105 protein-coding genes, 1 tRNA gene, 2 pseudogenes and 1 riboswitch (1 of these 109 only partly in view) are annotated in these 113,465 nt (G+C 64.7%); of the genes and pseudogenes, 33 read left to right on the forward strand and 75 right to left on the reverse strand.

The window, feature by feature from the left end; all coding sequences use genetic code 11:
* Positions 1-15 precede the first annotated feature (15 nt).
* The 4 genes from EWH10_RS02060 to EWH10_RS02075 all read right to left on the reverse strand — a co-directional run bounded on the left by EWH10_RS02060 (position 16) and on the right by EWH10_RS02075 (position 6,207).
* Positions 16-1,179: an acetyl-CoA acetyltransferase gene (locus EWH10_RS02060; protein ID WP_044660068.1), complete on the reverse strand. Its 1,164-nt coding sequence runs from the start codon at positions 1,177-1,179 to the stop codon at positions 16-18.
* Between the two features lie 107 nt (positions 1,180-1,286).
* Positions 1,287-3,518 (reverse strand): TonB-dependent receptor, encoded by a 2,232-nt coding sequence (locus tag EWH10_RS02065; protein ID WP_052628056.1) that lies wholly within the window; start codon positions 3,516-3,518, stop codon positions 1,287-1,289.
* Between the two features lie 198 nt (positions 3,519-3,716).
* Positions 3,717-4,535, reverse strand: a complete 819-nt coding sequence (locus EWH10_RS02070; protein ID WP_044660069.1) for an alpha/beta fold hydrolase — start codon at positions 4,533-4,535, stop codon at positions 3,717-3,719.
* A 34-nt stretch (positions 4,536-4,569) separates the two neighbouring features.
* Positions 4,570-6,207, reverse strand: a complete 1,638-nt coding sequence (locus EWH10_RS02075; protein WP_052628057.1) for an FAD-dependent monooxygenase — start codon at positions 6,205-6,207, stop codon at positions 4,570-4,572.
* A 248-nt stretch (positions 6,208-6,455) separates the two neighbouring features.
* Here EWH10_RS02075 and EWH10_RS02080 point away from each other — a divergent pair, with 248 nt between their 5' ends.
* Positions 6,456-7,061 carry a VOC family protein gene (locus EWH10_RS02080; protein ID WP_083198884.1) on the forward strand — a complete coding sequence of 202 codons (606 nt, stop codon included), beginning with the start codon at positions 6,456-6,458 and terminating at the stop codon, positions 7,059-7,061.
* Between the two features lie 69 nt (positions 7,062-7,130).
* Here the strand turns inward: EWH10_RS02080 and EWH10_RS02085 are convergent, their stop codons facing one another.
* Positions 7,131-8,096 carry a LysR substrate-binding domain-containing protein gene (locus tag EWH10_RS02085; RefSeq protein WP_052628058.1) on the reverse strand — a complete coding sequence of 322 codons (966 nt, stop codon included), beginning with the start codon at positions 8,094-8,096 and terminating at the stop codon, positions 7,131-7,133.
* 372 nt (positions 8,097-8,468) lie between these two features.
* On the opposite strand from EWH10_RS02085, the gene kce reads away from it, so the two are divergent.
* From kce to dld, 3 genes are all read left to right on the forward strand, one after another.
* Positions 8,469-9,401 carry a 3,5-dioxohexanoate:acetyl-CoA acetone transferase gene (kce, locus tag EWH10_RS02090; RefSeq protein WP_044660070.1) on the forward strand — a complete coding sequence of 311 codons (933 nt, stop codon included), beginning with the start codon at positions 8,469-8,471 and terminating at the stop codon, positions 9,399-9,401.
* A gap of 76 nt (positions 9,402-9,477) precedes the next feature.
* Positions 9,478-10,257, forward strand: coding sequence for an SDR family NAD(P)-dependent oxidoreductase (locus EWH10_RS02095; protein ID WP_229742397.1), 780 nt, complete (start codon positions 9,478-9,480; stop codon positions 10,255-10,257).
* 94 nt (positions 10,258-10,351) lie between these two features.
* A complete protein-coding gene (gene dld, locus EWH10_RS02100) occupies positions 10,352-12,058 on the forward strand; it encodes a D-lactate dehydrogenase (protein ID WP_065845999.1) in 1,707 nt (568 codons plus the stop codon).
* A gap of 57 nt (positions 12,059-12,115) precedes the next feature.
* Here dld and lldD read toward each other — a convergent pair whose 3' ends face one another.
* Both lldD and EWH10_RS02110 read right to left on the reverse strand, forming a co-directional pair.
* Positions 12,116-13,279, reverse strand: a complete 1,164-nt coding sequence (lldD, locus tag EWH10_RS02105) for an FMN-dependent L-lactate dehydrogenase LldD (protein ID WP_044660073.1) — start codon at positions 13,277-13,279, stop codon at positions 12,116-12,118.
* A 190-nt stretch (positions 13,280-13,469) separates the two neighbouring features.
* Positions 13,470-15,710, reverse strand: coding sequence for a TonB-dependent receptor (locus tag EWH10_RS02110; RefSeq protein WP_044660074.1), 2,241 nt, complete (start codon positions 15,708-15,710; stop codon positions 13,470-13,472).
* A gap of 247 nt (positions 15,711-15,957) precedes the next feature.
* On the opposite strand from EWH10_RS02110, the gene EWH10_RS02115 reads away from it, so the two are divergent.
* Positions 15,958-17,082, forward strand: a complete 1,125-nt coding sequence (locus tag EWH10_RS02115; RefSeq protein ID WP_083198881.1) for an amidohydrolase family protein — start codon at positions 15,958-15,960, stop codon at positions 17,080-17,082.
* A gap of 265 nt (positions 17,083-17,347) precedes the next feature.
* Here EWH10_RS02115 and EWH10_RS02120 read toward each other — a convergent pair whose 3' ends face one another.
* The 4 genes from EWH10_RS02120 to EWH10_RS02135 form a co-directional block, all read right to left on the reverse strand.
* The gene (locus EWH10_RS02120) at positions 17,348-18,265 is read right to left on the reverse strand and encodes a LysR substrate-binding domain-containing protein (protein WP_044660075.1); all 918 of its coding nucleotides are present in this window, start codon (positions 18,263-18,265) and stop codon (positions 17,348-17,350) included.
* Positions 18,266-18,362: 97 nt separating this feature from the next.
* Positions 18,363-19,691, reverse strand: coding sequence for an MFS transporter (locus EWH10_RS02125; protein WP_165363306.1), 1,329 nt, complete (start codon positions 19,689-19,691; stop codon positions 18,363-18,365).
* Positions 19,688-21,346, reverse strand: coding sequence for an FAD-dependent oxidoreductase (locus tag EWH10_RS02130; protein WP_044660077.1), 1,659 nt, complete (start codon positions 21,344-21,346; stop codon positions 19,688-19,690). Before EWH10_RS02130 ends, EWH10_RS02125 begins: the two co-directional genes overlap by 4 nt.
* A 292-nt stretch (positions 21,347-21,638) precedes the next feature.
* Complete coding sequence (locus EWH10_RS02135) at positions 21,639-22,493, reverse strand: fumarylacetoacetate hydrolase family protein (RefSeq protein WP_044660078.1); 855 nt, start codon at positions 22,491-22,493, stop codon at positions 21,639-21,641.
* 297 nt (positions 22,494-22,790) lie between these two features.
* Here EWH10_RS02135 and EWH10_RS22195 point away from each other — a divergent pair.
* Positions 22,791-23,009, forward strand: a pseudogene (locus EWH10_RS22195) (MipA/OmpV family protein); the annotation flags it as partial.
* 74 nt (positions 23,010-23,083) lie between these two features.
* Positions 23,084-23,977, forward strand: a complete 894-nt coding sequence (locus tag EWH10_RS02145) for a recombinase zinc beta ribbon domain-containing protein (RefSeq protein ID WP_229742395.1) — start codon at positions 23,084-23,086, stop codon at positions 23,975-23,977.
* 390 nt (positions 23,978-24,367) lie between these two features.
* Here EWH10_RS02145 and EWH10_RS02150 read toward each other — a convergent pair whose 3' ends face one another.
* On the reverse strand, positions 24,368-25,408 hold the full coding sequence (locus tag EWH10_RS02150; RefSeq protein WP_229742393.1) for a HipA domain-containing protein: 1,041 nt from the start codon (positions 25,406-25,408) through the stop codon (positions 24,368-24,370).
* Between the two features lie 709 nt (positions 25,409-26,117).
* On the opposite strand from EWH10_RS02150, the gene EWH10_RS02160 reads away from it, so the two are divergent.
* Positions 26,118-26,327, forward strand: coding sequence for a helix-turn-helix domain-containing protein (locus tag EWH10_RS02160; RefSeq protein WP_229742391.1), 210 nt, complete (start codon positions 26,118-26,120; stop codon positions 26,325-26,327).
* On the opposite strand, the gene EWH10_RS22200 is transcribed toward EWH10_RS02160, so the two are convergent.
* The 3 genes and pseudogenes from EWH10_RS22200 to EWH10_RS02170 all read right to left on the reverse strand — a co-directional run.
* Entirely contained in the window at positions 26,317-26,640 is a 324-nt protein-coding gene (locus EWH10_RS22200) for a DNA -binding domain-containing protein (protein ID WP_422917698.1), read from the reverse strand. The genes EWH10_RS02160 and EWH10_RS22200 overlap by 11 nt on opposite strands.
* A gap of 256 nt (positions 26,641-26,896) precedes the next feature.
* The gene (locus EWH10_RS22205) at positions 26,897-27,091 is read right to left on the reverse strand and encodes a transcriptional regulator domain-containing protein (RefSeq protein ID WP_065845995.1); all 195 of its coding nucleotides are present in this window, start codon (positions 27,089-27,091) and stop codon (positions 26,897-26,899) included.
* A gap of 1 nt (position 27,092) precedes the next feature.
* Positions 27,093-27,311: pseudogene (locus EWH10_RS02170) on the reverse strand (phytanoyl-CoA dioxygenase family protein); the annotation flags it as partial.
* Between the two features lies 1 nt (position 27,312).
* Here EWH10_RS02170 and EWH10_RS02175 point away from each other — a divergent pair.
* Genes EWH10_RS02175 through EWH10_RS02185 form a run of 3 tightly spaced genes read left to right on the forward strand, consistent with a single transcriptional unit; the run spans position 27,313 to position 28,768 of the window.
* On the forward strand, positions 27,313-28,368 hold the full coding sequence (locus EWH10_RS02175; RefSeq protein ID WP_083198876.1) for a TraB/TrbI/VirB10 family type IV secretion system protein: 1,056 nt from the start codon (positions 27,313-27,315) through the stop codon (positions 28,366-28,368).
* Complete coding sequence (locus EWH10_RS02180; RefSeq protein WP_065845994.1) at positions 28,356-28,583, forward strand: DUF2274 domain-containing protein; 228 nt, start codon at positions 28,356-28,358, stop codon at positions 28,581-28,583. The genes EWH10_RS02175 and EWH10_RS02180 overlap by 13 nt, the downstream gene beginning before the upstream one ends.
* Positions 28,584-28,627: 44 nt before the next feature.
* Positions 28,628-28,768, forward strand: a complete 141-nt coding sequence (locus EWH10_RS02185; protein WP_337960588.1) for a helix-turn-helix domain-containing protein — start codon at positions 28,628-28,630, stop codon at positions 28,766-28,768.
* 441 nt (positions 28,769-29,209) lie between these two features.
* Here EWH10_RS02185 and EWH10_RS02190 read toward each other — a convergent pair whose 3' ends face one another.
* Entirely contained in the window at positions 29,210-30,409 is a 1,200-nt protein-coding gene (locus EWH10_RS02190) for an IS256 family transposase (protein WP_083199228.1), read from the reverse strand.
* A gap of 153 nt (positions 30,410-30,562) precedes the next feature.
* Here EWH10_RS02190 and EWH10_RS02195 point away from each other — a divergent pair, with 153 nt between their 5' ends.
* A complete protein-coding gene (locus tag EWH10_RS02195) occupies positions 30,563-31,585 on the forward strand; it encodes a hypothetical protein (RefSeq protein ID WP_130029763.1) in 1,023 nt (340 codons plus the stop codon).
* An 86-nt stretch (positions 31,586-31,671) separates the two neighbouring features.
* On the opposite strand, the gene EWH10_RS02200 is transcribed toward EWH10_RS02195, so the two are convergent.
* The 8 genes from EWH10_RS02200 to EWH10_RS02235 all read right to left on the reverse strand — a co-directional run bounded on the left by EWH10_RS02200 (position 31,672) and on the right by EWH10_RS02235 (position 37,644).
* On the reverse strand, positions 31,672-32,229 hold the full coding sequence (locus EWH10_RS02200) for a hypothetical protein (RefSeq protein WP_139111475.1): 558 nt from the start codon (positions 32,227-32,229) through the stop codon (positions 31,672-31,674).
* Between the two features lie 201 nt (positions 32,230-32,430).
* A complete protein-coding gene (locus tag EWH10_RS02205) occupies positions 32,431-32,931 on the reverse strand; it encodes a Panacea domain-containing protein (RefSeq protein ID WP_065847036.1) in 501 nt (166 codons plus the stop codon).
* Positions 32,932-33,108: 177 nt separating this feature from the next.
* The gene (locus tag EWH10_RS02210) at positions 33,109-33,444 is read right to left on the reverse strand and encodes a hypothetical protein (protein WP_065847038.1); all 336 of its coding nucleotides are present in this window, start codon (positions 33,442-33,444) and stop codon (positions 33,109-33,111) included.
* A gap of 551 nt (positions 33,445-33,995) precedes the next feature.
* On the reverse strand, positions 33,996-34,862 hold the full coding sequence (locus EWH10_RS02215) for a 3'-5' exonuclease (protein WP_065847040.1): 867 nt from the start codon (positions 34,860-34,862) through the stop codon (positions 33,996-33,998).
* A gap of 27 nt (positions 34,863-34,889) precedes the next feature.
* Positions 34,890-35,615, reverse strand: a complete 726-nt coding sequence (locus EWH10_RS02220) for an RES family NAD+ phosphorylase (RefSeq protein ID WP_130029765.1) — start codon at positions 35,613-35,615, stop codon at positions 34,890-34,892.
* Positions 35,609-36,022, reverse strand: a complete 414-nt coding sequence (locus EWH10_RS02225; RefSeq protein WP_065847044.1) for an MbcA/ParS/Xre antitoxin family protein — start codon at positions 36,020-36,022, stop codon at positions 35,609-35,611. Before EWH10_RS02225 ends, EWH10_RS02220 begins: the two co-directional genes overlap by 7 nt.
* Before the next feature lie 167 nt (positions 36,023-36,189).
* Positions 36,190-37,404 (reverse strand): tyrosine-type recombinase/integrase, encoded by a 1,215-nt coding sequence (locus tag EWH10_RS02230; RefSeq protein ID WP_065847046.1) that lies wholly within the window; start codon positions 37,402-37,404, stop codon positions 36,190-36,192.
* Positions 37,405-37,568: 164 nt separating this feature from the next.
* A tRNA-Thr gene (locus EWH10_RS02235) sits at positions 37,569-37,644 on the reverse strand.
* A gap of 183 nt (positions 37,645-37,827) precedes the next feature.
* Here EWH10_RS02235 and EWH10_RS02240 point away from each other — a divergent pair.
* The gene (locus tag EWH10_RS02240) at positions 37,828-39,099 is read left to right on the forward strand and encodes a PAS domain-containing protein (protein WP_025549597.1); all 1,272 of its coding nucleotides are present in this window, start codon (positions 37,828-37,830) and stop codon (positions 39,097-39,099) included.
* Between the two features lie 342 nt (positions 39,100-39,441).
* Positions 39,442-44,109, forward strand: coding sequence for an NAD-glutamate dehydrogenase (locus tag EWH10_RS02245; RefSeq protein WP_044660110.1), 4,668 nt, complete (start codon positions 39,442-39,444; stop codon positions 44,107-44,109).
* Positions 44,110-44,163: 54 nt separating this feature from the next.
* Here EWH10_RS02245 and EWH10_RS02250 read toward each other — a convergent pair whose 3' ends face one another.
* On the reverse strand, positions 44,164-45,150 hold the full coding sequence (locus EWH10_RS02250) for an MlaA family lipoprotein (RefSeq protein WP_044660111.1): 987 nt from the start codon (positions 45,148-45,150) through the stop codon (positions 44,164-44,166).
* A 260-nt stretch (positions 45,151-45,410) separates the two neighbouring features.
* On the opposite strand from EWH10_RS02250, the gene EWH10_RS02255 reads away from it, so the two are divergent.
* From EWH10_RS02255 to EWH10_RS02275, 5 genes are all read left to right on the forward strand, one after another.
* The gene (locus tag EWH10_RS02255; protein ID WP_044660112.1) at positions 45,411-46,058 is read left to right on the forward strand and encodes a PepSY-associated TM helix domain-containing protein; all 648 of its coding nucleotides are present in this window, start codon (positions 45,411-45,413) and stop codon (positions 46,056-46,058) included.
* Positions 46,059-46,076: 18 nt separating this feature from the next.
* Entirely contained in the window at positions 46,077-46,601 is a 525-nt protein-coding gene (locus EWH10_RS02260) for a DUF2271 domain-containing protein (RefSeq protein ID WP_044660113.1), read from the forward strand.
* An 11-nt stretch (positions 46,602-46,612) separates the two neighbouring features.
* Positions 46,613-47,512 carry a DUF4198 domain-containing protein gene (locus tag EWH10_RS02265; RefSeq protein WP_044660114.1) on the forward strand — a complete coding sequence of 300 codons (900 nt, stop codon included), beginning with the start codon at positions 46,613-46,615 and terminating at the stop codon, positions 47,510-47,512.
* A 101-nt stretch (positions 47,513-47,613) separates the two neighbouring features.
* The gene (locus EWH10_RS02270; RefSeq protein ID WP_044660115.1) at positions 47,614-48,486 is read left to right on the forward strand and encodes an FAD:protein FMN transferase; all 873 of its coding nucleotides are present in this window, start codon (positions 47,614-47,616) and stop codon (positions 48,484-48,486) included.
* 150 nt (positions 48,487-48,636) lie between these two features.
* Positions 48,637-49,533 (forward strand): DMT family transporter, encoded by an 897-nt coding sequence (locus EWH10_RS02275; RefSeq protein WP_044660116.1) that lies wholly within the window; start codon positions 48,637-48,639, stop codon positions 49,531-49,533.
* Between the two features lie 2 nt (positions 49,534-49,535).
* On the opposite strand, the gene EWH10_RS02280 is transcribed toward EWH10_RS02275, so the two are convergent.
* Entirely contained in the window at positions 49,536-49,820 is a 285-nt protein-coding gene (locus EWH10_RS02280) for a chorismate mutase (protein WP_025549589.1), read from the reverse strand.
* 158 nt (positions 49,821-49,978) lie between these two features.
* On the opposite strand from EWH10_RS02280, the gene EWH10_RS02285 reads away from it, so the two are divergent.
* From EWH10_RS02285 to EWH10_RS02300, 4 genes are all read left to right on the forward strand, one after another.
* The gene (locus EWH10_RS02285) at positions 49,979-51,007 is read left to right on the forward strand and encodes a polyprenyl synthetase family protein (RefSeq protein WP_025549588.1); all 1,029 of its coding nucleotides are present in this window, start codon (positions 49,979-49,981) and stop codon (positions 51,005-51,007) included.
* Between the two features lie 90 nt (positions 51,008-51,097).
* The gene (locus EWH10_RS02290) at positions 51,098-51,877 is read left to right on the forward strand and encodes a TSUP family transporter (protein WP_044660117.1); all 780 of its coding nucleotides are present in this window, start codon (positions 51,098-51,100) and stop codon (positions 51,875-51,877) included.
* Positions 51,878-51,916: 39 nt separating this feature from the next.
* Positions 51,917-54,388: an ATP-dependent helicase HrpB gene (gene hrpB / locus EWH10_RS02295; protein WP_044660118.1), complete on the forward strand. Its 2,472-nt coding sequence runs from the start codon at positions 51,917-51,919 to the stop codon at positions 54,386-54,388.
* A 58-nt stretch (positions 54,389-54,446) separates the two neighbouring features.
* Positions 54,447-54,725 (forward strand): ETC complex I subunit, encoded by a 279-nt coding sequence (locus EWH10_RS02300; RefSeq protein WP_025549586.1) that lies wholly within the window; start codon positions 54,447-54,449, stop codon positions 54,723-54,725.
* Positions 54,726-54,758: 33 nt separating this feature from the next.
* Here EWH10_RS02300 and EWH10_RS02305 read toward each other — a convergent pair whose 3' ends face one another.
* Positions 54,759-55,277, reverse strand: coding sequence for a Pycsar system effector family protein (locus EWH10_RS02305; RefSeq protein ID WP_229742384.1), 519 nt, complete (start codon positions 55,275-55,277; stop codon positions 54,759-54,761).
* A gap of 114 nt (positions 55,278-55,391) precedes the next feature.
* Between EWH10_RS02305 and EWH10_RS02310 the strand changes: the two genes are divergently transcribed.
* The 3 genes from EWH10_RS02310 (at position 55,392) to EWH10_RS02320 (ending at position 59,114) form a co-directional block, all read left to right on the forward strand.
* Positions 55,392-55,634: an acyl carrier protein gene (locus EWH10_RS02310; protein WP_044660120.1), complete on the forward strand. Its 243-nt coding sequence runs from the start codon at positions 55,392-55,394 to the stop codon at positions 55,632-55,634.
* 142 nt (positions 55,635-55,776) lie between these two features.
* Complete coding sequence (gene spt, locus EWH10_RS02315) at positions 55,777-57,000, forward strand: serine palmitoyltransferase (protein ID WP_044660121.1); 1,224 nt, start codon at positions 55,777-55,779, stop codon at positions 56,998-57,000.
* Positions 57,001-57,122: 122 nt separating this feature from the next.
* On the forward strand, positions 57,123-59,114 hold the full coding sequence (locus EWH10_RS02320) for an ATP-binding protein (RefSeq protein WP_025549584.1): 1,992 nt from the start codon (positions 57,123-57,125) through the stop codon (positions 59,112-59,114).
* Here EWH10_RS02320 and EWH10_RS02325 read toward each other — a convergent pair.
* From EWH10_RS02325 to EWH10_RS02465, 29 genes are all read right to left on the reverse strand, one after another.
* The gene (locus EWH10_RS02325) at positions 59,071-59,952 is read right to left on the reverse strand and encodes a hypothetical protein (protein WP_044660122.1); all 882 of its coding nucleotides are present in this window, start codon (positions 59,950-59,952) and stop codon (positions 59,071-59,073) included. The genes EWH10_RS02320 and EWH10_RS02325 overlap by 44 nt on opposite strands.
* Positions 59,953-59,992: 40 nt before the next feature.
* Complete coding sequence (locus EWH10_RS02330; protein ID WP_044660123.1) at positions 59,993-60,637, reverse strand: DUF938 domain-containing protein; 645 nt, start codon at positions 60,635-60,637, stop codon at positions 59,993-59,995.
* A complete protein-coding gene (gene gcvPB / locus EWH10_RS02335; protein WP_044660124.1) occupies positions 60,634-62,205 on the reverse strand; it encodes an aminomethyl-transferring glycine dehydrogenase subunit GcvPB in 1,572 nt (523 codons plus the stop codon). Before gcvPB ends, EWH10_RS02330 begins: the two co-directional genes overlap by 4 nt.
* On the reverse strand, positions 62,202-63,560 hold the full coding sequence (gene gcvPA, locus EWH10_RS02340) for an aminomethyl-transferring glycine dehydrogenase subunit GcvPA (protein WP_044660125.1): 1,359 nt from the start codon (positions 63,558-63,560) through the stop codon (positions 62,202-62,204). The genes gcvPB and gcvPA overlap by 4 nt, the downstream gene beginning before the upstream one ends.
* A 120-nt stretch (positions 63,561-63,680) precedes the next feature.
* Positions 63,681-64,052, reverse strand: coding sequence for a glycine cleavage system protein GcvH (gcvH, locus tag EWH10_RS02345; RefSeq protein ID WP_013040940.1), 372 nt, complete (start codon positions 64,050-64,052; stop codon positions 63,681-63,683).
* Between the two features lie 25 nt (positions 64,053-64,077).
* The gene (gene gcvT, locus EWH10_RS02350) at positions 64,078-65,229 is read right to left on the reverse strand and encodes a glycine cleavage system aminomethyltransferase GcvT (RefSeq protein WP_083199155.1); all 1,152 of its coding nucleotides are present in this window, start codon (positions 65,227-65,229) and stop codon (positions 64,078-64,080) included.
* Positions 65,230-65,407: 178 nt separating this feature from the next.
* Positions 65,408-65,507: riboswitch (glycine riboswitch) on the reverse strand.
* A gap of 66 nt (positions 65,508-65,573) precedes the next feature.
* The gene (locus EWH10_RS02355) at positions 65,574-65,864 is read right to left on the reverse strand and encodes a hypothetical protein (protein WP_044660126.1); all 291 of its coding nucleotides are present in this window, start codon (positions 65,862-65,864) and stop codon (positions 65,574-65,576) included.
* A gap of 68 nt (positions 65,865-65,932) precedes the next feature.
* Complete coding sequence (locus EWH10_RS02360; RefSeq protein WP_044660127.1) at positions 65,933-67,090, reverse strand: deoxyguanosinetriphosphate triphosphohydrolase; 1,158 nt, start codon at positions 67,088-67,090, stop codon at positions 65,933-65,935.
* 69 nt (positions 67,091-67,159) lie between these two features.
* Positions 67,160-68,989: an SPOR domain-containing protein gene (locus EWH10_RS02365; protein ID WP_044660128.1), complete on the reverse strand. Its 1,830-nt coding sequence runs from the start codon at positions 68,987-68,989 to the stop codon at positions 67,160-67,162.
* Between the two features lie 123 nt (positions 68,990-69,112).
* Positions 69,113-70,582, reverse strand: coding sequence for a cell division protein FtsZ (ftsZ, locus tag EWH10_RS02370; RefSeq protein ID WP_044660129.1), 1,470 nt, complete (start codon positions 70,580-70,582; stop codon positions 69,113-69,115).
* A gap of 110 nt (positions 70,583-70,692) precedes the next feature.
* A complete protein-coding gene (gene ftsA, locus EWH10_RS02375; protein WP_044660130.1) occupies positions 70,693-71,979 on the reverse strand; it encodes a cell division protein FtsA in 1,287 nt (428 codons plus the stop codon).
* 6 nt (positions 71,980-71,985) lie between these two features.
* Positions 71,986-72,933: a cell division protein FtsQ/DivIB gene (locus EWH10_RS02380; protein ID WP_044660131.1), complete on the reverse strand. Its 948-nt coding sequence runs from the start codon at positions 72,931-72,933 to the stop codon at positions 71,986-71,988.
* Positions 72,926-73,891, reverse strand: coding sequence for a D-alanine--D-alanine ligase (locus tag EWH10_RS02385; RefSeq protein ID WP_044660132.1), 966 nt, complete (start codon positions 73,889-73,891; stop codon positions 72,926-72,928). The genes EWH10_RS02380 and EWH10_RS02385 overlap by 8 nt, the downstream gene beginning before the upstream one ends.
* Complete coding sequence (murB, locus tag EWH10_RS02390; protein ID WP_083199206.1) at positions 73,888-74,808, reverse strand: UDP-N-acetylmuramate dehydrogenase; 921 nt, start codon at positions 74,806-74,808, stop codon at positions 73,888-73,890. The genes EWH10_RS02385 and murB overlap by 4 nt, the downstream gene beginning before the upstream one ends.
* Positions 74,805-75,002, reverse strand: a complete 198-nt coding sequence (locus EWH10_RS02395; protein ID WP_025550630.1) for a hypothetical protein — start codon at positions 75,000-75,002, stop codon at positions 74,805-74,807. The genes murB and EWH10_RS02395 overlap by 4 nt, the downstream gene beginning before the upstream one ends.
* Complete coding sequence (gene murC, locus EWH10_RS02400; protein ID WP_044660134.1) at positions 75,002-76,423, reverse strand: UDP-N-acetylmuramate--L-alanine ligase; 1,422 nt, start codon at positions 76,421-76,423, stop codon at positions 75,002-75,004. The genes EWH10_RS02395 and murC overlap by 1 nt, the downstream gene beginning before the upstream one ends.
* A gap of 58 nt (positions 76,424-76,481) precedes the next feature.
* On the reverse strand, positions 76,482-77,663 hold the full coding sequence (gene murG, locus EWH10_RS02405) for an undecaprenyldiphospho-muramoylpentapeptide beta-N-acetylglucosaminyltransferase (RefSeq protein ID WP_025550628.1): 1,182 nt from the start codon (positions 77,661-77,663) through the stop codon (positions 76,482-76,484).
* Positions 77,660-78,862, reverse strand: a complete 1,203-nt coding sequence (locus EWH10_RS02410) for an FtsW/RodA/SpoVE family cell cycle protein (RefSeq protein WP_025550626.1) — start codon at positions 78,860-78,862, stop codon at positions 77,660-77,662. The genes murG and EWH10_RS02410 overlap by 4 nt, the downstream gene beginning before the upstream one ends.
* Before the next feature lie 26 nt (positions 78,863-78,888).
* A complete protein-coding gene (murD, locus tag EWH10_RS02415) occupies positions 78,889-80,214 on the reverse strand; it encodes a UDP-N-acetylmuramoyl-L-alanine--D-glutamate ligase (RefSeq protein ID WP_044660135.1) in 1,326 nt (441 codons plus the stop codon).
* A gap of 5 nt (positions 80,215-80,219) precedes the next feature.
* On the reverse strand, positions 80,220-81,293 hold the full coding sequence (mraY, locus tag EWH10_RS02420) for a phospho-N-acetylmuramoyl-pentapeptide-transferase (RefSeq protein WP_025550622.1): 1,074 nt from the start codon (positions 81,291-81,293) through the stop codon (positions 80,220-80,222).
* Positions 81,293-82,669, reverse strand: coding sequence for a UDP-N-acetylmuramoyl-tripeptide--D-alanyl-D-alanine ligase (locus tag EWH10_RS02425; protein ID WP_044660136.1), 1,377 nt, complete (start codon positions 82,667-82,669; stop codon positions 81,293-81,295). Before EWH10_RS02425 ends, mraY begins: the two co-directional genes overlap by 1 nt.
* Complete coding sequence (locus EWH10_RS02430) at positions 82,666-84,108, reverse strand: UDP-N-acetylmuramoyl-L-alanyl-D-glutamate--2,6-diaminopimelate ligase (RefSeq protein WP_044660137.1); 1,443 nt, start codon at positions 84,106-84,108, stop codon at positions 82,666-82,668. The genes EWH10_RS02425 and EWH10_RS02430 overlap by 4 nt, the downstream gene beginning before the upstream one ends.
* Entirely contained in the window at positions 84,108-85,808 is a 1,701-nt protein-coding gene (locus tag EWH10_RS02435) for a peptidoglycan D,D-transpeptidase FtsI family protein (protein ID WP_044660138.1), read from the reverse strand. Before EWH10_RS02435 ends, EWH10_RS02430 begins: the two co-directional genes overlap by 1 nt.
* On the reverse strand, positions 85,809-86,462 hold the full coding sequence (locus EWH10_RS02440) for a hypothetical protein (RefSeq protein WP_025550614.1): 654 nt from the start codon (positions 86,460-86,462) through the stop codon (positions 85,809-85,811). It lies immediately after the preceding gene.
* Positions 86,459-87,439 carry a 16S rRNA (cytosine(1402)-N(4))-methyltransferase RsmH gene (rsmH, locus tag EWH10_RS02445; RefSeq protein WP_065847280.1) on the reverse strand — a complete coding sequence of 327 codons (981 nt, stop codon included), beginning with the start codon at positions 87,437-87,439 and terminating at the stop codon, positions 86,459-86,461. The genes EWH10_RS02440 and rsmH overlap by 4 nt, the downstream gene beginning before the upstream one ends.
* Positions 87,436-87,933 carry a division/cell wall cluster transcriptional repressor MraZ gene (locus tag EWH10_RS02450; RefSeq protein ID WP_044660140.1) on the reverse strand — a complete coding sequence of 166 codons (498 nt, stop codon included), beginning with the start codon at positions 87,931-87,933 and terminating at the stop codon, positions 87,436-87,438. The genes rsmH and EWH10_RS02450 overlap by 4 nt, the downstream gene beginning before the upstream one ends.
* Positions 87,934-88,118: 185 nt before the next feature.
* Positions 88,119-89,393, reverse strand: a complete 1,275-nt coding sequence (locus tag EWH10_RS02455; protein WP_229742382.1) for a Gldg family protein — start codon at positions 89,391-89,393, stop codon at positions 88,119-88,121.
* 43 nt (positions 89,394-89,436) lie between these two features.
* Positions 89,437-89,742: a hypothetical protein gene (locus EWH10_RS02460; protein ID WP_044660141.1), complete on the reverse strand. Its 306-nt coding sequence runs from the start codon at positions 89,740-89,742 to the stop codon at positions 89,437-89,439.
* A 41-nt stretch (positions 89,743-89,783) separates the two neighbouring features.
* On the reverse strand, positions 89,784-90,779 hold the full coding sequence (locus EWH10_RS02465; RefSeq protein WP_044662761.1) for a cysteine synthase A: 996 nt from the start codon (positions 90,777-90,779) through the stop codon (positions 89,784-89,786).
* Between the two features lie 174 nt (positions 90,780-90,953).
* On the opposite strand from EWH10_RS02465, the gene EWH10_RS02470 reads away from it, so the two are divergent.
* On the forward strand, positions 90,954-91,922 hold the full coding sequence (locus EWH10_RS02470) for a cell wall hydrolase (RefSeq protein WP_044662762.1): 969 nt from the start codon (positions 90,954-90,956) through the stop codon (positions 91,920-91,922).
* Between the two features lie 387 nt (positions 91,923-92,309).
* The gene (locus EWH10_RS02475) at positions 92,310-92,438 is read left to right on the forward strand and encodes an entericidin A/B family lipoprotein (protein WP_025546951.1); all 129 of its coding nucleotides are present in this window, start codon (positions 92,310-92,312) and stop codon (positions 92,436-92,438) included.
* Between the two features lie 36 nt (positions 92,439-92,474).
* On the opposite strand, the gene tatC is transcribed toward EWH10_RS02475, so the two are convergent.
* From tatC to EWH10_RS02520, 9 genes are all read right to left on the reverse strand, one after another.
* Positions 92,475-93,260, reverse strand: a complete 786-nt coding sequence (gene tatC, locus EWH10_RS02480) for a twin-arginine translocase subunit TatC (protein ID WP_025546953.1) — start codon at positions 93,258-93,260, stop codon at positions 92,475-92,477.
* Positions 93,257-93,694 (reverse strand): Sec-independent protein translocase protein TatB, encoded by a 438-nt coding sequence (tatB, locus tag EWH10_RS02485; RefSeq protein ID WP_044660142.1) that lies wholly within the window; start codon positions 93,692-93,694, stop codon positions 93,257-93,259. Before tatB ends, tatC begins: the two co-directional genes overlap by 4 nt.
* Before the next feature lie 30 nt (positions 93,695-93,724).
* Positions 93,725-93,955, reverse strand: coding sequence for a twin-arginine translocase TatA/TatE family subunit (locus tag EWH10_RS02490; RefSeq protein ID WP_007685564.1), 231 nt, complete (start codon positions 93,953-93,955; stop codon positions 93,725-93,727).
* A 130-nt stretch (positions 93,956-94,085) separates the two neighbouring features.
* On the reverse strand, positions 94,086-94,679 hold the full coding sequence (scpB, locus tag EWH10_RS02495; protein ID WP_025546958.1) for an SMC-Scp complex subunit ScpB: 594 nt from the start codon (positions 94,677-94,679) through the stop codon (positions 94,086-94,088).
* Positions 94,676-95,458 carry a segregation and condensation protein A gene (locus EWH10_RS02500; RefSeq protein ID WP_044660143.1) on the reverse strand — a complete coding sequence of 261 codons (783 nt, stop codon included), beginning with the start codon at positions 95,456-95,458 and terminating at the stop codon, positions 94,676-94,678. Before EWH10_RS02500 ends, scpB begins: the two co-directional genes overlap by 4 nt.
* A gap of 37 nt (positions 95,459-95,495) precedes the next feature.
* Positions 95,496-96,509, reverse strand: a complete 1,014-nt coding sequence (gene nagZ / locus EWH10_RS02505) for a beta-N-acetylhexosaminidase (protein ID WP_130029766.1) — start codon at positions 96,507-96,509, stop codon at positions 95,496-95,498.
* A gap of 175 nt (positions 96,510-96,684) precedes the next feature.
* Positions 96,685-97,401, reverse strand: a complete 717-nt coding sequence (locus EWH10_RS02510) for an SPOR domain-containing protein (RefSeq protein ID WP_044662763.1) — start codon at positions 97,399-97,401, stop codon at positions 96,685-96,687.
* A 19-nt stretch (positions 97,402-97,420) separates the two neighbouring features.
* Positions 97,421-99,148 (reverse strand): arginine--tRNA ligase, encoded by a 1,728-nt coding sequence (gene argS, locus EWH10_RS02515; RefSeq protein ID WP_044660145.1) that lies wholly within the window; start codon positions 99,146-99,148, stop codon positions 97,421-97,423.
* A gap of 119 nt (positions 99,149-99,267) precedes the next feature.
* On the reverse strand, positions 99,268-99,876 hold the full coding sequence (locus EWH10_RS02520) for a hypothetical protein (RefSeq protein WP_037481428.1): 609 nt from the start codon (positions 99,874-99,876) through the stop codon (positions 99,268-99,270).
* 154 nt (positions 99,877-100,030) lie between these two features.
* Here EWH10_RS02520 and ispH point away from each other — a divergent pair, with 154 nt between their 5' ends.
* Genes ispH through rnhA form a run of 3 tightly spaced genes read left to right on the forward strand, consistent with a single transcriptional unit; the run spans position 100,031 to position 102,403 of the window.
* Positions 100,031-100,978, forward strand: coding sequence for a 4-hydroxy-3-methylbut-2-enyl diphosphate reductase (gene ispH / locus EWH10_RS02525; protein WP_044660146.1), 948 nt, complete (start codon positions 100,031-100,033; stop codon positions 100,976-100,978).
* A 4-nt stretch (positions 100,979-100,982) separates the two neighbouring features.
* Positions 100,983-101,960 carry a homoserine kinase gene (gene thrB, locus EWH10_RS02530; RefSeq protein ID WP_065847278.1) on the forward strand — a complete coding sequence of 326 codons (978 nt, stop codon included), beginning with the start codon at positions 100,983-100,985 and terminating at the stop codon, positions 101,958-101,960.
* Positions 101,957-102,403 carry a ribonuclease HI gene (gene rnhA, locus EWH10_RS02535; RefSeq protein ID WP_025546973.1) on the forward strand — a complete coding sequence of 149 codons (447 nt, stop codon included), beginning with the start codon at positions 101,957-101,959 and terminating at the stop codon, positions 102,401-102,403. Before thrB ends, rnhA begins: the two co-directional genes overlap by 4 nt.
* Before the next feature lie 58 nt (positions 102,404-102,461).
* On the opposite strand, the gene EWH10_RS02540 is transcribed toward rnhA, so the two are convergent.
* The gene (locus EWH10_RS02540) at positions 102,462-103,097 is read right to left on the reverse strand and encodes a CAP domain-containing protein (protein WP_025546975.1); all 636 of its coding nucleotides are present in this window, start codon (positions 103,095-103,097) and stop codon (positions 102,462-102,464) included.
* Here EWH10_RS02540 and hemW point away from each other — a divergent pair.
* Entirely contained in the window at positions 103,096-104,271 is a 1,176-nt protein-coding gene (gene hemW, locus EWH10_RS02545) for a radical SAM family heme chaperone HemW (RefSeq protein ID WP_044660148.1), read from the forward strand. The two genes, EWH10_RS02540 and hemW, sit on opposite strands and share 2 nt — an antisense overlap.
* A 162-nt stretch (positions 104,272-104,433) precedes the next feature.
* Here the strand turns inward: hemW and EWH10_RS02550 are convergent, their stop codons facing one another.
* The 9 genes from EWH10_RS02550 to EWH10_RS02590 all read right to left on the reverse strand — a co-directional run bounded on the left by EWH10_RS02550 (position 104,434) and on the right by EWH10_RS02590 (position 112,615).
* Entirely contained in the window at positions 104,434-105,945 is a 1,512-nt protein-coding gene (locus EWH10_RS02550) for a M56 family metallopeptidase (protein ID WP_044660149.1), read from the reverse strand.
* Positions 105,942-106,310, reverse strand: coding sequence for a BlaI/MecI/CopY family transcriptional regulator (locus tag EWH10_RS02555; RefSeq protein WP_025546982.1), 369 nt, complete (start codon positions 106,308-106,310; stop codon positions 105,942-105,944). The genes EWH10_RS02550 and EWH10_RS02555 overlap by 4 nt, the downstream gene beginning before the upstream one ends.
* 479 nt (positions 106,311-106,789) lie before the next feature.
* Positions 106,790-107,122: a Grx4 family monothiol glutaredoxin gene (gene grxD / locus EWH10_RS02560; protein ID WP_025546984.1), complete on the reverse strand. Its 333-nt coding sequence runs from the start codon at positions 107,120-107,122 to the stop codon at positions 106,790-106,792.
* 57 nt (positions 107,123-107,179) lie between these two features.
* Positions 107,180-107,413, reverse strand: a complete 234-nt coding sequence (locus EWH10_RS02565) for a BolA/IbaG family iron-sulfur metabolism protein (protein WP_025546986.1) — start codon at positions 107,411-107,413, stop codon at positions 107,180-107,182.
* 19 nt (positions 107,414-107,432) lie between these two features.
* Positions 107,433-107,756, reverse strand: coding sequence for a DUF1476 domain-containing protein (locus EWH10_RS02570; protein WP_025546988.1), 324 nt, complete (start codon positions 107,754-107,756; stop codon positions 107,433-107,435).
* A gap of 60 nt (positions 107,757-107,816) precedes the next feature.
* Complete coding sequence (gene leuD / locus EWH10_RS02575; RefSeq protein WP_044660150.1) at positions 107,817-108,410, reverse strand: 3-isopropylmalate dehydratase small subunit; 594 nt, start codon at positions 108,408-108,410, stop codon at positions 107,817-107,819.
* Positions 108,411-108,519: 109 nt separating this feature from the next.
* Entirely contained in the window at positions 108,520-109,974 is a 1,455-nt protein-coding gene (gene leuC / locus EWH10_RS02580; protein WP_044660151.1) for a 3-isopropylmalate dehydratase large subunit, read from the reverse strand.
* A gap of 139 nt (positions 109,975-110,113) precedes the next feature.
* The gene (locus EWH10_RS02585; protein ID WP_025546990.1) at positions 110,114-110,800 is read right to left on the reverse strand and encodes a glutathione S-transferase family protein; all 687 of its coding nucleotides are present in this window, start codon (positions 110,798-110,800) and stop codon (positions 110,114-110,116) included.
* Between the two features lie 222 nt (positions 110,801-111,022).
* The gene (locus tag EWH10_RS02590) at positions 111,023-112,615 is read right to left on the reverse strand and encodes an isocitrate lyase (protein WP_025546991.1); all 1,593 of its coding nucleotides are present in this window, start codon (positions 112,613-112,615) and stop codon (positions 111,023-111,025) included.
* Between the two features lie 149 nt (positions 112,616-112,764).
* On the opposite strand from EWH10_RS02590, the gene EWH10_RS02595 reads away from it, so the two are divergent.
* Positions 112,765-113,465, forward strand: the 5' portion of a protein-coding gene (locus tag EWH10_RS02595; protein WP_044660152.1) for a helix-turn-helix domain-containing protein. It continues 697 nt past the right edge of the window; only the first 701 of its 1,398 coding nucleotides appear in the window; the start codon lies at positions 112,765-112,767; its stop codon lies beyond the right edge, outside the window.

The following is a 113,465-nucleotide window of genomic DNA, read 5'->3' on the forward strand; positions in this document are numbered from 1 at the left end:
GCGGATGCGTGACGACTACTTCCGCGCTTCCAGGATGCTGACATAGTTGACGACCGCCGAGCCGCCCATGTTGAACAGCCCGACGAGGTCGGCGCCGGGAAGCTGGAAATCGCCCGCCTCGCCCTGCAACTGCATGGCCGCCAGGACATGCATGGATACGCCCGTCGCGCCGATCGGGTGGCCCTTGGCCTTCAGGCCGCCTGAGGGATTGACGGGCAGCTTGCCGTCCTTTTCGGTCCAGCCTTCCAGGATCGCCCGCTCGCCCTGTCCCTGGGGAGTGAGCCCCATGGCCTCATAGGCGAGCAGTTCGGCCGTGGTGAAGCAATCATGCGTCTCGACCAGGCTGAGATCGTCAAGGCCGACGCCCGCATCGGCCAGCGCCTGCCGCCAGGCACGGCTCGGTCCGGGCATGGCGATGATGTCCCGTCTGGACACGGGCAGGAAATCGCTGACGTGCACGGCGCTCCGAAACGCGATCGCCTTCGCCGCGGCGGCGGCCGTATCGGCGTCGGCCAGCACCAGCGCGGCGGCTCCGTCGGAGATCATGGAGCAATCGGTCCGCCGCAGACGGCCCGCAACGAGCGGGTTCTTGTCGTTGCCGCGACAGAATTCATAGCCAAGATCCTTCCGCACATGGGCGTAGGGATTGGCGACGCCGTTGCGGTGGTTCTTGGCGGCGATGCGGGCAAGCACGTCCGACTTGTCGCCGTAGCGCTGGAAATAGGCGTCCGTGATGCCCGCGAACACACCGGCGAAGCCGCCCTGCGTTTCGCCTTCCTCCGGCAGATAGGATGCCTTGATCAGGCAATCGCCGACCGCCGCGCTGCCGAGCTCTGTCATCTTTTCCGCCCCGATCACCAGCACGCGCCGCGCCGCGCCTGCCGCGATCGCATTCCGGGCCTGATAGACCGCGGCGCTGCCGGTCGCGCAGGCATTCTCGACCCGCGTCGCAGGCTTGAAGCGGAGATCGTCGCTGATGGCCAGTGGCAGCGAGGATACGAACTCCTGCCGCGTCATGCCGGCATTCATGGTCCCGACGAAAATCGCGTCGATGTCGCCGGGCTCCAGACCTGCATCGGCGATCGCGCTGGCCCCAGCCTCGACAATCAGACTCTCGATCGTCTCATTGGCAAGATTTCCGAATTTCGAGTGCGACCAGCCGATGATATATGCGGTCATGCTTAGTCCTTTATAGCTGTTGAGCGAACATAGCGGCTTGGCCATATCCCGTGAAATCACTGAGGCTGATACCGTCCATAAGCCTGGATGACCTTCGCGGGGCCATGTCAGAAGTTCCATTCCAGCGATCCGCCGAATATACGCGGCGGATTGGTATAGTCGCCGATGTAGGAAATCCCGGCGACGGTCGAAAACTGGCTGACGACGGCTTTGTTCAATATGTTGTTGATGTAGAGACGCGCCGTGAACGCCTTGCTGGGCGACGTCCAGGCGATGGAGGCGTTCAGGAAATGGTAGCTGTCCTGCCGCAACCGGTTGTCCGCTTCCGCCATGAAACCGCTATTGTAGCTGTCCGTCGCATTGAGCGCGAATTCGCCGACCGAACTGGGGATCGTGTAGGTTGCGCCGAAGGTATAGGTGAGCTTGGGCGAATAGGGAATGGTGTTCCCGCTCGCGTCGCCGGGGAAGCCGGAGTTCGGCTGGCCGTTCGGCAGAGGCGTCGTGAACGTCGCCCCCGGAAAGGACTTGAACCTGGCATGCAGCAGGTTGGCGCCGGCGTTCAACGTCAGATTGTCGCCCACCTTCGCCGTGAGTTCGGCATCGAGGCCGTAAAGCTCCGCCGATGCGCCATTGACGATGATCAGGACGGTCGAGAACGCCGGAACCTGGATATTCTTGTAATTATAGTAGAAGCCGGAAACATTCAGCCGAACCCGGCGCTGGAACAATTCGCTTTTCAGGCCCCCTTCGTAGGAGTCGAGCTGTTCCGGCAGGTACACGGGATTGATCGGCGTACTGATATTGTACCCGCCGCTCTTCACGCCGCGATTATAGGACACGAAGCCCGTGACGTTCGGCGCGAAATCATGATCGAGCGCCAGACGCCAGGTCGGCTTCCTGAAGCTGCTCTTCTCGCCGGCAATATCCGCCACCGTCACCGCGCCTCCGCCCGGCAGCGTAAAGACATCGGTGCCATGGAATTTCGTCCACTGCCAGGTGTAGCGGAAGCCGGCCGTGAACCGCGTCGAATCCGTGATCCTGTAGGTCGCCTGCGCATAGGCCGCAGCCGAATCCACCCGCTGCGTTCCATCGACATTCTCTCCGTCGAAGGGAAAGATCATCGGTCCGACAGCTGGATCGCCCGCGACCTGCAGACCGAGGTTGGCGGCGAATCCCGGCCGGAAGAAAAGCGCCTGCTTCCGATTGGCCTTGTTGTAGAAATAATAGAAGCCCGTCTGCCACGTCAGACGCCCGGAGTCGGACGAAGCGAGCTGGATCTCTTGCGTCACCTGCTCGGAATGATCGGTGGAATTAATGTCCAGAACGGGGGTCGTCGTCACCGATGGCGACAGGCGGAAGAAGTTCCTCGACTTGCGATATGCGCTGATCATCGTCAGTTTCAGATCGCCAAGGTCCTGGCCGAGCGTGACCGAGACTCCACCGCCGCTATAGTCATTCTGGGCGTCGACATAGCTTTTGGTGTCCCATGGCCGCGTCGGCTGGGGAGTGGGAAATGCGATGCCCGTTCCCGGCAGCGCGCGGAAGTTCATGGCCATGGGCCCGTGGCGATCCGAATAGTCGGCCGACAGGCGGATGACGGTCGTGTCGCTGAGATCGGCCTCCACCTTTCCGCGCACGCCGGCGATATGATCCGCCTTGTAGGTGTCGTGCCCGGTGAAGACATTGCGTCCCCAGCCCTGCCCTTGATGGCTGAACGTTCCGGCAAGGCTTGCCCGAACCGTTTCCGACAGGGGGCCCGCCACGAAACCGTCGGCTCTCAGCGTTTCATACTCGTCGAAACCGATCCGGGCGCGGCCGCCGAATGTCACGCTCGGTTCCCGGGTGGTGATCTGAAGGACGCCGCCTGTCGCATTGCGCCCGAAAAGCGTGCCTTGCGGTCCCTTGATCACGGATACCTGCTCGATGTCGAACAGATCCATATTCACGTCGGCCGGATTGGCGTAATAGACGCCATCGACATAGGTAGCGACCGGGCTTTCCAGACCGGCGGCAGCGAAACCGCTGCCCACGCCGCGTACATAGGGGGTCACGTTCCCGCCGATATTCAGCAGTTGCAGCCCGGGCAGCGCGGCGGCAAGACCCTGGGTGCTCTGTATGCCGGAATTGGTAAGTTGCTGAGGAGTGACGGCGGCAATGGCGATCGGGACTTTCTGCAGGCTTTCCGACCGCTTCTGTGCCGTCACGATGATCTCCTCCAGTCCTCCGGACTGCGCGCTCGCGTCAGCGGTCGCGGAGCCGGGCGCCTGCTGCGCCCAAAGCGGTTGCGCGACTACAAGTGCGGCGAGACAAACGCCTGCGGTCAAATATCGGTGCGCCATATTCTCCTCCCCATTTTTGTTCGTTGGTTATCGATCGGGACCCAGGCCGCCCAAGCTGGAACGCTGTCCCGGCGCCGACAGGCTAGCGCTTTACCGGACATCGAAGAGACGAGAAAAACCTCGTCGCGATGCATTCCGGTCATCATATCCGGGCGGGCCAGGGCGCTGCGCGGATCGCTTCACCGGCGAATGGGCGGCCTAGACCTTGGCATGCTTGCGCAGAAAACCTTCGAGCGCGAGCGATGTCGCCTCCGGTTGGTCGACATTCACATGATGCCCGGCATTCTTGATGATCACCAATTCGCTGTCGGGAATCACGGACGCGAGCTGCGCGCCGAGCGTCGGGCGATTTTCGAATTCGGCCCAGACGATCAATGTCGGACATCGGATGGCGGCCAGCTCCTCGTCGTTCAGCAACTTGTAGGTGAGCGGGACATTCGGAAGATATTTCACATAGCCGCGCTTATGCGACAGGATAAGGTCGACTTCTTCTTTGAATCGGTCCGGCGCGCGGGTCGGGAATTGAGGATCGTGGAACATCCGCCTCACGAAATCTTCGACTGCCGTCCGTCGGGTCGTTTCGTCCGGCTCGTCGGCCAGCAGCGCCGCGAAGTCGGCCACCACCTTCGCGGCGGGCGGCGGCGGCCCGCCCGGGCCCGCGCACATGTTGACCAGGCCGCGGACCTTGTCCGGATAGGCCAGCGCTGCCCGCATGGACACCGCGCCGCCCTGCGAAACCCCGCACAGAAATGCGCGGTCCTCGCCCAGCGCCTCGATCATGGCCGGCAGGAGGGGGACGAGGTCCTCAACCGTCCATCCCCCGGCGATCGCTCCGGATTCCCCATGGCCCGGCCAGTCGAACGCGACGCATCGGAAGTGCCGGCTGAGGTGCAGCAATTGCGGCATCATGAGCTGCTTGCCGGCGAAGGTGCCGTGCATCAGCAGGACCAGCGGCCCCTCGCCCGCCTCGATGCAGGCGAGCGAAACCCCGTTGATGGTGAGATTGAACTTCTTCATCGTGATGGGTCTTCCTGAAGGGTGCGCGATCCGGCTAAGCGAAGCTGAGGGCGCCGCGGACCGTGTTGATCAGCCAGTCGCAATCGTCGGGCAGCGCGTCGCCTCTCCACGCGACATGCTGGTCGGGACGGATGAGGATAAGCCTGCGCTCGTAGAGATCGCGCGCATCCTGGCGATCCAGTTCGAAGACCTTGAAGGGAACGCCATAGCGCGCTGCGGCCTCTTCCAGCGCCCGGGTCGATACGGACGGACCAAGCTTCAGAAGGCAGAAACCATCGCCGAAATGGTCGAAGAGCGAGCTGCCGTCGTCCAGCCAGATGTGCGGCGCCCGGCATCCCGGCACGGCCATCGGCGTATATTCCGCATAATCCATGCGCGGCGCCTCGCGAACGTCCCGCACGATAATGGGCGATGAATAATAATGATAGCCAAGCTGGGCGCCGAGGCTTCGGAATTCCTGCATCTTCTCGGCGACCAGCAGCTCGCAGACTTCCTTTCGGGCCGCCTCGCCACGCTCGGAATCCTCCTCCATATGAGGCCGGATCAACTCGCTTCCGAGAAGCTTTTGATTATAGGCCGACCCGTCGATGATGAAGCGCTCCACCTCCCTGCGCTCAAGAGAATAGGTGCCCAGCAGCATCGGACCGCCCCATCCCTGAAGCACGGCCGCCAGCTTCCAGCCCAGGTCCGCCGCGTCGCCGATGCCCATGTTCATGCCGAACCCGCCGAAAGGCGAGGTCAGGTGGGCGGCATCGCCGGCCACCAGCACGCGGCCGAAATTATAGGTCGGCAACATGCGCGAGTGGCTGGACCATGCGCGGCCGGTCGCCTCGGTGATTTCAAATTCGGTTCCGATGCTCGCGAAGAGCATCTTCGAAAAGTCGTCGAAGCTCAGCGGATCGATGCCCGGGGGAATCGGAGAGGAAAGATAGACCCAATGGTCATTCTCGCTTTGCGGCAGCACGACGTCGGCATAGCCGTCCTCGTTGAGGAAAAAGGTGAAGGAGGACAGTCGCGTCTTTTCGAACAGATGGGTCAGTTCCGGCGCCCGGAAGTGCCAGGACATGCTTTGGGCCAGCGTCTCGCCGCACAGGGCCGCGTTGAGCTTGGTCCGCAGCCTCGACCGGGCGCCGTCGCACAGCACAAGATATTCGGCCGTCGCGGTCCTTGGCCCGTTCGGACCGTTGTAGCGCACGGAGACTCCGCCTTCGTCCTGCGAGAAGTCGATGACCTCCGTCTCGAACAGCGCGGTGACCGTCGGCTTTTCGAGCAGGCATTCGTGCAGCGTCTTCTCGATCGCCTGGTTCGGGGCCCATTCCGGCACTTCCGCGGAGATGGGCAAGCGCTCCTTCCACTCACAGGCCCCTTCGATGTTGAGCAGGACCTGGCCGTTCGCCCGGGTGACGAATGTTACGTCGCGATGATATTTGGCGGGTACCGGATCGTTGGCGCGCAGCCGCTCGGCCACGCCGAGCCGCCGGAAATGCTCCATGGTCCGCGCGTTCGACAGATTCGTCTTCGCCGTGTGATAATGCCCTTCGGGACTTGCTTCGCACATCAGCACCCGCAGGCCCCGATGGGCCAGTTCGAGCGCCATGGTCATTCCGACTGAACCGCCGCCGGCGATGATCACCTGATATTGCTCGCCGTCGCGGGATTCACTGACAGTCATGTAAGATCTCTCCTGAGTGTTGCCGGCTAACCGTGCTTCTGATGGCCGGACACTATCGCGATGCCGCCCCTTTCCGAGATGAGATGTGTATCATTGCGATGCACGCTGCTTATCGGGCCCGACGCCGAAGATCGTCCGGTTAGGCGCATAGGGTGGGCGCTGCATGGCAGTTATCATCGCGCGAAATTTGAAATCTTGCCCACCCGGGGGGCGCATGGGAACCTTGTTCCAATTTCTGGAGGTGAACCATGCCAATGCCCGCCATCGCTGCCGCGATCGAAGATATAAAACATCAGCCGGTGGTATCGCCCACGCACTTCGCGCACGTTGTTTTCCGTACATCGCAGATCAAGGCGATGTCCGACTGGTACAAGACCGCCCTGAACGCGCACGCCGCTTTCGAAACGGAAATGCTGGTCTTCCTCACCTATGACGAAGAACATCATCGCGTCGCGATCCTCAACGTGGAGGGATTGGCCGAACAGCCGGACGGTGTCGTCGGCCTTCAGCATATCGCTTATTCCTACAAGTCGCTGCACGAACTGCTGGGCAATTATGTCCGCCTCCGCGAAAAGGGGATTGTGCCGAAATGGTCGGTCAATCATGGCCCGACCACATCGCTCTACTATTCGGACCCCGACGGAAACCAGGTCGAATTCCAGGTCGACAATTACGACAGCCTGGAAGAGGCGACGGCGTTCTTCTACAGCGAAGCCTTTGCCGTCAACCCCATCGGCGTACCCTTCGATCCCGATGCGCTGTACGAGCGCCTGCTGGCTGGAGAAGACGAACGGCAGCTCAAGCTTCGGCCGCCGAGCGGCCCGGCAGGCCCCGAAATCATCGGCATCCGCTGAGCCGGCGGCCTGGCCGCGAAAGCAAGGCAAAGCGGCGGCGGTCCTCAGGAACGACCGCCGCCGCCGCCGTCATTCCGCGAGGATCGGATCGGGTACCGACAACGCCATCGGCGCCATCGGCACTTTCCTGTCCATGGAATAGTTCATGGCCGCATTGCGCGCGAGATCGTAGAGATGCTGAGCCACCGGCGTCAGCGGCAGGTCGCTGCGCCGCACGATGCAGAGCGGAGGGCAGGCCAATGCGACGTCCGCGACCGGAATCGGCTGAACGAAGGATTTGATCAGCGGCGATTCCAGCCATTGCATGGGCAGGAAGCTCAAGAGATCGCTGTCGGCGATCGCCAGCATCGTCATCACCGTGGACGTGGTATGCAGGACGATTTCGGGCCGCGGCAGACCTGCGCGCTCAAAAATCTCCTCGAACGCCGTTTCATCCGGCCGGTTCGCGAGTGATGGCCTGATCCACTGAGCCGAACGCAGTTCCCTGATGCTCCTTGCATTGCCGAGCGGATGACCGGCGCGGGCGATAATCACCCGTTGATTGTCTGCGATCCGTTCCACCGAGAGCGAGGTGGACGACAGTTCATGGTCGTAGGCCCCCAGGTAAAAATCGATCTCGCCGGATTTGATGCTGCGTTCCACCGGCTGGAAGAAATCCTGGCGCATGCGCAGCAGAGCTTTCGGATATTTCCGGCGGAAGCTCCGCAATATCCGCGAGGTAAGCGCGATGGCCGCTCCCGGAGACATGGCCATCGACGCCTGTCCGACGAAATTGCCCTTGAGCTGATCGACCTCGTCGCGTGCGCGCCGCATCTCTGACTGGATGACTTCGGCGCGTTTCAGAAATGCGTGGCCGATCGGCGTCAGGCGGACGCCGTTCACATGCCGCTCGAAAAGCGGCGCGCCCAGATCGTTTTCAATGTCTCTGATACTTCTCGATATGGCGGGCTGCGTGATGCCGAGCAGCCGGCCCGCCGCCCTCAGGCTTCCTGTCTCCGCCACGGCGGAAACATCCCTGATATGATGCAACTTCATCCTGTTCCCTCTCGCTTATGTTGGGGTCTTGCCGCCCCCTTCAGTTCCGATCATGCTGCCTTGGCCTGGCCGGCATGCATTCGACATTCGCGGTGAAATCCCAATCGATGCCTGAAATGCATAGCTCCCTCGAACTTACAATCACCTCAAGCTGGCCGCCGCCCGCTAAACAAGCCTCCTGATCGATGCCCCTGCACCGCTCCCTATGACTTACGACGTCATACGGTGAAGCAGGCATCGAGAATGGTGATGGAAAACATAAACGAGGCTGATCAAATCAAGGCGCGCGACCGACCCTGGACCGCGCGTCACGCAGGATGGATCGCCGTTCGAAGACAGATTGTACCACCTATCGTCCCCTGGAGATGTCGGATGCCACAGAAGGTTATCATTACCTGCGCGATTACCGGTTCGATTCACACCCCTTCCATGTCGCCGCACCTGCCGGTGACGCCGGATGAAATCGCCACCCAGGCGATCGAGGCCGCGGCGGCCGGCGCGTCCGTGGTCCATCTCCACGCGCGCAACCCGGAAACCGGCGAACCAAGCCAGGACGTCGACATCTATCGCCAGTTCCTGCCCCGGATCGTCGATGCATGCGACGTGGTGATCAACATCACGACGGGCGGCTCTCCCATCCTGTCGCTTGAGGATCGGCTGCGGCCCTGCCTGGAGTTCCAGCCGGAGATCGCATCCCTCAACATGGGATCGATGAACTTCGGCCTGTTCGACATGCTGAAGCGGTTCAAGGACTTCAAGCATGACTGGGAGGAACCGTATCTCCGCAATTCCGACAATTATGTCTTCAAGAACAGCTTCCGCGATATCGCCGGCATCCTGCGCGCCTGCAGCGAGACCGGCACGCGCTTCGAGATCGAATGCTATGATGTCTCGCATCTCTATAATGCGCTCTTCTTCCTTGAGCAGGGCCTGCTGAAGCCGCCGATCTTCATCCAGACCGTCTTCGGCGCGCGGGGCGGCATCGGCACGCATTACGAAGATGTCATCACCATGCGCCGGACGGCGGATCGCCTGTTCGGCAATGCCTATACATGGTCCGTTCTCGGCGTGGGCCGGAACCAGATTCCGATCGCCACGCACGCCGCCTCCATTGGCGGCAATGTCCGGGTCGGTCTCGAAGACTCGCTTTGGGACGGTCCCGGCAAATTCGCCACCAGCAACGCCGTTCAGGTCCAGCGCATCCGCACCATATTGGAAGCCATGTCGCTTGAGGTGGCGACGCCGGACGAAGCCCGGGCGATGCTGCAGCTCAAGGGCCGCGATGCCATGAAGATCGCCGCTTGACAGAGGAGACGGGACGGGCCGGGAAAGGCTTTGCGGAGCCGCGCCCGGCCCGGTCCTCCAGGGAGAGGATCTTGTGGTGTCGGCTTTGACCCTTGAGAACAAGCGCATTCTGGTAACCGGAGGCGCCAGCGGGATCGGCCTTGCGGGCGCGAAAATCTTCCGTGCGCTTGGCGCGGAGGTGGTGCTGGCCGACCGGGACGCCGGAATGCTCGATGCGGTGGCCGACGGGATCGGCGCGGCGGCCAGCGTGGCCGGCGACGTGACCTCGGAAGCGGATTGCGATGCCATGATCGCGACGGTGCAGCGCGTTTGCGGCGGTCTTGACGCGCTATTCCACAGCGCCGGCGTCAGTGACAATGTGCGGTCGGTGGTGGAGACCGATATCGACGGATGGCAGCGCATTCTCGACATCAACGTGCGCGGCACCTTCCTCATATGCCGCGCGGCGGGCCGGGTCATGATCCCTCAAGGGCATGGCGCAATCGTCAATATCTCGTCGGTGGTCGGCCTTGGCGGAATTCCGCGGCGCCCCGCCTACAGCCCGGCCAAGGCCGCCGTCGCCCACATGACCCGCAACCTGGCGTCCGAATGGGGCCATCATGGCATTCGGGTCAACGCGATCGCGCCCGGCTACATCCTGACGCCGATGGTCGATCGCCTTGTGAAGGACGGCGCGTTCGATACGGACCGGATCGCGCGCCGGACGCCCATGGCGCGGCTTGGCGAGCCCGAAGAAATCGCCAATGTCGCCGCGTTCCTGTTGTCCGACATGGCGAGTTACATGACGGGCGCCGTGGTGCCGGTGGATGGCGGCTGGACAGCCTATGGCGGCGCCGGCGACGTTCAAAGCTGCTGAAGCGATCAGTCGTGGATCGGCGCCCCGATGCTGTTACGAGGCCGATCCGCCGTCACCTTGGTCCGCTTCGTTTCTTCCTTCAGGCAAGTTCGGCATGCATTTGAATTCGGATCCGGCGGACCTGCCCGGAAAGCTCGTCCGGATCGTCGGCAGGCGACACCTCCTGACCGGCGAAGCGCATATGCGCCCCTACACCCAGGGCTATCGATATCCCGGTGGCGGGGCGTCGGCCGTGGCGCTGCCGGGCACCCTCGTCGAGCTGTGGCGTTGTTTGCAGGCCGTGGTCGAGGCCAAGGGCATCGTGATCATGCAGGCTGCAAACACGGGACTGACAGGCGGGTCCACGCCGCATGTCGCCGGCTATGACGGGCGCCCGGTCGTGATCATCGGAACGCGCAGGCTGTCCGGCATTCACCTGCTGGAAGGAGGACGGCAGATCGTCGCCCTGCCGGGCGCCACGCTCTACGACCTGGAGGCGCTGCTGAAACCGCTGGGGCGCGAGCCGCATTCGGTCATCGGATCGTCCTGCATCGGCGCTTCCGTGATCGGCGGCATCTGCAACAGTTCGGGCGGCGCGCTCTTGCGACGCGGACCGGCCTACACGGAATATGCGCTTTATGCCCGTTTGCGGGAAGACGGGCAGCTATGCCTCGTGAACGATCTGGGGTTGGAACTTGGCGACGATGCCGAAGAGATTCTGGGCCGGCTGGAGAGCGGTCGCTTCGACGATGGGCCGCCGGCCGGCAATATCCGGGCCGCCTCGGACACCGACTATGATCGGCGGGTAAGAAAGATCGATGATCCTTCTCCCGCCCGCTACAATGCCGATCCGGGGCGACTCCATGGCGCATCCGGCTCCGCCGGTCGCGTCGCGGTGTTCGCCGTGCGGCTCGACACCTTCCGGAGGGACGATCGAAACCGGACATTCTACGTCGCGACCAACGACGCAGCCGTCTTCACCCGATTGCGACGCGCCGTGCTGGGGACCTTTTCACACCTTCCCGTCTCCGCCGAATATCTGAGCCGTGAGACGATCCTGATGTCGGAACGCTATGGTCGCGACAGCTTTTTCGCGATCAAATATCTCGGCACCCGGCGGCTGCCCCGCCTGTTCGCCCTTAAAAGGGGGCTGGACCGCGCGGCGAGATGGCTCGGGACCGGTTCGGAGGCCACCGGCGACCGGATGCTGCAGCGCCTGGGCAATCTCCTGCCCAGCCCGCTTCCGCCGACCTTGCGGCACTATCGCGACCGATATGAACATCATCTTGTCATCCGGGTTGCCGACGACGGCATCGAGGAAATGCGCGCCTATCTGGAGGGAGTGGAGCGAGAGGGCGAGACGACCGGTTGGCGCGAATGCACCGATGCGGAGGCGGAACGCGCCTTTCGCCTGCGGTTCGTGGCGGCAGGCGCGGCGATCCGATACGCTTCGCTGAAGGACGGCGCCGTCGGCGGGCTCGTGGCGCTTGACGTGGCGCTCCCGCGCAACTGCACGGACTGGGTCGAGCAATTGCCCGACGACATAGGCTCGCAACTGGTGGCGCGAGCCACCTATGCGCATTTTTTCTGCCACGTCTTCCACCGCGACTATCTGGTGCGGCCCGGGTGCGACGTCGAAGCCGTGAAACAGCGCCTGCTGGATCGGCTCGCAGAGCAGGGAGCGGAATATCCCGCCGAGCATAATGTCGGCCATCATTATGCGGCCAAGCCCGAACTCGCCAGCTTTTACATGACGCTGGACCCGTGCAACAGCTTCAACCCGGGCATCGGAAAGACCTCGCGCAAAGCGGGTTGGGCATAGCATCGGCCTGAACATCGGCGGGCGGACACCAGTCGCATCCCGCGGCGGGGCGATCGTTTACAGCTCATCCACAAGGATGTGGCGGCCGATGGCGCCGATGTCCGGGCTGCCCGTCAGCGCCATGGCGACCCTCATTTCCGCCTCGATAAGCTGCAGCACATGCGCGACCCCCGCCTGCCCGCCTGCCGCGAGCGCATAGGCCCAGGCGCGGCCGAGAAGCACCCCCTTTGCGCCGAGCGCCAACATGCGGACGACGTCCAGTCCCGATCGTACGCCGCCGTCGACCAGGACAGTCATGCGATCTCCGACAGCTTCGGCAATAGGAGGGAGCGCCCGCGCCGTAGAGGGCACGCCGTCCAGCTGACGGCCGCCATGATTGGACACGACAATGCCGTCCGCGCCGACGCGCGCCGCCATTTTCGCATCCTCCCTGTCCAGGATGCCCTTGATGATGAAGGGGCCGTCCCAAATCTCCCGGATGAAATCGAGGTCGCGCCAGCTGACGCTCGGATCAAAATTGGCGCGCATCCAGGCGAGGAAATCCTCGAGCCCCGTTTTCTTCCCCAGCACCGGCGCGATATTGCCAAGCTGATGCGGACGCCCGAGCAGGCCGACGTCCCACGCCCAGCGCGGATGCCGCGCCGCCTGGCCAAGCCGCCGGATGGCGCCAGCCTTGCCCGCCGCCCCGGCCAGGCCGGAATGATAGTCCCGATACCGGGAGCCGGGCACCGGCATGTCGACGGTAAATATGAGGGCGGAGCAGCCGAGTGCTTTCGCTTTCTGCAACAAGGCGCGCATGAAGCCGCGATCGCGGATCATATAGAGTTGAAACCAAAAAGGCGCATTCACACCCCCGGCAACCTCCTCCAGCGGGCATGCCGAAACGGTCGACAGACAGAAGGGGATTCCCGCCGCCTCCGCGGCGCGCGCGGCCTGCACCTCCCCACGGCGCGCATTCATGCCGGCCAGGCCGATGGGCGCGAGCGCCACCGGCAGCGCGAGATGCTGCCCGAACAATGTCGTGGTGAGATCGAGCCGCGACACATCGGTGAGCACGCGTTGCCGCAGCGCTGTCGCCGCGAGATCGGCCAGGTTGCGCTCAAGCGTCACCTCGGCATAGGAGCCGCCGTCGATATATTCGAACAGGAATGGTGGCAGACGGCGACGGGCAAGTTCCCGATAGTCGAGGGCGGAGGCGGCCTGGCGTATTTTGCGGGTCATAATGGGATATTCCGTTACCGCCTGTTCGTCGGCGACGCCACTGTCTCCAACCAGGCACACGCCATTCCGCCACCACCCCGCCTTTCCCGCGAGCCTGAGAAGCCTGGGAAGCGCGGCCCGAAGGGTTCACGCTTAACCCGCCTCTTCGAATGCCGGAACTGGACAATGGCGCACGCCCGCCTTGCTGCGGTCAGAAATTCTTGGTCAGTCTGGCGCCAAATGTGCGCGGATTGCCTACAAAGCAGCGCAGGCCTGTTCCCGTGGTGGGATTGCGCAAGCCCAGCGGCGCATCGAACACCTGCACGGCGATGTTGGTGCAATAGCGCTTGTCCGCGAGATTGTCGCCGAACAGAGCGATCGACCAATTGTCGTCGCGGCCGAACAGCGTGGCGCGGGCGCTGAGCAAGGAATAACCCGGCTGGATCGTGTACGGGTTTCCGTCGATCGTCGTGCCCGCATAATATTTGGTCGTATAGGATATGTCGCCTCGCAGGCTGATCCGCATGTCTCCGCCGACCGGCACGGAATATTCGACGCCGCTCGTGCCCGCGAGCTTGGGCGAGAAGGTCAATGGAAAGCCGCTCAGATCGTGCGTGGCTGGCGTGAAGCCGGGAATGTTGGGCGCGTTGGGATAGGATTTGAACTTTGAGTCGAGATAGGCGATCCCGGTGTTCAACTGAAGACCTTCGACCGGCCTGACGGTCAGTTCGGCCTCGATGCCTTGCTGGCGCAAGGAACCGACATTCTGCACGACCGGCGTGATTCCGAAGAGCGCGCGCTCCTGGAAGTCGTCCACGTCCATCCTGAACGCGGTGGCGTTGAATGTCAGGACGCGATCACGGGTCTGGAACTTGAAACCCAATTCATAATCCTTGACGATCTCCGGATTGAAGACCCGAAGCTGGCCCAGGGCGGCATTTGAGTTGCCGGAGTTGAATCCGCCGGACTTGAACCCGGTCGAATAGGTTGCGAAGAGCATCAATTCCCTGCTTGGACGCCAGGCGAGATTCGCCCTGTAAGTCCAACGGCCTTCGGCGTAAGACAATTTCGTCGTTTCGTTGGTCTGAATCGAAGCCGCCGCGGGATTGAAATTCCTGCCTATGAAGCTTCCGTCCTTGTCATCATGGGTGTAGCGCGCGCCCAGCGTCAGATCGAGCGACGGCACGATCTTGAAGCTTCCCTGAAGATAGCCGGCGAAACTCGACGTCCTCTGGTTGAAGACGAACAATGCCGCCGGATTCCGAGGGTTCGCAAGGCAGGCCGCCGTCGCGGTCGAAGGCGCGACAATCCTGCAGAAGTCCGGCGACAGGTTGAAATTATAATTGATCCGCAAGTCTTCATGATAATAATAAACGCCGCTGACGAAGCTGAAACGGCCGCCCAGAAGATCTGTGGGGGAACTCAGCTGCAACTCGTGCGCGTTGCTCTTGCTTCGCCAGAAATTGTCGCGGGCGAGCAACAGGATGGGAAGGAAGGATCCGTCGCCATCCTGTTCGAGATTGTTCCAGTCTCGATAGCTGTCGGTCAACTTCACGGCGAAATCGCCCAGCTCCAGATCGAATTGGCTGGAAACGCCCCAATGCTTCGAATCCACATGATTGCCGGCTGTGTACTGGTTGGTGGTGCCATCGTCCCGGTCGAGATCGGAAGGCGCGCCGATCCGCGCCGTCAGTGCCGCCAGCGTCGCCGGCGTCAGACTCTTGGCGATCAGGGGCGTATATTGCCATCCCCCGCCCCGCGTGAGCGTATAGTCGCCACGACCCGTCCAGGTCAGCTTATCCGACAATCTCGCGCGCAGCGTCGCGCGCCCCGCAAAATTGTCGACACCGCTTCTGCCGCCAGTGCCCGTGGTTTTCCAATAGCCGTCGAAAAGCTGCGCGAGACCGGCAACGCGAAGCGCGACGTCCTGGCCGAGCGGCACGTTGATCGCGCCGTCCAGCCGGTACCGGTCGCCGGTGCCGGCCTCTACGCCGATATTCCCTTCGAACCGGTCGCTCGGCGCCTTGGTGCGGATGTTCAGCGCGCCCACGGATGCGTTACGGCCAAAGAGCGTCCCCTGCGGGCCGGACAATATCTCAATGGCGTCGAGGTCGAGGAGCGCCCCGTACATCGCGCCCGGGCGTGCGATATAGACCCCGTCGACGAAGGTGGCCACGCTGGGTTCGATGGCGCTGTTCCCGAGCGAACCGAGTCCGCGGATCGACAGGCGCACCCCTGATGTCCCCGGTCCATTGCCTCCCTTCAATGTTGGCGCGATGCGCGGCAGATCCTGCAGCGTCTGAATATTGGCTTTCGCCAGGCGTCCGCTGTCGAGGTTCGTAATGGCGATGGGTACGTCCTGCAGCCGTTCCGATCGGCGTTGCGCCGTGACGATGATCTCGCCTGCGTCGGCGACCGCATTCCCTGTAGCCGAATCGACTTGCTGGGCCAAAACAGCGCCTGGCGTAAGGCAGGCCAAAGCGGCACTCGTAAGATAGAAACTGCTGCGCATCTCATCCTCCCCTCGCGCGCGGCATCCTGTCCGGGCGCGGTGTTTGGACGGTTCAATAGGCAGTGTTGCTCGCGACGGGACGATTGCTTTTTGCGGGTTTAGATAGGCGGCAGGCATCGGGTGCCGCAGAGCGACATCTTTCACCCATTGCGGCTGATGGCAAAAGGTCTTCCAAAGGAGAGACTTGATGACGCAACTGGATCGACGCACCGTGATAGCGGGAGCCCTGGCGGGACCGATCATCAGCGCCGAGGGCGCGCGGGCGCAACCGTCCGGAACGCCTCTGATTGCCACGGAAGAAGCCTATGCGACGCCGGAGCTTATGGCCGCGTTGGACGCCGGACCTCCTGGAATGACTGAAGCTGAGAAGACCTATACCGCTCTCTTGCGCAGCGGAACCGGCGCCGGAGCGTCGGAGCTCAATCGCAAGCTTTGCAGCGTGGAGGCGCGCCTTGCGGAAATGGACGCGAACGGCGTCGATATGCACCTGTTGAGCATCACGATTCCGGGTCCGCAAGCCTTCCCGCCAAAGGAAGGCGCGCGCGTCGCCCGTTCCCTGAACGATGGCCTTGCCGCGATCATTCGCGCCCATCCCACGCGCTTTGCCGGGCTGGCGGCGATAGCGCCTCAGGACCCCCAGGCATCGGTCGCGGAGATCGAACGCGCTCGGAAGGATCTGGCGCTCAACGGCGTGATCATCAACTCGCACAGCTTTGGCGAATATTTGGACGAGCCGAAATTTAGATCCATTCTCGCCGCGCTCGAAGCGCAGGACATGCCACTCTACCTGCATCCGCGTTCTCCGTCGCAGGCGATGATCGGACCCTATGAGAATTACGGGTTGAGCGGCGCCCTGTGGGGATATGGCGCCGATGGCAGCCTGCACCTGCTTCGCATGATATTCGCGGGCGTGTTCGATGAGTTCCCCCGGCTGAAAGTGGTGCTGGGGCATATGGGAGAAGGAATCCCCTATTATTTCACGCGCATCGACAATCGTTATCGCAATCTCATGGCGCGAGGAGGGGAGAAGCTGGGCCTCAAGCCGCTGAGGCAACTTCCCAGCCAATATTTCAAATCGAATGTCTACATCACGACAAGCGGAACCTTCTCCCACAAGGTGTTGGCCTACTGTCTGGACATTTTGGGTGCGGAGCGAATCCTTTTCGCAATCGACTATCCTTATGAGCGCAGCGATGAAGCCGTGCGGTTCATCCGCTCGGCCCCGCTGTCGCCAGTCGATGCAGAGCATATCTGCTTCCGCAATGCGCAGACATTGTTCCGTATAAGGAACCCGGCGCTGCCCAAGATTTGAGCCTGCGCGGGTTCCCTGCGTGCACCCTGGGCCGCGTGTACAAATTAGGAATGCCGGGAAATGGCCAATTCAGGACCTTCCCCTCCCGTAAACGGGAGGGGTTAGGGGTGGGCGCGAGCGTAGCGAGCTTCTGACTTAGCCGTTGCAAAACAGCGCAGGTGCCGCGCCAGCCCACCCCCTAGCCCCCTCCCGCCTGCGGGAGGGGGAATGTCCTGGTTCCACCCGGATCACTCAGTCCAGCGGGTCTTGAATTTATCCACGTCGCCTAGAGCCCCAAATTGCGCCGGTGGTAATTATGCCCTGCCTTGCGGGTCAGGTCGCAGAGCCTTTCGGCAAGCGGAGTCAGCGGCACGTCCGCGCGGCGGACGATACAGATCGGCGCCGCATAGAGGCTGTCAACGAGGCCGATCGTCTGCAAACCTTCCCTGCTGGGCGCAAAATCGAGCCACTGCATCGGGAGCACCGTCAAGAGATCCGAATTGGCGACCGCAAGCAACGTCATCAGCGCGGACTGGCAGTGGACGACAACCTCCGGCTCCGTCAGGCCCGCATTTTCGAACATCGTCTCAAACTCGACTTCGCCATATTGGGTCGAGAAGGAAGGGCGGACCCACTGGGCATCGCGCAGTTCCGCGAGCCTTGTCGCGTGAGCCAATGGATGACCCTTTCGCGCGACGACCATTCGCTTGTTATCGAAAATCTTTTCCACCAGCAAGGTGGCGGCGGACAGATGCTCGTCCAGCGGCCCTACGTAAAAGTCGATTTCACCGGTGAGGATGTCATGTTCGATCGGCTGGAAGAGGCTTTCGGTGAGTTTCAGCAGGGCACGGGGATAGCTTGCCCGAAACGGTCCCAGAATGGACGGCATCAGCGCCAGGCCGGACGCGGAGGACAATGCGACCGAAACCTCTCCGACGAAATTGCCCTTGGCCTGCTCCAACTCCTCATGCGCGCGCCGAAGTTCGGACTGGATCGCCAGCGCGCGGCGCACGAAGAGCTTGCCGAGGGGGGTCGGCGACACGCCATTGGCATGGCGCGTGAAAAGCGAGACGCCAAGCTCATTCTCCGTATCGCGTATGCTGCGCGTGATGGTGGGCTGGGTGATGCCCAGCCGGCGGCTGGCCGCGCGCAGGCTTCCGGCTTCGGCGACGGCGACGACGTCGCGGAGATGACTAAGCTTCATGCATATCCTCCAGCAATGCCTGATTCGATCATAATGTCAGGCTGCAATAGGTGGGAGGCATCGTATGCGCGTGGGTGGCGGCGTTCAAGCGTTCATGTCAGGCGTAGTCGCGCTGCCTGATGCGCAGAAGCAGGGCAGCCGCGAGCAGGGCCGGCATCGCCATGACCAGGGAGACCATTGCGCGCTCATGTCCGAGCGAGAACAGCAATCCGCCCAGCGCGGGTCCAAGTGCGCTCCCGAACCGTCCAACCCCGATGACGAAGCCGATGCCCGAGGCACGCGCCGAGGGAGGAAAGTTTCGCGAGAGAATGGCGTACAGGTTGACCATGCCGCCTATGGTGCTGGCGCCGACGAGGACCGACATGGCGACGAGGACCGGCAAATCCATGGGGACCACGCCGAAGAGCGCGATGGCCAGGCCGCTCAACGTGACCGCGGCGATCACGACCCGCTTGAGCCCAAGCCTTGGCACGAGAAACGCAAAGGCGGAACCGCCCAGCACGCCGCTGACGCTCATCGCCGTGGCGGCCAGCGCCGCCTGAGAGACGGTGTGCCCGGCGCCGGTGATCAGCGACGGCACCCAGCTCTGGATATAATAAAGGGAAAGCGTAAACAGGAAAAAGATGGCCGCGGCGGCGACCGTTGCAGGGAGTTCGGCTGGGGTCAGCAGCAGGCGGATCGACCGACGCCGCGCCCGGGGGCGAATGGCGTCGGGTGCGACGCTAGCCGGCTGGCCGCACCGATTGAGCAAATGGTTCAGCCGCGTCTGCGTCGCCGGCCCGCCCCTCGACAGAATGCCGACGATCGACTCGGGCAGCCAGAGCAGGACGATCGCCAGCATGACCATGCCAAGACCGCTCGCTACAAGGAAAAGCGCCCGCCAGCCCAATAGCGGGATCATCCACGCCGCCAGAATGCCGCTCACGATCGCGCCGGCGGGCAGGCCGAGATTGACGATGGCCACCGAAATGTCCCGCCGCTTCGCATTGGCATATTCGGCCGCAAGCGGGTTGATGACTGCCGCCATCGTGCCGACGCCCAGGCCGGTAATCAGACGCGACCCGATAAGGTCGAAGAGATTGCCCGCGAGCGCTGTCCAAAGCGTGCCGCCGATCATCATCAGCAAGCTGAACAGCAGCGGGCGCCGCCGCCCATAGATGTCGGCGAGCGGCGAGAGAAAGAGCGATCCCAGCGCCATGCCGGCCAGAGCCGCCGCCAGAACCAGCCCGATGGCGGCCTTGCCGATCGCCATCTCTCGACCGATGACCGGCGCTGCGAAAGTGATCGCGAACAGATCCAGTCCGTCGAGCGCGCACATCGCGGTCAGCGCGAGGATGGAGAGCTTTTGCACCCGATGCATAGGAGCATCGAGAAACGCCTGCCAGAAGCCGGGCAACGCGTCGGGAGAATCCGATAGGTCGTTCACTCCGCACTTGCCCCGTCGTCGGACGCCGGGGATAGGCCGGCGGCATGGGCGAGCACGTCGCCCGCCGGCCATATGTCACCCCGCCAGGCGACATGCTGGTCGGGCCGTATCAAGGCCAGCCGCCGTTCATAGAGCGCGGCCACCCTGGGCTCGTCGATTGTCACGATCTTGAGAGGAATGCCGGATTTCGCGGCGTCATTCTCCGCCTCGCGCGTATCCGCGCCTCCGAAGGCGATAAGGGTGAAGCCGGCGCCAAAATGATCATAAAGCGACGAGCCGTCAGCGAGCCATGCATGCGGAGCCAGGCTGCCGGGTGCGGCGCTTGGCGTATAATCGAGCGACAGTCGCCAATCGGCTCCCGTGCCGTCGTCCCGGATGACCGGTGATCGCCAATAACGAAGGCCAAGCACGACACCGAGCGTATAAAATTCCCTTGGCTTGGTCTGCGCGATCAGGTCGGACACCTCACGCCGGACGGCATCGCCCTCCGGGCCATCATCCTCTATCCCGCTGCGGAATAGATTGCCCGGTTGGGTGCCGTGATTGCCTTCGGCTTCGTCCAACACGATTTCGTGGATCAGTCGCCGTTCGGCCTCATAGCTGTCCAGCAGGGCTGGACCGCCCCATCCTTGCAGCGCGGCCGCAAGCTTCCACCCCAGGTCGACGCCGTCCGCGACCCCCATGTTCATCCCGAAGCCGCCATAAGGCGGATGAAGATGACAGGCATCCCCCGCCAGGAAGACGCGCCCGTCGCGATATTTGTCCGCGAGAAGGCGGCTGGCGACCCACAGGTCGGAACTCAGAATTCGGTAAGGCAGGTCGATCCCGGTCGAACGCTTGATGAGGTCGAGCGCCTCCTCATCGGTGAACATTTTTTCCGGCGGCAGACTCAAAGGCATGAAAAACCACAGATCGCCTTCATCCATGGGACCGATCACGCTCGGCACATCCGGATTGACCTGCCAATACATGATTCCTGGCCCCTGCCGATGCGCGTCGGCGAGGCCCGGGGCGCTGAAGATGATATTATAATTGCGCGAGAGGCCGTACCGCCCTTCCATCTTCGCCCCGATCGCCTCACGCACGGTACTGCGCGCGCCGTCGGCTCCGACCAGATAGTCCGCTTCGATCACATGCTCCTCGCCCGTATCGACGGCTTTGACGGTCACCCGGACCGCCATGTCGTCCTGCTCGAAGGAGATGAATTCGCAACCATGCGCCATGGTGACGCAATCGATGGCGAGAAGGCGTTCCCTGAGGACGGACTCGAGCTTGTATTGCGGGATCCACTGCCCATGCTCGGAATAGCGTTCGTCACGCCGCGGCGAACCCTGCATCGCATTTTCGAAGCGGGCCAGCGGATAGCCGTTCAGCCGGGTAACGAAATGCACATCCGTGGGGTAGTCGATGCCGAACGGCGAAGCCTGGGCGAGGACATCGGCAAGTCCCCAGCGACGCAACAGCTCACGCGTCCGGACATGCGTGGTCTTGGCCCGGGGGGCATGTCCGCCCCTCGACTCCCGCTCGATGAGCAGACAGTCGATGGAGCGCATGCCAAGTTCGAGTGCGGTGGCGAGGCCCGTTGGACCGCCACCGACAATGACGATACGAGGGCGCTGGGCGGAGAGATCAGGGGAAGGGTTTTTCGTTTTCATGAACCGACGCTACCGCGTCCGATCACGCATCGAGATATGGCAGAAGATAAAGAGTGATGCCTGGGAACTATCGAGCGGAATGCCCTTATGCCGGACGGGGAACATTTCGGCCGACAACGCTTGGTCTGCACCGTCAGAAGCTCATCAATCGCTCGGGCAAAGCGTTGCAGCGGTTGCCATGGCAAACCGCTGCGCTGGCCTGAATAGTTGACCTGCCGCATGTTGGAGGATTGAGCCGGTCCCGCGTGCAATCCTTGCCGGTTGTGCCGTCTGCCGACGGCACTGTCCCATGCTATGGGGCGGACACGACATTCTCGATAGCGCCGATTTTGTCGACCTCGCATCGTACGACATCGCCCGGCTTGAGGAAGCGGGGCGGGTCCATCGCGACACCAACCCCCTCTGGCGTGCCGGTCGCGAGAATATCGCCGGGCTCCAGCATAAAGGCCGTCGAGAGATAGGCGATCTGTTCCCAGATATTGTAAATGAGTTCGTTGCTATTGCTGTCCTGCCGAACCTCGCCGTTGACCAGGCATCGGATGCGCAAGTCGTGCGGGTCGGCTATTTCATCGGCCGTGACGATCCAGGGGCCTATCGGTCCGTGGGTATCGAAGGACTTCCCGACCGTGAACGTCGGCGAATGAAACTGCCAGTCTCGCGCAGAGACATCGTTTACGACGACATAGCCGAACACGTGCGACCGGGCCGCACTTGCGGTGACACCTTTTGCGGCCGTCCCGACGATCACTCCCAATTCGACTTCATAATCCAGCTTTTCCGTAACACCCGGATCGATCGGATCGAATGGCCCGGAAAGGCAAGTCGTCTGCTTGTTGAACCACAATTGCTGCTTGGGGGCCGGAATGCCGTGGCGCTCGCCCTCTTCCGCATGCTTGCGATAGTTCATGCCGATCGCAAGAAATTTGCCGGGCCGTTCGATGGGGCAGACAAGTTGCGCATCGGACAGGGGGATGGAGGGCGTTCTGGACGCGACAAATGCAGCAATATGGCCCAGCGCCGTCTCGCCGCCGGCGACGATTGAAAGCATGGTGGGGTAGTCGTGCAGTTCCGCCAGCGGGACGATGCCATCATCCTTCAGCACGCCCAGGCCGATGCCGTTTGCCGATCTGTACCGTAATAATTTCATGTCGAACCTCTCTCATATCTGGGGCCGCACAAGGGCCTGCCATTGTCCCCTTCGTGAAGGCGCCGCGCCATCCGTGCTTCTTCCCTTTCGACATCGACTAAGGCACCGCTTCACGGTCTCATGTCAGCCCGGCATCGGCGTTGCGGAGCGGAGCGGCTAGATAGAGGAATAGACCAGGTGATAGCCGCCATGCATCAGAGCAGGCGGTGAACAGCGCCGGCTTTGCCCCATGCTTCGACTCTTGAGCAGATGGGGCCGATATGAACCTTCTTCTCGACGGGCCGGAGGGCCAGCAGGGTTTCCAAAGGCTGGATACCTGTCTATGCCGCCAAGTCCGGACTTGAAACCGTCGAATGGTCTCTGGGGCTGTTTTACCGAGCCAGCGAACGGTGGAGTGTCATTGGTTTCCTCAACTATCAGCGACTGCTCGATAGCACCGCCAAAAGCCCGATCGTTCGCCAGGTAGGAACGGCAAGCCAACTGGGGTTCGGCTTGGCTATCGTTCGGAAGTTCTAGACGAAACGTCTGACACCTTATGGACGTGGCGCCAGTGATCGGGCGCGGCGTCGCACCGCTTCAACACCTATGATGTGAAGAAGAAGCGCCGCAAGCCGCCGGAAGAGCATGCCGTCATGGAGGTGCCGCCGATCATCAGCGTGGCTGAGTTCGAGGCGGTTCAGCGATCCTTGAAGGCGCGCAGCCCCAAAATGATGCCACCGCGCGCGGTCGGGGGATCGACGCTACTGACCGGCATCTGCTTCTGCGCGAGCTGCAACGGCGCCATGACGCTCCGCACGGGCACGAGCCGAAGCGGGCAAGAATACCGTTACTACACCTGCGCGACCAAGGCGACGAAGGGGAAAACTGGCTGCAAGGGCGTCTCAGTTCCGATGCATCAGCTCAACCAGGCGGTCGTCGACCATCTGGAGAAGCGACTGCTCGATACTGCGCGCCTGGAAGGTCTGATGGATCAACTGCTCAACCGACGCGACGAATGGGCGGCAGAACGCCGTCTACACGTCGCTGAGATGGAGCGTCGCGCGACCGAGGCAGAGGCCAAGCTGACGCGGCTCTACGAAGCGATTGAGAACGGCCTAGTGGATATTGGCGACGCATCGCTCAAAACGCGGATCGCAGAACTGACGGCCATCCGCAATCAGGCTCGCGGTGACGCCGAGCGAGCGGTCACGCACATCGAGCGGATCGGTCCAGAAATCACGCCACACACGCTCGGCACTTTCGCCCGAGCCGTTCGCCGCAAGCTACGGCACGAGGATGGCACCTATGCCCGAAACCAAATTCGCGCGGTCGCGCAGCGGGTGGAAGTGATCAGCAAAACCGATGTCCGCATCCGTGGCAATCGCACGGAATTGTTGCGAACCCTCACCGCCGCCTCTGGCGTAGAGGCGGCGGTGCTAGGGACTCGTGGTTTTGGACCGAAATGGTGCGCTTACGTGACTCGATTGCCACTATCAGTGAATTGATTTTACAACATAAAATTCGTGGGCAAGAGCTGCATGCCCCCACTTGAGCCCCCAGCTCTTTTTTTCGCAGTAATGGGTCACAAGTTCGAGTCACGGCCACCCAATCCGACCGGGATATCTCGTGATTCGATCCCGTCGCGATACCTTGGATTCCGCTGGCCAGCGACGGGCGTTTCGGTGCAGCCGGGTAAGGCTGAGCGCCGCGTTCCGACGCTGCCGTTCAGCCGCGAGAGGGCTGCCTGGAGTCGTTCAAGCGGAGCCTGACCCTGTATAGCCTCGCATTCGGGTCAGCCGCGTCAGAAACACCTCCTGGAATATCTGCACGACCTTCTCGGATCAGATATGAGCGCCGAGGATCTCCTCGAACTTCAAATTCAGCTATAGCCGTAGTCAATCTGCATCGCCGGCGAGCGCAGCGCAGCGCTCGCCGGCAAGCGCCAGCACTTGGCCTTGAACACTGGCAGCAGCCTCGGGTTCCAATGCGAAGCCCGGCAGCCTGACGATCTCCACGGCGTTTGTCAGGCAGTCGATCAGCTCGGCGATGGCCCTCTCTGCGTCGTCTCGAGGTAAGCCTATAGTGCGCGCCAGCGTCATGAAATCTCGGCGCGTCAGCCGATCATCCTTGCCGTTGAGCTTGAGCGCCATCCGGTCGCCGCCCAGGCCTGGGAAGACCCGCGTCGTGACCGCATCATAAAGCGGCGCGAACCGAACCGACGTGAAGACCTTTGCCTCGGGCTCGACGATCTTGAGGAGTGCGAGATTTTTGAGATGCATATCTCCGTCAGCGATTAGCCAGGCGAACACCGCGCGGCGAAACAGAATGTCGAGGTCGGCGGCGGGATCTGTTGAGAGCGGCCGCAGCCCGCGTGCCATGCGTTCGATCGTGCCGTCATATTTCGCCGATGCCGGGAGATCGAGGACCGAGCAGAAATCCTCTAGCGCGAGCCGACGCTGATCGTCCGCACCACGACGAATATCGAAACGCTCGACAATGAGCGCGGGCGACATGCCGTCCGGCATCGGGGCCAGTGCGATATCGGGCACATCAAAGCCGGCTGCGCGGCCCAGCGCCAGGCAGAGCCACTCGACGATCGGCAGCATCTCGAAGCCCGCCGTCCCGGCAGGCTTCAGGATATGGGTGAATGGCAGGTCAATGGCCGGCAGCAGAGCGCCGTCGGCTGCGAGGTGCATCGGCGCCTTGATCTGGACGCCCGACAGACGCGGCGTCTCGGCGCGGGCAAAGATCCGCGCGAGATTCTGCTCGAAACTTTCCTCGATCGCGCCGCGCGCTGGCCCCTCGTAACGGCCGGTGAAGCGACCGGCCTCGACGAAGCCCTCCAATCTCGTCGTCAGGCTAGAGGCTTGCCCGGCTGTCTTCCTGACGATCTTCGCCAGCACCCTTTCCACGGGTCCGACGGCTGCGAGGTTCACGCATGGTCTGTCTCCTGCGCCACCCCAAAAAAGCAAAAGGCCTCCCCGCAAAGGCGGGGGTGGGCGGCACGAGCGACCAAGAGGCCCGGCTCCAGCGGCCGGGGGCACCGTCAGGGCGAAACGAAAGTGGAGCACCCCAAGCGCAGCGCCGGGGTTGCCCCGGGCCGCGACGGGCCTAGCCGGGAGCGCCGCCTGCACCCGCCGTCACGGGAGAGGCCCAACAGATACGCCGCCGCGCCCAGCGCGGTGGCCACAGCCCATGCGCCAGCGATCGCAACCGTCAGGCCGAGACCCGCAGGGCTCGGCGGCGAATGCAATGAGCCGTAGAGCGCGACCGCGCTAGCGCGGGGCGCCGGTGCTGCTGTTTTTATTCAGTCCGACCGAAAGCCGACACTGCCTGCGCCAGCCCCTCACCAACGATCCAGCGGGCTCGCTCGAGATGTGAGCGCCAGCAGGTCTCCGCACCCAAACTCCCGGGATCAATGCCCATCAGGATTTGAGATGCCTCACCCCACGGCTGACCACTGTCTTCTGCATCCAGCAAGGCGGCGTATAGTGAAAGATGCAGCCGGTCATACTCGACAACTGCGTCACCCAGAGGAGCCAAAGCCATCACAGAGACCACGATCGACCGTCCAAAAATTCTTCCGAATATTCATTATAGTGAATAAACCGCGTTGAGCAATTCCTCGACCGTTTGCCAATGGATATGCGGCAGGTGATTGGCGAGAATTTTGCCCGGTTGAGAAAGGCGAAGGGGCTTACTCAAGAGGCAGTGGCTGAGAAATCTGGCTTCTCACAAAGCTATATCGGCTGGCTCGAACGCGGCCAACGCAATCCCACAGCAATTTCTTTATGGATGTTGGCACAGTCAGTTGACGCAATGCCGGCGGACCTCGTCCAACCCATCAGCGACTGATCTTGAATTTCATACTACGGTCGGCGAGAATACTCCCGACGCCAGCCGCAACCATCGTCCGCCCCGTCGTAACCAGTCGCCGGATTCGTGATTTCCGGCATTCCCCATCGCCGGGCCAATCCCCGGGGCCGAGGATCAAATCCGCCGTGTCGCGCAGACTGGCACCAGCAGCATGGAGGTCGAACGCCCAAAGCGAAAGCAGGCCGCCAGCCAACCGTTCATGCGTGACGGTCGCCGTTCCTGGGCCAGCCAGCACACTGTACAGGATAAGAGCGGCGTCAGCCTGGACGGGCACGCCGGGGACCATGGCCATTTCGATCACGAACGGAACTACACCCTCCGCGAACGTGCCCTCGATCACGTCCAGCCTGACGACATGCCCTCCATGATCCAGGCGGACATGCTCGCGACCGTCGGCATGGATGATGCGCGTAGCATGACATCGGACGTCCAGGCAGCGAGCGCCAGCTCTCTCCAGGACCGCAGCACCCGCCCGAACCGACAGGACGCGCGGATCGACGGCCGCCGACCAGACCGGCAGCACATCGGCGCAGGACTGCCCGGGATCCTCAGGGAAAGTGCAGCCCCCAGCGCGTCACGAAGGCCGGATCGGCAGCCGCAGGCAAACATGGCCGCGAGAAAAACTCCCGATGGGCTATCTGGTAAGCGGGATCGCGGCGCAGCATCTCCCAGGCCAGCGCCGGACGGCCAAACCGCCTGACTGCCGCATGCGCCTCGGGATCAAGGAGCCGCCCCCCAATCATGTCAGCCCATCTCGCCCATCTGGCTGCGGACGAAGGCAGCGGCTGCCTCCTCCTGATCCGGACGAAGCGCGTCGATCGCCGGCCGGTGCTCGGCCACAAGGTCACGCAATAGCGTCGAAGGGCATTGTCCCTCGACATTGCCGAGATTGGGGCGGTGCTGGGCGTAACCGACCAGTGCCGCGAGTTCGGGCGAGAACCAGCGCGCTACATCCGGCGGGTATATGGGCATCGCCTGGATGGCATTGAAACCACAGGTGTTCATCAGGCAAGTGCAGGAAAGCGAACTGTCACAGCCGATGGCAAAGCCAGCTTCGGACGCGCTTTCGGGCCTCCCGAGCAGTTACGGAGAGGCGCCGAAGCTCGGCCCGCCACTGCCCGGCGACCTGGGGCGTCCGATCCTGCGTGCCCAGGAACGGACTGAAGGGGCTCTCGCCCCCACACAGGTCGATACAGCGGCGGCGGCGCGGCAACAGCGGCTCGCCGACATCAAGGCGGCGCGGGAGTCGGGGCTCATGGCGCAGACCACGACCGGCCGCAGTGCCGCGACGCCAGCCTCGTCCAACGCAACCATGGCCATGTCCGGTGCCCCAGCCGCCAATCCGACTGCCGCCGGCACGCGCAAGGAGCAATTCGCCTCGACGCGAGATACCGACGGCGACCTCAATTCCGGAGGGCTGGTGGCGCCGATATCGCCCAACAGCCTGCTTGCGGGCAGCGTGATCGCGGCAAGCCTCATCACCGGTCTCAATTCCGACCTGCCGGGCATGGTCACCGCGCAGGTGACGCAGAACGTCTTCGATACGGTGACGGGCAACATTCTGCTCGTGCCGCAGGGTGCCCGCCTCATCGGCAAATATGATAGCGTGGTCGCGTTCGGGCAGCGGCGGGCTCTGGTGATCTGGCAGAGGCTTATCCTGCCTGATGGCAGTTCGCTCAGGCTCGACAATATGCCAGCAACCGACACATCGGGTTACGCCGGGCTGGCCGACAAGGTCGACTTCCACACCTGGACGCTGCTCAAGGGCGTGGCCGTGGCGACCATGCTCGGCATCGGCTCGGGACTGTCGATCTCGGGCGAAAGCGACCTCGTGCAGGCGATCCGAGAATCCGCCCAGTCGAATACCGCTCGCGCCGGAGACCAGATCACACAGCGCAATCTCGATATCCAGCCGACGGTCACGATCCGGCCCGGTGCGCCCGTTCGCGTGCTGGTGACCCGCGACCTGATACTTGCGCCCTGGCGTGGATCGACAGGAGGACAGGCATGGCAGAATTGAAACTGGGCAAGCTGCCGGACAGGACACCAGTCAAACTCTCCATCACCATCACACCGGACCTCCAGGCAGCATTGCAGGACTATGCCGCGATCTATGCCACGACATACGGTGTGCAGGAGCCTGTCGCCGAACTCATCCCGGCAATGCTCTCGGCATTTCTCGATAGTGATCGGAGTTTCGCACGGATACGAGAAGCCCAAAGGAGTAAGTCGTGACTAACCGTTCGATTGAGCACGATGTCGAACCGCTGACAGTGCGAGTGTCAACGGCGGTAAGGATAACCGGTCTCAGTCGCTCGCGGATATATGAACTCATTCAGTCCGGTGATTTGGTCACGGTCAAAGTGGGTCGCGCGACATTGATCAAATATGGGAGCATAAAAGAATTGATCTATGGCTGATGCGGTTAATTATACGCAAACCCTGACTGTCGGTTTTCAATGCAGATTTGAGATAGCTACCGCCCTCTGGACCATTCAGACAACCATCGAACGCGCAGGGCCAATTGGACTGCTTCATCCCTCCAGAATATAATTTCGCCAATTTCGCTCGCCGCGAATGACGCTGCTCACTTGAAGATCTGGGCTCACTAACTATCATTGAAATCAATGAGTTCCATTGCACCCCCTGGCACCTGCGCTAGCCTGACGCGAGAAGAATTGTACGCGCTGGTTTGGAGCCAGCCAATGAACCATCTTGCCAAGAGGTTCGGCATTTCCGACCAAGGTTTGGCCAAGATCTGCAAGAGGTTTGATGTTCCTCGCCCGCGTCAAGGCCATTGGAAGATCGTGCCCCGCGGGATGGTGTAACAGCGCGGATCCTTGGTAGAGGATCGGACTGGATCAGGCCGCCACGCCGGGCAGCTTGATGAGAGGATTGTCGCTGACTGGCGCGAGACTTTCAAGGCTCATGTATCGGCGGGATACGGCCCATTCGTCCTGCTGTTCGAGCATCAGGGCGCCGACGAGCCGGATCACGGCCGCATCATTGGGAAAGATGCCGACGACGTCGGACCTTCTTTTGATCTCACCGTTGAGGCGCTCGAGAGGATTCGTGCTGGAGATCTGGGGCCAATGGTCCTTCGGGAAGGCGGTATAGGCGAGGACATCCTCTCGTGCGGCGTCCATCATTTCGGCGAGCCTGGGAGCGCGGTCGCGTAGGGCATCGGCGATTGTCCGCCACTGCTTATGGGCCTCCTGAGAGGTCTCCTGGGCAAAGATCGTCTTGATCATGGCCGTGACCGCCGGCCGCTGCTTGGTCGACACATGCGCGAGGGCATTGCGCATCCAATGGATTCGGCAGCGTTGCAGAGTAGCATGGAAGACCTTGCTGGCGGCGGCACGCAATCCTTTGTGATCATCGGCGATGACAAGTTTGACGCCCCGCAGCCCGCGATCGGCGAGAGACCGCAAGAAGCCCTTCCAGAAGGTCTCCGCCTCGGTGGGGCCGGTGGCGACACCCAACACCTCACGGCGGCCGTCGGTGCTCACCCCGACAGCGATTATTGTCGCCGTCGACAGGATCCGACCCGCCTGGCGGGATTTGATGTAGGTGGCATCGAGCCAGACGTACGGAAATTCGCCTTCTATCGGCCTGTTCAGAAAAGCGTTGACCCGCTCGTCGATCTGCTCGACCAGCCTGCTCACGGAACTCTTGGAGATGCCTGTGAGGCCCATGGCCTTCACCAGATTATCGACCGAGCGGGTCGAGATGCCTTGTACATAGGCCTCCTGAATGACCGCGGTCAGCGCCTTCTCAGCGGTACGCCGGGGTTCAAGGAAGGACGGAAAATAGGACCCCTTGCGAAGGCGGGGGATCTCCAGATCAATATGGCCGGCCCTGGTCTCCCAAGAGCGCTCACGATAGCCGTTGCGCTGAACTTGCCGCCCTGAGGGATCTCGAGCCCCATGGGGAGCGCCGGTTAGCGCCTGCACCTCGGTTTCCATCATCCGTTCAGCAGCGAAGGCCAGCATCTCGCGTACGAGATCTGCGTCTGCGCCCTTTTCAACCAGCTCGATAAGCGCCATTCTGTCTGTGGTCATCGTCGTCTCCGATAGGTTCATTGGTTTCGCAACCCGAACTCTACCGAAGATCGGCGATGGCCGCCAAGACAGGGGCCATGTCATTGCTGGGACTTAAGGCTCCGGTCGCTACGCTCCCTGCACCTCAAGCCCCAGCAATGACGCTGTTACACCATGCGATGGGACGCGGCCCATTGGAACAAGCTGGCCGCAGGCAAATCAGTCGAAACAATCGAACTCCCTAAAGCGCCTGCTGGCATCGACGGAACCATCGTCATCTCTCCTGGTGTGAAGGAAGATCCGATTACTCCGGAAGCGCGCGGTCAACTCGAAGTTGCCCACAGCAGGGTGAAAGTCCATGTCGGAGAGCGGCTTGCTCGTCCTCATCCCATCATTGTCGGCTGGGTTGAGCAACGCGAACGCGAGATCAAGAAGCGGCAGCAAGTCTACGATTTCAGGCTCAGGCGTGTGGCGTTTCCATCGCCGTTCAGCGCGCAGGAGCGCCGACGCCACAGGGTGCTCGATGCATTGCTCAAAGCACTTGAGGCCAATCAGGCCCAGGTAATCCAAAACGAACGCAGGTTCCTTCACGCCGTGCATGGCAAGGAGAAAATCGAGTTCCAACTTCGCGTGAAACTTCGCCAAGTCAAACGACCTTTATCCTCCGAGGAATTGCGGTGGCACCGGACAGGAGACAAGGACTACAGGCTGGAGTTTGAGGAAACCGATATTCTCATCTTCGAGATCAAAAGCTGGTTGCCGGGCAGGCTACAACGCATTTGGCAGGACAGCCGCAGCAACACGATCGAAGCTATGGTCGAAGATATCCTTGCGACGATCCTCGCCGCATTTCCGCTAATGGTGGCCGAGCGAGAACGGCAGGCCGAACAAGAGCGACGGTGGAAGATTGAGGAACAACGCCGCTCCGAATTACAACAACAACGCAAACTCGAGCAAGGTCGTTTCAGGCGGCTGCTCGAACATGCCGGCAGATGGCGCGACGCAGAACTGGCCAAGAATTTCGTTGCCGCTCTGCGGGAATCAATTCCCGATCCGACTGCAACCATTGAGGGCCTATCACTAAATGAATGGCTTGAATGGGCCGAAAGTCGCATAGTCCTGGAAGACCCCTTGGCAAATCCCCACAGCGTTTTCGCTTCGATTGCCAAGGTGAATAGTTGGACTTACCGCGACTGATCGTAGCCAATCACCAACCTTAAATCTGCCCCCTGGATCGCCCTTTAAAAGATCCGTAACAAGTTTCTAGACGATATTATGCCGTCCTACTCGGCGGGCGGATTCCCAAACAGATCGTCGCCACGCTCTGCCGCCGGCCGAGAGCGACGCGGCTTCCGTTCCACTCCTTCGGCCGAAACGAGATCGTAGGCATCAACGAAGCGCTGGAAGAGGCGCTCGATATCTATGGTCGGCAAGGGTGGCAGATCGGAGAAACTATATGAGACAACCGCCCGCTCATTGCATCCGGTTGGCATACTCAAGTCGAGCAATAGCAAGTCAGCAGCAGAGAGCTCGTCAATCGCAAACAATGAGTGGATGGCAGTGGCAATCACCCTCAACCCATCAACACCCGGCACATGGCCCCGGCGAGGCTGCAGGTAGAAAATAACTGGCCTGCCTTGCTCAATGAAGAAAAACTGAGGGTCGACTTTGATTGCAATGTCGGAGCGCAGGTTTAGCATGCGGGGAGAGAGGTCGTGGCACATGAACTGACCGCGTTCGGTGGCCGCATCCCAGATTAACCCGCCCACCTGTGCATTGTGGGGCCGACCAAGCTTATGCCCAATTCGCCCACATGATTCCACCGCCGCGTCGCGTACCATCTCCAGGCTGAAAACCGCCTTCGCAAGACGCTTAGATGGATTGTACCCCCACACCGGGCCAGCACCCCGTAAATGCCTGCGAAAATTCGCGGCCGTGGTTGCAACGTCGGGTCCAGTCAGCCGAACCACATCTTGAAGCGAGGGAATCGGTAAAGCCATTATTAGCTAATAATTAACCCCTCCAGCGTGGGCAATAGTCTCTTACTGGATACTCGCTGATTTTGCTTCCTTAATGAAATAATCGTGAATCGCTTGGTTTGAAATTTCCATATTGAGCCGGACTTTTCCATCGCCAGCGTTCCAAACTTGGTCCCATGGACCACCAGGCATATGGGTCAATTCCGATAATTCGTAGGCGCCGAACCCAGAATAATAATCAAGCGTAGCCTTCAGCAGGGCTATCGTGTCCACCCCGAAATCTGCACGGGCAGCAACCACTTCTCCCGTCTCCCAGTCAGTCAAATACGCCCGAGAGGTAATGGGTCGCGCATCAAACTCTTTGAAGCAATCATAAACCGCGCGAATTACTGGACCGTATTGCCACGCTTCGATTCTGTTGGAGATCAGCGGCTTACCACAGGCTGCCAAATGCCACCCATGCGCAAAATAAATATGCTTGAGCACCGCCATATTGGTGAGCGCCACACGACGTTCGTCTGCGTAGTCGAGCATGAAGTTAGCGATTGCACGTGCATCATACATTTGCGGTCCTCATCGGCGGGTGCCGATACAGGGCTAACAGGAGTTGCATCAAGCAATATCGTGGATCTCTTGAGCGCAAGCAACAATTCGGTCAACGGCGCCTCGACAACCTATGACGCTCGCCGCTTTGAGGAGACCGCTGAAAGGTGAATTAATTGCCCATTTCGATGCTGCAGTTCAGGCCGCCCATCTGTCGAGATCGGGAAACAATGGCAAGGCTGGAGGATTTGCCAATTCGACTACCTGCGGATCAAACGCCGCCACCGTGAGCCACTCAACCCTCCATTCGACCCGAACCGCATCGCCTTCGAACCTCACGATGCCGGCGCCATCGCGGGCGACCTCCCATTTGCAACGCAGATGCTCGTCATAATAGCCGAGCAACAGCGTCCCATCGCTGAGGCCAACCAGGAAGCGTTCGTCATTTTCGTAAGGGACCGTCAGCACCGTTTCCACGTCGCCGGTCACCCGCAGCCGTACGCTTTCCGAAATGGGAAGGATCAACACGCACATTGCAGAATCACTCTTTCCTACATGAGAACATTTAGTGAATGTGTGTCACGGGAAAGGAGTCGGCAATGGTAATATTCGATGGATCGTTCCTCTCGAGTCTCGCGGCTCTCCCTCACTACCTTTGCGGCATTGTGGTCCGCGGTGAAGGAACAGGACGACGGTCGTGGCCCAAACGCCTTTCGCCCCGGGATCGGCAACTTTACCCGCGTAAGTTGGTTCAGCACAGCAAACTTCCAGGGAGATATCATGACCCACAAGCCAGCTATACCACCGGCCAGCACCCCGCCCTATCCTGCCCATCCAGCGCCGCATGCCGAGAGCACCCAGGCCGACCCGCCTTTCGCAAATGCCGACAAGAGCGGGTGTCAAGACAAGTCCCCGGCATCAGTCACCGCATTGGGTGCCGCTATTGGCATTGGATCGGCCGCTATTGTGGCGGCACTTCTGTACGCCAAGCGCCGGAAAGCCTGAACCTTGCCGGATCTCGTCCGTATTCCACACCAGGCGGGATCGAATCCTTGGCTAATCAGGACCGACCGGTGTGAGATAGGTCAGCGATGCCGCTCGCAGGCTGTGACCGGGATGAATGCAGGCTCTCCATAGCCGCCATAAACATCATTGAGCAGCCAGCTACGCTCGGCCTCGCTTTCCTCTTCTTGCACGGCCTTCCACCAGAACCGCATTGCCGCGTCCCAACGATAGCCCCTCGACTTCAACCGATCCTTGGCATCGAAAGGCGCATCGACCGCATTCACCCGATATGTCGTTCTTTCCGAACAAGCGATGAGCTTGGCCAAAATCGTTTCGCCGTCCGGCAGGCCATGGGCGAGCAGATATATCAGGGCAAGGATGTCATTCTCTGCCCGATGCCCCTCATAGAACCAACCACATTGAGAGACGAGATGCGCCAGGGCCCGACCATCGAAACCGAACTCGAGCCAGTCCAGCTCGGCCATCGAACAAGCCCACGGCTTCCCGGCGATTGCGGGCAGACGCCGATCCACAAACGGCCTGTCGAATGCGGCATTGTGCGCGACGATGATATCGGCGGAGGAAATGATCTCGACGGCCGCAGCCTCGTCTATCGCCTGGTCCGTTAGGTCAGCCGTGGTAAGGCCAGTCAGCCTGGTGATTTTCGGATCGACCGGAATGCCAGGATCCTCGCGCCAGACCCTGGGGACCCCGACCTGAATGATGCGCCCTTGCTCATCGAAGCGGAAGCGCTGAACTGCCAGCTCAATGATCCGATCGACCTCGCGGTCGAGACCTGTAGTTTCAACATCGATGGCAACGCCAACCCGGCTGCTCACATGAGGGACTGCCACATGAAAGGAGGTGACAGGCTTCAGCCGGCGCAGCACCCGAAAGTCGACGTGTGCGCCCAGTGCCTCAGCCGCCTGCTCATGGCGATCAGTCATCGCGACCCTTGCCTCGCTGCCGCCCCATCACGAATCCTCTATCACCCTGAACACGGCACCACTGCCGGCATCGCGAACAAGGTCGACCCGCCGCCCATCCCAATGATAGTCCAAGTGCCGCCCTTGGACGGGTTTGGAAGCGCAATCGGGATAGAATAGCGCGACGCATTCTCCGCCAGCCTGCCGGACACTCGGATAGGCCAAGCCATCCGAGCCTGAGCGGCGCAGTTTCGTGGCCATCTGTTGAGCGATTTCGTAATTTTTGGGGTCAAGAGAGGAGGCAAATTCCTGACCATCTCCGCGAAGGTCATGAAGGCTGGCATCCACCCTCAGCACGATCTCTCGAAATTGCGATGTCCATCCCGCGCGCTCAGCCGTCCTCGCCATGAAGCGCGCATGGTGATGAATGGTTTCGAAGAGGGCAGTCTCGAAACCTCGGGCGATGTAGAGGACGCCATAGCTACCGTCCGAAAACCGACTGGGTCGATCAGGACTGACATGCGTAAATGACGCCATCAAATAGGATGCCCCAGCGCCGCCGATTCGCCTTTCGGAAGGAACAAGGTCGATATTCCCGATGGTTGCCATGATGCGCGGGTTCGTCTTCTGCTCCGCCGACAGGATCAGAGGCCAGTCCGCCGGATCCGCAATATCCTCGAACAGGTCGATCGGGGGATAGGCGCTCCGGATGATCCTGACCGCCGCTTCCCATTCAACCCGGTTTACTGGGGGAAAATCTCCCGTCGTCACCAGCCGCCACGCTCCGCATCGAGATAGCGTCGCACCCGCATGATGTCCGTCAGTTCTCCGCCCAGCATGACCTCAACAGCGCTTGCGCCATTGAAGGCGGTATTGCTCGCCTTGATCCAGTCATAGCCTCGTTGCGGTTCCTGGAATATCAGGCGGAGCGCCTTGTGAATGCCCATGAGATTGGAAAGACGAGCGAGCCCATCCCGCGACAGCCGCCCGGGACCCTCTGCCTTCCAGCGTCGAAAGGTCCGCACGGGCATATCCGTCAGCACGGCAGCCTGCTCGTCCGTCAGCCCCCATCTTCCGAAAAGATTGAGGGCCGCGCGAAACATGGCCTGCCCCTCGGCCGGGGTCATAGGCTCCGCCCGGAATGGAGCCGGGAGGGTATCAACAGGTTGTAGCTGAGCCATTGGCGTTCTCCATATGGCATTATATATTATTTATGTTGCCATTTGGCAATACACCTGCCCATTCATGCCTGCGCGCGCCGTCTTGCGTCCGTCACCCTTGGGAAGCCAACCGCCAAATGTCTGCACGGGAATCTCTGGAGAGGTCTCAGATGGTCGGCGGCAATCCTTCACGTCCCGAACTTTGGCCGTATCACCTCGGCCCCGTCCCTCAGCTTGACGAGGTAATCCGACCACCACTGCGCCATTCGAACGCGCTCGTCCCAGTGAGCGCCACGATGATAGGCTGCCCGAACGCTATCGCGCTCACGGTGCGCCAGCGAGCGTTCGATCGCGTCAGGATGCCAAAGGCCGCTTTCATTGAGAAGCGTGCTGGCGATCGATCGAAATCCATGCGAGGTCATTTCCTCGTTTGTGAAGCCGAGACGTCGGAGTGCGATGTTGAGCGTATTTTCGCAGATCGGCTTGAGGAAGGTCGTGTTTGCCGGGAACAGGAAATCCCCCGAATTCCCCAAGGCCTTGAGCTCTCGAAGCAGTTCGATTGCCTGCTTCGATAGGGGCACGGCATGGGGTTTGCGCATTTTCGTGCGCTCGGCTGGAACACGCCAGACCGCAGCCTCGAAGTCGATCTCCTTCCACTGCGCCTTTCGCAGTTCACCTGGGCGAAGATAGACATGCGGGGCCAGCTGGAGCGCGATCCTCGTCTCGATCTTCCCGCCATACCCATCGATGGCGCGCAGCAGCTCGCCGACCTTCGCCGGCTCCAGCAAGGCCGCATGATGCTTGACCTTTGGAGCAATGAGCGCGCCCCGAAGAATGTCGGACGGGTTATGCTGTGCGCGCAGGGTCGCCACGGCGTAGCGAAATACACGGCCGGAGAATGAGCGCGCACGGATCGCTGACTCGTGATGACCTTTCCTCTCGAGCCTCTTGAGCGCCTTGAGGAGTTCATGCGCCGTGATGTCGGCGATCGGCCGGTGCCCGATCGTTGGTTGCAGAACGTCCCGGAACCACCGCATTTTCTTGAGCGTAGCCGCCGCCTTTCCTTCCAGCTCCATCTTCTCGATGAATTCGTCCGCCACCACCCTGAACGTGGTTCGGGCCGCAATTTCGGCCTCGACCTTCGCCTGCAGCCGGGCCGCCGCCGGATCAACGCCCTCTTCGAGCTGCTCGCGCGCCTCATCCCGCTTCTGGCGTGCCTCCTTGAGGCTGACATCGGGATAGCGGCCCAGCGCCATCTTCTTCTCGATACCATGAAACCGAAACTTCACCCGCCAGAGCAGAGAGCCGTTCGGGTTGACGAGCAGGTAAAGCCCCTTGGCGTCGGCGACTTTATAAGCCTTTTCCCTGGGTTTTAGCGCATTGATCTGGATCGTGGTCAGCATCTGGGGGCCTCGACTCAAAATTGCCGAAAAGGCCCCCAATTCGAGGCCCCCAAATCACCTGGATGGAGGTGGACAGAGGACGACGACACCGGAAAGCCGATGCCAAATTATACCAGTTTTTCAGGGGTTTTTCGAGGTCTGAGGCCCCTCGAAATCGGGGGCTCTGGTGCCGCTTACGTGACTCGAACACGTGACCCTCGCATTACGAATGCGATGCTCTACCGACTGAGCTAAAGCGGCGTTGGGGCGGGCAGATAACAGCGCTTGGCGGGAAGGACAAGCGGGCAAATGCGATTTGCCATGCCCATCCAGCGTCAAACCGCTTCGGATCATCATTTCACCCCGCCTTTACACCATCTTTACCATCCAATGGCACTGTCGATTCTCAAGGAAAAGCTTTTACCTGAACCAAGGACCGATGGGATGGACACTCTGCGGGGGCATGAAATCGCCGATGACGAGGACGATTTCGGCCCGGCCGACGATGCAGCGATCGAGACGCCGCCGCTTGTCGGCGCCGATGAGCGCCGGATGCAGGTGCGTGCCTATAATTATTGGGCGTCCCTGCTGGGCGACCGCAGCCTGCCGTCCATTGAGGATCTGGCGCCCCAGGATCTGGAAGATTTCGGCCCCTTCAGCGTCCTGCTCGACTTCAGCACCGGGCTGGAGAATCCCGCCATCGTCTATCTCGGCACCGCGCTGCGCGAAGAGTGCGAGATCGACGGGCCCATCCAGTATATCAACGACGTCCCCGCCCGCTCGCTGCTGTCGCGGCTGACCGACCATTATCTCCAGATCATCGCCAACGCCGCGCCGATCGGGTTCGAGGCCGGCTTCGTCAACCAGCGCGACGCGGAAATCCTCTATCGCGGCATTTTGATGCCCTTCTCCTCCGATGACGAGACGATCGACTTCGTCTTCGGCGTCATCAACTGGAAGGAAGCGGCGAGCCAGGCCGTCACGGCGGAGATCGACCGGGAGGTGGAAGCCGCCCTGCTCTCCAGCCCCGCCGCGCCGCCGGTCGCGCCGATCTGGGCGGACGGTCCGGCGGTCGAGGATTTCGACACGCTCGACCTTGGCGGCATGGAAAGCCCTGACGAGGACGCTCCGCTGGCCGATTGGCTGGCCCTCGCCCGCGACAGCGCGGAGCAGGCGCGCACCAGCGAGGCCCGCAGCCATGCGGCGCTCTATCGCGCCATCGGGCTCAGCTACGACTTCGCGCTGGTTACGCTCGCCCGGCCGGAGGAATATGCCGAACTGCTGGAGAATAGCGGCCTCAAGGTCCAGGCCCGAGCGCCGATGACCGCCGTGGTGAAGCTGGTCTTCGGCTCCAGCTACGACAAGACGCGCATCACCGAATATGCCACTGCGCTGGATCATGCCCGCGCCAACGGCATAGCCCTGGGCAGCTTCGGCGACTATCTCGCCAATTATGACGGCGGGCTGAAAGCGCTGGTCCGCGACGAACGCGCCCAGCGCCGCACCGACGGCCCGGCCAAGCCCGATCGCCAGCAGACCGCCCGCGCCGCGATGAAGGCGGCCGCCGCGCTCGATCCCTTCACTGTCGCCACCGATGGCGACGGGCTGGCGGTGGTCATCGCCCGGCGGGAGAAGGACGGATCGCTCGCCATTGTCGGCGCGCTGCCGGAAGGGTCGGAAATCGGCCAGAGGGCGATCGTCGCCGCTGCGAATTAGGCGTTGTCGCCCGGCCTGCTCCCGCGCGGGAGCAGGGTGCATTCAACCGGGGCGCATCCTTAATCGCGGCCCAGGCCCCTCCCATCGGCAGAAACGGCCGCGCCGGATTGACAGAACGGGATCATGGGCCGATTTCGTGGCTTACTCTCCAGGGCGTTCGTCCCATGCTGCGCTGCATCATATTATTTCAATTTTACGTAACTTTATTTCCCATCCTGGGTTGAGCCTCAAGACGCAGTGGCGCATAGTGGACGGCATCGGTTTGAGAAGTCGCGTGGCGGTTCTCCGGCGCCTTCTCCGTTCACAGAAGCGGGGCTGAACCCGCGGGCAAGAGGCAGGCGCATGACGGCATTGGCTGAATCGAGGCAAGTTGACCACAGCATAAGCGAAGCGCTGGAGGCGGCGCTGGCTCGGGGCGCCCTGCCCGGCGAAAGCGAAGGATTCGACCAGAAGGCGATGCTGGCGGCGGCGGCCTTCATCGCCGGCACCGCCGCGACCCGCCGGCCCGGCCATGTCGCCATCGGCATGGAAACGCTGGGCGAAGGCGCGACGGGGCGCTACATGCGGATCGCCATCGTCAATGACGACATGCCCTTTCTGGTCGATTCCATCGCCAATGCGCTGGCCGCCGCCGACATCATCATCCATCGCCTGCTTCATCCCGTCCTGTCGGTCGAGCGCGACGGCGACGGCCATTTGAAGGCGATACTCGACAATGAAGCCGCCGGGGCGCGCCGGGAATCGATGATCTATATCGAGGCGGACCGCGCCGACGCGAAGGCCCGCCGCGCGCTGGAAAAGGCGCTGGAGGAAACGCTGGCGGACGTCCGCGCCGCCGTGTCCGACTGGCCGAAGATGCGGGAGGCGATGGCGGCCGATGCCGATGCCGTGCCCGACGAGGAAGGGGCGGCGCTGCTGCGCTGGTTCCTGGCCCGCCACTTCACCCAGATCGGCCATGAGGTTCGCCACCGCGACGGAAAGGCGGACGCCGGCATCGGCATCTGCGGCCTGCGCGACCAGCCCCTGCTGGCCCCCGCGACGCTGGAGGCGGCCTTCAACTGGTTCGAGGAAGGCAAGCGCACGCCGCTGATCATCAAGTCCAACCGCCTCTCCCGCGTCCACCGCCCCGTCCTGCTGGACCTGATCATCGTGCCGGTCCGGGACGGCAAGCAGGTGACGGCGCTGTCCATCCACGCCGGCATGTGGACCAGCGCCGGGCTGGCGACCACGCCCGACAGGGTGCCGCTGCTGCGGTCTGCGCTGTCGGCGCTGATGGACAAGTTCGATTTCGATCCGCACGGCCATGCGGGCAAGGTGCTGACCCATGCGCTGACCGCCCTGCCCCACGACATCCTCATCGGCTTCGACCGCGAGACGCTGGAGCGGCTGGTGCTGACCTTCATGTCGCTGACCGACCGGCCGCGGCCGAAACTGGTGCTGGGCACCAGTGCGCTGGCCCGCCATCTCTATGCCTTCGCCTGGCTGCCGCGCGAGGAGCTGACCACGGCGCGGCGCGTCGCGGTGCAGGACATGCTGAGCCAGGCCTGCAACGGCCCGGTGCTGAGCTGGTCGATCGCTCTGGAGGAAAGCGGCCTGGCGCTGCTGCGCATCACGCTCGACCTGCGCGACGGCGGCGTGGTGCCCGATGAACAGCCGCTCGACCGGCAGTTGAAGCAAATGGTGCGCGGCTGGCTGCCCGCTGTCGAGGAGGCGCTGGCCGAAAGCGAGGAGGCCGGCCGGGCCGCGACGCTGGCGCAGCGCTACGCCCCCGGCTTTCCCATGGGCTATCGAAACGGCGCCGGCCCGGCCGAGGCGGCGATCGACATCCGCCTGCTGCACAGCCTGTCCGCCCCCGGCGACAAGTCGATCCGCATCTATCGCAACGAAGAGGATGCGCCCGAACGGCTGCGGCTGAAGCTCTACAGCCATGACGCCATCGCCCTGTCCGAAGTGGTCCCCGCCTTCGAGAATTTCGGTTTCCGCGTGATCGACGAGATGCTGACGGCGGTCGAAGCCAGGGGACAGGCGGGCGCGCTGGGCCATGTCCAGCGCTTCGTCCTGGAACTGCCGGCGGGAGGCGATGCCGAAACCGTGATCGCCCGCGCCAACATCGTGACGGAAGCGATCGCGCAGGTCACCGAAGGCGTGGCGGAGAATGACCGGTTCAACGAGTTGATCGTCACCGCCGGGCTGGACCAGCGATCGGTCGTGCTGCTGCGCGCACTGTTCCGCTATCTGCGCCAGACCGGCATGGCCTATGGCATGGCGACCTTTGCCGAAACGCTGCGGCGTGAGCAGGGCATCGCCCGCCAGCTCATCGAGCTGTTCGAGGCGCTGCACGATCCGGAGGCCAAGGATGGACCGGCGCGCGCCGCCGCCGCGCAACAGACGATCGAGGCGGGGCTGGAGAAGGTCACGGCCATAGACGAGGATCGCGTGCTGCGCCTGCTGCGCGCCGTGATCACCGCGACGCTGCGCACCAATTTCTACAGCCCGGCCGCGCAGGAGGCGCTGGCCTTCAAGCTGGACAGCGCGCAGGTCCCCGGCCTGCCCGCGCCGCTGCCATGGCGGGAAATCTGGGTCTATTCGCCACGCGTCGAGGGCATCCATCTGCGCGCGGGGCCCGTGGCGCGCGGCGGGCTGCGCTGGTCCGACCGCCGGGACGATTTCCGCACCGAAATATTGGGCCTGATGAAGGCGCAACGAGTGAAGAATGCCGTCATCGTGCCGACAGGCGCCAAGGGCGGCTTCTATCCCAAGCAGCTTCCCAACCCGCAGGTCGACCGCGACGCCTGGTTCGCGGAAGGCACGGAAAGCTACCGCATCTTCATCCGCGCCCTGCTTTCGGTCACCGACAATATCGTCAAGGGCAAGGTGAAGCACCCGGCGCAGGTCGTCATCCACGACGGCGACGATCCCTATTTCGTCGTCGCCGCCGACAAGGGCACGGCCACCTTCTCCGACGTCGCCAACGCCCTTGCACTGGAACGCGACTTCTGGCTGGGTGACGCCTTCGCCAGCGGCGGCTCCCACGGCTATGACCACAAGGCGATGGGCATTACCGCCAGGGGCGCGTGGATCAGCGTGAAGCGGCATTTCGCGGAAATGGGCGTCGACGTGCAAAGCGAGCCGGTGCGCGTCGTCGGCTGCGGCGATATGTCGGGCGATGTGTTCGGCAACGGCATGCTGCTGTCGAAGGCGATCAAGCTGGTCGCCGCCTTCGATCACCGCCACATCTTCCTCGACCCCGATCCCGATCCGGCGAAAAGCTGGGAAGAACGCAACCGCCTGTTCCAGTTGCCGCGCTCAAGTTGGGACGATTATGACAAGACGCTGATCTCCAGGGGCGGCGGCGTCTTCCCGCGCAGCCTCAAGAGCATCCGCCTCACCCCGGAGGTGCAGGCGATATTGGGCGTCACCGACGCCGAAATGGAGCCGACGGCGCTGATCTCCGCGATCCTGAAAAGCCCCAACGACCTGCTCTGGTTCGGCGGCATCGGCACCTATGTGAAGGCCGCCGCACAGAGCCATGGCGATGTGGGCGACCCCGCCAACGACCGCCTGCGCGTCAATGCCGAGCAGCTTCGCGTGAAGGTGGTGGGCGAAGGCGCCAATCTGGGCGTCACCCAGGCGGGCCGCATCGCCTTCTCCCTGCGCGGCGGGCGGATCAACACCGACTTCATCGACAATTCGGCCGGCGTCGACTGTTCGGACAATGAGGTCAACATAAAGATCGCGCTCAACAAGGAAATGGCGGAAGGCCGCCTCTCCTTCGACGACCGCAACAGGCTGCTGGTCGGCATGACGGACGCGGTGGCCGACATCGTGCTGGAGGACAATCGCCTCCAGGCGCTCGGCCTTTCCATCGCGGAGGCGGGCGGCGCGGCGGAACTGGCGAGCTATGTGCGGCTGATCGAAACCTTCGAGGAGACGGGCCGGCTCGACCGGCAGGTGGAAGGGCTTGCCGCCAACGACCAGTTGCTGCGGCGCGGTCAGGAGGGGCTGGGCCTCACCCGGCCTGAACTCGCGGTGCTGCTGTCGACCGCCAAGCTCGCCTTGCAGGACGCCATCGAGCATGGCGACCTGGCCACCGACCCCAGCATGGACGACGAACTCGCCCAGGCCTTCCCGCCCGCGATGCGGAAGAAGGAGGCCGACGCCATCGCCGCCCATGCGCTGAAGAGGGAGATCATCGCCACCAAGGTCGCGAACCGCATCGTCAACCGGCTCGGCCTGATCCATCCGTTCGAACTGGCGGAGGAGGAGGGCTGCTCGCTGGCCGACCTCGCCAGCGCCTTCCTGATCGCGGAAAGGCTCTACGACATCCGCCGGCTATGGGATGACATCGACGCGGCGGAGATGTCCGAAGCCGCCCGGCTCGCCCTGTTCGGGGACATCGCCAACGGCATGCGGGCGCAGATCGCGGACATATTGCGCAGCCTGCCGTCCGGCACGCTGCCGCAGGCGGGCCATGGCGCGCTGGCCAAGGGCGTGGGCATGCTGGCGAAGCAGGTGGACGACCTGCTCACCAGCGAGGCGCTGCGCCGGGTCACGGCCGCAACCGACCGGCTGCTCTCGCTGGGCGCGCCGGAAGCGCTGACCCGCCGGACCGCCGGCCTGTTCAAGCTGGACGGCGCGGTGGGCATCGCCGCGCTGGCCGGGCGCCTGTCGGTGGATGAAGTCGCCCTGACCCGCGCCTTCACCCATCTGGGCGAAGCGGTCGGCATCGACTGGGTGCAGTCCACCGCCGCGCGCATGGCGCCGTCCGATCCGTGGGAGCGGCTGCTGATCTCCGGCGTGGCGCGCGACATGCAGCAGGTGCGGCTCGACTTCCTGGCGCAGGGGACGGGCAAGGACATCGCCCATCATGTCGAGGCATGGCTGAAGGAAAGGGGCGCCCGCATCCAGCAGTTCCGCGCCCTCGTCCAGCGCGCCAAGACGGCGGCGACGCCCAATGTCGCGATGCTGGCGGAGATCGCGGGTCAGGCGCGGGGATTGTTGGGGCGGTAGGAGGCTTTACGCTCTCTCCAACCCCCGTCATTCCCGCGCAGGCGGGAATGACGATTATGGGGTGGGGGTGGGAATCGGCTCCGGCGCAGGGACCGTTTCCGGCGGCGGCGCCTTCCCCAGCCCCGGCCCATAGACCGGCGTCACCGGTTCCTCCACCGTGCGTCCGTGCAGCGCCTCGATCTCCGCCTTGCGCTGTTTCAGATACAGCTCGCGATAATAGGCATAGGGATTTTCCTCGCTGCGAATCTGCTGGATCGTCTCGTCGAAGGCGGCGCGTTCGCCCAGCTGGTTCAGGATCGTCGCGGGAATCACATATTTCGGCTCGTTGAACGGCTTGCCGACGGCGAAGGGCACGACCAGCTTGTCCACCGTATCCCCCACAATGTCGCGCAGCGTCGTCGGCCCGACGATCGGCAGATACATATAGGGGCCCGGCCCCACGCCATAATAGCCCAGCACATTGGCAAGGCCGTTGGGCCGATAGGGCAGGAAGAAGGGCTTGCGCTTCGCCACGTCGAACAGGCCGGCCACGCCCAGGGTGGTGTTGATGGTGAAGCGTCCGACCGTCTCCATCGCCTTGCCCGGCTTGAACTGGAGCATATAGGCCAGGAAGACCACCGGCTCCTGCAAGTTGGAGAAGAAGTTGCGCAGCCCCTTGCGCGCGGGCTTTGGCAGACCCTTGTTATAGGCCTTGGCGACCGGTTCCAACACGGCCTTGTCGACCGCCTGCACCGTCTGGAAACTCTTCTCGTTCAGCCGCTCCAGCGGATCGCCCGGCGGCGGGCGGCTATGGCCCGTCACGACGATCTCGCCCGGCTGCGGCGCGGCAGCCGCAGGCGCGTCCGTGCCCGGCAGGTTCGGCATTACCGGCGGCGGCGGCACGACCAGCACCTGCGGCGTCCCTCCGGCGGCGGCCTGCGGAGCGGCAGACGCATCGGGCGCTGGCGCGGCAACGGCGGCAGGGTCGGACGCCGCCGCCCCCTCCGTTCCCGCTTGCGCGCCCATCATCAGCATTCCAGCGGCTATGGCCGGCGTCAGCATATCGTCATTCCTTGCAGGCAGGCCCTTTGGAGCGGATGACATTTTCATGTCACGCCCGTTTCATTAAGGCGGCTAATTGCGAAGGGGTCACCCGTCAATAGCATGACGCCGCCATCCTGCGCCGGCCGCCGCTCCATGGAAACGATCCGGCTTTGCCTCGCATATTTTGATACAAATTTTGCAACGCCCATAGTTTGCAATTGCGAGTCGTTCGCGTTATGCAGCCTGCCTCATCTCCCACAGGACTCGTCCCGCTTCCGATGCACGCCCCCGCCCGCACCCAGCCGAACAACAGGAAGAAGAGCCCGAAGGCCTTCTGGCTGAAGCAGCTTCATACCTGGCATTGGGTGAGTTCCGCGATCAGCCTGATCGGCCTGCTGCTGTTCGCCTTCACCGGCATCACGCTGAACCACGCCGCCGATGTCGAGGGTTCGCCGCAGACGGTGACCAGGTCGGCCACCCTGCCCCCCGCCTTGCTGAAGCAGGTCGCGGCGGACGAGGCGCCCGACGCCAAGAGGCCCCTCCCCGCCCCGATCGCCCGATGGGTGGAACAGGAAATCGGCCAAAGCGGCGCGGGCGAAGCGGAATGGTCGGCGGACGAGGTCTATCTTGCCCTGCCCCGCCCCGGCGGCGACGGCTGGGTATCGATCGACCGGCATAGCGGCGAAGTCACCAGCGAGGCGACGAGCCGGGGCTGGATCAGCTATCTCAACGACCTGCACAAGGGCCGCAACGCCGGCAATATATGGAAGTGGTTCATCGACATCTTCGCCGTCGCCTGCTTCCTCTTCGCCCTCACCGGCCTGCTCCTGCTCTGGCTCCATGCCAAGAAGCGCCCGACCACCTGGCCGCTGGTCGCCGCGGGCCTCGCCATTCCGGCCGTCCTGGCCATCATCTTCATCCATTAAGGGGGAGTTCTTCACCTCATGCAGATCAGCCACAAGATCGTCCTGACCGGCGCGGCCATGGGCGCCAGCGCCGTCGCCATGCCCGCCACGGGCCTGACCCTGGACGTCACGCTTGCCCTGCCGCGCCTGTCGGTGGCGGAATATCACCGTCCCTATGTCGCGATCTGGCTGGAGAAGGAGGGCGCGCCCGCCCGCACTTTGTCGGTTCTCTACGATGTCGACAAGCGCAACAATGGCGGCGTCAAATGGCTGCGCGACATTCGCATGTGGTGGCGCGCCTCCGGCCGCTCGCTCGCCCTGCCCGCCGACGGCATTTCCGGCGCCACCCGCGCCCCCGGCACCCATAAGCTGAGCTTCACCGCCGGCAAGGGCGGCATGCCGGTCCTGACCCCCGGCAAATATACGCTGGTGGTGGAGGCTGCGCGTGAATCCGGCGGGCGCGAGGTGGTTCGCGTGCCGCTCAACGTAACGGCGGCCGGGGCCAGAGGCAGCGCCGGCGGCCAGTTCGAACTGGGCGCGGTCAGCGCCGTGCTGTCGCGCTGAGGAGGGAAGCCATGATGACGTTCCGCAAGACGCTGTTGCTGCTCGCCGCCACCGCTGCCATGGCTCTGCCGCAAATGGCGGGCGCGGCGCGGCCCTGGATGCTGCCGTCCGAAACCATGTTCGCCGGCTCCGGCAATGAATGGCTGACGGTGGACGCCGCCATTTCCAGCGATCTCTATTATTTCGACCATCCGGGGCAGGACTGGCAGCCGGTCGTGACCGCACCGGACGGCAGCACGGCGCAGGTGGAAAACCGCGCCATCGGCAAGCTGCGCCAGACCTTCGACCTCGGCATCAGGACCAAGGGCACGTACAAGATCGCCATCGTCAACGAGATGCTGATGGGCAATTACATGCTGAACGGCGAGCGCAAGATGCTGCCGCGCGGCACCACCGCCGCGACGCTGGCGACCGCCGTGCCGCAGGGCGCGACGGACGTGCAGACGGCGACGGCGCGCACCCGGATCGAAACCTTCGTGACGGCGGGCGAGCCGGACCGAAAGGTCTTCACGACCACGGGCAAGGGGCTGGAGATGGTGCCCGTCACCCACCCCAACGACCTTGCCGTGGGCGAAGCCGCCACCTTCCAGTTCCTGTTGAACGGCAAGCCCGCGGCAGGGCTGGACGTGGTCGCCATCCCGGGCGGCATCCGCTACCGGTCGGACCTCAAGCAGATGGATGCGAAGACCGATGCCGAAGGGAAGGTCAGCTTCACCTGGCCGGAAGCGGGCATGTATTGGGTCAGCCTCAGTTCCGGTGGGCGGCGCGGACCGGGCGGCGAAGGCTCCGGCGGTGCGCCGGGCGCAGCCGGGCCCCAGGGCCAGCCGCAGGGTGTAGGCGGGCCCCGTCCGCCCATGGGCCCGCCCCAGGACCGCGCCACCTATGCCATGACGGTGGAGGTGCAGGGCTGACCGCCCGCCCGATCCGCATCGCCATCCCGCCCTGCCTCTCGCCCGACCTGTTCGGGCCAGACAAGCAGGCTGGCAGGATCAGCGACTTTGGCGGTCCGACCATGGGCACGAGCTGGTCCGCCCGCATCGTCGACGCCCCGCCCGGCAGCGCGGCGGCGATGGAAACGGTGCTGGACCGCATCATCGCGCAGATGAGCAATTGGGAAGCGGCTTCCGCCATCAGCCGGTTCAATGCCGCGCCGGTCGGCCAATGGATGCCGCTGCCCGGCGAGATGCTGACCGTGCTGCGCGCCGGACTGGAGATGGCCCGGCTGTCGGGCGGCGCGTTCGATCCGGCGGTGGGCCGGCTGGTGGCGAAATGGGGCTTCGGTCCGGACGGGCTGACGGGCCTTTCCGAAGCACCCCATCATCCCTCGCCCTGGACCGCCATCGCGATCGAGGGCGACCGCGCCCGGCGCACGGCCGACGTGACGCTGGACTTTTCAGGCATCGCCAAGGGCTTTGCCGTGGATGCAATGGCGGCTGCCCTGCGCGGCCTCGGCGCTGCGCATTTCCTGGTCGAGATCGGCGGCGAATTGCAGGGGCAAGGGGTCAAGCCCGACCTTCAGCCCTGGTGGGTGGACGTGGAGGCTCCGCCCGGCCTTGCGCTCCCTACGCTCCGGATAGCGCTTTGCGGCCTGTCGGTCGCGACATCCGGAGACTATCGCCGCTTCCGCCAGGAAGGCGGCGTCCGCCTTTCCCACAGCATGGACCCCGCCACTGGCGCGCCCATCACCAACGATGTGGCTTCCGTAACGGTGCTCCACGAAAGCGCGATGCTGGCGGACGCCTGGGCGACCGCGATCACGATAATGGGGCATGAACGTGGCATGGCCCTCGCCACACGGCACGGCATTGCCGCATGCCTGATCCGGCGGGTTGCTGATCGCGGGCAGGAATATATGACGCCTGCCCTGGCCGCGATGCTGGATTGAACCCGAACGGGTGGCGAGCGGAGGATCTGCCCCGCACGCCTGCGAAGGCAGCGGCTTGGCGTGCTGGCAGCGGCGATTTGGCCACCCAAACCGCGCTTCAACCCAAAGCGCGCCTCGACAGCCGAGTATCGATAGGCCAAAGGCGAGCGCATGATCGCTGCCATGGCTTCCCTTCTCTTCGTGCTGATCTGGTCGACCGGCTTCATCGTCGCACGGGCGATGGTGCCGCATGCCGCGCCGGAGCTGGTCCTGGCCGTGCGGCTGGCGCTGACGACGACCTTGCTCGCCGGGGCGGCGCTCTATGCGCGGCAGGCGCTGCCGCGTGGACGGCGACTGGGGCTGCATCTGGCGGCTGGCGCGATGCTGCATGGCTTCTACCTGACGCTCAGCTGGTGGGCGGTGAACAACGGCATGCCAGCGGGCGTCATGGCGCTGCTGGGTTCGCTGCAACCGCTGATGGTGGCGGTGGCGAGCGTCGCCTTTCTGGGCGACCGGCTGCCCGCCCGCGCCTGGGTCGGTCTGGCGATCGCGATCGGAGGGGTCGGTTGCGTGCTATTGCCGGCGATCGAGCGGTCGGGCGCCGGATCGATCGCGACAGGACCGGCTCTCGCCGGCGTGCTCGCCGTGCTCGGCATGGCGGGGGGCACGCTGATCCAGCGCGGATCGATAGCAGGCGACGGCATCGCGATTTCCGGGGCGGTGCAGAATGGGGGCGGCGCGCTGCTCGCCATCGCGGCCACGCTGTTCGCCGGGGAATATCGCTGGGACGGCACGCCTGTGCTGTGGATCGGCCTTGCCTGGTCGGTGCTGGGGCTGTCGGCGGGCGGACTGTCGCTGCTGGTGTGGCTGGTGCGGCATCAGGGGCCGACGCGCATGTCGATGCTGTTGCTGCTGGTGCCGCCGCTCGCGGCGGTCGAGGCATGGCTGCTGTTCGGGGAACGGCTGGGTCCGGTGCAGCTCATCGGCTTCGGGCTGGCGCTGGGTGGGGTGATGCTGGGCCGGTCGACGCAACCGACGCGCAATCAGGACATCGCCGAACCGGCCTGAACTCAGCCCTGCCTTTCCCGCAGCCGTTCGTGGTGGCGGATGACCTCATCGATGATGAAGCGCAGGAATTTCTCCGTGAAATCGGGGTCCAGATTGGCATCGGTAGCAAGCTGGCGCAGCCGGGCGATCTGGCGTTCCTCCCGGCCGGGATCGGCGGGAGGCAGGTCGTGGGTCGCCTTATGCTCTCCGACGGCCTGGGTGATCTTGAACCGCTCCGCCAGCATGAAGACGAGCGCCGCGTCGATATTGTCGATGCTCTCGCGATAGCGCTTCAGGGTCTCGTCCACTTTGGTCCTCCGCAGAGCATCGCCGGCGAAAATGGACGCGGGTTTTGCGCCCTGACGATGCGTCGATCAAATATCGCGCGCTTTTTGCCGCTTCCGGACGCCCGCGCAAGCTATTCCCGCTTGCCTTTAGCATTTTGCGCCGCCACATGGCGCTTGTCATGACAGCATCCGCCACCGGCAATGTCCACCCCATCGGCCGCGCCAGCAGCGCGCCTTCGCTCGCCCCCATGATGGCGCTGGTCGCTGAGGGCATGAATCAGGTGAACGCCGTCATTCTGGACCGGATGCAGTCGCGCATTCCGCTGATCCCGGAACTCGCCGGGCATCTGATCGCGGGCGGCGGCAAGCGGATGCGGCCGATGCTGACGCTCGCCTGCGCCGATCTGGTCGGTTATGCCGGGTCGCGTCATTACAAGCTGGCCGCCGCGGTCGAATTCATCCACACCGCGACCCTGCTGCATGACGATGTGGTCGACGGATCGGGGCTGCGCCGGGGCCGCAAGACCGCCAACATCATCTGGGGCAACAGCGCCAGCGTGCTGGTGGGCGACTTCCTCTTTTCCCGCTCCTTCGAACTGATGGTCGAGGCGGAATCGCTGAAGGTGCTGAAGATCCTCTCCAATGCGTCCGCCGTGATCGCGGAGGGGGAGGTCAACCAACTCACCGCCCAGCGCAAGATCGACACCAGCGAAGAGCAGTATCTCGACATCATCGGCGCGAAGACCGCTGCCCTGTTCGCCGCCGCCTGCCGCATTTCCGCCGTGGTCGCCGACCGCACGGAGGCCGAGGAGCAGGCTCTGGACGTCTATGGCCGCAACCTCGGCATCGCCTTCCAGCTTATCGACGACGCCATCGACTATGAATCGGACGGCGCGACCATGGGCAAGGATGCGGGTGACGATTTCCGCGACGGCAAGGTGACGTTGCCCGTGATCCTCGCCTACGCCCGGGGTTCGGAAGATGACCGCGCCTTCTGGAAGCAGGCCATTGCAGGCAACCGGGTGAGCGACGAGGATCTGGCGCATGCGACGGGCCTGCTGCGCAAGACGGGCGCGATCGCGGATACGCTGGCGCGGGCGCGGCATTATGGGCAGAGAGCGATCGATGCGCTGGGCATGTTCGACAATGGCAAGGCCAAGGCCGCGCTGACCGAAGCGGTCGGGTTCGCCATCGCGCGGGCTTATTGAGGGTCTGGCAGGCCGGTTCGTTTCCATCGTCGTGTTCCTGCGCAGACAGGTGCACTTAGCGCTTCATTCCGCCAAGACCTCCTGCCGATCATGATCCCTTCTCCTGAAACCATCGCCTTCCTCATGGCCGCCGCGCTTATGGCGGGATGCATCGACGCAATGGCGGGCGGCGGCGGGCTGATCGCCCTGCCTGCCTTGCTCGCTGCCGGAATCCCGCCCGTTCCGGCGGTCGCCACCAACAAGCTGCAATCCTCGCTCGGCACCTTCGGCGCCTGCGTGGCCTATGCGCGGGCGGGACATATGGATCTGAAGGCCTATCGCTGGCCGATATTCGCCGCCTTCGCAGGGTCGGTCGGCGGGGCGTGGCTGGTGCAGCGGGTCGATCCATCCATCCTCGCGGGGCTTATGCCTGCGCTGCTGATCGCGCTGGCGGCCTATTTCACCTTTTCGCCCAAGATGAGCGAGATCGACCGGCACCAGCGCATCGGCATGGTGCTGCTGAGCCTGCTGATCGGCGTCATCGGCTTTTACGACGGCTTTTTCGGACCGGGTGCGGGCGCCTTCTACACCAGCATCTTCATTGCGCTGGGCGGCCTGGGCCTCGTGCGCGCCACCGCGCAGACCAAGGCAGCCAATTTCGCCAGCAACCTCGCCGGCCTGCTTACCATGATCGCGGGCGGGCATGTGATCTGGATCGTCGGCCTCGCCATGGCGGTGGGCAGCATCGCCGGCGGGCAGATCGGATCGCGCCTCGCCATGCGCTTCGGCAGCCGCCTGATCCGGCCGCTGCTGATCGTCATGTCGCTGGCGCTGACGGCGAAGATGCTGCTCGACCCTGAAAACCCCATCCACGCGCTGCTGTTCGGCTGATCCTTGCACTCGGCCGGGAATGGCGCGAGAGGGACAGCCATGACTGCCCTGCCCATCGATGCCGTGCTGCCCGACCTGCTTGCCGCCCTGCGCGAAGGCAGCAACGCCGTGCTGGTGGCGCCGCCGGGCGCGGGCAAGACGACGGCAGTGGCCCCGGCGCTGCTGAACGAACCCTGGTGCACCGGGCAGGTGCTGCTGCTCTCCCCTCGCCGGCTTGCGGCCCGCGCGGCGGCGGAACGGATTGCCGAACTGATGGGCGAACAGCCCGGCGGCACGGTGGGCTATGCGACGCGGATGGATTCGCGGATGTCGGCCCGGACCCGCCTGCTGGTCCTGACCGAAGGCATTTTCGTGCGGCGGGTCCAGGACGATCCGGAGCTTTCGGGCGTTTCCGCGGTCCTCTTCGACGAAGTGCATGAGCGCAGCCTGGACAGCGATTTCGGACTGGCGCTCGCGCTGGACGCCCAGGGCGCGCTGCGGCCGGACCTGCGGATCGTGCCGATGTCCGCCACCCTGGACGGGGCACGTTTTGCCGCGCTGCTCGCCCATGGCGGGAAGGACGCGCCGGTGGTGGAGAGCGAAGGCCGCATCCAGCCGCTGGAACTGCGCCATGTCGGACGCGCTGCCGAAAAGCGGATAGAGGATGCAATGGCGGCCACCATCCGCCGGGCGCTCAACGAAGAGACGGAAGGCGACCTGCTCGCCTTCCTGCCCGGCGTGGCGGAAATCGAACGGACGGCGGAACGGCTGGAGGATGCCGGGGCGGAGGTTCACAAACTCCACGGGTCGCTCGATCCGGCGGCGCAGCGCGCGGCGATCCGCCCCTCGCGGGAGGGACGGCGGAAAGTCATCCTCGCCACCTCCATTGCGGAGACCAGCCTGACCATCGACGGCGTGCGGATCGTGGTCGACAGCGGGCTGGCCCGGCGGCCACGCTACGACCGGGCGGCGGGGGTGACGCGGCTGGTGACGGAGCGGGCGAGCCAGGCGGCGGCGACCCAGCGGGCGGGGCGGGCGGCGCGGCAGCGGCCGGGTGTCGCCTATCGGCTATGGGAAGCGGCTGCGACGGCCGGGATGCCGCCCTTCGACCCGCCGGAAATATTGGAGAGCGACCTGTCGAGCCTGATGCTGGACTGCGCGCTTTGGGGGGTGAGCGATCCGGGCGAGCTGCGTTGGCTGGACCCGCCGCCCGCTGCCGCCGTGGCGGAGGCGCGCAAGCGGCTGACGGTGCTGGAAGCGCTGGACGAGGATGGACGCATCACCGCCCATGGCAAGACGCTCGCCACCTTGCCGCTGGAACCGCGCATCGGCCATATGCTGGTGCGGGCAGGCGAAATGGGTTTGGCGGAGATCGCGGCGGAGGTTGCCGTGCTGCTGGGCGAGCGGGGAATCGGCGGACAGGACACGGACCTGTCGCAGCGGCGGATGCGCTGGCGGCGGGAAAGCGGCAAGCGCGCCGATGTGGCGCGGGCGATGGCGAAGCGATGGGCGAAGCTGGCCCCGACGGATTCATCCGGCGCAATCCCTGTCAGTGCGGCGGGAGGCCATGAAACCGGCCTCTGCCTTGCCCTCGCTTTCCCGGACCGGGTCGCAAGGCGCCGCTCTGCGGACGGAGCCGATTGGGCAAGCGTCGGGGGACGCGGCTTCCGGCTCGACCCGCTCAGCCCCCTGGCGCGGGAGGAATGGCTGGCGGTGGGCGAAGTGCAGGGCAGCGCCGCGGGCGCCCGCATCCTTTCCGCCGCACCGATCGGCGAGGCGGAGGTGATCGACCTGTTCAGCGCTCGCGTCGCGGAACACCGCACCGTGCGCTTCCGGGCCGCCAATGGCGGGATAGAGGCGCTGCGCGAAAGGCGGCTGGGCGCGGTGCGGCTCTCTTCCGGTTCCGACGATCGGCCCGATCCGACCGCCGTGGTCGCCGCCCTGACCGACGGCGTGCGGCAGGGCGGGCTGGACCTGCTTCCCTGGTCCGACGCCGCGCGGTCGCTCAGGATGCGCGCTGCCTTCGCCGGGGTGGAGGCGCTGTCAGATACCGCGCTGATGGAAACGCTGGACGAATGGCTGCCCCCGCTGCTGCAGGGCAGGCGCCGCCTTTCCGACATCGACCGCTCGCAGCTTTCGGGCGTGCTGGAAGGGCTGATCGGCTGGGACGGGAAGCAGCAGGTCGACCGGCTGGCCCCGCCCGAATTCCGTTCCCCCGCCGGCAGCGGCCATGAGATCGACTATGCGGCGGAGGGCGGCCCCCGCGTCGAACTGCGCGTCCAGGCCCTGTTCGGCCTCAACGAGCATCCGGTGGTCGGCAGCGGGCGCATTCCGCTGGTCCTCTCCCTCACCTCGCCCGCCGGCCGGCCGATCCAGACGACGCGCGACCTGCCGGGCTTCTGGAAGGGCAGTTGGAGCGCCGTGGCGAAGGAGATGCGCGGCCGCTATCCCAAACATCCCTGGCCGGACGACCCGGCGGCCGCCGGCGCCACGCTGCGCACGAAACGCGCCGACGCCAAGGGGAAGCCTTGACTTCGATCCAGTCGCTGGTGCAACGCAACCCGATCTTCCCTCAGGAGTCTCTATCGCGATGAGCGCGCGCATCTATCAGATCCAGAAGAACGCCCTGCAGTCCGGCAAGGCGCTGACCCGCAAATGGGTGCTGGAATATGTGGCGGCCGAAGCGAAGAAGCCCGATCCCCTTACCGGCTGGGCGGGTTCCGGCGACACGAAGCAGCAGATCAGGCTGACCTTCTCCTCGGAGGAAGCCGCCCGCGCCTATGCGGAGCGGGAGGGGATTCCCTATACGGTCATTCCGACCGCGCCGAAGACGCTGAAGATTCAGGCTTACGCGGACAATTTCCGCTAAGCCGCCGGGCAGGACAGGCCTGCGCCTTCAGCATCACCTGAGCGCCAGATCCGCCATCAACGCCGCGAAACTCGCCACCACGCCTGCCAGAAACAGCCGGTAAGCATAGCCCAGCCAGCGATATTTCCGCCGCTGGAGCACCTGCCCGTTCTGGTACATGTCGCACAGCATCGCCCGGCACAGCGCGTCGTCATCCGCGACAAGCCGCATCATCCGATCGCTGAACTCCGCTTCGCCGAGACTGGTGAAGACGCCGAAGAACAAGAGATTATCCTCCTCTCCCACGCCGCCCCGTGGCTGGCTCACGCTCGGCAGCACCGCCAGGATCGCGCAGGTCGCGGCCAGGAACACGCCCACCGCCAGCACCGCCACCGGCCAGACCAGCGCGCCCGAGCGCAACTGCGCGACGCAAAGCGTGAAGATCACCATCGACGCGCCGATCAGCATGTTCGCCTTCTGGTCGGCCATCTGGCTGAGTTGCATATTGGTCTGCACCGCCGTGCGCAGCAGGTGGATCGCATTGGGCACCGGCGCATTCGCCCCATCGGCCATAGTCCCCCCTTCCCCTTTTTTCGCGACAGTCATGCCCGATTGCCGCCTTATTCCCTTGCCAAAGAGCGACGCTTAAGGGCAAAAGCCGCTCTTTCACGGAAAGCACCACGGATAATGACGGATCGCCAGCCAATTTTCGACAGCGTTTTGAGCCAGATCGCGCCTTTCAACAAAAAGGGCGTCGAACTGACCGAAGCCACCACCTTCGCCGGCGATCTGGAATGGGACAGCCTGACGGTGATGGATTTCGTCGCCGCGATCGAGGATGAGTTCGACATCATCATCACCATGAACATGCAGGCCGAGATCGAGACCATCGGCCAGCTCGTGGACGCCGTGGCGAAGCTGAAGGGCTGATCCGCCTGAGACTTTAACCGCCGTTCGGGCTGAGCGAAGTCGAAGCCCTTTGCTGAGCCAAGGCGAAGCATGGAGCCGCGGCTCCGCTCGGCAAGAAGCTTCGACTTCGCTCAGCCCGAACGGTTTTGGGACGATTGAGACAATGACCGACGCCACGCAAGCCCGCGACCTCTTCTCCAAATTCGATGCCCTGATCGCAGAGCGCGAGGCGCTGCTGGCGACCGGCGTGCGCGATCCCTTCGCCATCGTGATGGACGAGGTGAAGTCCCCGACCCAGGCGGTGATCAAGGGCAAGGACACGATCCTGCTCGGCACCTATAACTATATGGGCATGACCTTCGACCCGGACGTGGTCGCCGCGGGCAAGAAGGCGCTGGACGACTTCGGCGCTGGCACCACCGGCAGCCGCGTGCTGAACGGCACCTATCAGGGTCACAGGCAAGTCGAGGAAGCGCTCAGGGACTTCTACGGCACCAGCGGCGCGATGGTCTTCTCGACCGGCTACCAGGCCAATCTCGGCATGATCTCCACCCTCGCGGGCAAGGGCGACTATGTCGTGCTGGACGCCGACAGCCACGCCTCCATCTACGACGGCTGCTTCCTGGGCGATGCGGAGATCGTCCGCTTCCGCCACAACAGCGTCGAGGATCTGGACAAGCGCCTGGGCCGCCTGCCCGCCGACGCGCTGAAGCTGGTGGTGCTGGAGGGCGTCTATTCGATGCTGGGCGACGTCGCCCCCCTGCCGGACATGGTGGCGGCGGTCCGCAAGCATCCCAATTGCATGATCCTGGTCGACGAGGCCCACGGCATGGGCTTTTTCGGCCCCAACGGCCGCGGCGTCTATGAGGAGCAGGGCGTCGAAAAGGACGTGGACTTCGTCGTCGGCACCTTCTCCAAGTCGGTCGGCACGGTGGGCGGCTTCTGCGTCTCCAACCATCCGAAGTTCGAGGTGCTGCGCCTCGTCTGCCGTCCCTATGTCTTCACCGCGTCCCTGCCGCCCAGCGTCGTCGCCACCGCCGCGACGTCGATCCGCAAACTGATGCATGCCGGCGAGAAGCGCGCCCATCTGTGGAAGAACAGCCAGCGGCTGCACAAGGGCCTGACCGACCTCGGCTTCAGGCTGGGCACGGAAACGCCGCAATCCGCGATCATCGCCGTCATCCTGACCGACCAGACGCAGGCGGTCGCCATGTGGCAGGCGCTGCTGGAACTGGGGCTCTACGTCAACATGGCGCGCCCCCCGGCAACTCCCGCGGGAACCTTTCTGCTGCGCTGCTCGCTTTGCGCGGAACATAGCGATGAACAGGTCGGCCAGATCATCGCGATGTTCGAGGCCGCGGGCAGGGCGACGGGGGCGATCGGCTGATCGCGCCTTCCCATCGCCGCCGCGACCGGACGGGCATTTAACGCGACGGAATTTGCGGCGAAATCGGAACCTTTCACCTGCGGCATTTCTCCATTAATATTGTTCATCTAGTGTAACTGTCGATGGCGGACGGGTTTTTCATGGATGAACATGCGACAGGGTGGCGAGCGTTCGTTGCACGCTTCCTGCCGCTGGTGCTCGTCGTCCTGCTGGTGGGTTCTCTCGGCACGCTGCTCTACAGCGCCAGCCATGCGGCCCGCGACCATGAGCGCGCGCTGAAGGAACAGCGCCGCAGTTTCGAGATCATCGCCCTCGCCCGCGCGTTCGAGGCGAAGACCGCCCGCGCCGAAGTGACGCTGGCCCGCTATGTCATCAGCCTTGACCCCGATACCGGCCGCCTGTTCCAGGATCAGTGGCGCACCGCCGCAAGCCAGCTCAAGACGCTGAACTACACCACCCGCCATTCCGACTGGCAGCGCGGCAACGTCATGGCGTTGCAGGCGGCGTTCGACCAGCGCGGCAAGACGCTGAGCGAGATCGGCCTGCGCACCACCTACGACCAGAAGATGGCGGCGCTCGCGCAATTCCATCAGGCGGGCAGATCCCGCGACCTGATGCGCATCACGGCGCTGCTGGACCGCGTCATCCAGGCGGAGAATGCCCGCTTGCAGGAGCGCAGCCAGGCCGTGTCGCTGGCCGGGGATCGCAACGCCTGGTTCGGCAAGACATCGCAGCTTTTCGGGCTGGTGCTGCTCGTCTGCGTGCTGTTCGCGCTCTGGTTCGCCAATGCCGCCTATAGCGAGCGGCGCAATGCCCGCAGGCAGGCGGATGACGAGGCGGAACGCGCCGACCGGCTGGAGGAGGCCGTCGCCACCCGCACCGCCGAATTGTCGGACGCCTATGAACGGCTCAAGAAGGAGACCGCCGAACGCGCCGCCGCCGAGGAAAATCTGCGCCAGATGCAGAAGATGGACGCCGTTGGCCAGTTGACCGGCGGCATCGCCCACGACTTCAACAACATGCTGGCGGTGGTGGTCGGCGGTCTGGAACTCGCCAAGCGCAAGCTGCGGCTGAAACCGCAGGAGGCGAACCGCCATCTCGACAATGCGATGGAGGGCGCCAATCGCGCCGCCGCGCTGACCCGCCGCCTGCTGGCCTTCGCCCGGTCGGAACCGCTGCTGCCCAGCCCGGTCGATCCCGATGCGCTGGTGGCGGGCCTGTCCGACCTGATCGACCGGTCCATCGGGGACCAGATCACCATGGCCTTCGAAAATGAGGCGAAGGGCTGGCGGATCTTCGTCGATCAGCATCAGATGGAAAATGCGATATTGAACCTGTGCGTCAACGCCCGCGATGCGATGGACGGGCGGGGTCGGCTGATCATCAGGACAGGGCAGGCCGAACTCGCGCAGCATGAGATCGGGGAATGCGCCGGCGGGGAATATGTGACCCTAAGCGTCAGCGACGACGGCTGCGGCATGACGCCCGACATCCTCTCCCGCGTGTTCGAACCCTTCTTCACCACCAAGCCGGTCGGCAAGGGCACGGGGCTTGGCCTCAGCCAGATTTTCGGCTTCGTGCACCAGAGCGAGGGAGAGATCCGCATCGAATCCGAACCCGGCAAGGGCACGAGCGTCCACCTCTATCTGCCCCGTCATATCGGTGCGGAAGGCGAAGACGCGATGGATGCGTCTGCGCCGGACCGGGAACCCGTGCTTCACCCACCGATGCGCATCCTGGTGGTTGAGGACGATCCGCGCGTCCTCAACCAGACGATGGCGGCGCTCTCGGAACTGGGCCACCTGCCGGTCGCCTGCGATCATCCGTCGAAGGCGGCGAAGCTGCTCACCAGCCATCGGGACATCGGCCTGATCGTCAGCGACGTGCTGATGCCGGACATGACCGGGCCGGAGATGATCCGCACCCTGCCCCCCATCTATGCGCATCTGCCGGTGCTGTTCGTCACCGGCTATGCCGGCGATACGGCTGAAAGCGCCGATTTCGGGGGTCATGAGGTGTTGCGCAAACCCTATACGCTGACAGGGCTGGCACAGGCGCTGTCGAATGCGCTCAGCGGATCGCACCACCCCGGAACAGCCGCGGCAGCAGAGTAAGCGCACCGATCAGCGGCCAGCGGCGCTGCCAGGGCTTGATCTGGATAGCGGTGCCGGCGTGGCGGTTGATCTTCCAAGCCAGATAATCGATGCCGCCGGCATAGGTGAAGCTCGCCTTGGCGAGGCGGACGACCGACAGCCACTTGCCGCGCCTTTGCAGCCGCCGCCAGAGGGCGGCCGCCTGATCCGGCTCCGGCGACGGGGGCAGGCCCTGGGCCAGCGCGGCTTCCCCGAAGCGCCGGTAACGGTCCGGATCGGCATCGACGATGGAAAGGGAGCGGCCCTTGCGCTCGGCCCGCAGTTCCGCGCCATAGGTCAGGGTGAAGCCGGTCTTCCACAGCGACAGCGCGTCCTGTTCCCGCACCATCGGGCGAGCGAGCGAAAGCAGCGTCGGGGCGGCGCCGGCAACGGCGGCGATGGCGCGCTGGCGGGCAAGGTCGTCCGCCGCCCAGAGCAGCCGCGCAGGCTGGGCAAAGCGCGCCCAGACCGACACATTGTCGGCGGCAGGGCTGTTGAGGCGCGCGAAGTCGGCCTCCGACAGCACCGCATATTTGGCGATCAGGCCATTATGTTCGAAGGGAAAGACATTGGGCGGGATCAGCCGGTTGGCGGTCGCGAGCCAGCGCTTTCCATAAGCGGCGCGATAGTCTGATACGATCAGGTAGAAATCCAGCATCAAGCCGTCGAGATTCTCCTCCCGCAGGCAGGAGCCGTAGAAGAGCACCGCCCGCGAAGCGTCGGGATATTGGGCCGCCAACGCGCCCGCCATCGCCGCCGCGCGCGGATCGGCGGGCGCGGCCAGTTCGGCGGTGACGAGGGAGAGGAGAGTGTGAGGCATCGGTCCTTGGGCTCTCCCTTCGCAGGAGCGCGGCAGTCTTTCAATCCCGCCGCCGGAATATCAAGGACAGATTGTTCGCGGGCATTTCGACCAGTCGCTGAAATGCCAGCCCCTCGCCCTCCGCAATCGCAATGACATCCTCGACCCGACGCAGGCCCCACTCGGGATCGCGCGCCCGAAGCGATGCGTCGAAGGCAAGATTGCCTGGCGCGGTTTCGACATCCTCCCGCAGATAGGGCCCATAGAGATAGAGCAGGCCACCCGGCGGCAGCGCGGCCCCCGCCGCCTTCATCAAACCGAGCGTCGCTTCCCAGGGGCTGATGTGCACCATGTTGATGCACAGGATCGCGTCCGTCCTTTCCACCGGCCCGCCTGCGCTGGCATCGAGCCTGAGTGGCCGACGCACATTGGGGAGCCCCGCTTCCTGCCGCCACGCTTCTATGGATGCCAGCGCAGCCGGATCGGAATCGCTCGGTTGCCAATCGAGCGCGGGCAGGGCGGCGGCGAAGTACATCGCATGCTCGCCGCTGCCGCTCGCCACTTCCAGCACCAGGCCGGAGGATGGCAGTTCCTCCCGAAGCACCGCCAATATGGCGTCGCGATTGCGCTCCGTCGCGGGGGCGTGGCGCTTGCCCGCGGCGGCGAGGCCGGAACCGGGTTCCCACGGCTCCGGCCCGTCCGTCATTCGGCCGCTTCCGCCAGCGCCGGCTCGGTCCATGTGAGGACCGGCTTGCGCGCAGCCAGCGTTTCGTCCAGGCGGCGGCGCGGGGCGAAATAGGGCGCGCCTTTCAGCGCCTCGTCACCTGCCTTGGCGCGTTCGGCCAGGCTGCGCAGCGCCAGGATGAACTGGTCGAGCGCGGCCTTGCTCTCCGTCTCCGTAGGTTCGACCAGCATCGCGCCATGCACCACCAGCGGGAAATACATGGTCATCGGGTGGAAGCCCTCGTCGATCAGCCCCTTCGCGATGTCGAGCGTGGTGAAGCCTTCCGCCAGCCCCTTGTCGCTGAACAGCGCCTCATGCATGCAGGGGCCGCTGCCGCCGAAGGGCGCGTCCAGCACATCGTCCAGGCTGCGCAGGATATAGTTGGCGTTCAGCACCGCATCGCTGGCGACCTGCCGCAGGCCGTCCGCGCCATGGCTGAGGATGTAGGTCAGGGCGCGGGTGAACATGCCCATCTGGCCATGGAAGGCGACCATGCGGCCAAAGGTCTGGCCGTGATGGTCTTCCGCCGTCTCTTCCTCGACCAGCACGAATTTGTCGCCCTGCTTTTCGACGAAGGGCAGCGGCGCGAAAGGGGCGAGCGCTTCGGACAGCACCACCGGGCCGGAGCCGGGACCGCCGCCGCCATGCGGCGTGGAGAAGGTCTTGTGCAGGTTGATGTGCATCGCGTCGACGCCCAGATCGCCGGGGCGGACCCGCCCGACGATGGCGTTGAAGTTCGCGCCGTCGCAATAGACGAAGGCCCCGGCGGCATGCACCGCGTCGGAGATCGTCTTCATGTCCCGCTCAAACAGGCCGCAGGTATTGGGATTGGTGATCATCACCGCCGCGACGTCAGGGCCGAGGCGGCCCTTCAGCGCTTCCAGATCGACCCGGCCGTCCGGTGTCGCCGGAATATCCTCGACCTTATAGCCGCAGAAGGCGGCGGTCGCAGGGTTGGTGCCATGAGCGCTTTCCGGCACCAGGATGACGCTGCGCGCATCGCCCCGCGCTTCCAGCGCCGCGCGGATCGCAAGCAGGCCGCATAATTCGCCATGCGCGCCCGCCTTGGGGCTCATCGCGACGGAATGCATGCCGGTCAGGGTCACCAGCCAGGCGGCCAGTTCATGGATCACCGCCAGCGCGCCCTGCACCGTCGATTGGGGTGCAAGCGGGTGAAGGTCCGCGAAACCGGGCATCCGCGCCACCTTCTCGTTCAGGCGCGGATTATGCTTCATCGTGCAGGAGCCGAGCGGAAACAGGCCAAGGTCGATGGCGTAGTTCTGGCGGCTGAGGCGGGTGTAATGGCGCACCGTTTCCTGCTCCGACAGGCCGGGCAGGCCAATGCTGTCGGTGCGGGCCAGATCGCCGAGACGGCTGGCGACCTCTGGCGCTTCGGCAAAGTCGACGCCAGTTGTCTCGGTCGAGCCGATTTCGAAGATCAGCGCTTCCTCCAGCATCAGCGCCCGGTTGCCCGTGGCGGTCGCGGGCGCGCTGTCGGCTTTGGTCAGAGCCTGCGGCGTGGTCGGCCGGCCTTCCTTGAGCATGGTCATGCCAGTTCCTCCTCCAGCGCCTTCGCGAAGATTTCGATATCCTCCACCGTCACGGTTTCGGTGACGGCGACGACCAGTCCGTTGCCGATTGCCGGCGCGTCCGGGAACAGGCGACCGAGCGAGACGCCGCCCAGCACGCCCTTGTCCGCCAGGTTGCGGACGACTTCGCGGGCGTCCTTCGACAGGATCAGGGTGAATTCGTTGAAGAAACTGTCGTTGAGCAGCGTGACGCCGGGCACCTGGGCCAGCCGGTCGGCCGCCTGAACGGCCAGCCCATGGTTGAGCGCCGCCAGTTCCCGCAATCCCCTTTCGCCCAGCAGCGTCATATGGATGCTGAACGCCAGCGCGCAGAGGCCGGAATTGGTGCAGATGTTCGACGTCGCCTTTTCACGGCGGATATGCTGCTCGCGCGTAGAAAGCGTCAGCACGAAGCCGCGCTTGCCCGCCGCGTCCACCGTCTCGCCGCAAAGGCGGCCCGGCATCTGGCGGACATATTTCTGCTTGCACGCGAACAGGCCCAGATAAGGCCCGCCAAATTGCAGGCCGACGCCGATGGACTGCCCTTCCCCGACGACGATGTCCGCATCCATATGGCCCGGCGCCCTGATCGCACCCAGGGCGACCGGCTCGGTGACGACCGCGACCAGCAGCGCGCCCGCCGCGTGGGCGGCATCGGCGAGCGGCGTCAGGTCGGCGATGCGGCCGAGAATGTCGGGATATTGGACGACGACGCAGCTTGTATCCTTGTCGATCCCGGCGATCAGCGCGTCGGTGTCGGTGGCGGCGTCCAGCGTCGGCGCCTGATGCACCAGCGCGTCGCCGGTGAACTTCGCCATGGTGTTGGCGACCGAGACATAATGGGGGTGCAGGCCGGACGACAGGATCGCCTTGCCGCGCCTGGTGATGCGGCGGGCCATGCCGATCGCTTCCCAGCAGGCGGTCGACCCGTCATACATGGAGGCGTTGGCGACGTCGCAGCCCAGCAGGCGCGCCACCTGCGTCTGGAATTCGAACAGCACCTGCAAGGTGCCCTGCGCGATTTCCGGCTGATAGGGGGTGTAGGCCGTCAGGAACTCGCCGCGCTGGATCAGATGATCGACGCTGGCGGGGACATGATGCCTGTACGCGCCCGCACCCAGGAAGAAGGGCGCTTCCCCCGCCGACAGATTCTTCCGCGCAAGGGCCGCCATGTGGCGCTCGACCGCCAGTTCGCTGGCATGGTCGGGCAGGCCGGCGATCTTGTCCGAAAGGCGGGCCTCGGCAGGAACGTCCACGAACAGGTCGTCAATGGAGGACGCCCCGATGACGGACAGCATGTCCTGCCGGTCGGTATCGGTAAGGGGTAGGTAGCGCATTTCACATATCTCCTCTCCCCTCCCCTTCAGGGGAAGGGCCGGGGGTGGGGACCATCCTCCAGACGCGGCGCCCGGGGCGGTCCCCAACCCCTCCCCCGAAAGGGAGGGGCTATTTGCTTCTCAAAGGCTCGCGACGAACTTCTTGTAGGCGGCTTCGTTCATCAGGCCTTCCAGTTCGCTGGCATCCGTGACGCGCAGCTTGAAGAACCAGCCATCCTCCTCGGCATCGCTGTTCACCAGCGCAGGCTCGTCTTCCAGCGCGCTGTTGGTTTCCACGACCTCGCCGGAAATCGGCGCATAGACGTCCGAGGCGGCCTTGACCGACTCCACCACGGCCGCGTCATCGCCCTTTTCGAAGGTCGTGCCCTCCGCAGGCAATTCGACGAACACGATGTCGCCCAACTGCTCCTGCGCATAATCGGTGATGCCGACCGTGGCGATTTCGCCCTCGACATCGATCCATTCATGTTCGTCGGTGAAATAACGGCTCATAAATCAATCCCCTTCCGAAAAGGACTCAGGCTTTGCGGCGATAACGGTGCGGAACGAACGGCATCGGCGCAACCTCCGCCGCGATGCGCTTGCCGCGCACTTCGATTTCGAGCGCCGTGCCGATCGCGCTGTGGGGCAGGCTGACCCAGCCCATCGCGATCGGCGCGCCCACCGTAGGCGCGAAGCCGCCGGACGTGACTTCGCCCACCTGCGCGCCGCCGGCATGGATCGTCGCGCCCTCCCGCGCCGGCAGGCGGCCCTCGATCCTCAGGCCCACGCGCTTCGAACCCGGTCCGTCGGCCAATTCCTTCATCACCCGCGCATGGCCGATGAAGCCGCCTTCTTCCCGCCTGCGCTTATGGATGGCGAAGCCCAGATCGGCGCCGATGGTGCTGACGGCAGGCGTCAGGTCATGGCCGTAAAGCGGCAGCCCAGCCTCCAGGCGCAGGGAATCGCGTGCCCCAAGGCCGATCGGCTTCACCTGCGGCAACGCGCAGAGCGCATCGGCCAGCAGCGTCACATCCGCGGCGGGCAGGCTGATCTCGAAGCCATCCTCGCCGGTATAGCCCGACCGGCTGATCCACAGCGGAACGCCGCGCCAGGTGAAGAGGCCGGACTGCATGAAGATCAGATCCGCGGTTTCCGGGACCAGCGTGGCCATCGCCTCCCCCGCTTCCGGCCCCTGCAAGGCGAGCAGGGCCTGCTCGTCCATGTGATTCATCACCACTTCATCGGGCAGATGCTCGATCATCCAGCCGATGTCGTCATATTTGGTCGCGCCGTTGACCACCATATAGATGTCCGCGCCGTCGAAGGCGCCGTCCCCCAGGCGGGAGACCATCAGGTCGTCCAATATGCCGCCTTCTTCATCGAGCAGCATCGAATAGCGCTGGCGAAAGGGCTTCAGCCCCTTGATGTCGCTCGGCAACAGGATTTCCAGCGCGTCGTCCACGCCTTCGCCGGAAAAGCCTATCTGGCCCATATGGCTGACGTCGAACAGCCCGGCATGTTCGCGGGTCCAGGCATGTTCGGCCATGATGCCTTCATATTGGATCGGCATGTGATAGCCCGCGAAGCCGACCATGCGCGCGCCCCTGGCGCGGTGCCAGCCATCCAGCGGCAGGTCCTGCAACGGCAATTCTTCTTCGAGATGGGCGATGTCGTCATTGCCGGACATGAGGGGCGGCCTTTCCGTGCGAGGGTCATTGGCGACAGACGCGCCCGTCCGGAGTCGGACTCATCGCGTTTGCCACCCCCTCTGTCACGGAACCTGAGAGCTTTGACCACCAGTCAGGCGACCGGATGGCTTACCCCTTCGGTGGGACGGCGCGAACCGTCCGCTTTCCAGAGTGCCTGCCCATGATGCGGTCCTTTGGCCTGAGAGATTCCGGGGCGGTTGCTCCTTCGGCGACGGGGTGGCCTGAAAGGCTTCCCATGCTCTCCCGCATCAAGTCCGATGACCGAATCCACGGCACCGGCGACAGTTCCGCATTGCGTGAAACGCGCCGCGCCGTCAATCGCTCAATCGGCGCCTTCCTCTTTTGCCAGCCGTTCGGCCAATATGCGCGCGGCCTGCCGCCGTTCGATCAGCCGCCGGTTGGCCGATGCGTCGTTCAGGACCAGGGCGCCAAGCCCCTCCTCCCCTTCGAACAGGCGCAGAAAGCGTTCGACGCCGGCGAAATTGGAGTCCGCGACCAGATGTCGCACCAGGTCGATCCGCCCCAACCAGAGCCGGTCGCCCTGCGCGCGCAGCAGGTCGGCAAGATCCTCAAGCTGGGCCGCGAGCGCGGCGATCTGCGGATGAAGGGCCATGACCCGATGCGTAGAGCGGTTTCAGGGCAAAGGGAATGCCGGACCGTCGCGAATCTCCGGACAATGGCTCAGGCCAGCGCCAGTTCACCGAAAATCTCGGCATGCCGCTTTTCGGCATAGCGGTCGGTCATGCCCGCGATGAAGTCCGCTATATGGCGGCTGCGCCGGGGTTCCAGCGTCGCGCAATCGTCGCGCCACTCCTGCGGCATCAGTTTCGGGTCGGCCTGATAGGCGCGAAACAGATCGGTCACGATCACGCGCGCCCGGTCGGCGGCCGCCAGTTGTGATGGGTGGTGATAGAGCGTCGCATACATGAACCGCTTGAGATCGCGCTCCTGCGCTGCGAGTTCGGGCGAGAAACCGACCAGCGGGCGTCCGGCCCGGCGAACGTCGTCGGCTGTCTCCACGCCCGCCGCAAGGATGTTGGCGCGGGTGGCGGCGATCAGGTCGTTCGCCATCACGCCGATCTGTTCCCGCACCAGTTCGCGCAGCAGGCGATCCTCCGGCACATCGGGATAGCGCGCGCGAACCCGGTCCCAGCAGCCTTTCACCAGCGGCACGCCCAGAAGCTGGTCCAGCGTCAGCAGGCCCGCGCGCAGCCCGTCGTCGATGTCGTGATTGTCATAGGCGATGTCGTCCGCGATCGCCGCAAGCTGCGCCTCCAGCGAGGCATGGCTGGCAAGGTCGAGCGGGAACAGCGCATCCACCTCCCGCATGGCCCAGCCGGGCCGCGTGACCGGGCCATTATGCTTGGCCAGCCCCTCCAGCATCTCCCAGCTCAGATTGAGGCCGCGGAACAGCGGGTAGGGACTTTCCAGCAGCATCAGCGTGCGCAGCGTATGCGCATTATGGTCGAAGCCGCCATGTGCGTCGAGCGCCGCCTCCAGCGCATCCTCCCCCGCGTGGCCGAAAGGCGGATGGCCGATGTCGTGCGCCAGGCAAAGCGCTTCGGTAAGGTCTTCGTTGAGGCCCAGTGTCCGCGCCGTCGTGCGCCCGATCTGCGCCACCTCCAGGCTGTGGGTCAGCCGGACGCGGAAATGATCGCCGTCGGGCGACACGAACACCTGCGTCTTGTGGCGCAGGCGGCGGAAGGCGATGCTGTGGATGATGCGGTCGCGGTCCCGCTGGAACATGTCGCGGGGCCCCCGCACCTCCCCGCCGGGTTCGGCATGGAGGCGGCCCCGGCTCTGGCCGGGATGCGAGGCATAGGATGCAAGCAGCGTCATGCCGCGCCCTTTAATGCCGTTTTCGACCATTGCCGAGTCGTTCGATGTTCCGATCGATGGGAAATCGCCCTATTTCGCCGGAAGCCGCTCAACCACTTCCCCGGCATCGCTTTTCCAGGCGAACACGTCCGCGCCCGCCGCCTTCAGCTTGTCCTCCAGCGCCCTGGCCCGCGTGAAGCTGCTGAACGGCCCGACAAGCAGGCGATTGGTGCGGCCCCAGCTCGCCACCCAGGCGTCCTGCGGTTCGAGCGAGTCATATTTCTTGCGCAATCCCTTCATGGTGAAGGCCAGTGCGCCCTTGTTCGCACCCGTACCGACCTGAAGCCAGTTGCGCGAGGGATTGGCGGCAAGGCGGGCCTTTTCCTCGGCCGCCTTCTTCTTTTCCTCAGCCAGTTGCCTGGCCTTGGCATCCGCTTCGGCCTTCGCCTTGGCGGCGGCGGCCTTCTTCGCCTTTTCCGCGGCAGCGGCGGCGGATGCCTCCCGCTCGGCGCGGCGGGCGGCCTGGATCCGGGCGACCTCCGACAGGTCGACCGCGACGACGCTCGACTGGCGTTCGGATTCCGGCACATCGATGGCGTGGATGATGTCCGCCAGCGAATGGGTGACGGCCGGATCGATCTGCTGCTGCTGCGGCGCAGGCGTTGCGGTTGGTGGCGGAGCAGCCGGCTGAGCCGACGGCGCGTCCACCCCGCCCTGTGGCGGGCTGGATGTGGGGGGCGCCGATGCCTGCGCCAGCGTGATCGCGTTGAGCTGGCTCGGCGGCGGGCTGGCGGGCGCCGGGCTTTGCGCCGGGACGGATTCGAAGCCGGGCGCCGGCGGGCCCTGCACATTGGAGGTGGCGGGAGCGGCGGCGGAGGCGGCAGCTTGCGGCGCGCGCTGCGGCGGAGGCGGCGTCTGGGTCTGGGTCTGGGTCTGTGGAATGGTGGAGGTGGGAACGGGCTGGCTTGGCGCTGGCGCGTTACGGGCCGGCGCTTCGGCCTGCGCAAGCCTCGTGGCGGTTTCGGTGCGGCGCGAACGACGATCCTGCTGCGCGGATCGGGCCGGCGGCGGCGTCCGGGCGGCGGGTTGGCTGGCCGGCGGTGCGGCAGGCGTGGCGGCCGCGAAAGCGGGCGGCGTGGGCGTGATGGCGGCGACGGTCGAACCGACATTGGCCGGGAAATGCCCGAAATGCACCGCCGCCGCCTTCTGGGCAGCGGTCAGATAGGGCATTTTCTGCATATAGGGCAGGATCGCCGTGGCAAGCTGCGACGGCATGGTCTGCTCCGCGATCTTCCTGGCGTCGGCCTGTCGGTTGTTCATCGCCAGGATGAACGCCCGGTAGCGCCAGGCCGCCCGGTCGCTCTTGTAGAGCAGCGGTTTCAGCACTCGTTCCGCCGCATCGACCTGACCGGAAATGCCAAGCGAGGCGGCATAGCGGTGGGTGAGTTCGACATCGTCCGGTGTCCGCTGGAGCGCCGCCTGATAGTCGCGCTGCGCGCCCGCCTGATCGCCGGTCATGTCCTTGGCAAGGCCCCGGTCGGACAGCAGGGTCGCTTCGGGAAAGCCCAGCCGCGTCGCCTGATCGAACAGGCGCAGCGCTTCGGCGGGGTTCTGGTTCTTCAGCATGACGCGGCCAAGGCCCGCCTTCACCTTGCCGTTGTTCGGCGCCAGCGTGTCGGCCCGGGCAAAGAAACCCGCCGCCGCCCGCGCGTCGTCCATGTCCAGCGCAGCCTCGCCCGCGCCGATCAGCGCCGTCACGTCACGCGGATTGGACGCCAGCCGCGCCAGATGATTGTTGAGGTTTTCCGCGCTGGAGGGACGCATCGCCTGCACCTGGGCGGGCTGCGCCAGAACCGGTTGCGCCAGCGCGGTGCCCGCTAGAAGCAGTCCGCGGAGAATCCATATGTCATAACGTCTCACAGACAGCCCTTTAGCGGATGGAGGCGGGACAAGGGAATATGTCGAAAGAAAAAGCGCGCCCGGTTGCCCATGGCAGCCGATGGCGCGCTTGTCAGTATGCCCCGGGGCGAACCCCGCGGCCGATTACTGGTTGCTCTGACGGTTCAGGAAACGCGGAATGTCGGGCGTCGGCGCGCCCTCATCGCTGGCGGCGGCGCCCTTGTCGGCGCCGCGGGTCAGGCCCGCCATCCGCTCGAACAGCGTGCCACCGGTGGCGACGCGCGGCGCGGCCTGCGGCGCCGGAGCGGGCTGAGCCGGCGCTTCTTCGGCCGCATCCTCACCCAGCAGCAACTCGTCCTGCGAAGGGTCTTCATCCGAAAACACTGCGGCGGGACGCTGCGGACTGAAAGGCGCAGGCTTCGCCGCCGCCGGCGCTGCGGCAGGCGGGGTCAGCGGAGCCGGGGCCGGCGCGGCGGGCACGTCGAGTTCCAGCGTTTCAGGCTCGGCTTCCGGCGCGGGCGCAGGAGCCGCGACCGGAGCCGGCGCAGGCTGCGGCGCGGGCTTGGGCGCGGCGGCGGTCGGCACCGCGACCGCCGGACGGCTGGCGAAGCTGAACGGCTGGGTCAGCGGCGCGGCATTGGCTCCCGCATCGCTGTCGATGCCGGTGGCGACCACCGATACGCGGATCTTGCCGTTCAGATTGTCGTTGAAGGCCGAACCCCAGATGATGTTCGCATCGGGATCGACCAGTTCGCGGATGTGGTTGGCGGCCTCGTCCACTTCCATCAGGCGCATGTCGTCGCCGCCCACGATGGAGACGATCACGCCCTTGGCGCCACGCATCGACACGCCGTCCAGCAGCGGATTGGCGATGGCCTTTTCAGCAGCCTGCAGAGCGCGGCCGTCGCCTTCGGCTTCACCGGTGCCCATCATCGCCTTGCCCATTTCGCCCATCACGGAACGGACGTCCGCGAAGTCGAGGTTGATGAGGCCCGGCATGACCATCAGGTCGGTGATGCCGCGCACGCCCTGCTGCAGCACCTCGTCCGCCATCTGGAAGGCTTCCTTGAAGGTGGTGTTCGGGTTGGCGATCAGGAACAGATTCTGGTTCGGGATGACGATGAGGGTATCGACATGCTTCTGCAGTTCCTCGATGCCCGCCTCCGCCGACTTCATGCGGCGATTGCCCTCGAAGGTGAAGGGCTTGGTCACCACGCCGACGGTCAGGATGCCGCGGTCGCGGGCGGCCTTGGCAATGACCGGCGCGGCGCCGGTGCCGGTGCCGCCGCCCATGCCGGCGGCGATGAAGCACATATGCGCGCCGTCCAGCGCCTGCTCGACCGAGGCGATGGTCTCTTCAGCGGCGGCCTTGCCGATTTCAGGGCGAGAGCCGGCGCCCAGCCCTTCGGTGATCTGCGGGCCAAGCTGGATGCGCCGTTCCGCAGGCGAGGCATTCAGCGCCTGCGCGTCGGTATTGGCGACGATGAAATCCACGCCCTCGACGGAGGCGGCGATCATGTTCGCGATGGCGTTGCCGCCCGCGCCGCCGACGCCGATCACCGCGATGCGTGGCTTCAACTCGTCCACATGCGGCGGGCTGATTTCAATGCTCATAAATTCTAGCTCCCTCCAGCTTCGGTGACGTGAGCGAAACTGTCATCGAAGGTTAATGCAACAGATGATGGCGTATTTCACCAGTAAAATTCGTCTGACCTGTGTTTATTTCAATAGTTCGTCTTCATCGCCTTCACCATTCTGTGCCACCATGCTGGCGCGCCGATACGATGAACGGTCTGGGGAGCGGGCGCTATCGTTCTAAGATCAACCGGGTTCGAAGCGCCGTAAAGCGCAAGTCCGGCCAGCGTCGCGAAGGCCGGGCCGCTATGCGCCTCCGGCATGGCGGCCAGGCCGCGCGGCCGTCCGATCCGCACCGCGCGGCCCAGCGCGCCCTGGGCATAGTCGGCAATGCCCTTCATTTCCGCGCCGCCGCCAGTCAGCACGACCTGCCGTCCGGTAGGCGTGTTGAAGCCCATGCCGGCGAGCGCCGCATTCACCTCCACCATGATCTGGTTCAACCGTTCGCAGATCACCGCCACCAAAGCGGCGCGGGTGATCTTGCCGCCATCGGCATTGGGGCCGGCGCTCTGCCCCGGAATGGCGACGTCGCCATGGGGCGCGGCGATCTCTATCATGTCGCGGAAGTCGCGGCGGTTCTGCATCGCGGACCCATAGAAGCATTTGATCCGCTCCGCCTGGCTGCGGCGGATGCCGAAGGCGGAGGCGATGTCGTCCGTGATGTCGGACGCGCCGATCGGAATGCTGTGCAGCCCGACCAGCATGCCGCCTGCATAGAGCGAGACATTGGTCACGCCAGCGCCCAGTTCGACCAGCGCCACGCCCAGGTCCCGCTCCTCTTCCGACAGGCACGCGAGGCCTGTGGCAATGGGGGAAGCCACGATGGAGTTGACGTTCAGATAAGCGCCGCGCACGCAGAGGTCGAGATTGGCGAGCGGCGCCCCGTCTGCCAGCACGACATGGATGTCGACGCCCAGCAGGTCCGCATGCATGCCTAGCGGCTTCTTCACCGGCACGCGGCCGTTGATGGTGAAACAGGTCGGCTGGGCATGCAGAACCACGCGCCCGTCCGGATCGATCCCCTGCTGGCCGGTGGTCAGAAGGTCATCGATGTCCGCCTGTTCGACGCGATAGCCGCCCATGTCGCGCTCGACCGTGACGACATCGCTGACCAGCGAGCCGCCGGAGAAGCTGACCCACACATCCTCGATATTCGTGCCCGCGACGCGTTCCGCCTGTTCCACGGTTTCCCGGACGGCGAGTTCGGTCCGCTCCATGTCCGCGATGAAGCCGCGCCGCACGCCCCGGCTTTCGCGCTGGCCGGTGCCCAGGATCGCCAGTTCGCCATTTTCGGTGCGCCCCGCGATCAGCGCGGACACCTTCCACGATCCGATGTCGATCGCGGTGACGAACTTCTCGACCTTGGGTTGAGCCATGGGGGTTCAGCCTTCCTCGCCCTTGGCGGGCGCTTCGGCGCTCGCATCGGGCTTGTCGCCGGACGAACCGCTTCCCTGGCCCTGCGGCAGGCGCAGCACGAAACGGTCGGGATCGCGCATGTCGAACTTGACGATGCCCCGGCCCAGCAGGCGGTTCACCCCGTCCATCCGCGCGAAATTGACCAGCGCCGTGGCCGACGGCTTGTCGCCTTCGGGCAGGGAAAGCGTCTCCCCCGACTGAAAGCGCAAGTCCCAGCGCCGGTTCCCGACCCAGGTGGCGCCCGCCAGCATGGGTTTGAGCGCGGGCGCATTTTCCATCAGCCTGTTGAGGCCCGCGGTCTGGAGATTGGCGTTGGGACCGACCACCAGCGGCAGGTCCGGCATCGCCCCGGCGGACACCGATTGCAGCACCACGCCGGCCACGTCGATCAGGTGAAGCTGTCCATCATGCTGCCACACCGCGACAGGATCGCGTTCGACGATGTCGACCACCAGCGTATCGGGCAGGCGGCGGGAAATGCGCGCATCCTTGACCCAGCCGAGCTTCAGCATGTCGGCCCGCACCTTGGGCAGGTCGAGCGAAAGCATGGACCGGCTCACCTGGCCCAGGGCGATATTGTAGATGGGCAGTTCGTCCATCCGCTCGACGCCGCGCACTTCGACCTTCTCGACTTCGAAACCGGCCTGGGCGGCAAGTTCGGACGCCTTCTGCCCGGCCATGGCGGGAACGCCCATCAGCATGGCGATGCCGACCAGCGCCGCCAGCACGATGCCGACGATGGTCCAGCTCGCCATGCGCTGGAGCGTTTCCTCGCTCACCGGCAGCAGGTCGATCAGGCCGTCGATCCAGCTCCGCTGCTTGACCGAACGCCCTCGCCCCCCGCTGCGGCCGCGCGCGCCGGTCGTTCGCGTCAGCCGCGCCGTTCCGCCACGCCGGATGCGTGCTTCAGCCATGCTTCGCCCCCCCATTGGCTGCAATTCGGGCGCCGTTCAGCGCGTCCTCGACTATACGCTCCACCAGCTCGGCATAGTCAATGCCCAGCCTCGCCGCCTGTTCGGGCACGAGACTGAGCGGCGTCATGCCCGGCTGGGTGTTCACTTCCAGCAGGAACAGCCCGTCGACCCCCTGTTCATCGTCCCAACGGAAATCGGCGCGCGACGCCCCCTTGCAGCCCAGCAACCGATGCGCGCGCAACGCGATTGCCTTGCAGGCTTCGCTGATCTCCTGCGGAATATCGGCGGGACACACATGCTCGGTCATGCCGTCGGTATATTTGGCGTCGAAATCGTAGAAGCCGCTTTTCGGGCGCAATTCCGTGACCAGCAGCGCTTCGTCGCCCAGCACGGCGGTCGTGAGTTCCCGGCCGCGAATATAGGGCTCGGCCAGCAATTCCTCGAAATGCAGCCACGGTCCCTCGACATCCCGGCCGATGGGCGATCCATAATTGCCGTCCCGGGTCACGATGGCGACGCCGACCGAACTGCCCTCATTGACCGGCTTCACCACATAGGGGCGCGGCAGGGGATCGCCCTCGAACAGGCTTTCGCTGGGCACGATATGGCCGCCGGGCATGGGGATGCCATGGGGCACCAGCGCCTGCTTGGTAAGCTGCTTGTCGATCGCGATGACCGAGGTGGCGAGGCCGGAATGGGTGTAGGTGAGGCCCATCAGGTCCATCATGCCCTGCACCGTGCCATCCTCGCCGGGCACGCCGTGAAGGGCGTTGAACACGACATCGGGCCTGGCCTCCGCAAGGCGCAGCGCGACGTCGCGGTCCATGTCGATCCGCGTAACCCTGTGGCCGCGCGATTCCAGCGCCTTGGCGACGCCCTCGCCCGACGAAAGCGAAACGGGCCGTTCGGCGGACCAGCCCCCCATCAGGACGGCAACATGCCAGGGGCCACGAGTCATGTATCTGTTCCTTCAACCAGCTGAACGCCCACCCTTTGAATTTCCCATTCGAGGTCAATGCCGCTCTTTTCCTTCACCCGGCGGCGCACCTCCTCGCCCAGCGCCTCTATATCCGCGCTGGTCGCATCGCCCAGGTTGAGGAGGAAATTGGTGTGCTTTTCCGAAACCTGCGCGCCCCCCCGTTGGAGCCCCCGGCACCCGGCCTCATCCACCAGCTGCCAGGCCTTGTGACCGGCCGGGTTCTTGAAGGTGGACCCTCCGGTCTTGCTGCGGAGCGGCTGGCTTTCCTCGCGGGCGGTCGCGATGCGGTCCATCTCCGCCTGGATGGCCGCGGGCTCGCCGGGAAAGCCCCGGAAAACCGCGCTCACCACGACAGCGCCGTCGGGAAGAGTGCTGTGGCGGTAAGTGTAGCCCAATGCATCGACCGGCAATGTCACCCGCTCGCCGGACCGCAGCAAAACCTCGCATTCCACAAGAATATCGCAGGTCTCACGACCATAGGCGCCCCCGTTCATCCTTACGAAGCCGCCGACCGTGCCCGGAATGGAGCGCAGGAATTCAAGCCCGGCGATCCCTGCATCCCGCGCGGTCGATGAAACGAGGATGCCCGAGGCCCCTCCCCCGCAGCGCAGGCTGGTCGCATCGACCTGCTCCACCTTGGCAAAGGGCTTGCCAAGACGCACCACAACGCCCGGAACGCCGCCGTCCCGCACGATCAGGTTGGAACCGAGCCCCAGCGCCATCACCGGGATCGCCGGGTCCAGCCGGGTGAGGAAATCGGAAAGATCGTCCGCGTCCTTCGGCTCGAACAGCCATTGCGCGACGCCGCCCGCCTTGAACCAGACGAGCGGTGCCAACGGCGCATCGGCCTTGAGCGAACCGCGAACCGGAGGAAGGGACGTTGCCGCCAGCGTCAATCGCGCATCCCCCAAAGCCGCATCCAGCCCTTCATCGCCTTCATGCCCGCCTCGCCCGCGCGGGTCGCGGCGAGGCCCGCATCCACATTGCGCTGGGCGGCGTCGACCATCTGCTGCGCCGCTTCGACGCCCTGCATCTGGATGTCGATCATCCGCTTCTGCATTTCCAGCCCGACATTGAGCAGTTCGAACATCAGGCGGCTTCCCTCTCCGCAACGGCGGAGGCCAACCCCGCCGCCCATTTGGTAATGTCGCCCGCGCCCAGGCAGATGATCATGTCATCCGCCTGCACATCGGCGGCGACCAGGCGGGCAAGATCGTCCGCGCCCTCGACCGTCGCGGCGTTGCGATGGCCCCGGCGCTTGAGGCCCGCGACCAGTTCCGCGCTGTCCACGCCCTCGATCGGCTGCTCGCCGGCTGGATAGACCGGGGCGGCATAGACGATGTCGGCATCGTTGAAGGCCTGCTGGAACTCGTCCATCAGGTCGCGCAGGCGGGTGAAGCGATGCGGTTGGACCACGGCGATGACCCGGCCTTTCGCCCCTTCGCGGGCGGCAGCCAGCACCGCCTTGATCTCGACCGGATGGTGGCCGTAATCGTCGATCACCGTCGCGGCGCCGCCACCGACCGCGATTTCCCCGACCTTGGTGAAGCGCCGCTTGACGCCGCCGAACTTGGCGAAGCCGGTCTGGATCGTCGCGTCATCGATGCCCATCTGCAACGCCACGCCGATCGCCGCCATGGCGTTCAGCACATTGTGGCGGCCCGGCATCGGCATTTCGATGCCCTCGATCCGGCGGAGCGAACCGTCGCGTTCCCGGATCTGCACGTCAAAGCGGTTGCCGCCGGGAATCGGCTGCACATTTTCGCCGCGAATATCGGCCTGGGCGGAGAAGCCATAGGTGACGATGCGCCGGTCCTGCACGCGCGGCAGGATCGCCTGCACCTCCGGATGGTCGAGGCACAGCATCGCCGCGCCGTAGAAAGGCACATTCTCGACGAACTCGACAAAGGCGTCCTTCACCTTGTCGAAACTGCCATAATGGTCGAGATGCTCGGGATCGATATTGGTGACGACCGCCAGCGTGCCGTCCAGGCGCAGGAAGCTGCCGTCACTCTCGTCGGCTTCTACCACCATCCATTCGCTGTTGCCGAGGCGGGCGTTGGAGCCGTAGCTGTTGATGATGCCGCCATTGATGACGGTCGGGTCCACCCCGCCCGCATCCAGCAACGCCGCGACCATCGATGTGGTCGTGGTCTTGCCGTGCGTGCCCGCGACCGCGACGGTCGATTTGAGGCGCATCAGTTCCGCCAGCATTTCGGCCCGGCGGATGACGGGGACGCGGCGCTCCAGCGCCAGATCGACCTCCGGATTGCCCTTCTTGATCGCGGTGGAGGTCACGACCACGGCGGCATCGCCCAGATTTTCGGCCTTGTGGCCGATCATCACGGGGATGCCCTTCTTGCGCAGCCCCTCGACCACATAGCCTTCGGCGACGTCGCTGCCCTGAACCCTGTAGCCCAGATTATGCATCACCTCAGCGATGCCGGACATGCCGATGCCGCCGATGCCGATGAAATGGATCGTGCCGATGTCGGTGCCGACACCCTTCATGCGTGGGATTCCTTGCTGACAGAATAGAGAGAGCCGTTGGGGGAGAGTTTGGCGTTCTTCATGCAGGAACACCCTGCAAATTGAGGCTGGTGGGCGTCGGGCCGACACGCAGCGGGTCATTGATGATGGGCGCCGGGCCAATGCTTTCCAGCAGATCGGCCATGTCGCGGGCCGCATTCGGGCGACCGCAGGCGCGGGCGCGCTTGGCCGCATTCTGGAGCGCGCCGGGTTCCAGCGCCATCTTCTGCATCTGCTTGGCAAGTTCCACAGCCGTGAAGCGCGCCTGCGGAATGGTGCGGGCGCCGCCGGCCTCGGTCATCTCGCGGGCATTGGCGGTCTGATGGTCGTCCATCGCGCTCGGCAGCGGTATCAGGATCGCCGGACGCCCCGCACAGGTCAGTTCCGCCAGCGTCGAAGCGCCCGCCCGCGCGATGACAAGGTGCGACCAGCCCAGTTTTTCCGGGACATCGTTGAAATAGGTCGCCAGGTCCGCCGGGATTTCCAGATCGGCATAGAGCCGGCGCACCCGCTCAATATCCTCCGCCCGGCATTGCTGCGTCACCTGCAGGCGCCGGCGCAGGCTGAGCGGCAGCATGCCCAGGCCATCGGGCACGACGCTGGAAAGGATCGTCGCCCCCTGGCTGCCGCCGATGACCAGCACACGGAATACGCTCTCGTCGGTCAGCGCGGGAAAATCCTCCTCGCGAAGCTGCTTCACCTCCTCGCGCACCGGATTGCCGACGAGGTGGACCTTGCCGGCATATCTGTCCTTGAGCCGCTCGACATCCGGATAGGCGGTCGCGATGGCATCCACCCGTCCCGCCAGATAGCGGTTCACCCGGCCAAGCACGGCATTCTGTTCGTGAATGGCGGTCGGAATGCCATCGGCCAGCGCGCCCAGCAACGCGGGCATGGCCGGATAGCCGCCAAAACCCACAACGGCCGTCGGGCGGAACGTCTCGTTCAGACGCCGCGCCATCGCCCGGCCCGCCAAAATCGCCTTCAACGCGCCCGGCCAGCTTCTGGGATTCCGGGTCATCCGCCCGGCGGGCATGACATGGACCTGTGCCCGGTTGTCAGGCGCCTTGTCGAAAATGCCAGGTATCTTGGCGCCGCGCTCATCCGTCACCAGCGCGACATGATGGCCGCGCAGCATCAGCTCTTCAGCAACGGCATGCGCCGGAATCATATGACCACCCGTCCCGCCGGCGGCGAGGACGAAGTGTCGGGAAATGCTCATCGACCACTCCATTTGACGACCGTGTGCCGACCCATGAAGGGGTTGCGCCGCGTGAATGCGAGCAACAGGCCGACGCCGATACAAAGCGCCAGCATAGAGGAGCCGCCATAGCTGATAAAGGGCAGCGTCATGCCCTTGGACGGAAATATCTGGGCGTTGACGCCCATGTTGATGATCGCCTGAAGCCCGAACTGGGTGGTGAGGCCCGCCGCGGCGAGAATGGTGAAATTATCGTCCTCGTCCAGCATGCGCAGGAACACCCGCACGACGATGGCCAGATAGACGCAGGCGATGCCGATGCAGGCGAGCAGGCCGAACTCTTCCCCGATGACCGAGAAGATATAGTCGGTATGCGCTTCGGGCAGGCGGAACTTGTTCTGCCCGCCGCCCGGCCCGACGCCCAGGAAGCCGCCATGGGTGATGGTGCGGAAGGCCAGTTCGGTCTGGTCCGGCCCGACATCCTGCGCAACGCCGATGCCCAGGAAGTCGTTGATGCGCTGACGTCCGTTCTCATAGAACATGTACATCAGCACCAGCCCGCCAAGCCCCGCGCCCGCCATCCCGCCGATGAAGCGCATGGACACCCCCGACAGCAGCAGCAGGCCGCCCCAGCAGGCGAGGAAGATCACCGTCTGGCCGAAGTCCGGCTGCTTCATCAGGATCGCCGCGATCAGCAGCGTCAGCACGCCGGTCAGCGGGATCACGGGCAGCGTCATGTCCTTGCCGCGCAGCGACAGCAACCAGGCCATGGTGACGACATAGACGGGCTTGAGGAATTCCGATGGCTGGAACCGGAAACCCGGCAGGTCGATCCAGCGCTTGGCGCCGTTCACCACCGAACCCAGCACCGGCACCAGCAGCAGCGCCACGGCAAAGACGATGCACAGGATAAAGGCCAGCCGGCGCGCCTGCGTCCGGGGCAGCATGGAGATCACCAGCATGATCGGCAGGCCGATGAACACCCACATCAACTGGCGGTAGAAATAGATGAGCGGCGTCACCGAAACCGTGCTGGTCGACCGGTCGATCGCCGCCACCGGGGAGGCCGCCGCCACGGCGACCAGCCCGATCGCCATCAGCGCGACGATCAGCGACAGCAGCACGCGGTCGATTTCCCAGAACCAGATGGCCAGCGCCGTACGCTCACGCGGGACGGTGCGGTTCCTGAACTCCTTTACAAGATCGCCTGCCCTCGACATGCCCCCCAAAGCTCCTCCGATTCCCTTTATTCCAGCGCGGCGACGGCAGCGGCGAAGGCATCGCCCCTCGCCTCGAAATCGCGGAACTGGTCGAAACTCGCGCAGGCTGGCGACAGCAGCACCACGTCACCCGGCTGCGCCACCCGCGCAGCGCGGCGAACGGCGGCCGATAGCATTTCCGAATCGTCCACCGCCATATGCGGGCGCAACAGCTCAGCGAACATGGGGCCCGCTTCGCCGATGGTATAGGCCTGGGCCACATTGGCGAACCAGGGCGCGCACTCGTCCAGATTGTCGGTCTTGGCCAGGCCGCCGACGATCCAGTGCAGCCGCTTGCGGCCATCGACCGGCGGATAGGCGGCCAGCGCCGGCGCGGTCGAGGCGGCGTTGGTCGCCTTGCTGTCGTTGACGTAGAGGACGCCGTTCAGTTCCCGCACCCGCTGCATCCGGTGGGGAAGGCTGGCATAGCTTTGCAGGCCCTGTTCGATTGTCGCTTCGCCGATGCCCAGCGCGCGGGCGACCGCGATGGCGACGGCGGCGTTCTGGGCGTTATGCGGGCCTTGCAATGCGGGCCAGCCGGCCTGAGCGGAGGGAGCGATGTCGCTCGATCGCACCTCCACAACCCCGTCATTCCCGCCTTGCCGGGAATGACGGACGGAATGGAATATCCCCCGGCTCGGCTCATCTTCCGTCGCGATTACCGCGGCATGCCCGGCCGACTGCATCGCAAACAGCCGCGCCTTGGAGGCTACATAGCCTTCAAAGCCATTATAACGGTCGAGATGATCCGGCGTGATGTTGAGCAGCACCGCCACGTCGCAATCCAGGCTGCCCGTCAGGTCGATCTGGTAGCTCGACAGTTCCAGCACATAGACGCCGCCCTCCGGCAACGGGTCCTGTCCCATGATCGGCAGCCCGATATTGCCGCCCATCCGCGTGGGAATGCCCGCCGTCTCGACGATATGATGGACCAGAGCGGTCGTGGTGGACTTGCCGTTGGTTCCGGTGATCCCCACCACCCGATGCCTGGGCAGGCTGGGCCGGGCGAGCGCGAACAGCTCTATGTCGCCAATGACCGGCACCCCCGCGAGCTTCGCATGCATGGCGATGGGGTGCTTGTTGAGCGGCACGCCGGGCGACACCACCACGCCGTCGAAGCCCTTGAGGTCGATTTCGGTGGGATCGGCCAACTCCGCCTTGCCCTTAACGGAGGCGCGCGCCTCGTCCCGGCTGTCCCATGCCACGACCTCAGCCCCGCTCGCCGCCAGGCACTCGACCGTGGCGAGGCCGGACCGCGCCAACCCCAGCACCGCATATTTCCTGCCTGCAAAGACGTCGGAAACGATCCCCATGGCGCTCACCGCAGCTTCAGCGTGGCGAGGCCTGCCAGCGCCAGCACGAAGGAAATGATCCAGAAGCGGATCACGACGGTCGGCTCGGCCCAGCCCAATTGTTCGAAATGATGGTGGATCGGCGCCATCTTGAACACGCGCTTGCCGGTGCGCTTGTAGAAGAAGACCTGGATGATGACGGACATCGCCTCCACCACGAACAGCCCGCCGATCACGCCCAGCACGATCTCATGATGCGCGGTGACGGCGATCACGCCGATCGTGCCGCCGAGCGCCAGGCTGCCGGTGTCGCCCATGAAGACGGCGGCGGGCGGCGCGTTGAACCAGAGGAAGGCGAGGCCCGCCCCGATGATCGCGCCGCACAATATGGTGAGGTTGCCCGCCCCCGGCACATGCGGAATGCCAAGATAGCCCGCAAAGTCGGCGCGCCCGACCAGATAGACGATGGCCATGAACGCCATGCAGGCGATGATGACCGGCATCGTCGCAAGCCCGTCCAGACCGTCGGTCAGGTTCACCGCATTGCCGAACGCCACGATCACGAAGGCCGCGAAGAGGAAGTAGAACGGCCCCAGTTCGATCGCCGGACCGTTGTAGAAGGGCACGTACAGCGCGGTATTGCCATGCTGGCTGACGATCAGCCACGCCGCGAAACCGGCGATCAGGAACTCGAAGGCCAGGCGCATCTTGCCCGAAAGCCCCTTGTGGCTGGCTTTCGTCACCTTGTCATAATCATCGAGGAAACCGATGGCGCCGAAACCCAGCGTCACGAACAGGCAGGCCCAGACATAGATGGAGGAAAGGTCCATCCACAGCAGCACCGACGACACCATGGACGTCAGGATCATGAGGCCGCCCATGGTCGGCGTGCCGCGCTTGGCGAGGTGCGTCTGCGGACCGTCGTCGCGGATCGGCTGCCCCTTGCCCTGCCGCACGCGCAGCCATCCGATGAAGCGCGGCCCGATCAGCAGGCCGATGATGAGCGCGGTCGCGATCGCCGCGCCCGCCCGGAAGCTCAAATAGCGGATGAGGTTGAACACACCCGCGAAATCCATGGTCTGGGCAAGCCAGTAGAGCATCAGTTCTTTGCTTCCTGTAGCGCGGCGACGAGGCGCGAGAGGCCGATGCCGTTCGATCCCTTCACCAGGACCGCATCGCCCGCGCGTATTTCATGTCGAATGAGGTCGGTGGCGCTGGCTGCGTCGGATACATGGTCGAAGGCGATGACGCCGCCCAGCGCTTGCGCCAGCGGCTCCATCTCCTCGCCCACCAGCACCGCATAATCCACCTGGCCCGCCGTCAGCGGTTCGACCAGCCCGGCATGCAATTCGCGGCTGCGGTCGCCCAGTTCGCGCATCCCGCCCAGCACGGCAATGCGGCGCTCCGCCTGCTCCCGGCCCAATTGCCTGAGCGTCGCCGTCATGCTCAACGGATTGGCGTTATAGCTTTCGTCGATCAGCAACGCCTCGCCGCCCTCGACAGGCAGGATGCTCCGCTGACCCCGACCCGGGAGGCCCGGCATTTCCGCCAGCGCCAGTCCCGCCGCCGCCAGATCGCCGCCCAGCGCCTCCACCGTCGCCAGCACCGCCAGAGCGTTGGAAACCCAATGTTCGCCCGGAGCCCCCACGGTGAAGCACAGTTCGACGCCCGGCAGCGCCGCCGTGACCAGCGTGCCGCCGCCCACCGCAGGCACGGTTTCGCGGGCGCGGACATCGGCCTCCGGATCGAAGCCGAAGGTCAGGATTCGTGCCGCATGCTTCTCCGCCTTGGCATAAAGGGTCGCGACATGCGGGCTGTCATAGGGGATGACCGCCGTGCCGCCCGGCTCCAGCCCCTCGAAAATCTCGGCCTTGGCCTCCGCGATCTTCTCCTCGGTGCCGAAAAATTCGATATGGGCCGGCGCGATGGCGGTGACGATGGCGACATGCGGCCGCACCTGCCGGGTCAGCGCCGCCAGCTCGCCGGCATGGTTCATGCCCATTTCGAACACGCCAAAGGCGGATTCGCGCGGCATGCGCGACAGGCTCAGCGGCACGCCGACATGATTGTTGTAGCTCTTGACGGAGCGGTGGACCTCCCCCGGACAGATGCGGTCGAGCGCATGGAACAGCGCCTCCTTGGTGCCGGTCTTGCCCACCGATCCGGTGACGCCGACCACCTTGCCCTGCATCCGCGCGCGGGAGGCGCGACCAAGATCCTCCAGCGCCGCCGCGCTGTCGGGCACCAGCACATGCGGCTGCGCGATCGGCTGGCTGACGATGGCGCCCGCCGCGCCCTGACCGAACGCCTTGTCGACGAAGCGATGGCCATCCGTGGCCTCGCCCTTCATCGCGACGAACAGGTCGCCGCCCGTCACTTCGCGGCTGTCGAACGCCACGCCAGAAACGGCGAAGGGCGCCGAAGCGACGCCCCCCGTGGCCTGCGCAATCTCTTCGGAGGTCCAGAGTGCGCTCATCCGGCGCATTCCCGCGCCACGGTCACATCGTCGAAGGGCAGCACCCGGTCCCCGATGATCTGGCCCTGCTCATGCCCCTTGCCTGCCAGGAGGACAATGTCGTCCGCGCCTGCCTGAGCGATGGCGGCGGCGATGGCGGCACGGCGACCACCAATCTCCTCCGCGCCCGGCGCGCCCGCCATGACGGCGGCGCGGATGGCGGAGGGCTCCTCCGAACGCGGATTGTCGTCGGTGACGATCACATGGTCGGCAAGGTCCGCCGCCACCTTGCCCATTTGCGGCCGCTTGCCCGCGTCGCGATCCCCGCCCGCGCCGAACAGCGCGATCAGCCGACCCCGCGTATGCGGCCGCAGCGCCTCGATGGCGGCACGCAACCCGTCGGGCGTATGGGCATAGTCGACATAGACCGGCGCGCCCGTCCTGGTGATGACGGCCCGCTCCAGCCGCCCGCGCACGGGCTGCACCCGGCCCAGCAGTTCCAGCACCTTGCCCGCATCCTCGCCGCCGGCAATCACCAGACCGGCGGCGGTGAGCGCATTGGCCGCCTGATAGGCGCCGATCAGCGGCAGGTTGACCTTGTGGCTTTTGCCTTCAACCTCGACGTCCAGCGTCTGGCCCAACTGGGTCGGGGTGCGGTTGGCAAGGCGCAATGCCTGCCCCTGCACCCCGACGCTCAGCACACGAAGCCCCCGCTTCGTAGCCCGCTGGATAACCTTTTCCGACCATGCGTCATCGGCCCAGACGACCGCCGCGCCCTGCGGCTCGACCACCTCGTCGAACAGCCGCATCTTGGCATCGAAATAGCTGTCCATGTCGCCATGATAATCGAGATGATCCCGCGACAGGTTGGTGAAGGCGGCTGCGGACACGGGCAGTCCTTCAGTGCGATATTGCGCCAGCCCGTGGCTCGACGCCTCGAACGCGGCATGGGTGATGCCCTCGCGCTTCAGGCCCGACATGTTGGCGAGGAAGGTCACGATGTCCGGCGTGGTGAGCCCGGTGGAAACCTGATCCACGGAGGTGGTCACGCCCAGGGTGCCGATGGAGGCGGATTTATGCCCCAGCATCCGCCAGAGCTGCCGGGTCAGTTCGACGGTGGAGGTCTTGCCGTTGGTCCCGGTGACGGCAACGGTCACCTCCGGAAACGGCGCGAAATAGCGCGCGGCAAGCTGCGCGAACAGGCGGCGGGGGTTGTCCGAGGCGATATGGATCGCGCCGTCCACCCGCGCCTCCGGCCGGGCGACGACCGCCACTGCCCCTGCCTGCACGGCGGCGGGAATGAAGTCCTCGCCATTGACCCGTGCTCCCTGGAAGGCCCCGAACACCGTGCCCGGCGCGACCTTCCGGTTATCGATCGCGAAGCCCGATACCGGCAGGTCCAGCGACGCGCCTGTATCGAGCTTCGCATCCAGCCCCTCGATAAGCGACCCGAGGCGCATTATTCTTTCTCCTTGTCGCCGTGCAGCAGCGGCATGAGGTCGGAAATGTCGACGTCGCGCCGCTCGTCGGGCAGCACGCCCAGCATCGGCCCGGTGCGTTCCACCACCCGCTTCACGACCGGCGCCGCCGTCCAGGCGGCCGTGCGCAGGCCATATTGACCCGTCGCCTCGTCCATGGTGACGAGGACCACATAGCGCGGATTGTCCATGGGAAAGGCAGAAGCGAAAGTCGTCACCAGCGAAGTCTTGTTATACCGGCCCTCTTGGGGCTTTTCGGCGGAACCCGTCTTGCCGCCCACCCGGTATCCCTTGGCGTCGGCGCTGCGACCTGTACCCGCCGCCACGATCATGCGCAACAGTTGGCGCATGCGCGCGCTGGTCGCGGCGGAGAAGACGCGGCGGCCCTCCGGCACCTCGTCCGCCTTCAATTTGCGCAGGGTAGCGGGCCGCCACAGTCCGCCGTTCACCAACGCCGCATAAGCCGAAGCGAGATGCAAAGGCGTTACGGCGATGCCATGGCCATAGGAAACGGTCAGCGTCGTGATGCGCCCCCAATTGGCCGGCCAGAGCGTGCCTGCCCGTTCATTGAGCTCGATCGGCGCGCGCTGATCGAAGTGCAATTCCCGGAAAAGATGCTGCAAAGGCTCCGCGCCCATCTGGTCGGCGATCCGCGCCGTACCGATGTTGGAACTGTGCACCAGGATTTCCGGCACGTTGATCCAGCGGCCGAGCGGATGGTCGTCCTTGATCCGGAAGCCCGCAATGGCGAGCGGCGCCGTCGCGTCATAGGTCTTCGACATGGAAGTGACGACGCCGCGATCCATCGCCGCGGCAATGGACAGCGGCTTGAACGCCGATCCCAGTTCATAGCGCGCCTGCACCATATGATTGCAGAGCGGCGATTCGCTGCAACTCTTGCCCGCATAATTTTGCAGCTTGTTGGGATCGAACACGGGGATTGACGCCATGGCGATCACCTCGCCGGTATTGGCGTCCAGTATCACGCCGCCCGCCCCCTTTGCGCGGGTCTGGACGAGCTGCGCGTACAGCTCGCTTTCCAGCGCGCCCTGCACGCGGCTGTCGATGGACATGGCGAAGGGCTGGCCGCGCAGCGCCGCATCGGTCAGCCGGTCGTTGAACGCCGCTTCCACGCCCATGCCGCCCTTGCCGTCCGTATTGGGCGCAAAGCCCATCACATGCGCCGCCAAGGTGCGCTGCGGATAGAGCCGCTCCTTCTCGCGCGGGAATTCGATGCCGATCTCGCCCAGGGCGTTCACGGCCGCCACCTCTTCCGGCAACGCGCGACGGCGCAGATAGGCCCAGCCGCGCCCGGTCAACTTCTTGTGGAAGGCGGCTTCCGGTTCGTCGGGGAATATCTCATGGAGCTTGCGGGCCAGTTCGGACGGGTCGCCGATCAGCCGCGAAGGCCGCACCGCAATCGAATAGGCATCCATGGTGCGCGCCAGCGGCACGCCGTTGCGGTCGACAATGTCGGCCCGCGCAGGAAGGCCGCCCATCGCGTCGCCGCCCCGCCCGTTGCCGGCGAAGACCCCCACCCAGGTCAGGCGCAGGATCAATACCGCCGTGATCACCATGAACAGGATCAGCAGCAACATCAGCCGGTTATGCGCGATCGCCGTCAGGTCGACGCGCTGCTTGCCCGCTCTCGCGCCGCCCGGCTGAACGATGATCGTCGCCATCTAGCGATCCCCCTTGGCGCGCTCGCGCTTCGCCTTGGCGCTGATGTCCCCCAGCGTGCTGTCGTCGAGCAGCTTCGCGTCCAGCATCGCCATCCGCTCCGCGCGGCGGGCGACGGGATTGGGCTTCGTCGTGTCGGCGTCCTCCTTCGCCTTTTCCTTGGGCGTCTTGACGGGCGGCGCCTTGGCGATCTTGTCGACATTGTCCGCCGCATGCGCCTCCCGGATCACGGCGATGTCGCTGCGGATCTGGGTCGGCGCGGGGCTGGCGGGCGCGGCCTGCGGCGCCGACGGCAGATCGGCGGGCGTCTGCACCATCGCCACCATCACCGGCGGCGCGACATAATCGGGCCCGTTGGGCTGCACCCCGTCGAGATGCGCCAGCGCCCGCTCGCCCGCCAGATATTGCTGGGCGGTGGGCGTCGCATACATGAAGTCGTCCTGGTTCCAGCGCTCAAGCTGCCGCATGTTCGCCCGCGCGCTGAACTCGGTCTCCAGATAGCGGATGTCGGCCTTCGCCCGCGCGATCTGCGCCCGCACCTTCATCAACTCATTACGCTCGGTCGCGACCTTGAGCGACACCAGATAAGCGCCCAGCGCCCCCAGCGCGACCAGAAGGATCCAGATCAGGCTCTGCAATCTCTTGACCGCGATCATGAGCGGGGTTTCCTGTCTTGGGTTCGGCGGGGGGAAACAGGGGCGGACGTGCGAACGGCGCTGCGCAACGTGGCGGATCGGGAGCGGGGGTTGCGCGCCAGTTCCGCCATGCCGGGCCGCACCGCCTTGGCTGGCCTTTCGAAAGTCGGCGCGGGACCGGACTGGAGTTGGGGCAAATGGCGCGATCCGCTCGCCTCGCTGCCGCTGCGGTTGCGCAGGAACTGCTTGACGATGCGGTCCTCCAGGCTGTGGAAGGTGACGACCGCCAGCCGGCCGCCTTCCTCCAGCATCGCCTCGGCCGCTTCCAGCCCCCGCTCCAGCTCCTCCAGCTCGCGATTCACATGGATGCGGATCGCCTGGAAGGTGCGGGTGGCGGGGTCCTTCTTGTTATGCGGCTTGTGGCCAAGCGCCTTGCGCACGACGCCGGCAAGCTGCCCGGTACGCTCCAGCGGCCGCGCCTCGACGATCGCCTTCGCCACGCGGCGCGAGCGGGGTTCCTCGCCATAGCGATAGAGGATGTCGGCAATCTCCTGCTCGGGGGCATTGTTCAGGAAATCGGCGGCGCTCATCCCGCTCCGGCTCATCGTCATGTCGAGCGGCCCGTCGCCCTGAAAGGAAAAGCCCCGCTCCGGCCGGTCGAGCTGCATGGACGAAACGCCGATGTCCAGCGTGACGCCGGAAACCGATGTCACGCCCCGGTCCGCCAGCAGTTGCTCCATCCGCGAAAATTCGCCCGCGATCAGGGTGATGCCCTTTTCGTCGGCCAGCGCCTGCCCTTCGCGAATCGCGTCGGGATCGCGGTCGAAGGCGAAGACCCTCGCCCCCTTGTCCGCCATGGCGCCCGAATAGCCGCCCGCGCCGAACGTGCCGTCGACATGGACCTCGCCGGGGTTGATGGCGAGGGCGTCGAGCACTTCGTCGATGAGCACCGGAATATGGCGCTCGGGGTCCTTGGCATGATCGGCGGAAGCGCTCACCTGGCCCCTCCAGCCGTCCGCTGGTCCAGCCAGCGGCAAACCTTGTTGCGGATCAGTTCCGGCCGGTCCTTGCTGTCGACTAGCGTTTCCGGCTTCCAGATCTGGATGTAGCGACCCACGCCGTAGAAGAAGACGGCGTCGGTGATGCCATATTCCTCCTTGATGTCGGGATGCATGGCGAAGCGGCCGCCGTCATCGAAATTGACCTCCTCGATCGTGCCGAGGCGGCGCTCCAGTTCCAGATCGGCATCATAGTCGCGCCCCGCGGCGCGCGCTTCGCGGGCCAGTTCCTCGACTTCGGTGAACAGATGACGGCGGTGCGATTCGCCAAAGCCCGTGGCGCAGGGGTTGCCGCCATGGACCGAGAGGAAAAGCCGGGTTTCATTGCCGCTGGACAGCTTGACCTGCCGGCGCATCTCCAGGGGCAGCACGAAACGGCCCTTGCCGTCCGCGACGCTGAATGCGTTGCCCGTATAGAGAATGACTTCCGACACTTTTGGACTGCTGCCCCTCTGTTCCCGGGGCGCAGGCTATCGCCAGCCGGATTCGCGCAGAGACGAACCGGCTCACAGGACTAGCAAAGCCTGACAAACCCCTATGGCTTTCAAATACCAAGCCACGGGGTGCAAGAAAAGGGATATTTTGGGAAAAGCCGGGAAATCCTGTTTTGTTCTGGTAATTAACCCTCTTTAAATGGCGTTGGCCGGGCAGGACGTGGCGAAGAAAGGTCCAAGGGAGCCGCCCCGCGCCGCCGGAAAAACACGGTTCCCAAGGCCGCCCAGAAAATCCCGACGAGGACAGCCCAGCGAACGGCGTTGACCAGCGCGTCACCCGACCGGACCCAGCGCCGCCCTGCCGGAAGCGTGGCGCCCAAAGCTTCCGCCACGAACTGCGGGGTATCGGCGGTCCATTGTCCGGGCTCCAACGACGCGGCGGCATCCGCGAGCCAGAGCCTGTCGTCGATCAGATCGGCATCCGCGACGATGGTTGCGCTGCCCTTCCCCACCATGCAGCGTGCCACCAACCCCCGCCCCACGATGCGGCACTTCGGCCCCGCATCCTCGAAACCGGAGGCGGAATAGACGGTCAACACCCGCCCATCGCCCAGAAAATGACGCTTTTCGCCCGCGCTGGGGGGCGTCAGCCTGACGCCCCAATATTCGATCATCGCCGCGAGCAAGGTGACGGCCGGCGGTCGCCGCCGGTCGCCCAACGGCAGGTCCATCGGCCAACGCAGTTCCGGATCGGCCAGGACCAGCGCCTTGCCGCCCCGGCTGATCCATCCGTTCAACGCGACCAGTTCATCCATCGAAAAAGCCCGCGGCTGGACCAGGAGGAGCGTCTTGGCAGGGCTGTTTTCCAGAGCGAGCGGCGAATCGAGCGGGCTCAGGTCGAATCGCTGGCGGAGGACGGTGACGATGGGCGCATCCACCTGGGCGCCATCGCGCCAGAACAGCGGCAGTCCGGTGATGATGGACAATTTGGGAGGATGAGGCGCGCGCTGAACAGCCGGCTCCTGAGCCAGCCAGCACGCCGCGAGAGCCAGCAAGGCCAGGCCCATCGCAGCAATCCGCCCTGCTCCTGCGAAGGCACGAACCCAGTCCCGCCATTTGGACCGGGCGGTCGCGAGCCATTCGTCTCTCTCGAGCGCCTTGGTGGGAATACGGAACATCAATCCCGCAAACATGGCCGCCAGCACCACCGCAAGCAACCAAAGCACGGGCAGCAAAGCCGGCACGCGCCAAGCCGCCAGAAACGCGCAGGACAGCACCGCCCCAACCGTTCCCAGCCCGGCCCACCACGCCGCCCCGTCCCCCAGCCGCCCCTTCAGCACAGCGGCCATCGGGATCGACAGCAATGCCGGAACCATCCAGCCCCGAGGATCGACCTGCCCGGTCCGCAGCAGCGCGGGCAACCCGCCGAGCAGCACCAGGAGCCCGGGCAGAGCCAGCATCACAAATGTCCGAAGCGCAGCCTTCAAGCCGAACCCGCCAGCATCAGCGCGAAGCCGGCGGAATCTCGCGATCCATGGGTTTCTTGAGATTGGGGTCGGGTTGCAGGTCCGGCACGATCGGCGCCTGCTCCGGCGCGGGCTGCACGCCCAGTTCCGCCAGCGGCTCCTTGGGCGATACCGCATTCACGTCCAGCGTGGGCACGGTCGGCGGCGGCACCGTCGGATCGTCTATCCGCGCCTTGTCGATCACGATATTCGCCAGACCCACGAGCAACACCACGCCCGCCAGCCCGGTGAGGCCAATCTGGACACGCTGCAACCCTTCCTGTTGGCGGGGTGTTTCAGCCATGAAGCGCTCTTTTTTATCGCCGCCGCGACCTGTGTCGGCGGTCAACGAGTTTGCGCGAGCCAGGGGAAGACAGTCAAGCCCTTCAATTCCAGCCATTCGCGATTATAAAGCGTTGAAAGATAACGGAATCCGGTATCGCACAGGATCGTGACGATCCGCTTGCCGGGCCCAAGACGCTTCGCCAGCGCCACCGCGCCCGCGACATTGATGCCCGACGACAGGCCCAGGCACAGCCCTTCCTCGGCCAGCAGACGCCGTACCCAGAGCAGCCCTTCCTCATCGGAAATGCGAAACTGGGTATCGATCGGCGCGCCCTCCAGATTGGCGGTGATGCGTCCCTGCCCGATGCCCTCGGCCACCGAAGACCCCTCCGCCTTCAGCTCGCCATGGGCATAATAATTGTAAAGCGCCGCGCCATGCGGATCGCTGAGCGCGATGGTGATATTCTCGTCATGCGCCTTCAGGCCCAGCCCGACGCCAGCGATCGTCCCGCCCGTCCCCGCCGCGCAGGTGAAGCCGTCGATCTGCCCGTCCATCTGGGTCCAGATTTCTTCGGCGGTGCCAATGATATGCGCCTTGCGGTTGGCGATATTATCGAACTGGTTGGCCCAGATCGCACCTTCCGTCTCTTCCGCCAGGCGGCGGGAGGTGTGGACGAAATGGCCGGGATTGGAATAGGGCGCCGCCGGCACCGTCACCAGCTCTGCGCCCAGCGCGCGCAGCGTGTCCATCTTCTCTCGGCTTTGCGTCTCCGGCATGACGATGATCGTCCGATAGCCCTTGGCGTTGGCGACCAGCGCCAGCCCGATGCCGGTATTTCCCGCCGTCCCCTCGACGATGGTGCCGCCGGGCTTCAACAGCCCCTTTTCCTCCGCATCGTTGACGATGAACAGCGCCGCGCGATCCTTTACCGAAGCGCCGGGATTGGCGAATTCGCATTTGGCGTAAATGTCGCAACCCGTCTCTTCCGAAGGGCCGGCAAGGCGCACCAACGGCGTGTTGCCAATCAGGGCGAGACTATCTTTCTGAACCAGCATGGCTTCCGCATAGCGGACCAGATACGCGCTTGCCAAGCAACGGATTGATGGCCGCGCGAAAGTCGGGATTGTCGCTGGACTCGTTAAGCTTTGCACCCTCCACCGTCTCAGAGCGGGACAGGCCGGATTCCGCAGGGGAACTGGCGAGGCTTTTCCCCTATGATGGGCACCAATATGCGGATTTTCGGGGGAAAAGGGGCTTTGAAGGGCCAGCGGACAGGGGTGAGGCACGGCGTCGTCGCCGCGCTGGCGCTGCTCGCCCTCGGCGCGCCGCGCCTGATCACAGCGGCACCGCTTGACCTGCTGGCCGCCAACCATGCGCAGGATGATCCCGCGGAGAAGCCTGGTGAGAATTTCCCGGGATCCGCCTTCTTCTTCGCGCAGGGCGCCTTCGATCCCGCGCCCGGCGCCGCAACGCTGCGAAGCGAGCATGTACTTGGGCTTGATGCCGTGCAGGCTGCTCCCGCCATGGCTTTCCGGGGCCTGACCGCGCTCGACAGCTATCGGGCGCTCAACTGCCTGACATCCGCCGTCTATTATGAGGCGGGGAGCGAGCCGGAGGACGGGCAACGCGCCGTGGCGCAGGTGGTGCTGAACCGCGTCCGCAACCCCGCCTGGCCCAAGAGCGTGTGCGGCGTCATCTACCAGGGGTCGGAACGCACCGACTATCGCTGCCAGTTCACCTTCAGCTGCGACGGCTCCATGGCGCGCGGCGCGAGCGCGGACGGATGGGCGCGCGCCCGCCGCATCGCCGCTCAGGCGCTTTCCGGCATGGTCTATCGGCCCGTCGGCCTTGCCACCTATTATCATACGCTGGCGGTGCGACCCGAATGGGCCGGCGCGATGCGGCCGGTTGCCGTGATCGGCGCGCATATCTTCTACCGCCCGCCCGGCGCCGGTGGCACGGCCGCCGCTTTCCGCATGGCTTATTCAGGGCGCGAAACACAGTCGGGGCCTGCCCGGCTGGCATTGACCGCGAAGTCCCCGATGTTCGATCCCATGGTGGCGGAACCCGTCACGGTATCCCCCGCGCCGGCCGTGCCCGTCACCGGGCCTTTTGCCCCTCTGTCTCCCGATGCGCCGGGCCTTCCCCAATCGACGGTCCGCCCCGAATATCGCAACAGCGGCCGGCCGCTGATCTGACGAGCTTTTTTTGCGGAAAAATGCCGATTATTTTATGGTTACCGTTTCAGAAACCAATCAAACCGTTGAAAAATAACGAAATAAATTTCTCATCATTTTTTCGGTCGTGGGGAACCTAATCCTTCCTTCATGGGTTCTGCACTGCGGATAGCAAATCTTTTGCCCCCCGCTCTTGCTATCCAAAAAAACATGAGCCCGGAACGCATCTCCCCCCCCCGACGCGTTCCGGGCTCAGAATTTTTTAGCCAACTCCCCGGAAATCAGAGATATTTTCGCTCTCGGAACGCTTTTCCGGGCAGCGGGTTGTTCACTGGTCACCGGCATGACGCCCGGTTGAAGCATTTCCTGCCAGCTATGCAGGACAAAGGCTCTGAAAAGGAGACGATGATGACCAGGAAGATATTGGCCGCCCTTCTATTGACCGGTTCGTTGATGGTCGCGGCCTGCAATACGGTCGAAGGCGCCGGCAAGGACGTGCAAAGCGCCGGCCAGGCGGTCGAAAACGCCGCCAACTGATCCGATGGAAAGGCTCGCTTCACAGCGAGCCTTTTTTCAACCCGCAGCGTCCGCCGCTTCGCTGGTGGCCAGATCCTTGGCCTGCTTCCGGTCGGTGAACCAGATAGCGACGATGGTGATTTCATAAAGCGCCAGCAGCGGAATCGCCAGCATGAGCTGCGAGACCACGTCCGGCGGCGTCAGCACCGCCGCCAGCACGAAGGCGGCCACGATCATGTAGCGGCGCAGGCCAATCAACTGCGCCCGGCTCACAAAACCGGCGCGGTTGAGCAGCATCAGCAGCACCGGCATCAGGAAGCTGATGCCGAAGGCGAGGATGAACTGCATCACCAGCCCCAGATAACTGTCCGCGCTCGGCAACGCCTCCACCTGAAGGCCGCTGCTGTTGCCCTGAAATTCCAGGAAGAAGTGGAAGGCCGTGGGCATCACCACGAAATAGGCCAGCGATGCGCCCATGGCGAAGAGGAAGGGCGTGGCGATGAGGAACGGCAGCAGCGCCTTCTTTTCCTTCGCATAGAGCCCCGGCGCGACAAAGGCCCAGAGCTGGTTCGCGATGATCGGAAAGGACAGGCAGAAAGCGCCGAAGACCGCGATCTTCACCTGAACGAAAAAGGCTTCATACAGCTTGGTGTAGACCAGCCGCCCGCCATCGTCGCCAAAGGCTTCCTTCAGCGGATGGACCAGAATCGCGAACAACTGCTCGGAGAAATAGAAACAGATCGCGCCCGTTATGAACAGCGCATAGACGCATTTGAGCAGCCGTCCGCGCAGTTCGATCAGATGGTCTAGCAAAGGCGCCTTGCTGTCGTCGATGTCCTTCATGCCGCCGCGTCGTCCTTCCGCACCGGTTCCTGCGCCACATAGGGCGGTCCGTCCGTCGCTGGCGGGGCGACATAGGGGCGCGCTTCGCTCGCCGGGGCCGATTCAGCGACGAAGGGCGGGACCTCCCCGGCTGCCGCTGCGGCGGCGGGTGCTGGCAAGGCTCCGGTTTCACCGGCGGTTTCAGGCGCAAGCGTCTCCGGCGGATGCTCTTCCATGATCCGCTTGTTCTGCGCGGCCCATTTCTTCTCCAGCTCCTCCAGTTCCACCTCGCGAACCATCGCATCGATGCCGGTGCGGAAATGGCGCGCCATGGACTGCGCCTTGCCCACGATCTGCCCCACCTTGTAGAGCGCGCGCGGCAGGTCCTTCGGGCCGATGACGATCACCGCGATGATGACGATCACCAGAAGTTCAGACGAATCGATACCAAACATGCGTGCCTACCGCCCCGGCCGAAGGAAAAATCAGGCCTTGGTCTTTTCTTCCGTCGCGGTGGGCGCGTCCTGTTCGGGCACGCGATGGCCCTCGATGCGCGTGGCGGGCTTGGTGGGCACGTCGTCGTCCTCCATGCCCTTCTTGAAGCTCTTGATGCCCTTGGCGACGTCGCCCATCAACCCGGAGATGCGGCCGCCGCCGAACAGCAGCATGACCACCAGGAGAACGATGACCCAGTGCATCAGCGAAAAGGAACCCATTTGAACACACTCCTGAAACTGCGTCTTATCTAGAGTGATTTCGCGTGAAATGGAAATATTTCACGGCCCGGAAATCACGGCGAACAAACCCGCAGATCATGTTTCGGCCCGACAGAGGCCCAAGCATGATCTAGGCGTCTTCCTCATCATTTTCCACAACGGATTGGGCGCCCAGACCCTCAAGCGCCAAATCGACGGGATCGAGCAGGCCGGCGGCCCGCAAGTCGTCGATACCCGGCAGGTCCCTGCGGCTGCTAAGGCCGAAATGTGACAGAAATTCTACCGTGGTGGCGTAGATCAGCGGCCTTCCCGGCACCTCCCGGCGCCCGGCGGGCCTGACCCAGCCCGCCTCCATCAGCACGTCCAGCGTGCCTTTCGCCACCTGAACGCCGCGAATGGCCTCTATCTCGGCGCGGCTGACGGGTTCATGATAGGCGATGATCGCCAGCGTCTCCATGGCGGCGCGCGACAGCTTGCGTGTCTCGTCCTTCTCCCGGCGAAGGATATGGGAAAGGTCCGCAGCCGTCTGGAAATGCCAGCGCCCGCCCCGCTCGACCAGATTGACGCCGCGCCCCGCATAATGACCGCTGATCGTCGCCAGCGCGGCGGCAAGATCGCCCGCCTCCCCCACATGCAGCTTGATTTCGCCAAGGGTCAGCGGCTGTTCCGATACGAACAGCACGGCCTCCACCGCACGAAGGAAATCGTCCTGTTCCTCGATCACAATAGGCGCCCCGCATTCGGTTCCGGCACGGCGGCCCGCAGGAAAATGGGTTCGAAAATCCCGTCCTGCTGGATTTCCAGCCGCCCCTGCCGCGCCAGTTCCAGCGCGGCGACGAAACTGCTGGCCAATGCCGATCGTGCCATCGGCCCATCCTGCCCGCTCGGCAGGAAGGCTTCAAGCGCGGTCCAGTCGATCGCCGCCCCCACCAGCGTGCCTACGCGCTGTATCGCCTCGTCCAGGGTCATGACCGGCCGCACCGCGACCATATGCACCACCGGCTGCGTCCGCGCACGGACCTGGCCGTAGGACTGGATCAGGTCGAACAGGCTGGCCGCCCATTTCGCCTTGCGGACGAGGCGCAGGCCTTCGGGCCTTTCGCGGACGAACACGTCGCGGCCGATGCGGTCGCGCGCCATCAGCCGGGCGCCCGCCTCCCGCATCGCCTGAAGCCGCTGGAGCCGCAATTGCAGACGCAGCGCCAGTTCCTCGGGGCTGGGTTCGGGCTGCGCCTCCCTCGGCAGCAGCAGCGAGGATTTGAGATAGGCCAGCCACGCCGCCATCACCAGATAGTCGGCCGCCAGTTCCAGCTTCAGCTTCCGCGCGCCCTCTATATAGGCGAGATATTGTTCGACCAGCGCGAGGATGGAGATTTCGCGCAGGTCGACCTTCTGCGTCCGCGCCAGCGCCAGCAGCAGGTCGAGCGGCCCCTCCCAGCTTTCGAAACTGACGGTCAGCATGTCGGGCCGGGCCGCGGCGGCAGGGGCGAAGAGGTCGTCCATCGCTAGCAGGGCGCTTTCCGGCAATCGGCGCCCCGCCTCACGCCGGCACCATCGCCAGCAAGGCGTCGCGGGTGGCGAGCAGTTCCTCCAGCGGCGGCCCCTCGGGCGACGCGCCGCTCGACGCCATCGCCCGGTCCAGCCTTGCCTTCGCCTCGGTCCCGATGTCCGGCAGCAGGTCGGCAATGCCGACCATATCGTCCATCCGCCCCCAGCAATTGAGCGCCAGATCGCAGCCCGCCGCCACCGTTGCCGCCGCCAGTTCCGGGATGCTGCCCTTCAACGCCTTCATGTCCAGATCGTCGGACATCAGCAGCCCGGCAAAGCCGATCCGCCCACGGATGATCGTGTCGATCACGGAACGGGAGAGGCTGGCCGGCAGGTCGGGGTCCCAGGCCGTATAGACGATATGCGCCGTCATCCCCATGGGCGCATCCTTCAACGCCTGGAACGGTGCCAGATCGATCGCCAGGGCATCCTCGTCGGCGGTGACGATGGGCAGTTCATGATGGCTGTCGACCATCGCCCGGCCATGCCCGGGCATATGCTTGACGATGCCGACCACGCCGCCATCGGCCAGCCCCTCGATCACCGCCCGCCCCAGGGCGGCGACCCGCATCGGCTCCGCGCCAAGGGTGCGGTCGCCCATGATGTCGCTTGCCCCTTCCTGCCGCACGTCGAGCAACGGCAGCGCATCGACGGTAATGCCGACTTCCGCCAATGTGGTGGCAATGGCCCGCGCATTGGCATGGGCCGCCGCGATGGCGCTGGACGGAGCGATTTCGTAGAGCTTGTCGAACACCGCGCCAGGAGGAAAGCTGGGCCAGACCGGCGCCTGCATCCGCGCGACCCGGCCGCCTTCCTGATCGATCATGATGAGCAGATCGTCCCGGCCATGCAACGCGCGCAGATCGTCGGTCAATGCGCGAAGTTGCCCCCGATCCACGATATTGCGGCGGAAGAGGATGTAACCCGCCGGATCGGCCTCCGCGAAGAAGGCGCGTTCATCGGAAGTCAGTGTCTCGCCGGAAAGGCCGAAGATAACGGGTTTCATGCGGAGCGATGGTAGCGGCTGAAAGCGGCTCTGTCGAAGGGGTTGTTCCGGCCTTGCCGCAGGATCGGTGGGATTTGGCCGAGGGACATAAATGGGCGGGTCCAAGACATTCCCCCTCCCGCCTGCGGGAGGAGGAATGCCTCAGGACGGCCATTCCCGGCCAAGTCCCATTCCCCTAATTCACCACCATGCAGCTTTCGCCCGCGACCTTGAGCTTGCCGCAGAGCGTACTCGCCTGCCCGCCCGCCGCCGCGCGCAGGCGGTAGACGGTGCTGCCGCCCACCTCGGCCTGCTCGATCGACATGGGCAACGGCTCCAGATAGGTGAAGCGCTTGGACAGCCGCTTCCATGCATCCTTGGCGAAAGCCTGGTTGCCATAGGCGCCAAGCTGGATCATGCCGCCGCCCGCCGGCCGGGCCGCCGCCGTCGCCGGCCGGGCGCTGGTCTCGTCCGCCACGCGCGCCGTGACGCTCTGCGACGGCTTGCCTTGCACAGCGGGGCGCGCATTATCCGCTGTCCCGGTCGGCGTGATCGGCGCCTCCGGCACGCGGGTCGGATCGATTCGCCCGTCACGCGCCACGCCCTCGCTCGCGGCATAGCTGGCATCGCCCTCACCATCGAACTTCTTGGCGTCGGCTTCCTTGGCCGGAATCTTATAGTTGCCGGCAGGCGCGGCGATCAGCTTACCCTCGCCCCCGGCGCCGCCCGTCCGGTTCTGGATCAGCCAGACCCCCGCGACGACCGCGCCGATCAGCACCAGGCCAAAGAGAATGAAGCCCAGCAGCCGCAGCGGCGACAGCCCCGGCTCCTCCTCATCCTCGATGGCGGGTTCCAGCCAGGGCAGACGCTCCTCATCGTCCAGGTCCAGCCTTCCCCGCGCATAATCGCCCATCTCGATCAAACTCCGCCGGTCATTGCATCTCGTTCAGGGCCGCAACGCCCATCAGCGCCAACCCGTTGCGGATGATCTGCCCGATTCCCCGGCTCAAGAAAAGCCGCGCGGAAGTGGTGGCCGGGTCGTCCGTCAGGATGACCCGCGCCCGCGGATTGTCGTTGCCCAGATTCCACCAGCTATGGAAGGCCGAAGCCAAGTCATTGAGATAGAAGGCAATGCGATGCGGTTCACGGGCCGAAGCCGCCCCCTCCACCACACGCGGAAACTGCGCGGCGAGCTTCACCAGCCCCAACTCCTCCGTCCCAAGGCGGGACAGGTCGGGCGCGGGCAGGTCGATCCCCGCCTCCTCCGCCCGCCGTCCGAGCGAGGAAATGCGGGCATGGGCATATTGCACATAGAAGACCGGATTGTCCTTCGACGCCTCCACCACCTTGGCGAAGTCGAAGTCCATCTGCGCGTCGGCCTTGCGCGTCAGCATGGTGAAGCGGACCACATCCTTGCCTACTTCGCGAACCACATCGGCCAGCGTCACGAAATTGCCGGCGCGCTTGGACATCTTCACCGGCTCGCCGTCGCGCAGCAGGCGGACCATCTGGATCAGCTTGACGTCGAAGCGCGCCTTGCCCTCCGTCAGCGCGGCGACGGCGGCCTGGATGCGCTTCACCGTGCCGCCATGGTCCGCGCCCCAGATGTCGATCAACTGGTCGGCCGTCTGCGCCTTCTGGAAATGATAGGCCATGTCGGCGCCGAAATAGGTCCAGCTTCCGTTCGACTTCCTGATCGGCCGGTCCTGATCGTCTCCGAATTTCGTCGAGCGGAACAGCGGCAGTTCGACCGGCTCCCAATCCTCCGGCGTCTCGCCCTTGGGCGCTTCCAGCACGCCGTCATAGACGAGGTCGTGCGCGCGCAGCCATTTTTCGGCCGCTTCGGGCTTGCCTGCCGCCTGCAACTCGGCCTCGGAAGAGAATATGTCATGATGGATGCCCAGCAGCGCCAGATCGCTGCGGATCATCTCCATCATCGCCGCGACCGCTCTGGTGCGGAACGGCACCAGCCATTCGCTCTCCGGCGCACCGACATATTTGTCGCCATATTCGGCGGCCAGCGCCTGCCCCACCGGCACCAGATAATCACCGGGATAAAGACCCTCGGGAATCTCTCCTACCGCCTCGCCCAATGCCTCGCGATAGCGCACATGCGCCGACCGGGCGAGCACGTCCACCTGCCCGCCGGCATCGTTGATATAATATTCGCGGATCACCTTGTGCCCGACATGCTCCAGCAGCGTGGCGAGCGCGTCGCCCACCACCGCGCCCCGGCAATGGCCCATATGCATGGGGCCGGTCGGATTGGCGGAGACATATTCGACGTTGACCGTCACGCCCTCGCCCGTCGAGGAGCGGCCATATTCCTCCGCCTCCGCATGGATCGCGGCGAGTTCCGCCCGCCAGGTGGCGTCGGTCAGCTTCAGGTTGATGAAGCCTGGGCCGGCAATCGATGCGCTCTCTACCTCGTCCAGCCTTTCCAGGCCCGCGACGATCTTCTCCGCCAGCGCGCGCGGATTGCTGCCGGCGGGCTTGGCCAGCACCATGGCGGCGTTGGTGGCAAGATCGCCATGGCCTGGATCGCGCGGCGGTTCGACCGTCACCGGCTTGCGGTTGAGGCCGGCGGGCAGCGTGCCGTCAGCCTCCAGCGCGTCGAGCACGGCATCGAGATGGGCGGTGAAGCGGTTGTAAAGAGACACTGGGCGAACTTTCTACCAGGACCCGTTCACCCTGAGCCTGTCGAAGGGTCGCCCTTTTTCTTCAAGAAACAAGGGCTTCGACAAGCTCGGCCCGAACGGGGAAATGAACTGAGCTAAGCTTAGCGGGTCGCGTTGTAACGGAGCTGATCCTGGGTCAGGTTGAAACCCACGAGCAGCTCGAAGCTGGTTCGCTGCAAGGCCGCCTTGACGTCCGGCTGCGCGAAGGGGTCGATCGCCGCGTCGGCATCCCCCGCCTTGCGCTTCTCCGTGATCTTGCGCTGGATGTCGGCCGGCAGCGTCGCGGCAGCCCTGTTCACATAGGAGCCGGCCTTGGCGGTCGTGGTGGCGCGATATTGCCCGGCCGGAAAGTCGAGCACCACCTGGCCCACACGCTTGGCGACGACGGCGTTGCCGCCCCGCACCACGGCGGAATAATAAGGCAGCGTCACCTGCCGCGCCGCGCCCGCATCGCTGCGGCGGGCGTTCACGGTGAAGGTCGCCTCCGTGTAAAGCTGGTCCCCTTCCGAGCAGGTGGAGCGCAGGTTGGTGATCTCCGCCACCACGTCGATCGCACGGGCATCCGTGCTGCCCGCCGGATTGAACAGGGTGACGTCGCCGGTCTGCGCCGGGATCGCCGCGACGGGACAGGCCGATCGCACGGCCACGATGCCGCCGGTGGGATCGATTTCGCCCCGCTGGGAACAGCCCGCAAGGGCCATGGCGATCATTCCGGTCAGCGCAAATCGAGAAAAGGTCACAGGCAATCCCTTGGGAACAGGCGTTGGGCTTCTTATCCATAGCCCGTCCCCCACGCAACTCAAACTGCACAGGGCGGCAAGGAAGCGGCTTTCCTCCAAAGCCACATTGGCCTAAGCGGCAGGCATGACCGATCTTCCGCCCATGAAGCTGCTGATCGCCGCCCCGCGCGGCTTTTGCGCCGGTGTCGACCGCGCCATCGTCATCGTCGAAAGGGCGATCGAGAAATATGGCACGCCTGTCTATGTCCGGCACGAGATCGTCCACAACAAATATGTGGTCGACGGGCTGAAGGCGAAGGGCGCGATCTTCGTCGAGGAACTGGACCAGGTTCCCGACGGCTTGCCCGTGGTCTTTTCCGCCCACGGCGTTCCCAAGACGGTCCCGGCCAAGGCGGAGGAGCGCGGGCTCGACTATCTGGACGCCACCTGCCCGCTGGTCAGCAAGGTCCACCGCCAGGCCGAACGGCAGGTCGAAGCGGGGCGCCATATCCTCTTCATCGGCCATAAGGGCCATCCGGAGGTGATCGGCACCTTCGGTCAGGTCGAGGCGGGGCATATGACCCTTGTCGAAACGGTGGAGGATGCAGAGGCCTTTACCCCTGCCGATCCCGACAATCTCGCCTTCCTGACGCAGACGACGCTGTCCGTCGACGACACTGCCGCGATCGTCGCCACGCTCCAGCGCCGCTTCCCCACCATTCATGCGCCCAAGGGGGAGGATATCTGCTACGCCACCTCCAACCGGCAGGCGGCGGTGAAGGCCATCGCCGCCCGGTGCGACGCCGTCTATGTGATCGGCGCGCCCAACAGCTCCAACTCGCTGCGGCTGGTCGAGGTGGCGGAGCGCGAAGGCACGCCCGCTCGCCTGATCCAGCGCGCGGACGAGATCGACTTCACCTGGCTGGAGGGTGTGAACACGCTGGGCCTTACCGCCGGCGCATCCGCCCCCGAAGTGCTGGTGCGGGAAGTGGTGGACCGGATCGGCGAAAGATTTTCCGTGGCCGAGGAACAGGTCGAAACCGCGCGGGAAAGCATTGCGTTCAAACTCCCCCGCGGACTGGAGGCCGCATAACTCCATGGCCGTCTATACCCAGGTCCCCGCCGAAGAGATCGACGCTTTCCTCACCCGCTACGACGCCGGACGCCTCGTTTCCGCCAAGGGCATTGCGGAGGGGGTGGAGAACAGCAATTATCTGCTGGAGACCACCGGCCCGGACGGCAATGGTCATCGCTATATCCTCACCCTCTACGAAAAGCGGGTGAATGAGGCGGACCTGCCCTTTTTCATGGACCTGCTCGACCATCTGGGCGCACGCGGTTGCCTCGTCCCCCGTTTCATCGCGGACCGGGAAGGCAGGCGGCTTCAACAGCTTGCCGGTCGCCCCGCCTGCCTGATCGAATTCCTGACCGGCATCTCCGTGACCGAACCGACCGCGGGCCAGGCCCGGGCCGCGGGCGCGGCGCTGGGCGCGATGCACCGGGCGGCGGAGGGCTTTGCCGGCACGCGCCGCAATGCCCTCGATCTCCCCGGCTGGCATGATCTGGCCGCCAGATGCGGCGCGGACTTCGACCGGATCGCGCCGGGCCTCAAGGCCCGCGTGGCGGAGGAACTTACTTTCCTCGACACCCATTGGCCCGCCGAGCTGCCTCGCTCCGTGATCCATGCCGACCTCTTCCCGGACAATGTGCTGATGCTGGGCGATCGGGTGACGGGCCTCATCGACTTCTATTTCAGTTGCACCGACATCCGCGCCTATGATCTGGCCGTCACCCACAGCGCCTGGGTGTTCAGCAATGACGGCGCGACATGGCACGGCGATCGGGCGGCGGCGCTGGGTGCCGGCTATCGGGAAACGCACGGCCTGACCGAAGCCGAACGGGCCGCCTTTCCCGTCCTCTGCCGGGGTGCGGCGCTCCGCTTCCTGCTGACGCGCGCCTATGACTGGATCAATACGCCCGCCGATGCGCTGGTGACGCGCAAGGACCCGCTGGCCTATCTGCGCCGCCTGGAATTCTACGCCGCTGCCGATCCGGCCATGCTGCTCGGCGCATGAGCACCCTTCCCCAGGTCGAGATCTTCACCGACGGCGCGTGCAAGGGCAATCCCGGCCCCGGCGGCTGGGGCGCCGTGCTGCGCTTTGGCGAGACGGAGAAGGAGATCTCCGGCGGTGAAGCGCAGACGACCAACAATCGCATGGAGATGATGGCCGCCATGCAGGCGTTGGAGACGTTGAAACGTCCATGCCAGGTGACGCTCTATACCGACAGCAAATATGTGATGGACGGCATCACCAAATGGGTGTTCGGCTGGCAGAAGAATGGATGGAAGACGGCCGACAGGAAGCCGGTGAAGAATGCGGAACTCTGGCAGGAGCTGGTCAGGGCCGCGGCCCGCCACAAGGTGACATGGCAATGGGTGAAAGGCCATGCCGGCCACCCCGAAAATGAGCGGGCCGATCAACTCGCCTGCGCGGCGGCGGAGCAATTCCGCAAGTAGATGGGTTGACCCAGCCGGTGATCGGCGGCGCTGGGGCCCCTCGACTGGCTCCATCCCGTCAGGATTGGACGCCATCCTCCCCATCCAGGGGGTTGCGGCCGAATATATTGCCCGCCGGATAATAGCGGCAGACGAGATAGTCGTAGCTCTGCCCCTCCGCCAGGGCGCAGCCGACCTTGCGGGTGCCGCGCCAGATGATCTGGGTATAATGGCCGACATCTTCCCATCGGCCGGTGACGCTGAGGTCGGGCAGCTTGCCGCTCCGCCGGAACAGCCGCTTCTCATCGATGAAGGAGCCCACCATCAGCTGATAATCATAGAGGCCGCGCGATCCCATCCAGAGATTCTCGCCGCTGGGAACGGCGCGGCTGGCGCGGGCGGAATGGCGGAAGATGTTGGTCTGCGCCATCTGCCGGGCATAGCGGGCCGCATCGGCGGCCAGGGCGCTATCCCAGGCCAAGGGCGAAAGCCCCAGCGATTCCCGTTCCTCATTGTGCATGCCCAGCACGACGTCGCGCATCAGACCCTCGTCCCGATCCGCTTCCTCAAGACCATAATAGGAAGCGGGCCTGGCCGGAGGCAATTGCCGCGCCCCGGGCGACGGCTCCGCGCCGCCCTGCCCCGGCGCTGCCGCCAACAGGCCGAGCAGCGCTAGCCGCGCAGGCCAAAGCCGTTTAAGAAGGCCCCCATTCATGCCGCCCGACCCCTTTATCCCCGCTGCCGCGCCCGATGAGCCCCTGGCCTTATATGTGCATTGGCCATTTTGCGTTTCCAAATGTCCTTATTGCGATTTTAACAGTCATGTTCGGGCCGAGATCGACAGCGATGCCTGGCGCGCGGCGCTGCTGAGCGACCTTGCCCATGAAGCGTCGCTGAGCGGCGGCCGGCCGCTCTCCTCGATCTTCTTCGGCGGCGGCACGCCGTCGCTGATGCCGCCCGACATCGTGGAGGCGCTGATCGACGCGGCCACGCGCCATTGGCGGCCGACGAGCGACATCGAGATCACGCTGGAGGCCAATCCCAGTTCGGTCGAGGCCGCCCGCTTCGCGGACCTGGCGGCCGCCGGGGTGAACCGTGTGTCTCTGGGCCTTCAGGCGCTGGAGGATGAGGCGCTGCATTTCCTCGGCCGCGCCCATGACGTGCGGGAAGGGCTGGCCGCGCTAGACGTGGCGCAATCGGTGTTCGGCCGGGTGAATTTCGACCTGATCTATGCCCGTCCCGGCCAGAGTCTGGCGGATTGGGAAAGCGAACTGGCGCGCGGACTGTCCTTCGGCACCGATCATCTCTCGCTCTATCAGCTCACCATCGAACCGGGCACCCGCTTTGCGACGCTGGTGGCGCGGGGCGAGTTGAATCCCGCCGATCCGGACCATGCCGCCGACCTTTACGAACGGACGCAGGCGATGACGGCGGCCGCCGGCATTCCCGCCTATGAGATCAGCAACCACGCCCGGCCGGGGCAGGAAAGCCGGCATAACCTTACCTATTGGCGCTATGGCGACTATGTCGGCATAGGCCCCGGCGCCCATGGCCGGCGCGATGGGCTGGCGACGCTGCGGCACAGGAAACCGGAAAACTGGATGAACGCCGTCGCGCGCAATGGCCATGGCCTGCAAAGCGAAGACCCGCTCGACGGGCACGACAGGGCCAGGGAAGCGCTGCTGATGGGGCTGCGGCTGGGCGAAGGCGTAGAGCTGGAGAGGATTGCGCGGATGTCGAGGATGGCGATCGAGGCTCTGGTGGATGCCGAGGCGGTGGCGCGGCTGGCCGGCCATGGGCTCGTGCGGCGAGAGGGTCAGCGGCTCCGCATCGAGCCTGCCGGGATGCTGCTGCTCGACGCCATCCTGCCGGAGATCGTGGCGGTCTGAACGACGGCGCGGCATCCGCTACAAAGGCGTCATGCTGAACCCGTTTTCAGCATCCATCCTGCCTTCAGGCAGCTTATGCCTGCGGAGAGAAATGGATGCCGGAACAATCCGAGGAGGCCGGCGCATGGGATAGTGGCGGCGGCGCCCTCCGGATCTCGCCCGTCAATCCTCGCCATCCATATGCGCGATCTCCTTGTCCAGATCGCGCAACACCTCGGCCCGGACCTTGTCCGACATCCGGGCTGCCGCAGCGATCTGGGCGCGGGCGGCCATCAGTCCGGCGCGGGCGGCGCGATGGGCCTGCGCCTCGATCTGGTCCTGGCAGATGCGGACGCGGATACGGCGGCGGCCATCGGCATCCACCGTCTCCCGCTGGCTTACGCTCTTGCCGTTCTCGCAGCCATTCGCAACGTCGACATGCGGCACCATGCGGCGGATTTCAGCCTCGCTCGGCATGGCGTGGCTCAAGGCGCGGTCGCCCTCGTCGCGCAGGCCGACGGGCGGCGCGGGGGGAACCGGCGGCGCCGGCAGCGCCATGTCGGCAACAGGCGCCGGAGGAGCAGGCGGAGCGGGAGGCGCCGGCGGCAGGACCGCCATCTCCTCAGCGTCTCTCGCATCGGACGAGGACGGGGACGGGGGCGTGGCCGCGGCTTTCGGCGCTTCGGTCAGGGCGATCTCGCTGGCGGAGGCAGGCTGGGCGACCAGATCGGCCAGCCTGCCGAAGTTCATCGAATCCACCTTGTCGGTGATCGCGGCGACCTGCTGCGCCGCCCGGCTGCCGGACGCGGTCAGCGCCAGGCCGGACGCGGTCACCAGGGCGACCGCCGCCATGCCCCAGCTGATGCGGCGCAGCGACACTTCATGGGCAGAGAGCATTTTCAGCCTCCCTTTGAGTGCGGTTATGCGATTGAGATGACAGGCGCCGGCAAACTGGCGGCCGCCCGCAGCCTTCAAGATGGCGCGGCCATAGGCATGCGCCTGATCCCGGCCGTAGAGCGACAGGACCCGGGCATCGCAGGCCTGTTCCTGATCCGCCCGATAGGCGCGATACGCGATCCACGCGACGGGATTGCACCAGTGCAGGCCCAGCAGCAACAGCGCGACCATATTGGCGACCAGGTCGCCGCCCTGATGATGGGCGCGCTCATGGGCGATGGCCATGGCCTGTTCCTGGGGATCGAAACGCAACGCGAAATCAACGGGCAGCACGATGACGGGACGGAACACCCCGAAGGCGAGCGGTCCGCCTGCCTGTGGGCTGCTGACGATGCGGATGCGGCCTTCTTCCCCGATCGGCGCCGCGTCCTTCAGGATGAAACGCCGGAAGCGGACATAGCCGACCGCCTGGACGACCAGAAAAAGGACCACGCCCAGCAGCCAGATCGACACCGCGATCTCCAGCCAGGGAATGCTCCAGTCCGACCTGACCGGGAGCGCCACCGGCGCCGCATCCAGCAAGGTCGGCAAGCCCGCCTGGTCAACCGCCCGTTGCAGGGGCGAAGGGCTGGCGACCTCTCGCGGCAGGGCCGGCAAGGCCATGCGAGCGAAGGGCAGCAGCCATAGCCAATAGGCCGCACCTGCACCCAGCCAGCGCGCCACAGGCTGCCGCAGCAGCATGACCAGCGCCATCAGCAGGGTCATGGCGATCAGCGTTTCCGCGATCCAGACGCTCATGATTTCAACCCCTTCAGGATTTCCTCAAGCTGGGCAATATCTTCCGCCGTCAACTGGTCCTGGCTGGCGAGCTGGGCCACCAGCGGCGACACCCGCCCGCCGAACAGCCGGTTCACCAACCGCCCCGACTCGCTGGCAACATACTCCTCCCGCGCGACGAGCGGGCGATATAAAAAGCGGCGGCCATCCTGATCGGCGGCGATGACGTCCTTGGCCATCAGCCGGGACAGCAGCGTCTTGACGGTCTGGACGCTCCAGTCGCGCCCGGCGGCGACGCGGTCCGCGACATCAGCGGCGGTCTGCGGCGCACGTTCCCACAGCGCCTCCATCACCACCAGTTCCGCTTCGCTGATCTTCTCGCTCAAGGGACTCGTCCGCATCAGAATCGACTACAGACGTAATCGCATTGATTACATCTGTAGTCAAGTGTATGTCATGAACTGTCGGTGCGGTTTACAGCGCCGGGATCGGCCGGACCGGCATTAACCTTTTTAAGGCGCGGGAACGGGTTATTCCCGATGGTTGGCACAGGCTTTGCGTCGTTTCAGACATACCCGATCGTTCGACTACCCGGGAGGATGCGGCACCAGTCTCCGCCGCATCCTCCCACCCGGGTCCCCGTGCAGCGCCGGGCCTTAAACCAGACCTGTCGACTGGCTTGCCTCGATGGCGGCCGAACTCGCCGAAGAAGGACCGGTCTCGACGGCCATTTTCCATGCGGGCTTCGACAAGCTCCGTCCCCACTCAGCATCCCGTCATCCGAAGGGCCGCATCAGGACCCGACAGGCATGAAAAAGGCGGCCCGGATGACCGAACCGCCCGCTCCATTCGCTTTAGCCAGCGCTCAATTGGCCGCGGCGACGCCCTGATCGGCCATCAACTGCTGCAACTCGCCGGCCTCGTACATTTCCATCATGATGTCGCTGCCGCCGACGAATTCGCCCTTCACATAGAGCTGGGGAATGGTCGGCCAGTCGGAAAATGCCTTGATCCCCTGGCGAACCGCCTGATCCTGCAAGACGTCGACGCTTTCATAGGCGACGCCCAGATGTTCCAGGATCGCAATGGCGCGGCTGGAAAAGCCGCATTGCGGGAATAGTGGCGTGCCCTTCATGAAAAGCACGACATCATTGCCGTTGACGATCTCCGCAATCCGCTGCTGCACGGCGTCGGTCATTATCTGGGTCCATTCCTGTCAGGCGCCGCTATCAAGGCGCATTTCGTCCAATGGCCGTTAATTGGGAACGGCGGTGGTCAGTTGCAAGGCGTGGAGCACGCCGCCCATGCGGCCGCCCAGCGCGGCATAGACCGCCCGCTGCTGCGCAATGCGGCTCATGCCCCGGAAACTCTCCGCCACGACACGCGCCGCATAATGATCGCCATCACCGGCAAGGTCGGTGATCTCGACCTCCGCATCGGGGATCGCGGCGCGGATCATGTCCGCTATTTCCTCGGCTGCCATCGGCATGGCGAAAGGGTCCTGATGCTTATTGGGCTTCGATGAACATGCGGCGGGCGATGACCTGCTGCTCGTCCAACGCGGCGCGAACGCCTGCCTCGTCGATGTCGATGCCCGCCTGCGTCATGTCGCCCAGCAGCTTGCGGATCACATCCTCGTCGCCCGCTTCCTCGAAATCGGCCTGCACGACCGCCTTGGCATAGGCGTCCGTTTCCTCGGGGGTCAGGCCCATCTTCGCCGCCGCCCATTCACCGAGAAGGCGGTTGCGCCGCGCCTGGATGCGGAACTGCATCTCCTGATCGTGCGCGAACATATTTTCAAAGGCCTTTTCGCGGTCGTCGAAGGTTGTCATGCCTGTGCCCTGTAAAAGGTGAAATGGATCGTCCGATCCGAAATAGGAAGATCGGGACGCTTACGCAACGGCGGGGACGAGCCAGGGACGCGTTCCGGCGTCCTTCGCCTCGAACGCGCCGATCGCGTCCGCCTGCCCCAATGTCAGCCCGATCTCGTCCAGACCGCCGAGCAGGCAACGCTTGCGGAAGGGATCGATCTCGAACTGAAAGCGGTCCTGAAACTGTGTCGTGACGGTCTGATGCTCCAGATCGACATGGATGGGGTCCGTCCTGGCCACCTCCATCAGCCGGTCTATCGCCTCCTGCGGCAGGACGACCGTCAATATGCCGTTCTTGAAGGCATTGCCGGAGAAAATGTCCGAGAAGCTGGGCGCGATCACCACCTTGATGCCAAGGTCGGCCAGCGCCCAGGCGGCATGCTCGCGGCTGGACCCGCACCCGAAATTGTCGCCCGCGATCAGGATCGGGCTGCCCGCATAATCGGGATCGTCGAAGACATTGCCCGGTTCCTTGCGCAGCACTTCGAAGGCGCCCTTGCCCAAGCCCGCACGGGAAATGGTCTTGAGCCAATGCGCCGGGATGACGATGTCGGTGTCGACATTCTTCATCCCGAACGGATAGGCCCGGCCGTCGACGATATTCAGCTTTTCCATCAATGCGCCTGCTTGCTCGCCGGGCGCGGCGTGTCTTCCGCGCGCCCCAGGGTCGCCGCCATGGCGGCACTTGCCAGCGCGCCCAGCGCCAGCAGCCAGAATACCTTCTTCATGCGACCGCCTCTCCCCTTTTTTCACCCATCAGTTCGCGTACGTCCGTGAGATGTCCGGTGATCGCGGCAGCGGCAGCCATGACGGGCGAGACGAGATGCGTCCGCGACCCCGGCCCCTGCCGGCCCATGAAATTGCGGTTGCTGGTGGATGCGCAGCGCTCGCCGGCGGGCACCTTGTCCGGGTTCATGCCCAGGCAGGCGGAGCAGCCCGGCTCCCGCCATTCGAAACCGGCTTCGGTGAAAATGCGGTCCAGGCCTTCGGCTTCCGCCTGGCGCTTGACCAGCCCGGAACCGGGCACGACCATGGCATGCTTGATGCCGCTGGCGATCCGGCGGCCCTTCAGCAGGCCAGCGGCGGCGCGCAGATCCTCGATCCGGCTGTTGGTGCAACTGCCGATGAAGACATGTTCGATCGCCACATCCTCCATCCGCTGTCCGGCGGAGAGGCCCATATAGTCGAGCGACTTCTGCGCGGCCGCGCGCTTGGAGGCGTCGGCAAAGCTTTCCGGATCGGGCACCACGCCAGTGACCGGCACGACATCTTCGGGGCTGGTGCCCCAGGTGACGCTCGGCACGATGTCGGCGGCGTCGATGACCACGCTCTTGTCGAACACCGCGCCTTCGTCCGTCGCCAGCGTCTTCCAATAGGCGACGGCGGCATCCCACTCCGCGCCCCTGGGGGCCATCGGGCGGCCTTCCAGATAAGCGAAAGTCTTTTCGTCAGGCGCGAACAGGCCGGAGCGCGCGCCGGCCTCGATCGACATGTTGGCGACGGTCAGCCGTCCCTCGATCGACATGTCGCGGAACACCGACCCGCGATATTCCATGACATAGCCGGTGCCGCCCGCCGTGCCGATCCGCCCGCAGATCGCCAGCGCGACATCCTTGGGCGTGACGCCATAGCCCAATTCGCCCTCGACCACGACTTCCATGGTCTTGGACTGCTTCAGGAGCAGCGTCTGGGTGGCGAGCACATGCTCGACCTCCGACGTGCCGATGCCGAAGGCCAACGCCCCCAGCGCGCCGTGCGAGCTGGTATGGCTGTCGCCGCAGACCAAAGTCGTCCCCGGCAGGGTGAAGCCCTGCTCCGGCCCGACGACATGCACGATGCCCTGTTCGGGGTCCGCATCCCCGATCAGGCGGACGCCGAATTCCGGCGCGTTCCGCTCCAGCGCCGCAAGCTGCTGCGCGCTTTCCGGATCGGCAATGGGAATGCGGCGGCCCGCGGCGTCGCGCCGCGCCGTGGTCGGCAGGTTATGATCCGGCACCGCCAGCGTCAGTTCGGGACGGCGCACCTTGCGCCCGGCGATCCGCAGCCCCTCGAACGCCTGGGGACTCGTCACCTCATGCACGAGATGGCGATCGATGTAGATCAGGCAGGTTCCATCGGGACGGCGCTCGACGACATGCGCGTCCCAGATCTTCTCATAGAGTGTGCGGGGCTTGACCATAGTGATTTCCCCCTAGACCCAGACAGGACAGGGGAAAAGGGGAAAAGCGGCCATTTTTTGCTGACGCTGGAGATAGCCCGACCGCAGGACGCCGCGCCGACGGGTTAGCCGGACGCGGCGTGCACGCTGGACATCGGGCTCAAATCGCCCGGTCGTCCCGCACGATGCGCCCCGCGGCGCCGAGTTCCGCTTCATGGCTTTCCTCGCGCCAGGTTTCGGCCAGCGCCGCGCTTTCCCATTCGCGCATCGCGGGCAGCGCCAGCATATGATCGACCCAGCCAAGCGCCACCGGACCGACATCGAGGCCATAGGTGCGCACCCGGAAAACGACCGGTGCATAGAAGGCGTCGGCGGCAGTGAAGGCGGGCCCGGCCAGGAACGGCCCCCCGAAGCGGGACAACCCCTCCCCCCATAATTCGGTGAGCCGGGCGATGTTGCGGTTCAGGGAGGGAGAAGGCAGGTGCGGTTCCACCCGCACGCCGACATTCATGGGACAATCATTGCGCAGGGCGGCGAAACCGCTGTGCATTTCCGCCACGGCCGATTGCGCCCACGCCCGCGCGGCTTCTTCCTTCGGCCAGACTTCCGCATGCCTGTCCGCCAGATAGAGCGTGATGCCCAGCGAATCCCAGACGGTCCGGTCCCCGTCGATCAGGGCAGGCACCTGGCCCGTTGGCGAAAATTCGCGGAAGGCAGCGTAGTTTTCAGCGGCGGCGAATGGCGCCATCCGGTCTTCGAAGGCTATGCCCAGCGCCTTCATCAGCACCCAGGGGCGCAGCGACCAGCTCGAATAATTCCGGTTGGCGGTGACGAGGGTGTAGGACATCGGCTTCTCCCGGTAGAACGGAGCGTCCGGAATAGACCTGCCTGCCGCCCTGCGAAAGCCGGAACGGGACAAGGGTTTCACAGCTGGCCTTATGCAAAAAAACGGCCCGGAGCGCGAGGCTCCGGGCCGCCAAGTCCTTCCACCCTGATCACGGGAACTGCACTCCCGCGATCCGGACCGTTCGGCAGCCTTCGGGCTGCAAACTGGTTCCCGCCGCAGCCCTTAGGCTGCGAACTGATTCATCGTGTTGTGTGCGCCGCCGGCCTTCAGCGCCGCTTCACCCGCGAAATATTCCTTATGGTCGTCGCCAATGTCCGAACCGGCCATGTTCTGATGCTTGACGCAGGCGATACCCTGGCGGATTTCCTTGCGCTGAACACCCTCGACATAGCCGAGCATGCCTGCCTCACCGAAATATTCCCTGGCAAGATTGTCGGTCGACAGAGCGGCAGTGTGATAGGTCGGCAGGGTGATGAGGTGATGGAAGATGCCGGCCCGCGCCGCCGCATCCTTCTGGAAGGTGCGGATCTTCTCATCGGCCTCACGGCCGAGGTCCGTCGCGTCGTAATCGGCGCTCATCAGCTTCGCCCGGTCATAGGCGCTGACATCCTTGCCCTCGGCGGTCCAGGCGTCGAAGACCTGCTGGCGGAAGTTCAGCGTCCAGTTGAACGAGGGCGAGTTGTTGTAGACCAGCTTCGCATTGGGCACGACTTCGCGGATGCGGTCGACCATGCCGGCGATCTGCTCGACATGCGGCTTTTCGGTTTCGATCCACAGCAGGTCCGCGCCGTTCTGGAGCGAGGTGATGCAGTCGAGCACGACGCGGTCCTCGCCGGTTCCGGTGCGGAACTGGAAGAGGTTCGACGGCAGGCGCTTGGGACGGAACAGCTTGCCGCCGCGGGCCAGCACGACATCGCCCCGCAGGCTGCCCAAGTCGGTGACCTCCTCGACGTCGAGGAAGCTGTTATACTGGTCGCCCAGGTCGCCATCTTCCTTGCTGTAGGCGATCTGCTTGGTGAGGCCGGCGCCCAGCGAGTCGGTGCGGGCGACGATGATGCCGTCGTCGACGCCCAGCTCCAGGAAGGCGTAGCGGACCGCGCGGATCTTCGCGAGGAAGTCCTCATGCGGCACGGTGACCTTGCCGTCCTGGTGGCCGCACTGCTTTTCGTCCGAAACCTGATTCTCGATCTGGATGCAGCAGGCGCCCGCCTCGATGAACTTCCTGGCCAGCAGGTAGGTCGCCTCGGCATTGCCGAAGCCCGCGTCGATGTCCGCGATGATCGGGACGACATGGGTTTCGTAATTGTCGATGTCATGGCTGATCTTCTGCGCCTTGACTTCGTCGCCGGCTTCACGGGCGGCGTCGAGGTCGCGGAACATCATGCCCAGTTCGCGGGCGTCGGCCTGGCGGAGGAAGGTGTAGAGTTCCTCGATCAGCGCGGGGACGCTGGTCTTCTCATGCATCGACTGGTCGGGCAGCGGGCCGAATTCGCTGCGCAGCGCGGCGACCATCCAGCCGGAGAGGTAGAGGTAGCGGCCCTTGGTCGTGCCGAAATGCTTCTTGATGCTGATCATCTTCTGCTGGCCGATGAAGCCGTGCCAGCAGCCCAGCGACTGGGTGTAGTTGGCCGGATCGGCGTCATAGGCGGCCATGTCGCGGCGCATGATGCCGGCGGTGTAGCGCGCGATGTCGAGGCCGGTGTGGAAACGGTTCTGGAGACGCATGCGGGCGACCGATTCGGCCGCGATGCCGTCCCAATGGCCCTGACCCCCGATGGTGGCGCCAGCCTTCGTGATTTCCTGTTGGTAGGTCATGACAGCTCGATCCCATGAACGATGTGGTGAATGAATGGCGTTTTTCTAATCGGGCTTTCGCGGGTGCGGCAGGGGGCGTGAAGTTCAGTTGTAGAACTTTACAAGAATTGCGTGTAAAGTTGTAAAGGCTGCACAGGAGCGCTTGACGAATGGCCAAGGATCGACCGGTTTACATGGGGCCGCGGCTGCGCAGGCTGCGGCGCGAACTGGGTCTGACGCAGGCGGACATGGCGGCGGATCTGGAGATTTCCGCCAGCTATGTGGCGTTGCTGGAGCGCAACCAGCGGCCGCTGACCGCCGACATGCTGTTGCGCCTTGCCCGCACCTACAAGATGGACATGAGCGAGCTGGCGGGCGACGGCGGCGCCGAGCAGACCGCGCGATTGCAGGCGGTGCTGAGGGACCCGATGTTCGCGGACATCGACCTGCCGGTGCTGGCGACCGGGGATGTCGCGGTCAATTATCCGGGGATCACAGAGGCTTTGCTGCGGCTGCACACCGCCTATCGCGAGGAGCAACTGGCGCTGGCGGACCGGGGCGTGGAGCGGGAAGATGCCGCCGAGGCGCCCGATCCGGTGGCCGAATCGCGGCGATTCCTGGGCGCGCGGCGCAACAGCTTTCCGCTGCTGGACGATGCGGGGGAAAAGCTGGCGCAGGAGGTGGAGGCGGCGGGGAGCCTGTCGGCATGGCTGAAGGCGAAGCATAATCTGCGGGTACGGCGCCTGCCGCCCGACGTCATGGCGGGATCGATGCGGCGGCTGGACCGGCACCGCGACGCGGTGCTGCTGGACGACGCGCTGGACGGGGCGAGCACCCAGTTCCAACTGGCGTTGCAGATCGCCTATCTGGA

Source organism: Sphingobium fuliginis (assembly GCF_004152845.1).
In the GTDB taxonomy this organism is placed as follows: Bacteria; Pseudomonadota; Alphaproteobacteria; order Sphingomonadales; family Sphingomonadaceae; genus Sphingobium; species Sphingobium fuliginis.

Coding starts and splice junctions, on each gene's coding strand:
- EWH10_RS02060 (WP_044660068.1), bottom strand. CDS start 1,179: ATGACCGCATATATCATCGGCTGGTCGCACTCGAAATTCGGAAATCTT.
- EWH10_RS02065 (WP_052628056.1), bottom strand. CDS start 3,518: ATGGCGCACCGATATTTGACCGCAGGCGTTTGTCTCGCCGCACTTGTA.
- EWH10_RS02070 (WP_044660069.1), bottom strand. CDS start 4,535: ATGAAGAAGTTCAATCTCACCATCAACGGGGTTTCGCTCGCCTGCATC.
- EWH10_RS02075 (WP_052628057.1), bottom strand. CDS start 6,207: ATGACTGTCAGTGAATCCCGCGACGGCGAGCAATATCAGGTGATCATC.
- EWH10_RS02080 (WP_083198884.1), top strand. CDS start 6,456: ATGCCAATGCCCGCCATCGCTGCCGCGATCGAAGATATAAAACATCAG.
- EWH10_RS02085 (WP_052628058.1), bottom strand. CDS start 8,096: ATGAAGTTGCATCATATCAGGGATGTTTCCGCCGTGGCGGAGACAGGA.
- kce (WP_044660070.1), top strand. CDS start 8,469: ATGCCACAGAAGGTTATCATTACCTGCGCGATTACCGGTTCGATTCAC.
- dld (WP_065845999.1), top strand. CDS start 10,352: ATGCATTTGAATTCGGATCCGGCGGACCTGCCCGGAAAGCTCGTCCGG.
- lldD (WP_044660073.1), bottom strand. CDS start 13,279: ATGACCCGCAAAATACGCCAGGCCGCCTCCGCCCTCGACTATCGGGAA.
- EWH10_RS02115 (WP_083198881.1), top strand. CDS start 15,958: ATGACGCAACTGGATCGACGCACCGTGATAGCGGGAGCCCTGGCGGGA.
- EWH10_RS02120 (WP_044660075.1), bottom strand. CDS start 18,265: ATGAAGCTTAGTCATCTCCGCGACGTCGTCGCCGTCGCCGAAGCCGGA.
- EWH10_RS02130 (WP_044660077.1), bottom strand. CDS start 21,346: ATGAAAACGAAAAACCCTTCCCCTGATCTCTCCGCCCAGCGCCCTCGT.
- EWH10_RS02135 (WP_044660078.1), bottom strand. CDS start 22,493: ATGAAATTATTACGGTACAGATCGGCAAACGGCATCGGCCTGGGCGTG.
- EWH10_RS02160 (WP_229742391.1), top strand. CDS start 26,118: ATGCGGCAGGTGATTGGCGAGAATTTTGCCCGGTTGAGAAAGGCGAAG.
- EWH10_RS22200 (WP_422917698.1), bottom strand. CDS start 26,640: ATGGCCATGGTCCCCGGCGTGCCCGTCCAGGCTGACGCCGCTCTTATC.
- EWH10_RS22205 (WP_065845995.1), bottom strand. CDS start 27,091: ATGATTGGGGGGCGGCTCCTTGATCCCGAGGCGCATGCGGCAGTCAGG.
- EWH10_RS02175 (WP_083198876.1), top strand. CDS start 27,313: ATGGGCATCGCCTGGATGGCATTGAAACCACAGGTGTTCATCAGGCAA.
- EWH10_RS02180 (WP_065845994.1), top strand. CDS start 28,356: ATGGCAGAATTGAAACTGGGCAAGCTGCCGGACAGGACACCAGTCAAA.
- EWH10_RS02190 (WP_083199228.1), bottom strand. CDS start 30,409: ATGACCACAGACAGAATGGCGCTTATCGAGCTGGTTGAAAAGGGCGCA.
- EWH10_RS02195 (WP_130029763.1), top strand. CDS start 30,563: ATGCGATGGGACGCGGCCCATTGGAACAAGCTGGCCGCAGGCAAATCA.
- EWH10_RS02200 (WP_139111475.1), bottom strand. CDS start 32,229: ATGGTACGCGACGCGGCGGTGGAATCATGTGGGCGAATTGGGCATAAG.
- EWH10_RS02205 (WP_065847036.1), bottom strand. CDS start 32,931: ATGTATGATGCACGTGCAATCGCTAACTTCATGCTCGACTACGCAGAC.
- EWH10_RS02210 (WP_065847038.1), bottom strand. CDS start 33,444: ATGTGCGTGTTGATCCTTCCCATTTCGGAAAGCGTACGGCTGCGGGTG.
- EWH10_RS02215 (WP_065847040.1), bottom strand. CDS start 34,862: ATGACTGATCGCCATGAGCAGGCGGCTGAGGCACTGGGCGCACACGTC.
- EWH10_RS02225 (WP_065847044.1), bottom strand. CDS start 36,022: ATGGCTCAGCTACAACCTGTTGATACCCTCCCGGCTCCATTCCGGGCG.
- EWH10_RS02230 (WP_065847046.1), bottom strand. CDS start 37,404: ATGCTGACCACGATCCAGATCAATGCGCTAAAACCCAGGGAAAAGGCT.
- EWH10_RS02240 (WP_025549597.1), top strand. CDS start 37,828: ATGGACACTCTGCGGGGGCATGAAATCGCCGATGACGAGGACGATTTC.
- EWH10_RS02245 (WP_044660110.1), top strand. CDS start 39,442: ATGACGGCATTGGCTGAATCGAGGCAAGTTGACCACAGCATAAGCGAA.
- EWH10_RS02250 (WP_044660111.1), bottom strand. CDS start 45,150: ATGCTGACGCCGGCCATAGCCGCTGGAATGCTGATGATGGGCGCGCAA.
- EWH10_RS02255 (WP_044660112.1), top strand. CDS start 45,411: ATGCACGCCCCCGCCCGCACCCAGCCGAACAACAGGAAGAAGAGCCCG.
- EWH10_RS02260 (WP_044660113.1), top strand. CDS start 46,077: ATGCAGATCAGCCACAAGATCGTCCTGACCGGCGCGGCCATGGGCGCC.
- EWH10_RS02265 (WP_044660114.1), top strand. CDS start 46,613: ATGATGACGTTCCGCAAGACGCTGTTGCTGCTCGCCGCCACCGCTGCC.
- EWH10_RS02270 (WP_044660115.1), top strand. CDS start 47,614: ATGGGCACGAGCTGGTCCGCCCGCATCGTCGACGCCCCGCCCGGCAGC.
- EWH10_RS02275 (WP_044660116.1), top strand. CDS start 48,637: ATGATCGCTGCCATGGCTTCCCTTCTCTTCGTGCTGATCTGGTCGACC.
- EWH10_RS02285 (WP_025549588.1), top strand. CDS start 49,979: ATGACAGCATCCGCCACCGGCAATGTCCACCCCATCGGCCGCGCCAGC.
- EWH10_RS02290 (WP_044660117.1), top strand. CDS start 51,098: ATGATCCCTTCTCCTGAAACCATCGCCTTCCTCATGGCCGCCGCGCTT.
- hrpB (WP_044660118.1), top strand. CDS start 51,917: ATGACTGCCCTGCCCATCGATGCCGTGCTGCCCGACCTGCTTGCCGCC.
- EWH10_RS02300 (WP_025549586.1), top strand. CDS start 54,447: ATGAGCGCGCGCATCTATCAGATCCAGAAGAACGCCCTGCAGTCCGGC.
- EWH10_RS02305 (WP_229742384.1), bottom strand. CDS start 55,277: ATGGCCGATGGGGCGAATGCGCCGGTGCCCAATGCGATCCACCTGCTG.
- EWH10_RS02310 (WP_044660120.1), top strand. CDS start 55,392: ATGACGGATCGCCAGCCAATTTTCGACAGCGTTTTGAGCCAGATCGCG.
- spt (WP_044660121.1), top strand. CDS start 55,777: ATGACCGACGCCACGCAAGCCCGCGACCTCTTCTCCAAATTCGATGCC.
- EWH10_RS02320 (WP_025549584.1), top strand. CDS start 57,123: ATGGCGGACGGGTTTTTCATGGATGAACATGCGACAGGGTGGCGAGCG.
- EWH10_RS02325 (WP_044660122.1), bottom strand. CDS start 59,952: ATGCCTCACACTCTCCTCTCCCTCGTCACCGCCGAACTGGCCGCGCCC.
- EWH10_RS02330 (WP_044660123.1), bottom strand. CDS start 60,637: ATGACGGACGGGCCGGAGCCGTGGGAACCCGGTTCCGGCCTCGCCGCC.
- gcvPB (WP_044660124.1), bottom strand. CDS start 62,205: ATGACCATGCTCAAGGAAGGCCGGCCGACCACGCCGCAGGCTCTGACC.
- gcvPA (WP_044660125.1), bottom strand. CDS start 63,560: ATGCGCTACCTACCCCTTACCGATACCGACCGGCAGGACATGCTGTCC.
- gcvH (WP_013040940.1), bottom strand. CDS start 64,052: ATGAGCCGTTATTTCACCGACGAACATGAATGGATCGATGTCGAGGGC.
- gcvT (WP_083199155.1), bottom strand. CDS start 65,229: ATGTCCGGCAATGACGACATCGCCCATCTCGAAGAAGAATTGCCGTTG.
- EWH10_RS02355 (WP_044660126.1), bottom strand. CDS start 65,864: ATGGCCCTTCATCCGCAGATCGCCGCGCTCGCGGCCCAGCTTGAGGAT.
- EWH10_RS02360 (WP_044660127.1), bottom strand. CDS start 67,090: ATGACGCTGCTTGCATCCTATGCCTCGCATCCCGGCCAGAGCCGGGGC.
- ftsZ (WP_044660129.1), bottom strand. CDS start 70,582: ATGAGCATTGAAATCAGCCCGCCGCATGTGGACGAGTTGAAGCCACGC.
- ftsA (WP_044660130.1), bottom strand. CDS start 71,979: ATGGCTCAACCCAAGGTCGAGAAGTTCGTCACCGCGATCGACATCGGA.
- EWH10_RS02380 (WP_044660131.1), bottom strand. CDS start 72,933: ATGGCTGAAGCACGCATCCGGCGTGGCGGAACGGCGCGGCTGACGCGA.
- EWH10_RS02385 (WP_044660132.1), bottom strand. CDS start 73,891: ATGACTCGTGGCCCCTGGCATGTTGCCGTCCTGATGGGGGGCTGGTCC.
- EWH10_RS02395 (WP_025550630.1), bottom strand. CDS start 75,002: ATGTTCGAACTGCTCAATGTCGGGCTGGAAATGCAGAAGCGGATGATC.
- murC (WP_044660134.1), bottom strand. CDS start 76,423: ATGAAGGGTGTCGGCACCGACATCGGCACGATCCATTTCATCGGCATC.
- murG (WP_025550628.1), bottom strand. CDS start 77,663: ATGAGCATTTCCCGACACTTCGTCCTCGCCGCCGGCGGGACGGGTGGT.
- EWH10_RS02410 (WP_025550626.1), bottom strand. CDS start 78,862: ATGTCGAGGGCAGGCGATCTTGTAAAGGAGTTCAGGAACCGCACCGTC.
- murD (WP_044660135.1), bottom strand. CDS start 80,214: ATGGGGATCGTTTCCGACGTCTTTGCAGGCAGGAAATATGCGGTGCTG.
- mraY (WP_025550622.1), bottom strand. CDS start 81,293: ATGCTCTACTGGCTTGCCCAGACCATGGATTTCGCGGGTGTGTTCAAC.
- EWH10_RS02425 (WP_044660136.1), bottom strand. CDS start 82,669: ATGAGCGCACTCTGGACCTCCGAAGAGATTGCGCAGGCCACGGGGGGC.
- EWH10_RS02430 (WP_044660137.1), bottom strand. CDS start 84,108: ATGCGCCTCGGGTCGCTTATCGAGGGGCTGGATGCGAAGCTCGATACA.
- EWH10_RS02435 (WP_044660138.1), bottom strand. CDS start 85,808: ATGGCGACGATCATCGTTCAGCCGGGCGGCGCGAGAGCGGGCAAGCAG.
- EWH10_RS02440 (WP_025550614.1), bottom strand. CDS start 86,462: ATGATCGCGGTCAAGAGATTGCAGAGCCTGATCTGGATCCTTCTGGTC.
- EWH10_RS02455 (WP_229742382.1), bottom strand. CDS start 89,393: ATGCTGGCTCTGCCCGGGCTCCTGGTGCTGCTCGGCGGGTTGCCCGCG.
- EWH10_RS02460 (WP_044660141.1), bottom strand. CDS start 89,742: ATGGCTGAAACACCCCGCCAACAGGAAGGGTTGCAGCGTGTCCAGATT.
- EWH10_RS02465 (WP_044662761.1), bottom strand. CDS start 90,779: ATGCTGGTTCAGAAAGATAGTCTCGCCCTGATTGGCAACACGCCGTTG.
- EWH10_RS02470 (WP_044662762.1), top strand. CDS start 90,954: ATGCGGATTTTCGGGGGAAAAGGGGCTTTGAAGGGCCAGCGGACAGGG.
- EWH10_RS02475 (WP_025546951.1), top strand. CDS start 92,310: ATGACCAGGAAGATATTGGCCGCCCTTCTATTGACCGGTTCGTTGATG.
- tatC (WP_025546953.1), bottom strand. CDS start 93,260: ATGAAGGACATCGACGACAGCAAGGCGCCTTTGCTAGACCATCTGATC.
- tatB (WP_044660142.1), bottom strand. CDS start 93,694: ATGTTTGGTATCGATTCGTCTGAACTTCTGGTGATCGTCATCATCGCG.
- EWH10_RS02490 (WP_007685564.1), bottom strand. CDS start 93,955: ATGGGTTCCTTTTCGCTGATGCACTGGGTCATCGTTCTCCTGGTGGTC.
- EWH10_RS02500 (WP_044660143.1), bottom strand. CDS start 95,458: ATGGACGACCTCTTCGCCCCTGCCGCCGCGGCCCGGCCCGACATGCTG.
- nagZ (WP_130029766.1), bottom strand. CDS start 96,509: ATGAAACCCGTTATCTTCGGCCTTTCCGGCGAGACACTGACTTCCGAT.
- EWH10_RS02510 (WP_044662763.1), bottom strand. CDS start 97,401: ATGGGCGATTATGCGCGGGGAAGGCTGGACCTGGACGATGAGGAGCGT.
- EWH10_RS02520 (WP_037481428.1), bottom strand. CDS start 99,876: ATGATCGCCATGGCCCTTGCGGGCTGTTCCCAGCGGGGCGAAATCGAT.
- ispH (WP_044660146.1), top strand. CDS start 100,031: ATGACCGATCTTCCGCCCATGAAGCTGCTGATCGCCGCCCCGCGCGGC.
- thrB (WP_065847278.1), top strand. CDS start 100,983: ATGGCCGTCTATACCCAGGTCCCCGCCGAAGAGATCGACGCTTTCCTC.
- rnhA (WP_025546973.1), top strand. CDS start 101,957: ATGAGCACCCTTCCCCAGGTCGAGATCTTCACCGACGGCGCGTGCAAG.
- hemW (WP_044660148.1), top strand. CDS start 103,096: ATGCCGCCCGACCCCTTTATCCCCGCTGCCGCGCCCGATGAGCCCCTG.
- EWH10_RS02540 (WP_025546975.1), bottom strand. CDS start 103,097: ATGAATGGGGGCCTTCTTAAACGGCTTTGGCCTGCGCGGCTAGCGCTG.
- EWH10_RS02550 (WP_044660149.1), bottom strand. CDS start 105,945: ATGAGCGTCTGGATCGCGGAAACGCTGATCGCCATGACCCTGCTGATG.
- grxD (WP_025546984.1), bottom strand. CDS start 107,122: ATGACCGACGCCGTGCAGCAGCGGATTGCGGAGATCGTCAACGGCAAT.
- EWH10_RS02565 (WP_025546986.1), bottom strand. CDS start 107,413: ATGCCGATGGCAGCCGAGGAAATAGCGGACATGATCCGCGCCGCGATC.
- EWH10_RS02570 (WP_025546988.1), bottom strand. CDS start 107,756: ATGACAACCTTCGACGACCGCGAAAAGGCCTTTGAAAATATGTTCGCG.
- leuD (WP_044660150.1), bottom strand. CDS start 108,410: ATGGAAAAGCTGAATATCGTCGACGGCCGGGCCTATCCGTTCGGGATG.
- leuC (WP_044660151.1), bottom strand. CDS start 109,974: ATGGTCAAGCCCCGCACACTCTATGAGAAGATCTGGGACGCGCATGTC.
- EWH10_RS02585 (WP_025546990.1), bottom strand. CDS start 110,800: ATGTCCTACACCCTCGTCACCGCCAACCGGAATTATTCGAGCTGGTCG.
- EWH10_RS02590 (WP_025546991.1), bottom strand. CDS start 112,615: ATGACCTACCAACAGGAAATCACGAAGGCTGGCGCCACCATCGGGGGT.